This is a genomic window from Glaciimonas sp. GNP009, assembly GCF_054343755.1.
This window is the reverse complement of record NZ_JBTGUV010000004.1, coordinates 2075701-2191043: the sequence shown is the minus strand read 5'-3', so window position 1 is coordinate 2191043 and position 115343 is coordinate 2075701. Positions and strand designations below refer to the sequence as shown.

Annotated in this window: 101 protein-coding genes, 3 tRNA genes and 1 pseudogene (2 of these 105 only partly in view); 61 read left to right on the top strand and 44 right to left on the bottom strand. The window is 50.6% G+C overall.

Features of this window, described 5'->3' with window-relative positions; all coding sequences use genetic code 11:
• From ACXX82_RS10585 to ACXX82_RS10540, 10 genes are all read left to right on the top strand, one after another.
• A protein-coding gene (locus ACXX82_RS10585; RefSeq protein WP_458562892.1) for a sensor histidine kinase crosses the window boundary here: on the top strand, window positions 1-651 show its end. 852 nt of this gene lie to the left of the window's left edge; 651 of the gene's 1503 nt are visible here — the last part of the coding sequence; the start codon falls outside the window, past its left edge; the stop codon is at window positions 649-651.
• A 493-nt stretch (window positions 652-1144) separates the two neighbouring features.
• On the top strand, window positions 1145-2926 hold the full coding sequence (locus tag ACXX82_RS10580) for a ShlB/FhaC/HecB family hemolysin secretion/activation protein (protein ID WP_458562891.1): 1782 nt from the start codon (window positions 1145-1147) through the stop codon (window positions 2924-2926).
• Between the two features lie 74 nt (window positions 2927-3000).
• Window positions 3001-12348 (top strand): hemagglutinin repeat-containing protein, encoded by a 9348-nt coding sequence (locus ACXX82_RS10575; protein ID WP_458562890.1) that lies wholly within the window; start codon window positions 3001-3003, stop codon window positions 12346-12348.
• Window positions 12345-12623, top strand: coding sequence for a hypothetical protein (locus tag ACXX82_RS10570; protein ID WP_458562889.1), 279 nt, complete (start codon window positions 12345-12347; stop codon window positions 12621-12623). Before ACXX82_RS10575 ends, ACXX82_RS10570 begins: the two co-directional genes overlap by 4 nt.
• Window positions 12620-13186, top strand: a complete 567-nt coding sequence (locus ACXX82_RS10565; protein WP_458562888.1) for a hypothetical protein — start codon at window positions 12620-12622, stop codon at window positions 13184-13186. Before ACXX82_RS10570 ends, ACXX82_RS10565 begins: the two co-directional genes overlap by 4 nt.
• Before the next feature lie 24 nt (window positions 13187-13210).
• Complete coding sequence (locus ACXX82_RS10560) at window positions 13211-13447, top strand: hypothetical protein (RefSeq protein ID WP_322234446.1); 237 nt, start codon at window positions 13211-13213, stop codon at window positions 13445-13447.
• A complete protein-coding gene (locus ACXX82_RS10555) occupies window positions 13444-13710 on the top strand; it encodes a hypothetical protein (RefSeq protein ID WP_458562887.1) in 267 nt (88 codons plus the stop codon). The genes ACXX82_RS10560 and ACXX82_RS10555 overlap by 4 nt, the downstream gene beginning before the upstream one ends.
• Before the next feature lie 29 nt (window positions 13711-13739).
• Window positions 13740-14027 (top strand): hypothetical protein, encoded by a 288-nt coding sequence (locus ACXX82_RS10550; RefSeq protein ID WP_458562886.1) that lies wholly within the window; start codon window positions 13740-13742, stop codon window positions 14025-14027.
• Between the two features lie 141 nt (window positions 14028-14168).
• On the top strand, window positions 14169-14462 hold the full coding sequence (locus tag ACXX82_RS10545; RefSeq protein ID WP_322234438.1) for a hypothetical protein: 294 nt from the start codon (window positions 14169-14171) through the stop codon (window positions 14460-14462).
• Window positions 14463-14486: 24 nt separating this feature from the next.
• Window positions 14487-14732, top strand: a complete 246-nt coding sequence (locus tag ACXX82_RS10540) for a hypothetical protein (protein ID WP_322234435.1) — start codon at window positions 14487-14489, stop codon at window positions 14730-14732.
• A gap of 179 nt (window positions 14733-14911) precedes the next feature.
• On the opposite strand, the gene ACXX82_RS10535 is transcribed toward ACXX82_RS10540, so the two are convergent.
• The gene (locus ACXX82_RS10535) at window positions 14912-15040 is read right to left on the bottom strand and encodes a hypothetical protein (protein ID WP_322234433.1); all 129 of its coding nucleotides are present in this window, start codon (window positions 15038-15040) and stop codon (window positions 14912-14914) included.
• Between the two features lie 495 nt (window positions 15041-15535).
• On the opposite strand from ACXX82_RS10535, the gene ACXX82_RS10530 reads away from it, so the two are divergent.
• Together ACXX82_RS10530 and ACXX82_RS10525 are read left to right on the top strand one after the other, a co-directional pair.
• Window positions 15536-15934, top strand: coding sequence for a hypothetical protein (locus ACXX82_RS10530; protein ID WP_322234430.1), 399 nt, complete (start codon window positions 15536-15538; stop codon window positions 15932-15934).
• A gap of 19 nt (window positions 15935-15953) precedes the next feature.
• Window positions 15954-16325: a hypothetical protein gene (locus ACXX82_RS10525; RefSeq protein WP_458562885.1), complete on the top strand. Its 372-nt coding sequence runs from the start codon at window positions 15954-15956 to the stop codon at window positions 16323-16325.
• Window positions 16326-17070: 745 nt separating this feature from the next.
• Here the strand turns inward: ACXX82_RS10525 and ACXX82_RS10520 are convergent.
• The 3 genes from ACXX82_RS10520 to ACXX82_RS10510 are packed head-to-tail and all read right to left on the bottom strand — an operon-like array spanning window position 17071 to window position 18808.
• Window positions 17071-17733 carry a DUF799 domain-containing protein gene (locus tag ACXX82_RS10520; protein WP_458562884.1) on the bottom strand — a complete coding sequence of 221 codons (663 nt, stop codon included), beginning with the start codon at window positions 17731-17733 and terminating at the stop codon, window positions 17071-17073.
• A gap of 10 nt (window positions 17734-17743) precedes the next feature.
• The gene (locus ACXX82_RS10515; RefSeq protein WP_458562883.1) at window positions 17744-18106 is read right to left on the bottom strand and encodes a DUF4810 domain-containing protein; all 363 of its coding nucleotides are present in this window, start codon (window positions 18104-18106) and stop codon (window positions 17744-17746) included.
• A 15-nt stretch (window positions 18107-18121) separates the two neighbouring features.
• Window positions 18122-18808 carry a CsgG/HfaB family protein gene (locus ACXX82_RS10510; protein WP_323507217.1) on the bottom strand — a complete coding sequence of 229 codons (687 nt, stop codon included), beginning with the start codon at window positions 18806-18808 and terminating at the stop codon, window positions 18122-18124.
• A gap of 511 nt (window positions 18809-19319) precedes the next feature.
• Between ACXX82_RS10510 and pilV the strand changes: the two genes are divergently transcribed.
• The 11 genes from pilV to ACXX82_RS10455 all read left to right on the top strand — a co-directional run bounded on the left by pilV (window position 19320) and on the right by ACXX82_RS10455 (window position 33086).
• Window positions 19320-19874, top strand: coding sequence for a type IV pilus modification protein PilV (gene pilV / locus ACXX82_RS10505; RefSeq protein WP_458563981.1), 555 nt, complete (start codon window positions 19320-19322; stop codon window positions 19872-19874).
• Complete coding sequence (locus ACXX82_RS10500; protein ID WP_458562882.1) at window positions 19871-20446, top strand: pilus assembly PilX family protein; 576 nt, start codon at window positions 19871-19873, stop codon at window positions 20444-20446. The genes pilV and ACXX82_RS10500 overlap by 4 nt, the downstream gene beginning before the upstream one ends.
• Window positions 20447-20476: 30 nt before the next feature.
• Window positions 20477-22420: a pilus assembly protein gene (locus tag ACXX82_RS10495; protein WP_458562881.1), complete on the top strand. Its 1944-nt coding sequence runs from the start codon at window positions 20477-20479 to the stop codon at window positions 22418-22420.
• Window positions 22421-22933: 513 nt separating this feature from the next.
• Entirely contained in the window at window positions 22934-24277 is a 1344-nt protein-coding gene (locus tag ACXX82_RS10490; protein WP_458562880.1) for a tyrosine-type recombinase/integrase, read from the top strand.
• Window positions 24278-24383: 106 nt separating this feature from the next.
• Window positions 24384-25013 carry a hypothetical protein gene (locus tag ACXX82_RS10485; protein ID WP_458562879.1) on the top strand — a complete coding sequence of 210 codons (630 nt, stop codon included), beginning with the start codon at window positions 24384-24386 and terminating at the stop codon, window positions 25011-25013.
• Window positions 25014-25085: 72 nt separating this feature from the next.
• Complete coding sequence (locus tag ACXX82_RS10480; RefSeq protein ID WP_458562878.1) at window positions 25086-25307, top strand: DNA-binding protein; 222 nt, start codon at window positions 25086-25088, stop codon at window positions 25305-25307.
• Window positions 25304-25663 carry a hypothetical protein gene (locus ACXX82_RS10475; RefSeq protein WP_458562877.1) on the top strand — a complete coding sequence of 120 codons (360 nt, stop codon included), beginning with the start codon at window positions 25304-25306 and terminating at the stop codon, window positions 25661-25663. The genes ACXX82_RS10480 and ACXX82_RS10475 overlap by 4 nt, the downstream gene beginning before the upstream one ends.
• A 91-nt stretch (window positions 25664-25754) precedes the next feature.
• The gene (locus ACXX82_RS10470) at window positions 25755-26912 is read left to right on the top strand and encodes a plasmid recombination protein (protein WP_458562876.1); all 1158 of its coding nucleotides are present in this window, start codon (window positions 25755-25757) and stop codon (window positions 26910-26912) included.
• Between the two features lie 31 nt (window positions 26913-26943).
• Complete coding sequence (locus ACXX82_RS10465) at window positions 26944-27237, top strand: HGGxSTG domain-containing protein (protein ID WP_458562875.1); 294 nt, start codon at window positions 26944-26946, stop codon at window positions 27235-27237.
• Window positions 27238-27469: 232 nt separating this feature from the next.
• Window positions 27470-31933, top strand: a complete 4464-nt coding sequence (locus ACXX82_RS10460) for a PDDEXK-like endonuclease domain-containing protein (protein WP_458562874.1) — start codon at window positions 27470-27472, stop codon at window positions 31931-31933.
• Between the two features lie 256 nt (window positions 31934-32189).
• Window positions 32190-33086 carry an HNH endonuclease gene (locus ACXX82_RS10455; RefSeq protein ID WP_458562873.1) on the top strand — a complete coding sequence of 299 codons (897 nt, stop codon included), beginning with the start codon at window positions 32190-32192 and terminating at the stop codon, window positions 33084-33086.
• A 130-nt stretch (window positions 33087-33216) separates the two neighbouring features.
• Here the strand turns inward: ACXX82_RS10455 and ACXX82_RS10450 are convergent.
• Window positions 33217-33292 (bottom strand) — tRNA-Arg (locus tag ACXX82_RS10450).
• Between the two features lie 186 nt (window positions 33293-33478).
• On the opposite strand from ACXX82_RS10450, the gene ACXX82_RS10445 reads away from it, so the two are divergent.
• Window positions 33479-34069: a c-type cytochrome gene (locus tag ACXX82_RS10445; RefSeq protein WP_322234415.1), complete on the top strand. Its 591-nt coding sequence runs from the start codon at window positions 33479-33481 to the stop codon at window positions 34067-34069.
• A gap of 125 nt (window positions 34070-34194) precedes the next feature.
• Here ACXX82_RS10445 and ACXX82_RS10440 read toward each other — a convergent pair whose 3' ends face one another.
• From ACXX82_RS10440 to ACXX82_RS10405, 8 genes are all read right to left on the bottom strand, one after another.
• Window positions 34195-34866 (bottom strand): YiaD family glycine zipper/OmpA-like lipoprotein, encoded by a 672-nt coding sequence (locus ACXX82_RS10440; protein WP_322234412.1) that lies wholly within the window; start codon window positions 34864-34866, stop codon window positions 34195-34197.
• 66 nt (window positions 34867-34932) lie between these two features.
• Window positions 34933-35310 carry a hypothetical protein gene (locus tag ACXX82_RS10435; protein ID WP_323506575.1) on the bottom strand — a complete coding sequence of 126 codons (378 nt, stop codon included), beginning with the start codon at window positions 35308-35310 and terminating at the stop codon, window positions 34933-34935.
• 27 nt (window positions 35311-35337) lie between these two features.
• Window positions 35338-35748 carry a phage holin family protein gene (locus tag ACXX82_RS10430; protein ID WP_322234406.1) on the bottom strand — a complete coding sequence of 137 codons (411 nt, stop codon included), beginning with the start codon at window positions 35746-35748 and terminating at the stop codon, window positions 35338-35340.
• Between the two features lie 24 nt (window positions 35749-35772).
• Entirely contained in the window at window positions 35773-36075 is a 303-nt protein-coding gene (locus tag ACXX82_RS10425) for an ElaB/YgaM/YqjD family protein (RefSeq protein ID WP_322234403.1), read from the bottom strand.
• Between the two features lie 465 nt (window positions 36076-36540).
• Window positions 36541-37041 carry a hypothetical protein gene (locus tag ACXX82_RS10420; RefSeq protein WP_322234401.1) on the bottom strand — a complete coding sequence of 167 codons (501 nt, stop codon included), beginning with the start codon at window positions 37039-37041 and terminating at the stop codon, window positions 36541-36543.
• 113 nt (window positions 37042-37154) lie between these two features.
• Entirely contained in the window at window positions 37155-37565 is a 411-nt protein-coding gene (rnk, locus tag ACXX82_RS10415; RefSeq protein ID WP_322234398.1) for a nucleoside diphosphate kinase regulator, read from the bottom strand.
• A 196-nt stretch (window positions 37566-37761) separates the two neighbouring features.
• Window positions 37762-38250: an energy transducer TonB family protein gene (locus ACXX82_RS10410; RefSeq protein ID WP_323506576.1), complete on the bottom strand. Its 489-nt coding sequence runs from the start codon at window positions 38248-38250 to the stop codon at window positions 37762-37764.
• 94 nt (window positions 38251-38344) lie between these two features.
• Window positions 38345-38770, bottom strand: a complete 426-nt coding sequence (locus ACXX82_RS10405) for a PACE efflux transporter (protein ID WP_322234393.1) — start codon at window positions 38768-38770, stop codon at window positions 38345-38347.
• A gap of 403 nt (window positions 38771-39173) precedes the next feature.
• Between ACXX82_RS10405 and ACXX82_RS10400 the strand changes: the two genes are divergently transcribed.
• The 3 genes from ACXX82_RS10400 (at window position 39174) to ACXX82_RS10390 (ending at window position 41777) form a co-directional block, all read left to right on the top strand.
• Window positions 39174-39249: transfer RNA gene (locus ACXX82_RS10400), tRNA-Val, on the top strand.
• Window positions 39250-39289: 40 nt separating this feature from the next.
• A tRNA-Asp gene (locus ACXX82_RS10395) sits at window positions 39290-39366 on the top strand.
• A gap of 1310 nt (window positions 39367-40676) precedes the next feature.
• Window positions 40677-41777 (top strand): GGDEF domain-containing protein, encoded by a 1101-nt coding sequence (locus ACXX82_RS10390; protein WP_323506577.1) that lies wholly within the window; start codon window positions 40677-40679, stop codon window positions 41775-41777.
• Window positions 41778-41830: 53 nt separating this feature from the next.
• Here ACXX82_RS10390 and ACXX82_RS10385 read toward each other — a convergent pair whose 3' ends face one another.
• From ACXX82_RS10385 to ACXX82_RS10375, 3 genes are all read right to left on the bottom strand, one after another.
• On the bottom strand, window positions 41831-42730 hold the full coding sequence (locus ACXX82_RS10385; protein ID WP_322234386.1) for a recombination-associated protein RdgC: 900 nt from the start codon (window positions 42728-42730) through the stop codon (window positions 41831-41833).
• Between the two features lie 321 nt (window positions 42731-43051).
• A complete protein-coding gene (locus ACXX82_RS10380; RefSeq protein ID WP_322234384.1) occupies window positions 43052-43339 on the bottom strand; it encodes a DUF4404 family protein in 288 nt (95 codons plus the stop codon).
• 145 nt (window positions 43340-43484) lie between these two features.
• Window positions 43485-45548, bottom strand: a complete 2064-nt coding sequence (locus ACXX82_RS10375) for a UvrD-helicase domain-containing protein (RefSeq protein ID WP_323506578.1) — start codon at window positions 45546-45548, stop codon at window positions 43485-43487.
• Window positions 45549-45736: 188 nt separating this feature from the next.
• Here ACXX82_RS10375 and ACXX82_RS10370 point away from each other — a divergent pair, with 188 nt between their 5' ends.
• Together ACXX82_RS10370 and ACXX82_RS10365 are read left to right on the top strand one after the other, a co-directional pair.
• The gene (locus ACXX82_RS10370) at window positions 45737-46210 is read left to right on the top strand and encodes an SRPBCC family protein (protein WP_458562872.1); all 474 of its coding nucleotides are present in this window, start codon (window positions 45737-45739) and stop codon (window positions 46208-46210) included.
• 78 nt (window positions 46211-46288) lie between these two features.
• Entirely contained in the window at window positions 46289-46573 is a 285-nt protein-coding gene (locus ACXX82_RS10365) for a chorismate mutase (RefSeq protein WP_322234375.1), read from the top strand.
• 51 nt (window positions 46574-46624) lie between these two features.
• On the opposite strand, the gene ACXX82_RS10360 is transcribed toward ACXX82_RS10365, so the two are convergent.
• On the bottom strand, window positions 46625-47155 hold the full coding sequence (locus ACXX82_RS10360) for a hypothetical protein (protein ID WP_322234372.1): 531 nt from the start codon (window positions 47153-47155) through the stop codon (window positions 46625-46627).
• A gap of 3 nt (window positions 47156-47158) precedes the next feature.
• Window positions 47159-48319 (bottom strand): MGDG synthase family glycosyltransferase, encoded by a 1161-nt coding sequence (locus ACXX82_RS10355; protein WP_458563980.1) that lies wholly within the window; start codon window positions 48317-48319, stop codon window positions 47159-47161.
• Between the two features lie 306 nt (window positions 48320-48625).
• On the opposite strand from ACXX82_RS10355, the gene ACXX82_RS10350 reads away from it, so the two are divergent.
• The gene (locus ACXX82_RS10350) at window positions 48626-49525 is read left to right on the top strand and encodes a DMT family transporter (RefSeq protein ID WP_322234368.1); all 900 of its coding nucleotides are present in this window, start codon (window positions 48626-48628) and stop codon (window positions 49523-49525) included.
• Between the two features lie 51 nt (window positions 49526-49576).
• On the opposite strand, the gene ACXX82_RS10345 is transcribed toward ACXX82_RS10350, so the two are convergent.
• Window positions 49577-50173 (bottom strand): nitroreductase family protein, encoded by a 597-nt coding sequence (locus ACXX82_RS10345; protein ID WP_323506581.1) that lies wholly within the window; start codon window positions 50171-50173, stop codon window positions 49577-49579.
• 374 nt (window positions 50174-50547) lie between these two features.
• Here ACXX82_RS10345 and argS point away from each other — a divergent pair, with 374 nt between their 5' ends.
• The 4 genes from argS to ACXX82_RS10325 all read left to right on the top strand — a co-directional run bounded on the left by argS (window position 50548) and on the right by ACXX82_RS10325 (window position 55187).
• The gene (argS, locus tag ACXX82_RS10340) at window positions 50548-52308 is read left to right on the top strand and encodes an arginine--tRNA ligase (protein ID WP_458562871.1); all 1761 of its coding nucleotides are present in this window, start codon (window positions 50548-50550) and stop codon (window positions 52306-52308) included.
• 190 nt (window positions 52309-52498) lie between these two features.
• The gene (locus tag ACXX82_RS10335; protein WP_322234360.1) at window positions 52499-53185 is read left to right on the top strand and encodes an SPOR domain-containing protein; all 687 of its coding nucleotides are present in this window, start codon (window positions 52499-52501) and stop codon (window positions 53183-53185) included.
• 165 nt (window positions 53186-53350) lie between these two features.
• Window positions 53351-54064, top strand: a complete 714-nt coding sequence (locus tag ACXX82_RS10330) for a thiol:disulfide interchange protein DsbA/DsbL (RefSeq protein WP_458562870.1) — start codon at window positions 53351-53353, stop codon at window positions 54062-54064.
• A 340-nt stretch (window positions 54065-54404) separates the two neighbouring features.
• Window positions 54405-55187, top strand: a complete 783-nt coding sequence (locus ACXX82_RS10325; protein WP_322234355.1) for an SDR family oxidoreductase — start codon at window positions 54405-54407, stop codon at window positions 55185-55187.
• A 193-nt stretch (window positions 55188-55380) separates the two neighbouring features.
• On the opposite strand, the gene bcaP is transcribed toward ACXX82_RS10325, so the two are convergent.
• The 4 genes from bcaP to ACXX82_RS10305 all read right to left on the bottom strand — a co-directional run bounded on the left by bcaP (window position 55381) and on the right by ACXX82_RS10305 (window position 59797).
• Window positions 55381-56778 (bottom strand): branched-chain amino acid transporter BcaP, encoded by a 1398-nt coding sequence (bcaP, locus tag ACXX82_RS10320; RefSeq protein WP_322234352.1) that lies wholly within the window; start codon window positions 56776-56778, stop codon window positions 55381-55383.
• Between the two features lie 562 nt (window positions 56779-57340).
• A complete protein-coding gene (locus tag ACXX82_RS10315) occupies window positions 57341-57661 on the bottom strand; it encodes an antibiotic biosynthesis monooxygenase family protein (protein WP_322234350.1) in 321 nt (106 codons plus the stop codon).
• Window positions 57662-57729: 68 nt separating this feature from the next.
• On the bottom strand, window positions 57730-58794 hold the full coding sequence (locus ACXX82_RS10310) for an MBL fold metallo-hydrolase (RefSeq protein WP_458562869.1): 1065 nt from the start codon (window positions 58792-58794) through the stop codon (window positions 57730-57732).
• A gap of 328 nt (window positions 58795-59122) precedes the next feature.
• On the bottom strand, window positions 59123-59797 hold the full coding sequence (locus tag ACXX82_RS10305) for an ABC transporter ATP-binding protein (protein WP_458562868.1): 675 nt from the start codon (window positions 59795-59797) through the stop codon (window positions 59123-59125).
• Between the two features lie 503 nt (window positions 59798-60300).
• On the opposite strand from ACXX82_RS10305, the gene ACXX82_RS10300 reads away from it, so the two are divergent.
• Window positions 60301-60636 (top strand): hypothetical protein, encoded by a 336-nt coding sequence (locus tag ACXX82_RS10300; protein ID WP_322234343.1) that lies wholly within the window; start codon window positions 60301-60303, stop codon window positions 60634-60636.
• A gap of 685 nt (window positions 60637-61321) precedes the next feature.
• Here the strand turns inward: ACXX82_RS10300 and ACXX82_RS10295 are convergent.
• The 9 genes from ACXX82_RS10295 to araD1 all read right to left on the bottom strand — a co-directional run bounded on the left by ACXX82_RS10295 (window position 61322) and on the right by araD1 (window position 71179).
• Window positions 61322-62044, bottom strand: coding sequence for a LuxR family transcriptional regulator (locus ACXX82_RS10295; protein WP_458562867.1), 723 nt, complete (start codon window positions 62042-62044; stop codon window positions 61322-61324).
• An 808-nt stretch (window positions 62045-62852) separates the two neighbouring features.
• On the bottom strand, window positions 62853-64448 hold the full coding sequence (locus ACXX82_RS10290; RefSeq protein WP_458562866.1) for an aldehyde dehydrogenase (NADP(+)): 1596 nt from the start codon (window positions 64446-64448) through the stop codon (window positions 62853-62855).
• 70 nt (window positions 64449-64518) lie between these two features.
• Window positions 64519-65451: a dihydrodipicolinate synthase family protein gene (locus ACXX82_RS10285; RefSeq protein ID WP_458562865.1), complete on the bottom strand. Its 933-nt coding sequence runs from the start codon at window positions 65449-65451 to the stop codon at window positions 64519-64521.
• Between the two features lie 68 nt (window positions 65452-65519).
• Window positions 65520-67130: a UxaA family hydrolase gene (locus tag ACXX82_RS10280; protein WP_458562864.1), complete on the bottom strand. Its 1611-nt coding sequence runs from the start codon at window positions 67128-67130 to the stop codon at window positions 65520-65522.
• 17 nt (window positions 67131-67147) lie between these two features.
• Window positions 67148-67945, bottom strand: coding sequence for a transporter substrate-binding domain-containing protein (locus ACXX82_RS10275; RefSeq protein ID WP_323506586.1), 798 nt, complete (start codon window positions 67943-67945; stop codon window positions 67148-67150).
• 37 nt (window positions 67946-67982) lie between these two features.
• Entirely contained in the window at window positions 67983-68711 is a 729-nt protein-coding gene (locus ACXX82_RS10270; RefSeq protein ID WP_322234328.1) for an amino acid ABC transporter ATP-binding protein, read from the bottom strand.
• 15 nt (window positions 68712-68726) lie between these two features.
• Window positions 68727-69371 (bottom strand): amino acid ABC transporter permease, encoded by a 645-nt coding sequence (locus ACXX82_RS10265; RefSeq protein WP_458562863.1) that lies wholly within the window; start codon window positions 69369-69371, stop codon window positions 68727-68729.
• Between the two features lie 24 nt (window positions 69372-69395).
• A complete protein-coding gene (locus tag ACXX82_RS10260; protein ID WP_322234324.1) occupies window positions 69396-70079 on the bottom strand; it encodes an amino acid ABC transporter permease in 684 nt (227 codons plus the stop codon).
• A 98-nt stretch (window positions 70080-70177) separates the two neighbouring features.
• Window positions 70178-71179 (bottom strand): AraD1 family protein, encoded by a 1002-nt coding sequence (gene araD1 / locus ACXX82_RS10255; RefSeq protein ID WP_458562862.1) that lies wholly within the window; start codon window positions 71177-71179, stop codon window positions 70178-70180.
• Window positions 71180-71291: 112 nt separating this feature from the next.
• On the opposite strand from araD1, the gene ACXX82_RS10250 reads away from it, so the two are divergent.
• A complete protein-coding gene (locus ACXX82_RS10250; RefSeq protein ID WP_322234320.1) occupies window positions 71292-72224 on the top strand; it encodes a LysR family transcriptional regulator in 933 nt (310 codons plus the stop codon).
• A 127-nt stretch (window positions 72225-72351) separates the two neighbouring features.
• Here the strand turns inward: ACXX82_RS10250 and ACXX82_RS10245 are convergent, their stop codons facing one another.
• Complete coding sequence (locus ACXX82_RS10245; RefSeq protein WP_458562861.1) at window positions 72352-73578, bottom strand: anthrax toxin-like adenylyl cyclase domain-containing protein; 1227 nt, start codon at window positions 73576-73578, stop codon at window positions 72352-72354.
• Between the two features lie 672 nt (window positions 73579-74250).
• Between ACXX82_RS10245 and ACXX82_RS10240 the strand changes: the two genes are divergently transcribed.
• The 19 genes from ACXX82_RS10240 to ACXX82_RS10150 all read left to right on the top strand — a co-directional run bounded on the left by ACXX82_RS10240 (window position 74251) and on the right by ACXX82_RS10150 (window position 96738).
• A complete protein-coding gene (locus tag ACXX82_RS10240; protein WP_322240309.1) occupies window positions 74251-74670 on the top strand; it encodes a MerR family transcriptional regulator in 420 nt (139 codons plus the stop codon).
• A 121-nt stretch (window positions 74671-74791) separates the two neighbouring features.
• A complete protein-coding gene (locus tag ACXX82_RS10235; RefSeq protein WP_458562860.1) occupies window positions 74792-75976 on the top strand; it encodes an isovaleryl-CoA dehydrogenase in 1185 nt (394 codons plus the stop codon).
• Window positions 75977-76115: 139 nt separating this feature from the next.
• Window positions 76116-77057 (top strand): pyridoxal-phosphate dependent enzyme, encoded by a 942-nt coding sequence (locus ACXX82_RS10230; RefSeq protein WP_323506591.1) that lies wholly within the window; start codon window positions 76116-76118, stop codon window positions 77055-77057.
• A 2-nt stretch (window positions 77058-77059) separates the two neighbouring features.
• Window positions 77060-78868 carry a bifunctional isocitrate dehydrogenase kinase/phosphatase gene (gene aceK, locus ACXX82_RS10225; RefSeq protein ID WP_416186852.1) on the top strand — a complete coding sequence of 603 codons (1809 nt, stop codon included), beginning with the start codon at window positions 77060-77062 and terminating at the stop codon, window positions 78866-78868.
• Window positions 78869-78984: 116 nt separating this feature from the next.
• Window positions 78985-80181 carry an acetyl-CoA C-acetyltransferase gene (locus ACXX82_RS10220; RefSeq protein ID WP_322234307.1) on the top strand — a complete coding sequence of 399 codons (1197 nt, stop codon included), beginning with the start codon at window positions 78985-78987 and terminating at the stop codon, window positions 80179-80181.
• A gap of 232 nt (window positions 80182-80413) precedes the next feature.
• On the top strand, window positions 80414-81019 hold the full coding sequence (locus tag ACXX82_RS10215) for a 2-hydroxychromene-2-carboxylate isomerase (RefSeq protein ID WP_322234305.1): 606 nt from the start codon (window positions 80414-80416) through the stop codon (window positions 81017-81019).
• 45 nt (window positions 81020-81064) lie between these two features.
• Window positions 81065-81523: a YchJ family protein gene (locus ACXX82_RS10210; protein WP_322234302.1), complete on the top strand. Its 459-nt coding sequence runs from the start codon at window positions 81065-81067 to the stop codon at window positions 81521-81523.
• A gap of 155 nt (window positions 81524-81678) precedes the next feature.
• Window positions 81679-83391, top strand: coding sequence for an AMP-binding protein (locus ACXX82_RS10205; protein ID WP_322240307.1), 1713 nt, complete (start codon window positions 81679-81681; stop codon window positions 83389-83391).
• Between the two features lie 110 nt (window positions 83392-83501).
• Window positions 83502-85124 (top strand): carboxyl transferase domain-containing protein, encoded by a 1623-nt coding sequence (locus ACXX82_RS10200; protein WP_458562859.1) that lies wholly within the window; start codon window positions 83502-83504, stop codon window positions 85122-85124.
• A gap of 87 nt (window positions 85125-85211) precedes the next feature.
• Window positions 85212-86015 carry an enoyl-CoA hydratase/isomerase family protein gene (locus tag ACXX82_RS10195; protein ID WP_323506592.1) on the top strand — a complete coding sequence of 268 codons (804 nt, stop codon included), beginning with the start codon at window positions 85212-85214 and terminating at the stop codon, window positions 86013-86015.
• Window positions 86016-86194: 179 nt separating this feature from the next.
• On the top strand, window positions 86195-87448 hold the full coding sequence (locus ACXX82_RS10190; protein ID WP_322234294.1) for a cytochrome P450: 1254 nt from the start codon (window positions 86195-86197) through the stop codon (window positions 87446-87448).
• A gap of 52 nt (window positions 87449-87500) precedes the next feature.
• A complete protein-coding gene (bioF, locus tag ACXX82_RS10185; protein WP_323506617.1) occupies window positions 87501-88736 on the top strand; it encodes an 8-amino-7-oxononanoate synthase in 1236 nt (411 codons plus the stop codon).
• A complete protein-coding gene (gene bioA, locus ACXX82_RS10180; protein ID WP_322234291.1) occupies window positions 88737-90116 on the top strand; it encodes an adenosylmethionine--8-amino-7-oxononanoate transaminase in 1380 nt (459 codons plus the stop codon).
• The gene (gene bioD, locus ACXX82_RS10175) at window positions 90116-90907 is read left to right on the top strand and encodes a dethiobiotin synthase (RefSeq protein ID WP_323506594.1); all 792 of its coding nucleotides are present in this window, start codon (window positions 90116-90118) and stop codon (window positions 90905-90907) included. Before bioA ends, bioD begins: the two co-directional genes overlap by 1 nt.
• Before the next feature lie 2 nt (window positions 90908-90909).
• A complete protein-coding gene (gene bioB / locus ACXX82_RS10170; protein ID WP_322234288.1) occupies window positions 90910-91974 on the top strand; it encodes a biotin synthase BioB in 1065 nt (354 codons plus the stop codon).
• 190 nt (window positions 91975-92164) lie between these two features.
• The gene (locus tag ACXX82_RS10165; RefSeq protein WP_458562858.1) at window positions 92165-94195 is read left to right on the top strand and encodes an acetyl/propionyl/methylcrotonyl-CoA carboxylase subunit alpha; all 2031 of its coding nucleotides are present in this window, start codon (window positions 92165-92167) and stop codon (window positions 94193-94195) included.
• A 131-nt stretch (window positions 94196-94326) separates the two neighbouring features.
• A complete protein-coding gene (locus tag ACXX82_RS10160; RefSeq protein ID WP_458562857.1) occupies window positions 94327-95286 on the top strand; it encodes a 2-hydroxyacid dehydrogenase in 960 nt (319 codons plus the stop codon).
• 42 nt (window positions 95287-95328) lie between these two features.
• Complete coding sequence (locus tag ACXX82_RS10155; protein WP_458562856.1) at window positions 95329-96240, top strand: hydroxymethylglutaryl-CoA lyase; 912 nt, start codon at window positions 95329-95331, stop codon at window positions 96238-96240.
• Window positions 96241-96468: 228 nt separating this feature from the next.
• Window positions 96469-96738 (top strand): hypothetical protein, encoded by a 270-nt coding sequence (locus ACXX82_RS10150; RefSeq protein WP_322234282.1) that lies wholly within the window; start codon window positions 96469-96471, stop codon window positions 96736-96738.
• A gap of 96 nt (window positions 96739-96834) precedes the next feature.
• Here the strand turns inward: ACXX82_RS10150 and ACXX82_RS10145 are convergent, their stop codons facing one another.
• The 4 genes from ACXX82_RS10145 to ACXX82_RS10130 form a co-directional block, all read right to left on the bottom strand.
• Complete coding sequence (locus ACXX82_RS10145; RefSeq protein ID WP_458563979.1) at window positions 96835-97260, bottom strand: type II toxin-antitoxin system VapC family toxin; 426 nt, start codon at window positions 97258-97260, stop codon at window positions 96835-96837.
• On the bottom strand, window positions 97257-97511 hold the full coding sequence (locus ACXX82_RS10140) for a type II toxin-antitoxin system Phd/YefM family antitoxin (RefSeq protein ID WP_322234280.1): 255 nt from the start codon (window positions 97509-97511) through the stop codon (window positions 97257-97259). The genes ACXX82_RS10145 and ACXX82_RS10140 overlap by 4 nt, the downstream gene beginning before the upstream one ends.
• A gap of 123 nt (window positions 97512-97634) precedes the next feature.
• The gene (locus ACXX82_RS10135) at window positions 97635-97766 is read right to left on the bottom strand and encodes a hypothetical protein (protein WP_458562855.1); all 132 of its coding nucleotides are present in this window, start codon (window positions 97764-97766) and stop codon (window positions 97635-97637) included.
• A complete protein-coding gene (locus ACXX82_RS10130) occupies window positions 97759-98661 on the bottom strand; it encodes a LysR family transcriptional regulator (protein WP_323506597.1) in 903 nt (300 codons plus the stop codon). The genes ACXX82_RS10135 and ACXX82_RS10130 overlap by 8 nt, the downstream gene beginning before the upstream one ends.
• Before the next feature lie 141 nt (window positions 98662-98802).
• On the opposite strand from ACXX82_RS10130, the gene ACXX82_RS10125 reads away from it, so the two are divergent.
• The 4 genes and pseudogenes from ACXX82_RS10125 (at window position 98803) to ACXX82_RS10110 (ending at window position 104626) form a co-directional block, all read left to right on the top strand.
• Window positions 98803-100185 (top strand): NAD(P)H-dependent oxidoreductase, encoded by a 1383-nt coding sequence (locus tag ACXX82_RS10125; RefSeq protein WP_322234274.1) that lies wholly within the window; start codon window positions 98803-98805, stop codon window positions 100183-100185.
• A gap of 466 nt (window positions 100186-100651) precedes the next feature.
• Window positions 100652-101578 carry an MBL fold metallo-hydrolase gene (locus ACXX82_RS10120; protein ID WP_322234272.1) on the top strand — a complete coding sequence of 309 codons (927 nt, stop codon included), beginning with the start codon at window positions 100652-100654 and terminating at the stop codon, window positions 101576-101578.
• Between the two features lie 356 nt (window positions 101579-101934).
• Window positions 101935-103347, top strand: a pseudogene (locus ACXX82_RS10115) (alanine/glycine:cation symporter family protein); the annotation flags it as partial.
• 319 nt (window positions 103348-103666) lie between these two features.
• Entirely contained in the window at window positions 103667-104626 is a 960-nt protein-coding gene (locus ACXX82_RS10110) for an NAD(P)H-dependent flavin oxidoreductase (RefSeq protein WP_458562854.1), read from the top strand.
• A 121-nt stretch (window positions 104627-104747) separates the two neighbouring features.
• On the opposite strand, the gene ACXX82_RS10105 is transcribed toward ACXX82_RS10110, so the two are convergent.
• The 3 genes from ACXX82_RS10105 to hisC all read right to left on the bottom strand — a co-directional run bounded on the left by ACXX82_RS10105 (window position 104748) and on the right by hisC (window position 108065).
• A complete protein-coding gene (locus ACXX82_RS10105) occupies window positions 104748-105497 on the bottom strand; it encodes a DUF4377 domain-containing protein (protein WP_322234269.1) in 750 nt (249 codons plus the stop codon).
• 133 nt (window positions 105498-105630) lie between these two features.
• Window positions 105631-106782 carry an MFS transporter gene (locus ACXX82_RS10100; RefSeq protein WP_322234267.1) on the bottom strand — a complete coding sequence of 384 codons (1152 nt, stop codon included), beginning with the start codon at window positions 106780-106782 and terminating at the stop codon, window positions 105631-105633.
• A 182-nt stretch (window positions 106783-106964) separates the two neighbouring features.
• The gene (gene hisC / locus ACXX82_RS10095) at window positions 106965-108065 is read right to left on the bottom strand and encodes a histidinol-phosphate transaminase (RefSeq protein ID WP_322234266.1); all 1101 of its coding nucleotides are present in this window, start codon (window positions 108063-108065) and stop codon (window positions 106965-106967) included.
• A 354-nt stretch (window positions 108066-108419) separates the two neighbouring features.
• Here hisC and ACXX82_RS10090 point away from each other — a divergent pair, with 354 nt between their 5' ends.
• Window positions 108420-109334: a mechanosensitive ion channel family protein gene (locus ACXX82_RS10090; RefSeq protein ID WP_322234264.1), complete on the top strand. Its 915-nt coding sequence runs from the start codon at window positions 108420-108422 to the stop codon at window positions 109332-109334.
• Between the two features lie 143 nt (window positions 109335-109477).
• Here the strand turns inward: ACXX82_RS10090 and ACXX82_RS10085 are convergent, their stop codons facing one another.
• Entirely contained in the window at window positions 109478-110596 is a 1119-nt protein-coding gene (locus tag ACXX82_RS10085) for a type II asparaginase (protein ID WP_322234262.1), read from the bottom strand.
• 354 nt (window positions 110597-110950) lie between these two features.
• A complete protein-coding gene (locus ACXX82_RS10080) occupies window positions 110951-111559 on the bottom strand; it encodes a LysE/ArgO family amino acid transporter (protein ID WP_458562853.1) in 609 nt (202 codons plus the stop codon).
• A 100-nt stretch (window positions 111560-111659) separates the two neighbouring features.
• Between ACXX82_RS10080 and ACXX82_RS10075 the strand changes: the two genes are divergently transcribed.
• Window positions 111660-112592, top strand: coding sequence for a LysR family transcriptional regulator ArgP (locus ACXX82_RS10075; RefSeq protein ID WP_322234257.1), 933 nt, complete (start codon window positions 111660-111662; stop codon window positions 112590-112592).
• Between the two features lie 143 nt (window positions 112593-112735).
• Here the strand turns inward: ACXX82_RS10075 and ettA are convergent, their stop codons facing one another.
• Window positions 112736-114403, bottom strand: a complete 1668-nt coding sequence (gene ettA, locus ACXX82_RS10070) for an energy-dependent translational throttle protein EttA (protein ID WP_205322751.1) — start codon at window positions 114401-114403, stop codon at window positions 112736-112738.
• Between the two features lie 293 nt (window positions 114404-114696).
• Window positions 114697-115343, bottom strand: the 3' portion of a protein-coding gene (rarD, locus tag ACXX82_RS10065) for an EamA family transporter RarD (RefSeq protein ID WP_458562852.1). It continues 250 nt past the right edge of the window; the window shows 647 of its 897 coding nt (coding positions 251-897); the start codon falls outside the window, past its right edge; it ends in the stop codon at window positions 114697-114699.

Genomic DNA, 115343 nt, shown 5'->3' with positions numbered 1-115343 from the left:
CAGGCAGAATTGGCATTGCGAGAACTTGAACGAAATCCACAGGACCCCCAATCGATACGTGATATTCGTGAGATCGTCCACAGCATGGCATCGACTACTGATGCAACGGTACATCTGGCGAATCGACTACTGACTTTGGCGCGCGCGGAGCATGGTGTTGCCGAAGGTGGGATGGTACCGCTGTCGCTCACCGCCGCAGTGCGTCAGGTCGGTGTAGAACTGGCACCGCAAGCGGTCAAGAAGCAACTCGATTTATCATTTGATGCTGAAGAAGATGTGTCAATCAACGGCAATCCTCTGATGCTGCATGAGTTGATCACGAATTTGGTAGATAACGCCATTCGTTATACGCCACCGAATGGAAAAATTATTTTGCGCGTGCGACGTGACGATCAAACTCAGCACGGATTATTTGAAATCGAGGACAGTGGCAGCGGCATTCCTGAAGCGGACCGCGAGCGTGTTTTTGCAGCCTTTTACCGCGCACCTTCAGCCCAACAATTGAACCCAAGCGGGGCTGGATTGGGATTGTCGATCGTGCGTGATATCGCTGCGGCGCATCATGCGTCGATTCTGCTTTCAGCGCCATCAAAAAAAAGCGGCTTAAAAGTGTGCATCACTTTTCCGTTACGTCTTGCGGCAATTGATTAGGCTTATTGCCGGATACAATTTCTGAAAATTTATGTGCGTTTTTTTGCAGCTGATTACGAACTCTGCTACGAAAATATTTACGAAACCATGTCAAAAATAGTTTATCAAGCAACGTTCTAAGTATCTGATTAAGTTTTTTTTCAAACAAAAAACCTTCATCATTGCCTTTAAATTCTCTCCTGTTTTGCTATCACACCTAAGTTTTTTTCTAAAAAAATATGCACTTTGAAGCCTAATATTTTAGGTCTTTTACTTATTGGTTATATCAACCTTCAATGGCTATAATTTCGACCGACCGGTTTCAAGGTTCTTAAGAATAGTCATATTGTTGCATTGATAATTTATGACTAATAGCGTCGGAAGACAAAAAAGCGCACTCAATCGGTCCTCTATTCAGCTCCAAGAACATATGACGTCCGATTAAACGACATCCCGTTTGTGCGAAGTCTCGTCTACACCGTATTAGCTCTAGTAAAGGCTCTCCAAGCAATTCATGAAAAAAAGTATTTGTCTCAAGCAAAGTGATGTGCGGTTAAGCATAGTTAAATACAGTATCGGTTTATTTTTATTATTCACAGGCACTTTTTCCGACGCCAATAGTCAGGCTATCCAAACTCCCGCCAGCGAAGAGCAACGTCGGCGCAGCCAGCTTGAGGCCGCTGAGCGCGTGCGCCAATTGCAAGCACCCAATGTGGTGTTGCCAACAGCTGTCGCCACTGGATCTTTAGCAGATATTCATTCGCTGACGCTACCTGACGAGTCACCTTGTTTTCAGATGAATCAATTTGAATTAGTCGTGCCATTGCAGCTATCACCTGCCGCCCACGTAGCCGGTGCAAGTCAGCTGGCTTTCGATCCTTTTCGTTTCGCACAAAACTACCTGAATCAATACAGTGGCCAATGTATCGGTCAACAAGGGTTGAATGTCATTGTGCAGCGCCTGACCAACCTTATTATGCAAAATGGTTACAGCACCACGCGGATTGGCATTCCTGAACAGGATTTATCAGCAGGAACACTCACACTGACCTTGGTACCTGGCGTGATTCACGCCATCCGTTATACAGATTCGGGTTTGCATGGCACACCACGTAATGCGTTTCCAACCGGTGCGGGTCAATTGCTCAATCTGCGTGATCTCGAACAGGGTTTAGAACAACTTAAGCGTGTGCCGAATCAGGATGTCGATATGCAGATCGTACCGGCCGATGCACTTGGCGAGAGCGATGTGATGTTAGACGTCAAACGCACTAAACCCTATACTTTGAGCGCAAATTTTGATGACGGTGGCGCAAAAGGCACTGGGCAATATCAAGGTGGCTTTAATCTGGGATTGAATAATGTACTGGGTGTCTCTGACATTCTCAATCTGGGTATTAGTACCGACGCTGATCGTCAAGGCGACAATCATGGTACGGGCGGCCACAGTTTGTATTACGCAGTGCCGATGGGATATTGGAATTATGCACTTTCTGCCAGTGACTATTCCTATCACCAAAAGATTGCTGGTAATAACGAAGACCATATCTCTAGTGGCAAATCAAAGAATCTCGAATTCAAAGTCACACAACAATTCCAGCGCGATCCATCGCAAAAAAATAGCTGGCAGTTCAAAGTCGGTAAGCGATGGAGCACTACCGCAATCGATGATGTCGACATTGGCGTTCAAAAGCGCAATACCGCGTTTGTGGAACTCGGTTGGGTGCATACCCATTACATCGGCAATGCCCAGCTTGATGTCACCTTAGCTAATCGGTGGGGCACATCTGCTTTTGGTGGCATGGGCAATCCAGAAGGCCGTCCATCCGATTACCCCACGTTTATGTACACGATGCAAACCGTCGATGTAACCTTGGTTGCGCCATTTCAAATGGCGTTGCAACCTCTGACATACATCGCCACCTTCCGTGGGCAAAACACCCGTTCTCCGCTCTATACAACAGATCAGTTTTCTATCGGTGGCCGATACACCGTGCGCGGATTCGATGGTGAATTAACCCTGACCGGCGAGCGAGGATTTTACCTGCGCAATGAACTCAGTCTACCGATTGCCAATACGGCCCAGTCGGTCTATGTGGCGGTCGACTTCGGCAAGGTTTATGGCCCATCGGTCCAGTATTTAGTCGGTGACACCCTGGCGGGCGCAACTGTGGGCGTGCGTGGCGGATACAAAGGTTTTACCTATGACTTGTTTTCGGGATGGTCTTTGTACAAACCTGCGCAATTTAAAACGGCTACACCATCCATTGGCTTTAACGTGACATATCAATATTAAAAAACGGGTCCTTCCTGTTTTTTTCCACTCATCATTTACAGATCAGACCAGATTTGTTGCATTGGAGTTGTCCCATGAATAAAAACGCCTATCGCACCCTGTTTAGCCACGCCTCCGGCACGTTCATAGCCGTGGCCGAGAACACGCGTAACCGCGGTAAAGGCGCAACCGGTGGCAATACACCGGCAAATGACTCCTTCCCGCTGATGCGTTTTGCACTTTTGAGCGTGTTGGTGGCGGCGGCCTTTGGGCAGGTGACGACGGTGCACGCACAAATGATTGCCTATAAGAATGGTGGCCCTGCGCCCGTCATCGATCGCGCTGGCAATGGCGTACCGGTCGTGCAGATTGTGCAGCCGAATGGGTCCGGTCTGAGCCACAATCGCTACACCGATTTTAACGTTGATCGCAACGGCGTGATATTGAACAATAGTCCGACATCGGTCAATACCACACTCTCAGGATACATTCAGGGTAACGCCCAGATCAACACGAGTGCCAACGTTATTTTGAATGAAACGATGGGTGTAGCGCCGAGTCATCTCAATGGCTACATTGAGGTCGCCGGTCAACGCGCCGACGTCATTATCGCCAATCCGAACGGTTTATCCGTGAATGGCTTCGGCGTAATCAACGGTGGCAATGTCACCCTCACGACCGGTGTGGCGCAGTTCGGCGGTGACGGCAGCCTGGCCGCTTATCGCGTCACACGCGGCCAGATTGCGGTCGATGGTGACGGTATTAACGCCCTGCAAAACGACAGCCTTTCGCTGATTAGCCGATCAGTTGCGTTCAATGCGCAAGTACAAGCACGGAATCTGGGTATCGTGACGGGCGCAAATAGTGTCACCCCTGATATGACGGGTATTGAGGTCATACAAGGTGACGGCGAGCAACCGACCGTCGCCATCGATTCCTCTGCGCTTGGTGGCTTATATGCGCAAAAGATTAAATTGGTGGGTACGGAAGCGGGCGTCGGCGTAAGAACGTATGGCGACATGGCTTCTTCCGGCGACTTCGTATTGGATTCGGCGGGCAAAGTATCGCTCAACGGTAAAACCCATGCTGGTGGCCAGATGACGATACGCAGCAACGACGATATCGACAACACCGGCACTCTTTACGCACAGCGCGCCAGCATCAACAGCACGGGGCAAGTCGTCAACAGCGGCACAATGGCATCGCAATCCGACCTCAGTGTTGTAGCTAACAGCATCAACTCGACCGGCATTTTAGCTGCCGGTATCGATGCGAACGGACAGGCTACGCAAGCCGGAAATCTGGTACTGAATGCCAACGGGCAATTAACCGCGACAGGTCAGAATACTGCTGGCAATAATGTCACGATGACGGGCGCTAGTGTGAACCTCACTGGCGCACACACCAGCGCGAATGGTGCGACGACATTGACGGCAACGAATGGTGATATCCTCCATGCTGGCGGAAATATTCAGGCGGCAGGCGGCACGGTATTGCAGGCGACTGGCACGGTAGTCAATGACCATGGCGTCATTAACACTTCTTCGTTTAACAGCACTTCCGGTGCGTTCTCGAATATTTCTGGGAGTGTCACGCAGTCCGGTACAAGCGATACCAACATCATTACCAGCGGCATAACGAATAACACTTCTGGCGTCATCGCCACTAATGCCAATAATAGCAATCTGCAATCAGCTAGTTTTATGAACGATGCCGGTGTTGTTACCCAAGCTGGCGGCGGTGCATTCACCATTCACTCTGGCGCAATTAGCAACGTCAATGGCCGCATCGCCACCAATGGCGCGTTACTGCTTACTGGCACTAGCTTGAACAATTCTCGCGGATCGCTGATCGCCAATCGTGATGCAATGCTCAAGCTTTCAGGTGACCTGCGCAATACGCAAGGCACCCTACAAGCGGCCAACGCCTTAACAGCCAGCGCCGCCACTATCGACAACACCGGAGGCCGCATCACCTCGCTCGACGCCAGCGGACTATCTTTGGACGCAAGCGGCGTATTGCGCAATATCGCGGGCACGACAGCCGATGGCGCACAAGGTGGCGTCATCGGCGGCAATGGCGATGTCGCGCTTACCGCTGCAAATGCGATCAATAGTGGCAGTATCACCGCTGGAAACAACCTCTCAGCGCACATCGGCAATCAACTCAATAACGATGGTGGACGGTTAGCGGCCGCCAATACGTTAGCGCTACAAGCAGCATTGCTGAGCAATGCACAAGGTGCATTGGACGCGGCAAAGGTAAGCGCGACCATTACCCAACTCAACAATAACAATGGCAAAATAAATGCCGACAAATTAAATATACACGCCACTAATCTTTCGAATCAAGGCGGTCATATCGCCCAGTTCGGCAAAGACACCAGCATTATCGACGTCACCGACACACTCGATAATGCCAACGGTGGTGTGATACAAACCAACAGCACCGATCTGACCCTCACGCCACGGCAGTTGAACAACAACGGTGGCACTATTTCTTTAGCTGGACAGGGCGCACTCACCATTGACGTTGGCGAGAGTGCTTTACAAAATGCGGGCGGCACCATCGGTTCCAATGGTGCGACGCAGGTGCATGCCGGTAGCGTCCATAATGCCGGAGGCAGTGTATTCGGTGCAGGGGCAACCACGATTACCGCCCGCAACGGCGATATCGATAATTCCAACAGCGGTTATCTCGGTGGAGACAGTCTTGCGTTACAGGCGTTCGCACAATTCAACAACGTCAGCGGCAAAGCCGAAGCCATGAAGAATGGGTTCACGGTGCATGCCAACAGCCTCAATAATGCGGGCGGGACCATTCAAAATCTCGGTACTTCGGCATTAACTATAGCCCTGCAACAAGGTTTGAATAACAGCGCTGCCGATGGCGTCGGCGGCTTCATCGGTAGTGCCGGTAGCGCCGCTATTCATGCAGCGGATATCGGCAATGCTGACGGCACGATCTACACCAAAGATGACTTGTTATTGAACGCGGATAATGTGCTGAACAACAATGCTGGTGTCATTCAAAGCGACAATGCACTTGTTGCCCATGCCGGACAGGCAATCCTCAATCAGAATGGTCGCATTGAAGCGAACGGTGCGGGTGCAACACTCACCCTTTCTGGCGCAAGCATAGATAATTCTGCCGGACGTATCGCCAACAGCGGTTCGGGGGCAACCACCATCAACAGCGCTGGCAACATTGCCAACGATGCCGGGACCATCGGCGGAAACGGTAATGTGACACTTGCCGCAAATTACCTGACCAATACGCAAGGTCACGTCATCTCAGCTAATGATCTAACACTCGCCATTGCCAACAGTATCAACAATGCGCAAGGCAGTCTGTATGCAGCACGCCATCTCAAGGCTAATCACGCCAATGCAACCTTCAACAACAACGCCGGTAAAGTCAGTGCGGGTGGCGATATCGCCTTGACGCTCGCCAGCCTGGATAATACCAATGGGCAAATCGGTAACACCGCTGGTGATGGTGGCAACATTGCGCTCTCCACCAGCGGCAACGTGACCAATGCAGCGGGCAATATCGGCAGCGACAACAATACCACCATCAACGCCAACACCATCATCGGAGAGGGCAAAGTAATCGCCGGTCAGGATGCGACCATCAATCTGCAAGGGGATTACACCAATACTGTCGGCAATACGTTCACGGCCAATCGTGATCTGCATGTCTCCACCACCGGCACACTTACTAACGCAGGCAATCTCGAAGCCGTGCGTCATCTCGGTTTGTCAGCCGCCAACGTCACCAACCAGTACGGTGCATTGATCAATGCGGGCAATGGCAATACCGTCATAAGAGCGAGTAACGCGGTCTATAACCTCGGTCGTATCTATGGTGATGACGTCGCCATCGGTGCGCAAACGATGACCAATGATGGCATCTTAAATAGCGATGGGTCGACTTATCAAGCCGGTGTCATCGCTGCACGCAACGATCTCACGATTGGCGCGCACACCATCCTCAACCGCGAACACGCCACCCTCCAAAGCTTGAATAATATGGTGCTGGGTGGCGCGTTGGATGTGGAGAACAAAGCAATAGGGAATGCAGCATCGATCATCAATGCTTCCGCCACTATCGATGCAGGAAATGACTTAACGTTCCAAACAGCCACGCTCACCAACCAGAACAACCATTTCACCACTCATCTGGTGATCGATCCCGCACAGACCAGGCGTGTCACGCAATACCGCGCTTACGGTTCCGACATCTGGTACAACGCCGATCAGATCACGTGGAGCGACAGTGGCGATGGCGGCATCGTCTTGGTATTGCCGGACGGCAACCGCTTTGAAAAGTTCTACAAACAGGACTATACCCAGATTGTTCAAAAAACCACCGTCACGTCCAGCGATCCCGGTAACATCACCGCCGGTCGCCACATGACCTTATCGGGCGATGTCACCAATGACAAAAGCACCATCATTGCTGGCGGCACGTTAGGCGGTCAGGTCGGCAACATCACCAACCTCGGCGCGCCCGGCGAAATCACGACCACCAACCAGATGACCGCCGGTCACAATTACTATCACTGGGTAGACGGACACCCGCATCAGAATCATTACATCTACGATAACAACGGCGAGGCCTACAATGTCAATTTACCTTCACAGCAGTTTACGTTACCGGTCTGGACGGTACTGGATTTAACCAAGCCAAACCAGGGCGACAATGGCGCCGTTGGCACTGGCGTCGACAACAACACGGTGCCCGCAGGGGACAACAGCACCATCGGTGGCAATCAAGGCGGGCATGACTTAGTCGGTGACGGTCAAACGGTAGGCGCAGCCGATGGTGCTGCGGGCGGCAACACCGGCACATCCGGCACGCCCCAAACAGTCGGCAAACCAGGCGTGCCCCTACCGAATATCAGCATCGGCAATAACCAACTGTTCCCTATCGTCCAAAACCCCCACTCGCCCTTCCTGGTTGAGACCGATCCCAAGTTCACCAATTACAAAAACTTCATCTCCAGCGATTACCTGCTAGGACGTCTCGGTATCGATCCGATGACCACCCAAAAACGGCTGGGTGATGGCTTCTATGAACAAAAGTTGATCAATGATCAAATCACGGAGCTCACAGGCAAACGCTTTTTGGGAACCTTCGCCACCAACGAAGAACAATACCAAGCCTTGATGGACAGCGGCGTCGCCAGTGCCGAGCAATTCCAATTGACGCCGGGTATTGCCTTAACCGCGGCCCAAATGGCCGCGCTCACCACCGATATCGTCTGGCTTGTCTCGCAAAATGTGGCATTGCCCGATGGCAGCACGCAAAGCGTCCTGGTTCCCGTGGTGTATCTGGCAAGCGTGGACGCCAACGATGTCAGCCCCACCGGCGCTGTCATGAGCGGTCGCAATATCGACCTCAGCCTCCACGGCACGCTGCAAAACGGCGGCACCTTGCAAGCATCCAACAACACCCTGATCCACGCCACCGACATTCACAACAGCGGCACGCTACGCAGCGATGCCAAGACCGGCACGACCATGTTGGTCGCCGACAACGACCTCATCAACAACGGCGGCAGCATTGCCGGCAACCGCGTCGGCATCCTGGCGGGTCGCGATGTGTCCATGGAAAGCATCACCTCCAGCGCCAGCAGCAAAAATGGTGTCAACGTCGGCATCAGCAAAGTTGCCAGCGTCAGCGCTGATCAACTCAGTATTCAAAGTGGGCGCGATATCAACTTAAAAGGTACGGCGATCACCACCACTGGCGACGCCGCCATGATTGCGGGTCGGGATATCAATCTGAGCACCGTCACCACGCAAGCCACGTCGAATGTCACGTATGGTGACCAAAACCATCTCAACGAAAGTCAGACCCAAGTCCACGGCACACAGATAAACGCTGGCGGCAACCTCACCCTTGCCGCGGGACAAGATATCAACGCCCAGGCGTCCACCCTGCACGCTGACGCGGCATTGACTGCCGCAGCAGGACGCGATGTCAACATCGTCGCCGCCGCACAAACCAGAACCAAGGATCAGGAAATCTATACCACCAGCAGCGGCTTCATGTCCTCCAGCAGTTCGCACATGCAAGATCAACAGCGTACTACCCAAGTCGTTGGCAGCAGTGTGACCGGTGACAGCATCGCCATCGTTGCGGGGCGTGACGCCACGCTCCAAGGCAGCCAGATCATTGCGCAACACGACGTCACGCTCAATGCCGGGCGGGACCTGAACATTGTCACGGCGCAAGAAACCAGTCAAACGCGCTACGCTATCGAAGAAAAGAAATCCGGTTTCTCGGCCAATCTCCTCGAAGGCGTCAGCTATGGCAACAGCGCCCAGGATCAACAACAAAACGGGACCAGCACCCAGCAGATTGGCAGCAGCATCAGCGGTGCCAACGTCAACATGGTTAGTGGCCGTGACACCACGATTGCCGCCAGTGCGATCACCGCCGATCAGGATGTCGGCATTTACGCCGGACGCAACGTCAATGTCCTCGCCGCTGCCAACACCGACACCTCGGCCACAGACAGCCACAACAGCGGCACCAGCTTCGGCATTCAGGGTGGACTCAATGGGCGTTTTACCAATTTCAGCAACATCAGCGCCGCCCAAACCGGCTCGGGAAACGCCACCACCCAGAGCACCAGTTTAATTTCTGCCAACGGTGGCAACCTCAATCTACAAGCAGGATTAGACAATCACTACAAGGGAACAGGGCAAGGCAACGTCGTCACCCAAGGGGCCGAATTGCTGGCTAAGAACAATATCACCCTCGCCGGTAACGCCGTTGATCTGCAAGCCGTGCACAACGCCACCGCCAGTAAAACCCATGCGGAAACTCACAGCGTCACCCTGGGCAGCAGTTTAACGGGCAACATCGGCGGCGCCATCACCCGCATCGGCGATCAAGTCACCGAAGCGCAACATACCGACAATGATCGATTAAAAGGCGCGCTGGCACTCAAATCGGGGTACGACGCCTACAAACTCGTCAGCGGCGGTCAGATCAGCTCCACCACTGCCGAATCGCTCAAGCCGAATCCGCAGAACAAAAGCGGCGGCGGCTTCGGTGTCAGCGTCAGCCTCGGGACCAGTCAAAGCAAACAGGACAGCAGCAACCGCGCCACGCAAGCACGCGGCACCACCCTACAAGCCAACAACATTGCCATCACCGCCCGGGAAGGCGACATCACCATGGAAGGCGCCAAACTGCAAGCACAAAACATTGCGCTCGATGCGGCTAAAAATATCAATCTTCTTGCGGCAAAAAACACCGCCGATCTGAAATCATCGAACAGCGGCAGCAACGCCGGTATTGGGGCGACACTCGGCTCCAACGGCGAACAAACCGGCCTCAGTTTCCAGCTCGGCGCATCCCTGTCCAAAGGCCACGCCAACGGCAGCGAAACCACCTATGACAATACCCAAATCACGGCGACCGATCACTTAACGATGAAGAGCGGCGGCGACACCAACCTGATCGGCGCACAACTTGCGGCCGATAAAGTCAAAGCCACCATCGGCGGCAATCTCAACATCGTCACCCTGCAAGACCAGAACAACTACGACAGCAAACAGGAAAACGGCGGCTTCAGCGTCAGCCTCTGCATTCCGCCGATTTGTGCCGGCGTGTCCACCGGCAGTGTCAACTACGCCAAACAGACCGTTGAACACAACTATCACAGTGCGGTCGGGCAAAGCGGAATCGCCGCTGGCAGCGGTGGCTTTGACATCAACGTCAAAGGCAATACTGATCTACAGGGCGGTGCAATCACCAGCACCGCAGAAACTGATAAAAACACACTGCACACAGCCAGCCTGACCAGCCGCGATCTGATCAACCAGCAACACACCGCCTCCGATAGCCTCAGTGCAGGCTTCTCCAGCGGCGGCCTGATGAGTAATATTGCAGCCAACGTCCTCGGCAACCTCAACGGTGGCGCAGGCATGCCGAAAGACAACGATGAAACCAGCCAGACGAAGAGTGTCATCAGCCCCGCCACGGTAACGATTACCGGTACGGGCGATGCCACAACCGACCAGAAAAGTCAGGCAAATGCCGACACCCTCACCGAGCGCGACGCCAGCACCGCCAATGCAACGCTCGCCAATACACTCACCCTGCAACAGGCGCAAGAACTGCAAGCACAACAAAAGAAGGCGCAAGAGAATCAACGCGCCGCCGACCTCGCTGGCGCGGCGTTAAATGGTATGGTGGGCGACATCGCAAAGAGTTTCAAATTTGCAGAAGGCTCCCCGCAAAAGATCGCCATGCACGGCATCGTGGGATTAATCCAGGCCAAGCTCGGCAACACCAGTATCGCGGGTGGCATGATCGCAGGCATGGTGGTGGAAAAGATGTCACCGATTATCAGTGACTATCTGCTGAACAATGGTTATGACACCAGTACCAAAGCAGGATTGCAGGCTTATAACGATATGATGGGACTGGGAGCGACCTTGATCGGGGCGGCTTCGGGGGCATTGGCGGGTGGCGGTAAGGAGAGTGCTGGCGCTGGCGGCATGATTGGGAAGAATGCCGACGCGAATAATCGCGCCCTTCATCCGAAAGAAGCCGAACTCATTAAACAAAACGCACGTCGTTTTGCGAAAGAAAAGTACAAGACAGATGACCCTACGCCAGAGCAAATCCAGGGTGCGTTATCATCACTGGCAAACACGGCACAAAATCTAATTGATTATAATCTCGGTTACGACGTGCCTTACTCAGCACAGGCAGAAGCGTTCTTACATACTTTGCAGTCGGAATATGCCGCCACTAATCCCAGCCTGTCTATCGGTAACGGACAGTTTCTGTTCTATGCGACAAACGATCAAAAAAACTCACCTTATATCAACAGCGGTTACGTGGATAAAGAAATTGCTGGAGTGATTATTAAAGCGCCGATCAGACAACCGGAAATAGCGGGCGCGAACAAGATAAAGCGCGATCCGGCAACCAACTTACCGCTGGATGAAGAAGGCCGCTATGCGCAACAAATATCGGTCGATGGCAAAATGCATGCGCCCAAATATTTTCCTTGTCCTACTGCTTCGGTTGGTTGTGGTGGGCAAAATCTGGATATGTCTGATCCCGGGACGGTGGCTTATGTGAGGGCGCTGGATAAGAAGATATTTGATGATATTGGAAAAGGAACAACAGTTGCTTTACTTGTGAGGCCTGTAGGAGGAATAGGCATTTTTGCGGGAAGTCTTGGGACATTAATGTCTGTAGCGTCAGGTTTTGTTGATGGAACTCCTGTATCGGCGCTAGCAAAAGAGGCAATAGCAAAAACGGCTACAGCTTATTTAAAAAACGTTTATGGATTATCTGAAATTGCTGCAAATAGAATTACAGCCTTAGTTGATCTAAACGGAGGATGGCAAATATTTATTGATCGTTCGAAGGAAAAATATAATGAGAATTCCGAGGTAAAAAATTGAAAAATTCGAAAATTACTAAATTTATTTCTTATATTGTTGTATCTGCTGCGACAGCTAAATTATTGATATTACTATTTTCAAAAAATCATATCGAATCGATATTTTGGTGCATTGGGGGGGGGTGGGTTATTTGGTTGATTTTTGCTTTTCGATTTGATAAGGATTTACCGGGAGCCGGCCCATGCAACTATAACGATGGAAAAAATCAAGAGGCTCGCTTTATTTACACCGCAACGGTTGTTGTGATATTTTTTTTCGTTGTCATTTTTTCGTGAGTAACCGGCAGTTGCATCCAGATGAAAAAACACTTGCCAAGCGACTGGCCGCGAACAGCGATGGAAAATACACGGTTGAGCAAGTTGAAGAGCAAATGCGGGGCATGTCGATGACAAAAGATGGTCAGACGGAAGGAGCTAGTCCAGATACGATCATTGGTACAAATCTGGGCGACGGCACATGGATGAGAGTTGGAACAACCGCAGAGGGAGAACCCATCTTTACGCAACAAATTGCACCGGACGATGCGGCATTACGTGCCTATATTGTAGGCAATACCAATAATAATGTTGTACCGAGTTTGATCACGTATGCTGGCAATAGTGAATACACAGCGCCAGTGACGAGAAATATACTGCCAATCCCTACAGCACATTGCGGCGCAGCTGCCGCCGATTGTGCTGCTGGAATTGCGCCTCCGAGAACGCAGGCGGAGCGGGATGCACAACGTAATCAAGGTGCAGATTTAGCCAGCGATATATCTACACAGGCTGGCCGATTTGCAGCAGCGGCAACAGCCTATGGGACTTTTCTGGCATCGCAACCGAATGCGGCAGCATAGGGTGCAGCGGCCATTCAGTTTGGGATGGCGTGGACGGCGACTATTGCTGGATTTGGGGCGGCGGCGTTTGAACAGGTATTGAGGCCGAACGTGGGACAAGTATTTATTGACGGAATAACTGGCGCAATTGGTCTTGCTACGGATAAATTATCGGGCGGACGTCTAACCTCTCCTATTACAAATGAATTTTTAGAGAATATAAAAAATAATCGGTTTTCAGAGCAATCCAAGGACTGGATAAATGGAGATAACAAGGAATGAGAAAATTTTTATTTTATGTAATACGTAACGGTAACCTGACGGGTATAGCAGTAACTATCCTTCTATTGATTGGATTTTTTATAATAACAGCCTCTTTATGCTTATTAAAGAATCAAAACATTCGTATTATTGGAGCTTCTGTAGGATTAGCGATCATGGCGATGGGAGGATATGGTAGTCGGGCAAAAACACTTGGTTTAAAACCATTTGACAACAGCTATAAAAAAGCGAAAGACAGTTACGAAAAAGAGGATGCAAAATGATCTAATTTTTTATAGCGAATAACCGGCAGTTGCATCCTGATGAAAAAACACTTGCCAAGCGACTGGCCGCGAACAGCGATGGAAAATACACGGTTGAGCAAGTTGAAGATGCCATGCGGGCGGCAAACAACAAGGCATTGGGAGAAGGCGTCGATGCAGGCGCAATTGTCGATGTGAATGGCGATACGGGGACGGTCTACGATGATGGTGCGAAATGGTCGGTGGTGGAAAGATGGCAAGCAACAATTAGTACAGCAGATTCCTTCCAATATTTCTCGGGATTTGATGACATACATTGCACAAAATTCCGGTGGTAATTAGGGGTGGTCTCCGACAGAAAATATGGCGTTTAACATGAACAATTCGTCGGGGATATTTAATCCATTGCAAAGGCACATTGTGTCGGAGCGCAATGTTCGGTGGTGAGGGTAAATCCTCCGCTGCCGACCAGAGATCAGATGGCAGATGTTGCGGGATTCTTTGCTACGCAAGCAGGACGATTTGGGGCTGCTGCCGCTGGTGTTATACCTGGGCCGCATACTCTAGTTGCTGAAAGTGCCGCACTTATGGCAACCTTGCTAGGATTGAGAGCCGGTGGAATGGAGCAATTGTTAAAGCCGAACCCTAGGAATTATTTATCCGTTAGTGGAATTGATATTGGTAATTTCTTCTTGTCAGAAAGGTTTCCTCTTTTTGCACCTGTTATTAATGAAACAGCAGAGGCAACTAAAAACTCCCCACAAATGCAATAACTAAATCGGAGTCAATCATACAAAATGAACATATTTATAAAAGACGGAAATTTTACTCCCCTCATTCGAGGAGTTCTTTGTGTGGCGGGTGTCGCCCTTATTTTTATAGGTCTTGCATTTGATCCGACATCGATAGTGTCTTGTATTGGACTTGTAATTGGAGCTATGGGTGGTATTTCGAGCCGTTCTGCAATGTTAAAAATTAAGCCCTTTGATAACAACTATAAAAAAGTAAAAAATAGCTATAAAGAAGATGACACACAAAAATAGTCGCTAATAACCGGCAGTTGCATCCTGATGAAAAAACGCTTGCCAAGCAACTAGCCGCGAACAGTAATGGAAAATATACTGTCGATTTATACGCTTTTATGCACTCCTTAACAAAGGGGCTGCTAACCCTTTCAATTTTTGTAGATCGCAGGCCGGTTTAATAATTCCTTGACGGTAGATTAACCCATCACCGTCGGACACGCCACGTCCCTTAATGTCAAATCACTAGAGCCGATTCCCAAAACAGAAGCTGCAGCGGCTTCGGTGTCAGCGTCAGCGTCAATCGCGATACCAGTTAAAGCAAACATCACCGCGGCGTCTCCGGGCTGCACAAAAATTCAATATTTTTTCTAGAAAAATATGCGGTTTTAAGCATAATTTTTTAGGTCTTTTACCTATTGGTAAATTGCACTGTAATAGCTATAATTTTCATAAATAAGTATTATGAATTCGCTAAAATAGCGACATTTTTTTAAGAGATTTTCGCTCCCCGAGCATTCTATAACCTTGCCTCTCCATTTCCATTGATTGGGGCCGGTAGGAATAAATCATGACTATCGCAGAGCGGATTGCGCTGTTCACTGAGAGCTGCGGTAACTTTCAGTGACTATGGGTTCGAGACTAACAAGAAAAAAGGGCAATGGCTTGGCAGGCTAAAATCTCAGTGATGAACTGCATAAGAAATTACCTCGACGGTCGGGTATTGCATTGGATTTTATTTCGATTTTTGTATATTTTTCTTAAGAAATTTTAATATTGCTCAGTTGAGAAACCGAATTATTTTTACTTAGAAAGAACGCCCCATGGGAAAACACCTAATTTTTTTAACGATTACCTTCACGTTATCAAGCGCTGTTTACGCCGCCACGCCTGATTGTAGGCAAACAAAAATTGAAAACACTGAAATTCAAATGTGCTTAACGCCAGGAGACATTTTTAAGCATGATGTTTACACGTTGAAAGCAGACAAGGTGATCATTTTTTCTTTAGTTGATGATTTTGTCGAAAACGTGAAGTTAAAACATACGATTCCAGATGGCCTAACAATTGAATTCCCTCTCTCAAAGCAGGGAGAGAAAAGTGTGGAGATATCAGGAGGATGCGTACCAGTTAGTAAAGATCAAGTTGAAGTTGCACGGGTTTGCAATTTTAACTGGGGAAAATACCAAATCGTCAAAGATGTACGGTTTGATTTCAAGTAAAAAAATGACGAAAAATTCTATGAAAAAAATTCTTTTAGTTCTTAACATCCCACTTATGCTTTTGGGGTGTGCTGCCATAAAAAATAATGTTACATTTCCTGAGCCAAAAGATGGCGAGCGCGCTAGAATCCGTGTCATCATTCCAAAAGTATTCAACGATTATCGAGGGTCGACTGGCTATCCGAATAGCCAATGTTTACCTAAAAACTTATCAGGTGGTGGACATATTGCGAGTAGTTATCTTTTCGGATTTGAGAAAAATTTAAACGGTCAAAAAATAGGAATACCAACCACTACATTTTCAGAAAAAAAAGGATTTGTAGCGGCGGAGGCGTACTTGTCTGCAAATAGACCTTGTAATATTTACGTTTCTAATGCCTGCTGGCGCTAGTACTATGTCAACCGGAACAACAAGTTACACGAGATACTATCAAGGCTGCATGGCAAAGGTAGGTTTCACTCCAAGGGTAAATGCAGACTATGAATTGATTTTCCCATCAAGCGGATCATGTCAGTTTGAATTAAGTCGTTTAATCGTTGACAAAGATACCGTTTTAGCGAGGCCAATAACTACTGATGACGTTAGAGACTGTGATTAATCAAGCAGCTCTTAACATGCATACACATTCAAAAATTACTTTGCAATAATCAACATTTTTATTTGCAAAAAGAGTAGGTTTAGCAATCCTACTATCCCGCATATTTACAAACGCCCGTAGCCAAGCCTTCCAATCCTACGCCAGCTGCTTGTTGACGATCGCCTAAAACTGACCCATGTGATTAAATGCCCTGCTTGTTAAATAAGCAGGGGAAATAGAAGTGATCACAGTGGGTACATTAGCCAAAATTTATCGGATGCACAACTACCCCATCAACCAAGAACAATACAAAGTCTTGATGGAAACGGTATCGCAAGCACCCAACAATTTCGACTGACCCCGGCATCGCGTTGACGGCTGCGTAAATGTCAACCCCACCAGCGCCATTATGAATGGGCTTAACACAAACCTCATTGTGGACGCGTAAAAAAAAGTAGCGGCTAAGACTTAGGATGCCTACACCGCTGACAGATCAAGGATTACCTAAAACTAGACGCATGGTGGAAAAAAAAGGGGCATGCCCCTTTTTTCGTTAGATCAATCAGTTCCGTATTTAGGTGAGTGCGGACCATACAATAAACCATTAGGCTTGTTGGTGGAGAGCAATCGTTGACTGGTGACACCAGCCACCGAGAAACCTTTATCTGTAATGTTATTGGCAATCTGCGTGATAGCTGCAGTCACTAACATACCGATCAATCCACCACTGGCGTTGTTACCTTCTTCATTACTTGATGCCGTCGCTGAACCATTCCATAAGACATCCCCAGTTCTTAAGTCGACTAGCTTCGCTTCGGCCGTTACGACCACAGCACTGTTAAGCACGGTATAAATTGCGCCGTACTTTTTTACATTTACATACAAGGCCGCATCTGCACCAAAGATTTTTTGGAGCTTGGCAGGTGCAATATCATGCATATCTCTGGCGCTTGACAGGCCATTTTGCTTAAGCGTTTCATCTACCAAAGCCACGGGCAGTACGTAGTAACCAGCCTCACTTAACGGATAAGTTAATTGCGACAGCATGCTGTATGTCGCTTTTACATCCGGCGAGTCATTCAGAGGTGGCAATACCAAAATTGTTTTGGGACGACTTTGCTTGAATGCAGTCAGATCAATTTGCTTGACGGGTGCAACACACCCGGTAGCCAAAAGCATTACCGACAAACATACAAATCCATTTCGGATCTTTTTTAACATAGGTATTTCCTTATTTTTTTGAATTTTTTAATAGAAAATCTATGTAGGTTGCAGACTCAGGAAACAGTGTTTTTTCTGTCTCAAATTCCTGCGCCATCTGATCGTTTTTTCCGATCTCTGCATACAACATACCCAGATGCGCGTGATAGCCGGGTGGAGTCATGCCGTCTGTCGCGCGAATTTTCTGCAGATCTTGTTCTAGAATGCTGATTTGTTGTTCTGCGCCCTGTTCGACTTTAAAGTGCTCGTATACTTGGGGCTGGTAGCCTTCCCACTGATAAAGCGTCTTTGGTGCGGTATTGCATCCACTTAGCAAGACGCAGCCCAAGAACACAATCGGCAAAACTGATCGTTTACTAAATAATTTTTTCATGTTTTTAATCAGGCTCTAGTTATTTTTTAATGTCGGTTGCCATGTGCCAGAATCGATGGCTGAGACGAGTTTATTGATGGCTTCGCGCATCGCTAAATCGAGTACTTTTCCGTTTAACGTTGAGTCGTAGCTAGCAGTGCCGCCAAAGCCGATGATTTCACGGTTGGAAAGATTGTATTCTCCCGCCCCTTGCGTAGAAAATACGACTTCGGAGGTCTTAATGTTGACAATATTCAGATTGACCTTGGCATAAGCTGTTTGAATCTTTCCACGTCCAAGAATGCCAAAAAGCTGTTGGTCGCCGACTTCTTTCCGCCCAAATTCGGTGACATCGCCAGTAATGACAAAATCTGCTCCTTTGAGGTGTTGAGCTTGTTTTTTGATCGCTGCTTCCTGCTGAATTTCTTGCAGATTATCGCGATCAAGGACATTAAATCGGTTAGTTTGCTGAAGATGCGTGATCAAAATGGTCTTTGCCTGACCACCAAGACGATCAACACCATCAGAAAAAATGCCGCGCATATAACTAGAACGGTTATCAAATTTTCCGACCGCAATTTGGGTGCGCTGACCAACATACGGTTTGCCAGCACTTTCTACCTGTTGAACAGGAACAGCCGTCGAACTTTCGGTAGCACATCCTCCTAAAACGGACAGTAATAAAACGGTAAAAATCAGTGGAAATATTTTAATTTTTTTCATGCATCGATCTCCAGATAAGGAATGAGTGAAGCTATTAATTCGTGTAAAAAAAGAGGTTATATTTTCAAAATAATACGTTGTGGATATCGCATAAATGTCGGCGATAAATTGTTAGCGCCTGGATGGTTTAGCGCATAAACCTGTCATATGCGAGACCACAAAGTTGATGAGAGAAAGTTCGCCCGAAAAATGGTTCGATGCGTTACCTTTAGTGCAAATTAATTTTTTGAGAGAGTCTAATAATGCTTTTCACTTTGGTTTCAGTTTACAAGGCTGTATTGTGTATCCAAAGTGAGTATATATACCGCCCTCACTCGCACGATTTAGGTATTTTCCCTATTGTTGAGTCAGTCCGTGATGACTATAATTTCCAGCCATTGATTCTATGAGATTAAATAATGGTTATTTGCGCTGGGTTGATGTTTTTTTGTCAGACTTTGGGTGTTGCCAAGCCGCTCATATGCTGCGTGGGAGCATTGAGCGGAAAGGCTTTGGCTAGTTGTTGGCCGCAGTGAAATTACATCATCAGGGTGGCGCTGGTCTTATTGAAGTGTTGATCGCTATCGTGATTACCGCCTTCTCTTTACTGGGTCTGGCGGGCTTACAAATGGCCGCGCTGCGATATCAAAAAGTTGCCCATTACCGTGCGATAGCCGCCACGTATAGCCACAATCTCGCTGAGCGTGTGCGCGCCAATATCCAGGGTGCGCGTGCAGGTTATTACAGTCCGGCTTTACAAAACTATCCACCTGCTAACGGCGATGTGCCGCAAGCGCCTGGCTGCGCTATTTCCTCTTCTTGTACGCATGCGGAAATTGCGGCTCTTGATATTTACGAATGGCGCACGGCGCTTGCGAATGCTATGGCTGGCGGTTGGGGTGAAATATCTGGTTCCGTGGCCAAGGGTTTCGCCGTTAGCGTGTATTTCAGAAAGCCAGGCAACCGTACGGAAAGCGAGGCAAATGACAGCGAAAGCGTGCTCAATAAAACACAATGCCGAACCGCTGCATTGAATGCTGCAACCGATCAAGATGTGCGCTGTTTTACGACGATATTCGTTCCGTGAAAGTGAATAGTGCATTGATGATGAAAGCAAACGTGCCGGTAATCTGGAGGATAAAAAAACTGATCATCCAGTCACGTGGTATTGCACTACCGGTAACGCTGATTTTTCTTTTGGTGATGACGATTATTGGTGTTGCTGCAATTCGTAACGTCACTCTGGAAGAGAAAATGGCTGGAAACTTGCGGAGTCAGCAACTTGCTTTTGAAGCCGCGGAACAAGTGCTCCGGTATTGCGAAAAATTAGCCCAAGAACTGTCGATATCGCATGCGGTGTTTCCACCTCAGTTACCGCAAGGTCCTATTGCCGACGGCATTCGTCAAGGGAAAAACCATTGGGAGTTGTCGGAAAACTGGCGTAGTGACGTAATTTCTATCGGCCTTCCGTCTCATATTGTTAGTAGTGTTGGCCTCGTCAAGCCGCCCCGTTGCATGATTGAAAAAATGGCGCTTACCGGTGACTACGAATTTGGCTTGAATCCTGCCGATCCCCTAACGGCTTATCGCATTACTGCACGTGGTGTCGGCGTCACCACTAATGTGACGGTATTGTTGCAAAGTTATTTACGACTGTGATCACTATAGATTTGGAACCTGGAGAATGCCATGAGCGGAAAAAATATGTTGAGAAAAATAATCTATAGAGCAGGGATTGTATTGATCGGACTCACGATTTTTACTCCTGCTTTCGGTCGTATATCTCAGCTACCATTTTTTACTTCCGGAGGATCTTCTGGTCTGATTTATAACAATCCATTGCTCGATAACGCATCGATTGTGTATCGCGCAAGTTTTACTGCCGATGATTGGAGTGGTCAGTTAAAAGCCTATCACGCCAATGCCGATGGTAGCGTTGGAGCACGTTTATGGGATGCAGAGAAACACATTCCTGGCTGGAAAGTGCGCAATATCGCGACTTGGAATCCAGAGACTAACAGCGCTACTGACTTTCAATGGTCCGGATTAACGGGACAACAAAAAACGACGATAGGATCGAACGAAATGTTGGCCTATGTGCGGGGCGATCCAGCCTTAGAAGCGTCGCATCAGATCGGTCATTTCAGGAGTCGTAAAAGCAGGTTAGGCGATATCGTTAATTCGCTGCCGATTTATGTTAAGAACACGCATTTGGGTTATACGGCTTTGGCGGATATTCACGGCGGCGGAAGCATCTATCAGGATTACGAAAGGGCAAAAAGTGCGCGCACGGCGATGTTGTATGTCGGTGCAAATGACGGTATGTTGCACGCATTCGAGGCCACAACCGGTGCGGAGCGATTTGCGTATATTCCCCATGCAGTGTTTCCACATTTGCACTTACTCAGCGATCCAAATTATAAACACAAACATCACTATTTTGTCGATGGCAAGTTGACGGAAGGCGACGCTTATCTACAACGAGGAAGCGCATCAACTCCGATGTGGAAAACAATCGTCCTTGGCTCAACTGGCGCGGGTGCTAAAAGCGTTTTTGCGCTCGACGTTAGCTCGCCCGATGCTTTGAGTGCTAAGAGCGTGATGTGGGAGCGATCAGATACATTGCGCGGCGGTGTGATCGATAACGATATGGGGCATGTGTTTGGTGAGGCCGCAGTCGTGCGGTTACGTAACGGGCAGTGGGCGGCTTTATACGGAAACGGCTACGACAGCAAAAATAATAAAGCGACGCTCTATCTGGTGAATGTCGCCGATGGCTCGCTGATAAAAAAAATTCATACCGAACACGGGGGGAAAACCGCACCAAACGGGTTGTCAACGCCAGCCCTGCTCTTTAACGCTCACAGAGAAGTTATCGCCGCCTATGCCGGTGATTTACGCGGCAATGTGTGGAAATTCGATTTGGAAAGCACCGATCCGCATGCGTGGACTGTCGGTTATCAACGTCGGCCATTGTATGTCGCGCATGATCGCCAGGGAAAGCCTCAGCCGATTGTTCAACAGCCGGTGATGGCACGTCATCCCAATGGTGGACGCATGATTATGTTTGGGACCGGGAAGTTATTCGAGATAAGCGATCCTGCGGATACCCAGGTTCAGGCAGTTTATGCCTTATGGGAGAAGCCTGATGGCGTGACGACCATTGATGGCGCCTATCAGTTGCAGCAACAAACGCTCTCCCGTATTGAGGGCGGTCGGACGATCAGCAAAAATGCTATTAACTGGCGTAATCAGCGCGGATGGTATGTTGAACTCCCGGATCGGGGTGAGCGCGTGGTTGGAAAATTACAAATACTGAATGGCATGTTGGTTATTATGACAATGACACCCGGCGTCCATACCGGTTTGGATAATGCGCCTTCTTCAGAGCTTATGTTAATAGATTTCACGACCGGTAGCACGCCGTCAAAAGCGCCATTTCCAACCTTGCCACCGCATCAGATGTCGATTCGCGTGCCAGCTTCAATATCGTCGCCGGTAATCGTAACCCAACCTAATGGCAAGCGCGGTTTAGTTATTCAGGCTATGGATGGCAGGGTGAAAATTGTTCCTCTGGCAGTGACGCCGAGGATACCTTTAAGAACCTGGCATCAGCTTGCTGTACCTTTTTAGGCGGTGAATAGGGATGCCACGTCAGTCCACCTTAGATTCCCGGTTCATCCCGTTATGTTGCCTTAATTTGCCCGACTTGGCATTCCGAAATTCGTGATGAGAAACGGTCTTGCATAAAATACTGCACTTAAAATTTTGTTAATTAAATTAAACGCTGTATAGATATCAAGCCATTGCAGTCGTATTTATCGAGAGGGGTTATGCAGCGGTTACACGAAGCGATGTCGGCCGTAGAAAACAAAAAAGAGCCACGGGCACCAAGCGCGTAACTCTTTGATATTTATACTTTTCATTGGTGCGGCTGGCTGGAATCGAACCAGCGACCCTTGGCTTCGGAGGCCATACAATATGCCATTTATCGATGTTGATACATATTTAAAAAATACGAATAACTGATATAAAACAACTACTTATAAATATACCGTTGTTAGTTTGTATTGATTGATATTGCTTGATATACTTCAAATTGGGTTACATGGTGGTTACATGGATTGCATGGGGAGCAGATAGGCGATGGCAAAGGTAAATTTTACGGCTGGCCGAATTGCTGAGTACAAGTGCGAAGCTGGCAAGGACCAATCTTTCCTTTGGGATACGTCCGCGCCCGGTTTGGGATTGCGCGCTACAGCGCCGGGTGCAAAAGCGTACATGTTCCAGGCCAAGTTAAACGGTAAAACGATGCGTATCACTATCGGGTCTCCGGCTGTATGGGCAATCGATGCTGCGCAAGCCGAAGCCCGCCGACTAAAAGTAATTATCGATAACGGTCAGGACCCTCGCCAAGTAAAGGCTGACGGCCTAGCTGTAGCGCAATCCGTCCGGGATGCCACCGAAAACAAAAAGACAGCGCAACTACGCTTAGATGCCATTGAACGGGCTAAGCGCGAATTAATCGCACGGGCCGCATGGGATGCCTACATGACTGCACCGCATCCAAAATGGGGAGCGCAACATCGTACGGACCATATCATTGCGGCGAATGCCGGCGGCGGTCCATGCAAAATAGGTGACAAGATAGCGAAGGCTGCTCCACTTGCTTGCCTGCTAGCTAAGCCGCTAAATGAAATTACCGCGCCAGTGGTGATGGGGTGGCTGGCGGATGAGTGCCAAACCCGCCCTACGTTTGCGCATAACTCCTATCGCAAGTTCCGCACCTTTATTCGATGGTGCGCAAAACACCCAGAATATCAACATGCCGTACACGCCGACTGTTGCGTCACGGAAGAAGTAAAAGACATCGTCCCCACCAGTAAGACAAAAGAAGGCGATTGCCTGCAACGGGAGCAACTGTCGCACTGGTTCGCCGCCGTCCGCAATATCGGAAGCCCGGTTATCAGCGCCTATCTGCAAGCTCTCCTAATAACTGGTGCGCGTCGCGGTGAACTGGAAGTGATGAAATGGGACGATGTAGATTTCAAGTGGAACAGCATCACCATCCGTGACAAGGTTGACGGCTTGCGCACAATCCCACTGACGCCATATTTATCGCATCTACTGGCCAAACTGCCACGCGGCACCGAATGGGTGTTCAGCAGCCCCACAGCGGCTAGTGGACACATTACAGAGCCGCGCATCGCCCACACCCAAGCGCTTCAAATCGTAGGCTTACCCCACGTCTCATTGCATGGTTTGCGCCGTTCGTTTGGTACATTGTCTGAATGGGTCGAGGTGCCGACAGGGGTTGTGGCACAGATTCAAGGTCATAAACCTAGCGCACTTGCTGAAAAACATTACCGCCGCCGGCCGCTAGATCTGCTACGCATGTGGCACGTTAAAATAGAAGCGTGGATACTGGAACAAGCTGAGATTAGCTTTATACCCGTGGTCCCTGGCTTGCGGGTAGTTACCAGCGCCTGACGGTAAACAAACAGTTTAAAGCGCCAGTCTAGTTTTAGCGGACGAAAAGCTGGAACCTTCACCGGCCTGACTGGTGCCCTATTATGATGGCGCTTGAAGGAGCGTAATGAAAAACATTGGCTATAGCGAATTTATAAAAAGATTCCAAATATCCGACCCAGAGAATTGGACTGATGGGTTGTCCGTTAAATTTGATGGAGTCTACATTAGACCTCCAGCCCCCGAATTGTCGCTGACGCCTGAAGAGCGAAGCATAAGCTCGGAACATCCTACACATGACCTGACAAAGCCAGCGTTATCATTTCCATGCAGTTTGGAGGAACTGCGAGCTTTTGATGAGTTTCTGTGTCTTGGATTGGACCTTAATGGCGTGGATGAGGATGCGCAACAGGAAGCGTCGTCATATAAGCCGATATCGCCTGCCGTGGTGTGGGAAATGCATCAGCAAGAGGCAGAGCAAAGCGTAGTGCATAAGATTAAAGTGAGAGAATCATCCATTCTTAGCGATGAGATTTACGAAGCAAAAAAACAGGCGAATAATCCTAACAGCCGACACCATGTATGGAATGAACTTGTAAAGTTGGCCTTAGTGCGGTTTGGGTGCCTATTAGGGATGGATGGAAAAGATATCAAGTATCTATCGGGCGAGGACGTTCTATTTTTTAAGAGGCGAAATTTAAACGACAGAATGAACACTGCCGAGCAAAGACGCATCACGACGCATCACGACGCATAACGCCGCGCTTCTATCGGAGAAAAATAGCATTCGCTAAATCATCAAGTCCTCACCAATCAACATGAAGGCTTGATGATGCAAACCAAAACTCAATACCCGACATTAGTGCGCGAAAATCGCACTGTCATTGATACCAACGCCGCCGCCTTCCACTTGGGCCGCAAACCTCAGACTTTGCGGAAATGGGCCTGTTACGAGGATGGTCCGCTGCGCCCAATTCGCATCATGGGCCGTCTGGGTTGGAATGTCGCCGATATTTTGCGCATCGTATCCGAAGGGAGCCTCGCCAAATGAAAAAGGCCCAACTCCCACTAATAGCAGAATCGGACCTTGGCGACACCGAGGATTTTACAGCAAGCGCGCCTCGTAAATTTACGGGAACCAAAAATCTGCGGCACCTGCGCGTGATTCAATCGTTGATGATTCGTCCGAGGAAGCGAGAGGAAATCGACAGCATTGCAGGCGCATCAAACGGACCTGCGTTGATGGCCGAGTTACGCCGCCGTGGATTGCACGCCCCTTGCCATCGAACGCCAGGAATCGACCGTGACGGCTATCCAACCAAGTTTGGTATTTATGAGCTTGATGGCGACGACCGCCGCGCAGTTTGCACTTGGCAACGCTTGCGTGATGTGAAGGCTAAGCCATGAAGCGCACCGCTTTTACACTAGGCTGTTTGGTGACATTAGCAGGGCCAGACCTTTCAACGCTGGCTATGCTAATGCTGGTTTGGGTAAGTGCGTGAAACACGCTCAGTTTCTGCGCATCAAGAAGCTGACCGGTAAAGCCATCATCGAGGTGGCCGCCCGTCACAATTGCCGTGAAATACTTGCTGAAATTGGAGCCGCTCCAGGAGGTAACATCGACCCGGCGCGAGTCGGGCTTAATCGTATCTTGCATGGGCACGGAACAGCCGCAGCCGTAGCCATTCAGGCACAAACTCTGATGAACGAAGCAGGAATAAAGGCGACCCGTAAAGATGCTGTAAAGGCGCTGGAAATCATTTTCGGTCTGTCGCCGCAGTCGACCATCGACCATGCACAGTTTTTTGATGAGTCGGTCCAATGGGCGGCTCAATACTTTAAAGCTCCAATTATCAGTGCTATCGTTCATAACGACGAAGCCGCCCCGCATTGTCACGTTCTGTTGTTGCCGCTGGTCGATGGCCGGATGATTGGCAGCGATTTGATGGGAGGTCGCGCCAAGCTGCAAGCCATGCAAGCCGACTTCCATATAAATGTAGGGGAACGGCATGGACTGACCCGACAAGCGGCCCAGAAACGCTGTAGCGCCGAGACACGACAAAAGGCGATAGATTCGGCGTTTGACGTTCTGGAAGCCAATAGTGGGCTTTCCGATACCGTGTTGCTGGCACTGCTTTTACCGCACTTGAACGACCCGGTACCGCTGCTGCTGGCCTTAGGCTTAACTATGCCATTGGAAAAGGTGAAGCCGAAAGGCACGTTCGTCGGAATAATGACTCGCCCATGCAAGCCGGAACGTAAGCCTATAGGGTTCGGAATGAGCAAACCTATAGGGTTTGATGCAGCTGTCACATCCGAAAAGGGTCAAACCCTATCCTGTGTAGGGTTTGACAAAATAACGCTATCTTTTTCACCTTCAAACGCGCCCAGCATTACCAACAATGGGACCGGTACAACAAGCAAGGCAGCGATGATGGAACCGGTGACCGACAGCCAGACACCGCCGGCGCCTGAGTCAACGGACACCGAAGGTTCCTCTCAGCGCGAACGTGACAACGAGCAGTTGGCCGCGCAATGGGCCGATGACCTGGGCAAGTTCATCAAGCCAACTACCATGGCACCCTGCAAGCCCGCCGTAATCGCTTCAGTCCATACCGCACCGGAGGCAGCATGTTTGATGCAATTCGCATGCTGACGCCGCGACGCGACGTGCCGCGTGAACTGGAATGAATACGAGCAAAGATAAGCGAGAGCGTTACAGCAAATATTGCAAAGCACATGCCTTGATTGCTCGGGAATGGAAAAGCCGAGCCTATTGCTACCCGCCGCCGACATTCCCGAGGCTGCCCGCTGACCTGCTCGGCCTTCAATGTGGAGCCAGAACCAGAGCCGGAACACCGTGCAAACTCAAATCAATTTACTGCAATGGCCGGTGTAAGTTTCACGGTGGTCTGTCTACCGGACCAAAAACAGCGGAAGGAAGGGCGAAAATATCAGCGGCACGACGCAAGACTCCATGACTACCATGCAAAAGTTAGGTTTCCCTCTGAGTTACCGATGGGGTGTGTCGCATTCGGGGGGACAGTAGGTGCTTCAATTTCATATGATAAATTGATAACGACGGTTACAATTGCTTAAGAGATGGCCTTAAAAGCGGTGGTATGAACGCGACAAATAGGTTTTTCTGGAAAAAACTTCAAAAAAAATCCGGTTTATACCGCACATAGCATTCAATAAAAACAGGCTATTTCAATGACCGTAATGAACAACTCGTCCGTGATTGAAGTACTCGACTATATCAAGCATGTAGAGAAACTAACAAAAACCGCGCCTATTACAGTGCCGAATGAATTCTTTGCCGCACTTGAGGCGGACCTCCGGGCAATTCCGGGTCTGGAATTCAATCAGGTAGACAATGGGGATGATGTCTGGCTGCGGGTACCGCGACTGATAGAGGTAAATCCCCCCGAGCCCGACGTTGAGCTAGTGCCTTGGATGTCCTTATCAAAATCGCCATCAAAAGAGCCGGAATTGCGTAAGGAAGTCATCATCAAGACCTCCACCAAAAAGGATGCTCAGGTCATAACGTTAACATTAGAAGAACATCCTCAGATAAAAGAGCAGTTCGACTGGTATGCCGAACAACTCTGGGTGCCGTGGGCCTTAGTGGAGCAGGAGCGCCGTAAGACGATAGCGGTGTATGCCAAGCTCTTTTCTTTACAGCAGCACATGTCGACCGAAGGTGCCGAAACGCCCATCGAACTGGTCTGGGGTATTGGGCACACGACGTGGAAGCCTGAGGGAAAAGGCAAAACAATTAAGCATCCCCTCGTTACCCAATTGTGTGATTTAACCCTCAATGACCGCACGTACGCCCTGGAAGTTCGCCCGCGTGACGTCGAACCACGCCTTGAACTCGATTGCTATGCGGATATAGATAATGGCGGGGTTCCGGCCGTGATGGGTTTTTGGAAGGCAGACCAAGCAGCCGCTGCCAATAGCATTACCCCATATGACGCCATAACCTTCGAGCGCGTATTAAAGAACGCGGTGGCAAATCTGGATGCCAACGGTCAATACATTAGCCCCAGCAATCGACACATACCAGATGCTAACGAGAACTTATGTGTCACAGACACTTGGGTGTTCTACGCACGTAAGCGGTCGGAACACATCCTATTACAGGATATCGAACGTCTGATTGCCCAATTGGAAAATAACGCTGAAGTGCCGAAGGTAATTAGAGGATTCGTAGAACGAGGTAGCGCTGAAGTGAAAGTCCCTGAGCGCATTATTTTCCGCGGATTATCTTCAAGTAGCGCGGCCGAGGGAGTCCGTGAATTGTATTTCCCTATGCCATATAACGACGAGCAGGTAGCCATTGTTCAGCAGTTAGAAACAGGGGATGGCTCTGTCGTTCAAGGGCCGCCCGGGACTGGCAAAACGCACACTATCGCTAACATCATCAGCCACTACTTGGCGCAAGGTAAACGCGTTTTGGTCACATCAAAAGGGGAGGCTGCTCTTTCAGTAGTTCAGGAAAAGTTGCCTGAATCGATTCGCCCTCTGTGTGTCGCACTTTTGTCCGAAGACAAAGCCGGCATGAAGCAATTTGAGGCATCCATTCAGCAAATCGCTACGCGTGTGAGTTCACTGCAGCCTAGCCGTGTTGCACTCGAAATTAGCAACGCGCAGCAGCAACTCGACGAAATGCACCGGCGACTTGCCGCTATCGATGCAAACATCGCCGAGTTCGCACGCAAGCATCTGAGCAAGTTTATATTGCATGGGAAAGAGATGAATCCTCCCGACCTTGCCCATTTTGTTTTGGACAACGAGGATAACTATTGCTGGCTGGATGATGAGCTTGATGCAGCTCGTCACGGGAGCGTACCGTTCGCTGCCAGCGAAATCGCTGCTGCGCATATCGCCCGAGTGATTTTAAAAGAAGACCTTGTCTACCTGTCGGTTAAATTGCCGGTCGCTGAAGATTTCGGCTCTGGTGCTGACCTATCTACCTTGCACAATGATTTGGTGCGAGCGCGGCAAATTGAATCCAAGGTGAAATCGGGTGACACGCTTCCATTGGTTGACGCAACGCCGGAGACTTTCCTGAAGGCTGAAAATTTTGTTCCCTTTCTCGAAGCGTACCTAAAGCGTAAACTGGAAGTGGATGCATACGGCAATACCTGGGCACCGAAATTGGCCAAAGCTTATGCTGCTGAGCAGCCAGACCTTGTGCTCGTGCAGTTAAACGAGCTGTCATCCGCCATTGGTGACCTTGAGGTGCGGCGCAAAAATTTAATGAAGACTCCGGTCGAACTTGCGGCAAATGCGGAAATGCATCAGGAGTTCAACGAGGCGCTGACCCGGTTAATTCAAGGGAAGAGTGCTTTTGCACTGCCGTTCGGTAAGAAGGATGCCAGAGACGTTATCCTAGGGGTGACGGTCTCGGGCGTGAAGCCCGCCAGCGAAGAGGCATGGCAGTCTGTCGCGGACACGTGCCAGCACCGCCGAGACGCGCGTCAGCTTGTGGCTGGTTGGAACGCAGTTGCCAGCGAATACGACTTGCCGCACGTAGAAAACGGTATTCAAGCATTGCGCCAGTTAACCGATATATCCGAAAAAATTGGTCACCTTAAAGAATTTGTTCTTTCGTACGAACGTATTTTGCCAGTGCAGGCTGGAGAAGTTTTCGGCAAAAGCTTTGCTCGTACTTCGGTCCAATCGGTCGAGGAGATGTTAGCGAGCCTTATTCAGCATTTAGACAAGGGGCGCTTGAGCTACGCTGTTTTGCGCGTTGCTGGCTATCTGGAAAAACTCGAACAAAAGTCCGGCGCCGTTGTTACTGCAATGGATGCGTTCTTGCGACACGAATTGGGCAACGCCGGCCGTGAGCCTGAATACATTCGGCTGGAGTGGACTGATAAGTTGGCCGAGCTACGTCGAGTGCATGGCATGCGTGAAAATTTGGACATTGTTGCTCGCGTTGCAGAGGGGGTGGAGCAAGCAGGGGCGTTTCGGTGGGCAAACAGAATGCGCATAGAGCCAGCACTGGGCGAGGTGGACACCTTGACGCCCGCAAACTGGCTGGAAGCCTGGTTCTGGCGATGTTCGAAAACGTTCTTGGACAGCATTGATGTTCACGACGAGCTCAAAAAACTGCATGCGCAACGTCATGAGACCGAGCGCTCGTTGAGCAAGGTATACCAGGAATTGATTGCGGCCAAGACCTGGTTGGGTGTCTACAATAACTCCCCAGAATCGACTCAGCAGGCCCTGCAGCAGTACCTCAACTCGATTCAGTCAGTCGGCAGCGGCACCGGTGTTAGGGCCATCCGCCATCGTCGCAATGCCCGAGAAGCGATGACACGGGCATACTCTGCTGTTCCATGCTGGGTCATGCCGCAATGGAGAGTTTCCGAAAGCATTCCCGCTGAATTGGGATTGTTCGACCTAGTAATTGTCGATGAGTCATCACAATCGGACATATGGGCGTTTCCGGTGCTCTTGCGCGGCAAAAAATTGCTTATTGTTGGCGACCACAAGCAGGTATCTCCTGGCGCGGTTGGTATGGCAGAGGAAAAAATCAAAGAATTGCATCATCGCTTCTTGTCCAATCAGCCTCATGGGTCCGAAATGACACCAGACAAGTCCATTTATGACTTGGCACGCGTAGTGTTTGCCGGAAATTCAACCATGCTTAAAGAACACTTCCGCTGTGTGCCGGCTATCATCGAATTTTCTAACCGGGAATTTTATAAGAACGAAATTCGTCCTTTGCGTATACCGAGTCGCAGCCAACGCCTGGACCCACCGTTGATTGACGTTTATGTTAAAACTGGGTACCGCAAAGGTGATATCAATCCACCAGAGGCCGATGCCATAGTTGACGAAATCGAGCGCATAATCGCAGACCCTACGTTGACCGGTCGGTCTCTCGGTGTCGTCACTCTGCATGGCACAGCCCAGGCTGCGCACATCCATGACCTAGTGCATCAGCGGATATCAATCACCGATATTCTGGAGCGCCGTATTATGGTGGGTACGCCACCCACATTTCAGGGAGGTGAGCGCGACATCATGCTTGTATCGATGGTCTCTGCAAAGGGGGACCGTGCTACCAGCAGCGCTGCAACCTTTGAGCAGCGTTATAACGTCGCCGCTTCGCGGGCACGCGAGCGCATGATGCTGTTCCGCTCGGTGGATGAAGCGGACATGAAACCGGAAGACTTACGCTCCAGATTGATTCGCCATTTTTCATCGCCGTTCAAACAGGACGCACAACAAGTCCGTGACCTGCGCGAATTGTGCGATTCCGGCTTTGAGCGTGAGGTATACGACATCCTGACGATAAAAGGCTACCGTGTGAAGCCTCAGGTCAGAGTCGGCGGATATAAGATTGACTTCGTGGTCGAAGGCGTTGAAGACCGACGCCTTGCCATCGAACTCGACGGTGATCGGTTCCATGGGCCTGGTCAATGGCTGGATGATATGACACGTCAGCGCATCCTTGAGCGCGCGGGGTGGACATTTTGGCGATGCTTCGCTTCTAGTTTCTATATGCGTAAGGAAGAGGTGCTGGGTGACCTCTTCGCAACATTGTCCAAAATGGGCATTGAAGCGATTGGTGCCGAGTCAGTGGACAGCACAATGTACGTTGAGAAACGCGTCATTGACCCAACGGTTGCCAGTGCATATGTAGATAGCGAATGACGAGAAAATGCTGCAGAGAGGCACGAAGGTCGCATAAGTCGCCCGCTTTGACTTTTTCAATAATCGATCTGACCGGAAAACCCGAGGTCTCATCCGGCGCGCTGAATGCTGCGTTGATCTTTTGAAAAAGTTATGCCAAGCAGGGCGTTATAAAAAATATTGCAAAGCGTATACCTTGATTGCCCCAGACTGGGAACGTCAGGCCTATTAACGCATTTTAATCACCTACCATAAGATAATAATACTGGAGTAAAAAATGGCGTTAAATTTACCTAAACCGGGAGCGAATTCGTTAGCGTCCCAACGGCCGATTGTTCGCTTTAAAATAGGGAAAAAATACGACCGAAGAGTTGATATCCATGGGCCATTTGGTGGAAGCTTACAGAGCGGAATCGCACCTTCTACTATTTCTGACGCAATTTTTTTATTTACTGGTGAGAGTGGTGAACAATATGGCTACAGTGATACCGAGGGCTTCGATGCGCAAGGCGGAAGTGTTTTCTCCTATGTTGGTGAAGGACAAATCGGGAACATGGAGTTCAACCGTGGAAATCTGGCAATTCTTGAACATAGTAAAAAGGGACGTGCGCTTCATCTTTTCCGCTCCCTCGGTCAAAGAAAAGGGCAGAGCTATGTTGGTGAGTTTTTTTATGCCAACCATCTATTAGAGCAAGGCCCCGACCGCGACGGAAACCAGCGCCAGCTAATTATTTTTCAGTTAGTGCCAATTGAGGCAGCTGCGATGTCAGAGCGTGATGATGGAGGACATGACGATGCGAGTGAGCCAATACCAAAGACTCTCGCTGAAGCGAGAAGCCGGGCTATTGATGCTGCAACTGCATCGCAAGGGGCCTCTTCCCAGCCAGCAATGCGTACGTTGTACAAGCGAAGTAAAGCGGTAAAGTATTATGTGTTGTTAAGGTCGAAGGGAGTTTGCGAAGCATGCAAGACGCCAGCACCATTTGCTCGACTAGACGGAACACCATACCTTGAGCCCCACCACACAACTCGGGTTTCAGATGGCGGGCCTGACCATCCCCGTTATGTTGCCGCCATTTGCCCGACTTGCCATTCCGAAATCCATTATGGAAAAAATGGCGGTGCGAAAAATATTGCACTTCAAATTTTATTGAATAAATTAGAGACTGCATAAATACTAGGCAACTCCATTCGTATTTATCGAATTGGGTTACACAGCGGTTACATGGAGCGATGTAGGTCGCAGAAAATAAAAAAGAGCCACAAGCCGAAGCATGTAACTCTTTGATTTATATACTCTTTGATGGTGCGGCTGGCTGGAATCGAACCAGCGACCCTTGGCTTCGGAGGCCAATACTCTATCCACTGAGCTACAGCCGCATATGAGAGGTACGAAGGATACCGTTTTTCGGTGTGTTCGTCCATGAATTACGTTGCTTTATCGTCCCAAATTGTGATTATTACGACTATAATCAAGGGTTTGGCGAGAGACCGTGCGTTGTTCTGTCTTTTTTTACGCGCGTCTGTATTTGCCCACCGGTTTTTGAAAATTGTACTGAGGGAAACATGAGCGACGCACACAACGAAGAACAATCTGCAATCAAGACGCCAAAACAGTTGATTATCGCTATTCTGGCAGGCTTTTTAGTCCCTATTATTTGTATCGTGCTATTGGTGGAGTTCGTCACCAATGCGCAAAAAACGGGGGCTGGATCTGAGGGACAGACTCCGGAAGCGATAGCAACCCGATTGAAGCCAGTCGCGGATGAAGGTTTTACTTTTAAAGACGTTAATGCACCACGGATATTTTTGACTGGTGAAGAAGTGTACAAGTCGACTTGCGTCGCTTGCCATGGTAGCGGTGCCGCTGGCGCGCCTAAATTTGGCGATGTAAGTGCATGGGGACCGCGCCTTGCGGATGGCGAGGACAAAGTGATTGGTTATGCGATTAACGGTTTGCGTGCGATGCCAGCCAAAGGTGGTAACCCTGATCTTGATGATGTTGAAGTCGCCCGCGCAGTAGTCTTCATGGTGAATGCATCGGGTGGAAAGTTTAAAGACCCAGTTGTTCCAGCGCCTGCTGCCGCGGCTGCGTCTGGCTCGGCTTCCGCGAGCGCTGTTGCTGCTCCGGTTGCTGCTTCTGCTTCTGCAAAGTAAAATTTAACTCACGTGCAGTGAGTTAAATTACGAACGCATTAAAAAGCCGACTCATTGAGTCGGCTTTTTGTTGGGCAATCGCAACCGGCTTTAATCGTATTCACCGGTTACTTTTAACTCAGCTACTAGCGTTGCTGAGTTTGTTGTGGTTCTGCAACGTAAATTTCAACGCGGCGATTTTGTGCGCGATTGAAGCTGGTGTCGTTGGACGCTACTGGCTCATGCGAGCCTCGGCCTTCGATGCCAAAACGATTTGGTGAGATACCGCGTGCTGTCAAATAGTTGCGCGTACTTGCTGCACGTTGTAACGACAGAGGATCATTGATTGCATCACTGCCGGTATTGTCGGTATGGCCGATGATGGTGACCGTGGTGGCAGTATTGTCGGCCAACGTCGTCGCAAATCGTTCCAGAATAGGTCGGAAGTTAGGCGTGATATCGGCACGGCCGGTCGCGAACGAAACATCACTAGGTATTGCCAGTTTCAAGCGGTTATCCGCAGTCTGGCTGACTTGCACGCCGGTACCTTGGGTGGCTTGTTGCATTGCCTGTTTCTGCTTTTCCATCTTGTTTGACCAGATATTGCCAGCAACCGCGCCGATAGCACCGCCGATGGCTGCTCCGCCGAGTGCGCGCCCACCGCCGCCCGGGCCGGTTACGGCACCGAGTAGTGCGCCGATACCTGCACCAACACCTGCGCCGGTTGCCGTGCCGCGCTCCGTATCTGACATGTTTGCGCATCCTGCAGTCGCCAGGGTGACTGCTAATGCTGCTGCGCCGAGCTTGAATTTATTCATTTTTCCCTCATTAATTAAGCGATGTTTCCTAAATGATACATCAGCATAGTCTTGCTGAGTTTCCGACTATTCGTTATCGGCTACTTTTTTATCGCGATTACTCAAGTAAGCAGCGGTGCTTGCGGCTGCGATCAGGATGCCGCCCACAAATAGGGATTTACGGATCGGACGCTTTGATAAGATGGATACACCGGTCACCAATATCGGCGCCAATGATTGCAAACGAGAGAGGGAGAAAAGGCTTGGTTGTTTTGTCATCATTGCGTAAGCCGTTCCGGCAATCCGACCTAACAGACCTTTGCTTAGCGCCCCGCCCGACATATTTGATCTGACGCCATCCCGACAGCGCAAAATTTCGTCACGGTATGCGCCGCCTTCTCGTAACAATTGCAGTTTGCGTTGCGCTAAAGAGCGCTTTCTATCGGCGTGGGATTCAGAATTCATATCTGACCTTCTTGTGAGAGTATAGCGTCAAAGTAGCGCATCCCGATCCTGCCGAAGTTCGTGCATGGTTTGCGGTAGGCCGATACGGCCCTGGCGCAAAATGGTGCGCACGTAGAGGCCCATGGCGATGGCGACGATACTAAATAGCGCGGCCAAAATCAGAAGTATTTTCCAGCCCAATGCGTCCCAAGCAAGCACTACGACAAGGCCGCTCCAAAATGCCAACGCAAACAATAACGCCAGGATGCCCAGAGAGAAAACCAGGAGCAATTTGACGATATGCGAGCCAATTTCGGTGAACTCCAGTGCGGCAAGTTCAATCCGGCTGATAATTAGCGCGAACATGTTTTTGGCGATGCCAACCATACCAGACATGAGCCCTGGTTGATGGGGCGCTGATTGTTTGGTATTGGAATGCTTGGATGTTGCGTTGTCCATGCTCGCCTGATGGTTAAGTTGCGGTTATTTACGGGAAATAATAAGCCCAAGGAGCAGGCCAATGGTAGCCGATACCACGACCGCACCCCAAGGGTTTTCATGGACATAGTCGTCTGTGGAGGCCGCAATTTCTTTGCCGGTTTCGAGGGCTGCGGTCTGTACATCCTGGGCTTTTGCTACCGCTGTATCGAGCAGTTCCAGTCCCTTATTGCGTAGCACCTCCGCTTTATCGCCAGTGCTGGCTGCTGCCTCATGAAACAGGTCCTGCGCGTCTTTTACCAATGATCTGATATCGCCGCGTGTGGTCTTAAAGCTCGATTTATACATCGTTGGCTCCTTGCCAATAAAATACTAGTATAACGAATAGCATCCTGAAAATCTGCCTATCGCGGTTAATGTTCTTGTTTTTTAAATCACTTCTAATGCCAGATTGGAGTGACACGAAGGCAATTGGTTGCAATATATATTTAGCAACATCGAATTAATTGATATTCCATTCGAGTAATTATTTTAATGCCGCTGGAAAATTGAATGCGAGGCAATAAAATACGTTCAGATGGAATGTTAATCAAAATCTGATATGCCAAAGTTCATCAACAATAATCCAGAAATTCCCGTTTTTGTACTCACGTATGTGATCAAGCGAAAATTCATGACGACATGAGCGGGGATGACGCACCCTCCATGGCTTTGCCACCGGCGATATTAATCAAGTTATGTGACCTTCGTTTTTAATCATCACTGAAGCGCAGGGATCGTATGAATCAAGTGCCGCCGGTAAGTAAGTGGTTACTAATTTGTTTTGGATCTTAGTTCAGCAATGGTTTCAATATTCCCAATTTGTATGATGATAGGGCGCAGCGACATCGTTGGTTGGGTCGGCCGCCAGGCAAATAGCCATTCCTTTTGTATGGCGTTCCCCTGATTTTTTGTGAAGGCAGCGCCCAATGGATTAGGTTTACCGTAAGAAATCGCACCGTCGATGCCGGTCCAACTCGGCAACAGGCGTTGCGCTGCGCGATGGATGCGTTCTCCAAATTCTTCGGGATCATTGATCACCAGACAACAGTCGCTATTGGCAAACTCGTTATATAGCGCATCATCCGCGGCGCAACTCAAGCTGAGAGTGAGCAGTTGCGGCGAGGCGCGGGATGGATTATGCAAATGATTTATTTGCAAACTTTCCACAGGAGGACGCAGACGGAATTCTCCGAGCGTCAAAGCCCGTTCGAGCCACTGTCGTTCGGAATACCGGTAAAGCTTGGATGGGCGCTGATAATCTGCGGTTGACATGATGGCCTATTACAATTGTGAGGTAAGAAATTGATGAGATAGAAACGTTTTTGGCGTCGAAAAACACGCAGCCATAATGATAATGGACGTGCCAATAATACTCAAAAACAATGTTAAAGGTGAAATTCGCCGTTGGCTTCCGGCTGATAAGTGACTTCTAATACACGCAACTGACATTCACGTCCGACCGGACCCTGCCAGGCAATCGATTGACCGACTGATAAGCCGAGTAAGGCACCGCCAACTGGTGCCAGAATAGACACGGCGTCGAGCGATTTTGCCTGGTGCGGATACACTAATGTTAAGACGTGTTCTGTTTGGGTCTTATCGTCTATAAAACGCACAGCAGAATTCATCGTGACGACGTCTGCCGGAATATCTTCAGGGTTGACTACTCGTGCGCGGCGCAGTGTCTCATTTAACAACTCCACTGCCGCAACATTGCGATAGGTCTGCGATTCCAGCAATTGCTCAATCCGCTCCATATCGAAACTAGAGAGGGTTATTGGTGGTTTAACTTCCATGATGATTTCTCTTTAAATAAGCGAATGAACTTGCTAAGACAAAACGTACCGACATCATTCTGCGAATACGCTTAGGAAGTTTTGCTATAAGGTCTGATGGTAGGCGAGATGCAGAGGAGACGCAAGCCACCACCATTGTGTCCCCTCGTTACGTCAGATAAAGTCTTAACGTCGCCTATTTTGATTGCATTTGTATTTATTCGTCCATTTGCGCATCGGCTATGGAGCGCAATTGAAAGCGGCCATCAGTGTTAAATAGCCAGCTTTCGGAAATTTCTATCTCGCCCTTGCGTAATAAGTCCCTATCAGGCTTCGGAAAAGGTGCTGCGTTTTTTACCGAGAGCATGGCGACCGCTTCGGCGGCACGGTCTTTGTTAGTGCGCATAATTTGCGTGCGTAATAACTGGCCATCAGCATCGATATAAAACTTCAATACGATTACCGCCCTCAACAACGCTTGCGGCCGACCGATATACACTTTGGTGGAGTTGACCGCAACAATACGTTGGGCAAGATTGCGTTTATAACCATCTATCGTCGTTGTATTCGTGGGTGTGGCAGTATTCGCAGGGATAGTCGGCGAGTTATTGCTAAGTCGATCTATTAGTCCACCGACGCAACCGGCGAGGCTTATCGAGATAAGTGCCATGAGGCACATGGTAACAGTCGACGCCTTGCGTTTCATAGGTCACCTCGGGATCGAACTATTCGAACAAAAGATCACACCTAAATATTAGCACTTTGTTAGCAATTTGTTAGCGCCAACGGGTGGCAATGATTTACTCAGTTCGCATCTTCAGGCGACGACGCGCGATGTCGTAGAGCCAGTTAAAGCAAAAGGCATACACCATAAAAAATACCGAAAACACCAGATCCAGCATAAATGCCTGAACCACGCTGATGCTCATCCACCAGGCGGTAATGGGTAAGGCCACAGCCATGAAGCAGAGTTCAAAGCCAAGTGTATGACCCACTCTGACGGCAATGGTTCTGACCCAGCCATAACGTGTCTCAAACCATTCAAATCCATGGTTGTAGAGCATATTGCAAGCCATTGCGCAAAGTGCCAGGATCAATGCCAGCGCGCCGAAGTGAAACAGTTCTAGTCCAAGTCCGTATGACATCAACGGGACCAGAATAACGAGTGCGCCTATTTCAAAAAGTATGGCATGAAGGATACGGCGAAATAAAGTAGAGATAGTCAATCCTGAAGTATAAATGGGCGGTAACGTACAGTATAACCAACCAAATAGCGTTATGCGTCACCGTGGCGGGATACCGGGTATTCCAACTAACCTGATTGGTTATTTGAGATTTTTCCCGTTGTGGCTGCTTTGTGCGAGGTGACGGTGTGATTTAGTCGCGCAATGAGTATCCGCTGCATTGTTCTGGATGGGTGATAGTTTCTTTCGATTTTAGGTTTGGAATTAAGTGGAATTCAGCGCTCTAGCCCGTCAGATGACTAGGTTTAATGCGGCCGGCCATGATCGGTTTAAAGTTCTTTTAAGAATTTTTCATGAAACCCTAGACGAATAAAAAAACTCATGTATAATTCGGCCTCTCTGGGGTTGTGACAAACGCCACGGAAGTTCGGCTGAATAAGCATTTGGGTGCTTAGCTCAGTTGGTAGAGCGGCGCCCTTACAAGGCGTAGGTCGGGAGTTCGAGCCTCTCAGCACCCACCACTTAGCCGAATAGTCGTTAGGTAAGATGCAGTAAAAACAAGGAGTGGTAGTTCAGTTGGTTAGAATACCGGCCTGTCACGCCGGGGGTCGCGGGTTCGAGTCCCGTCCGCTCCGCCAACTATATGTCAAACGTTAGCCAAGTTTGCCGACAAACCCCTAAGAGATCAAAGACTTAGGGGTTTTTTGTCGCCTGTTGCGCCCATCGTTGACCATTGACAGCCAGATTTTATGACAGTATCTAATCTACTGTCAAAATACATACTGTCATAAATGCCTAAAGTACCCACCCGTTGACTGCCGATTACCTCTAAAGCCACTCTCGCTCATTGAGGAAAAAAGTCTGTTAACTCCATGGGAAATTCAAGTTGATTTAGCGTTTCACATCGAGCCGCGCTTTACCGACGTGAGCAGTTACAAAAGCGTGGCGAATTGAAAAACGCCTAAAAAACGGACATTCTTTTGGCGTTTAAGTAAAAGGAAATTGAGGCGGCCCCCCAATTTTCTCTTGCATGTTTTTACTTTCAACAGCATCGGAATAGTAGGCTATCGGCCGCCGATTAAGGTTAAGCGAACTTATAGGAGGTATTTGCCATGGCTGCATGTCAATATCCAAAATCTGTCCGTGTTCGGCAATATATCCGCTTCCGTTTTGGGAAATGGAAGATGTCTGTCAGTACTGTCGGTCTTGCCGAGGTCAATTAGCGTTATTTAACTAATCAGCCAAGCTCTCCCATTGTGGCGGGCTTTTTAACGCCGGGTGATTCATTAAATGACGGAAAATAGATGAGGGCAGGATAGGTGGTGAAGCATCTTTTTGGTACAAAGTAGTGGCAATTGCTTGCCAGGGCGATAAAGTGTCCGGGGCAGGAGGGCGGTAAATGCTAAGGATTTACTTTTGACAGTACAAGCGACAGTACATTTAGACATTGAAAATAATATAACGTTTGTTTATAAGACTCTGCCCTGGTCGTTAGGCTCTCGTCCGCCCAAGAACAAAAAAAAGACGCGCCTAAGTGCGTCTTTTTTCGTCTATTAATTTGTTTTGATCGGGCGTATTGTGACTATTATTGTGACGCGTATTGCTACCCGCGGTGTAACGAACATTAGGGCGCATAGAAGTGCTTTATGGCAACTTTTGTAGTGCAAGCAAGACATTATTTCCATGTTTCAACACTGTTGTTTCATGTGGGAAAACCTATCTTTCATGTATTCCCAAAACTTCATTCAGTTGGCTTGCCAGCATCGCAACATCGCGCTATTGTCGGTTGCTATACTTATTTTATTATCACTTTAGGCCTTCGCCGGTAATAAATCGTTGATAGCAGTTGTGCTTAAATCGCACTCACCGTAGCAAACATAAGTATGTAACCGATTGCCAGGTAATGGAACCCGAACAACTTATTCGAATTAACAGAATCACCTGCCGTATGCTTTACTGGGTGACCTTTAGCTACGTCCTGGATACTCTGTTGCTCTCTGCCTTTGCAGCCATTGATGTGCTCGCTGCACCTCTTATTTTGATGTATGGCGCAATGGCTGTGTTGATTAACGGCATCTTCTACCTGTTGATTAAGAGCGGCTACAACCGCAGGCTAAAAGATCCAACCATGACATTGGCACAATTGATGGTGGCCGCCTTTGGACAAATCGGTTTTGTTATTTTGGTGCCAGAAGTTGGTTACCTGTTTTTGATCAACCTCTTTACCGTGTACGCCTTTGGTGTTGCGACTCTTTCTACCTTACGCTACGTCTTTAGCTGGATTATCGGAGCGTTGGGACTGGCGGTTGCGTTCTATTTGGTAGGGAGCCGACTAGGTCTTCCTGTGGGTACCTCGCAAAGTCTGTTTTTGGTCTATCTCTCTTTTACGCTGACGCTAGGGCGCTGCGTATTTATCGCTGATTATTTAACGCGTCTCGGCAAGCGTCTATCTAAAAAAAACAGTGCCTTGTTATTAGCTATGCAGCGTGTGCAAGAGTTAGCAACACGTGACGAATTGACGAATACCGAAAATCGGCGATCTCTTGGCGAAATTTTGGATTCGGAACAAAAACGTTTTCAGCGTGGTGGCGCATCGTTCTGTATTGCCATACTGGATCTGGATGGTTTTAAAACCGTCAATGACCGTTTTGGTCATCCCGTTGGCGATGAAGTTCTAAAAGCTTTCGTGCAAATCGTACGCCATGAGATGCGTCATAGCGATCATTTCGCTCGCTATGGCGGGGACGAGTTTGTATTGGTTCTGACCGGCACAACCTTATCCGATGGATTAGTAGCGCTAGAACGCATTTGTGACCAGACGGCGATATTTAACTGGCACCAATTTGGTGTGGGGATTGCCGTCACAGCCTCTATCGGCGTGACTGACTTCCGCCCAGAGGAAACCATTGCATCGGCTTTTCAGCGCGCTGACACCGCTATGTATGCCGCTAAATCGGCAGGCCGTAACCGTGTTGTCGCCAGCGGCGACCTGCAGGAGAATGGTTACGGCATCGACGATATGGGGTCTATCGATGCCGCTGCTGCCTAGTTTTATGGGCTTTTCCTGCTGTTGGTCAGTTGCTCATTAGACGTCACCGATGCTTACGCAGTCGGTTCCCCGCCTAAAGAAAACACCAAGTCACTGAGAAGTTTATTTAACTCGCCGGTCATCAGGGTCAGATCTGAGTCGAAGCGTTCGTCATCGTTTATGCTGGAAACGTCGTTTTCTTCTTTTATCACGTCAAGGGGCGCTATGCGCTTGACAGCCAGCCCTTCGGTCAACACGAAAGAAATTCGGTCGGCCCACGTCATCGCTAGGCGGGTACATTGTTTGCCCGCTGCGATATGACGCCTTACGTCTTCAGCTTCCAGCGTGTGACGCACGTAACGCACGGTGGCCTTGCCTTCACCGTTAGCGCGCAATTCAGTATCCTGATCGACCGTAAAGCCGCTTGGGGCTTCATCTGCGACCAACCAGTCGGTCATGGAGGTGAGCGGTGAATGGACGGTGCGCAAGCCTGAAACCTGCAATTTATCGACGGAACCAAGCAAAAGCTTCAACACTTCTTCGGCTTTAGCCGGGCTCGATGCGTCAACTACCAGCCAACCATTGACTGGATCAATCCAGACCCAAGTCGTGCGACGGATACTAAATGCACGCGGCAGCAGTTCGTCGGTTACCTGTTCTTTTAGGTCTTTCAGTTGTTTGCGTCCAGGCGCAAAACCTTGTTGCTCTTCAATCTCTGCCGCACGTGCCTTGGTGACCTGGTTGATGACTGTGGCTGGCAGAAGTTTTTTTTCTGTTCCGAGCGCAAGGATCAACTGGCGATTGACGACGTGTACCAACATTCCGTTGTCGCGTGGTGAAATCCAACCCTGACTTTGCATTTCTAAACTGCTGCACTCAGCAAATGCCTGCTTCGACAGAAACGCTTCCAGTTGATCGGATGAGATCGCCCAAGGCGCGGGAATACGATAAATTTGTAGATTTTTAAACCACATAATAATCTGTTTAATCCGTTAAAAAAGTGATGCGCCAATCTGCAAAACAACAAATGGCGCAAAGGTGGGTTTGCCCATTGTTGTCGCTGCAGGGTGGCGCAAGGAAAATGATGGCAAATACGTGCGGCGCTTCAATCGGCCGCTATATCATCGTATCGACGTTTAGCACGCTAAGCGTCTTGTTTGGTAACTCCCCTTTTGCATGTAACACTGGCTACAAAGTAGGCAGCGCGGATGAGGGAAGAGGGGAAAAATACAGGCGCAATGGCAGCAACACCGTCAGCAAAAATGCTGCATTTATGCGTCCGTTTGCCAGGTTATTTAAATGCCCATTTTTGTGAGCATATCGGCGATCTCGCGGAATACCGGTTCCAGATGTGGATGACGGACAGCCAAACGTGCTGAGATTTTTTGTGCCTGGTTGACCAGGTCGCTACTAGCTTCCTCTGTCGATACATCCGGTGTCGCGTTCGTATTGTTAGCCAATATCCTTTGTATATCTGCGTCCAATGTTTGCAGTAGCGCTTTAGTTTCAGGATCGACAGGTGCGCCGCTTTCTAGCGTTGCGTGCAGTTTTTGCAATGATTCTTTGAGGTTGTCGAGGCTCATGGTGATTTCTCTTATTTCCTGAAATGTTGCTTGGTTATCTTGGTGACAATGGTTTGCTAAATTTACTCGGCTTACGGGCATCTTCAGTGTCTGTCGTCACCAATAGATTCTCGATAGCGGTTGTTGCCAGGCTGAACCTATCATCTCATGCTACGCGCGGCTTTTGCAATAATGCTTTCAAATTCGCCAACCGGTTTTGCGGCGTAATGACTTCGTCTTCGGTCGGGACCGCATCGCCTTCGTCCAGCTTCATTTCTTTAATAAAACGCGACATGTCGCAATGCACGCTTTCCCCGGCACGCTTGCGTTTTTTGCACCAACTGACGTGCAGACTGCGCTGCGCACGGGTGATACCCACATACATCAGGCGACGTTCCTCTTCGATCCGCGCGGCGATGACCTCAATCGGTGCGTCAGGATCGCCCTTATGCGGCAATATGCCTTCCTCCACGCCGATCAGGAATACATGCGGATATTCCAGTCCCTTAGACGCATGCAAAGTCGACATCCGCACCGCGTCAGGCTCCTCGTCACGGCCATCCAGCATCGACATCAGCGCCACCATTTGGGTCAGTTCCAGCAAATTCTTCTCTTCGCCGGTGCCGTCCTTACCACCCGTCCCCTTTTCCTTGAGCCAGTTTGTAAAGTCGAGAACGTTTTGCCATTTGCTTTGGGCCTGACGATCATCGAAGCTATCGTACAGATAACCCTCGTAATTGATTTCCTTCATCATATCGTCGAGTACCGCCGCCGCATTTTCGCCGCTGCCAGCGGGGCCGATGCGGCTGGCCCGAGACTCAAGTTGATTGATAAAGTTGCCGAACTGACGTAGCGGGTAGAGCTGCCGGTCGGAGAGTTTGGCGTCAATACCGCCTTTAAAAACCGCCTCAAACAACGAGCATTGCCATTGTCCGGCGACCGTTCCCAATATTTCCAGAGTGGCCTGACCAACCCCACGTTTTGGCGTTGTGATGGCGCGGATAAACGCGGGATCGTCGTCTTCATTGGCGATCAGGCGTAAATAACTAATGATGTCTTTGATCTCGGCCTTGTCAAAAAAACTCTGACCGCCCGACATCACATAAGGGATTCGCTCGCGCCGCAGGGCTTTTTCAAAAATGCGGGCTTGATGATTGCCGCGATACAGAATCGCATAATCGGCAAACTTGGCGCGGCGCTCAAAGCGATGCGCCGATAGCATGATGGCGATCTGCTCAGCTTCCTTCTCATCATCTTCCATCCCCATGACTTTGATCGGATCACCGAGACCGTGATCGGACCAGAGCGATTTTTCAAACATTTTCGGATTGTTGCCAATGACAGCGTTGGCAGCTTGCAAAATTCTGGTCGAAGAGCGGTAATTTTGTTCCAGCTTGATCACTTTTAGATCAGGGAAGTCGACTTGCAACGTTTTCAGATTTTCAATGGTCGCGCCGCGCCATGCATAGATTGCCTGATCGTCATCGCCCACCGCTGTGAACATCGGTTTTTTGCCGACGCCGGTGACCAACAATTTCACCAATTCGTACTGGCACGTGTTGGTGTCCTGATATTCGTCCACCAGCAAATAACGCAAACGGCGCTGCCATTTGTCACGTACAACTTCGTTAGTGCGAAATAACTCGACCGGGAATCGAATCAAATCGTCAAAATCGACAGCTTGATAAGCCTTCAGTGTTGCCACATAGCTCAGATAAATACGCGCTGCCTGTGCTTCATCTTCTGTGACGGCTTGATTGAGCGCCTGCTCTGGATCAATCAAACCGTTTTTCCATAAAGACATGGCGGTCTGAATCCGGCGAATTAATTGTTTGTCTGTGGTGATCGCTAAATCTTGCACAATTGAAAAGCAATCGTCGCTATCCATGATCGAAAATCGGTCTTTTAGCCCTAACTCACGCGCTTCTTGCCGCAAAATCTTCACACCTAGCGAGTGGAATGTACTCACGGTGATGTGTTTGGCTTGCTTTGGTTCTTTTAACAACTTGGCAATCCGCTCCTGCATCTCGGTCGCGGCTTTGTTGGTAAAAGTCAGCGCCGCAATATGGCGTGGTTCATAGCCGCAATCTTCGATCAGATGCGCGATTTTTTGGGTGATGACGCGCGTCTTTCCCGAGCCAGCGCCCGCTAACACCAGGCATGGGCCGTCCATGTATTTGACGGCTTCCCGTTGTGGGGCATTGAGACCAAAATTGGGAGTAGACGACATGCGGCAACCAGAAAGAAGCAAAGCAGACTATTTTAACAGTCTGGACCATCAATGCCGCTAAGGTGACGCGAACTGTTGCGCAGACACGCGCTGATTTTTTTGTCTTACTTTTACGCTTTTGCTGGGCGCGGGCATAGTATGGGAGAATTCGGTTATCGCCATCAGGCAGTTACTTCTATTGAGTCTTTATGAAATTTGCGCATTTAATCGAAATTAATGATCCGCTTAATCCATTGATTAAGCCGTTGACCTCTGAACAACTTTGGCGCGGGCTAGTCCTGCGCGCTGAACAGCCGATGTTATTCGTTCCGCATCTGGACGCATGCCAAATCCTGGAAAAATCGATCGATTCGCTCTCGCGAGAGTTGCGTTACGGCAAAATCATCATCCGCGATATTGTGACGTATTTACCGCAATTGCAAGTGCGTTATCAGGTCCCACCGCAAGAGGAATTGTTGGGATCAAGTCTGACCATGACTATCGAGCAACCTCAACAGGACGCACTGTTTGTACGTTTTTCGTATACCGATGAATCGAGCGGGACCGCTATCAGCGCAGAAGAGGAAATGGTCGATGAGTTTCGTCGGAGCGCCTATTTACAGGCAGATATCGACACAATCGGCATAATCCGAGAATTAGTGGACAGCGATAAGCTAAACTAAGTTGTCTGATTTTTGCAGCGTGGCCTTGTTTGGCCACAAATGAAGACGCAACTTTGCACCAAAAATATGAGAGGTTCCATGTCAGATACCGTCATTAATCCGCAGTTATTACAGTTACGCGATCAAATCGATATTGTCGATGCACAGTTGGTCGCGCTGCTTGGTCAGCGCTTTGGACTGACAGCGCAAGTCGGGGTGTTAAAAAAAGAAACCGGTCTTGAAGCAAGAGATCCAGATCGGGAGCGTTTACAGATTGTAAAAGTGCGCAAGTTAGCCGCTGATTCCGGTGTCGATCCTGATTTCATAGAGAATTTGTTTCAAACCATGTTGAAAACGGTGGTCCAGAATCATCGAGAGGTTTAAGCGTTTCTGGCGACGCACGGCACCAACGGCGCATTAAAACTCGGTAATGCATTATCGATGTTGCTCAAATAGGGCGGCTTGGTTCAAGCCGGTTCTATTGTGTTTTTTGGTGCTTTTACGTTCCGCCAACCATAGCAATACCAACCCCACCGAAGAAAAGACCCAATAATCAATCGGCACTGGCCCTAACCAATGTTTGTGCCACGGCACGTCAATCGGGTTGAAGCGGCTCAGACCAAATGCCGGGTTCACCAGAAACCATAGCCAGTCTTCTGCGATCCAGAACAACATGATCGAGGCCAGAATGCGTCCTTCGGCCCTCCAGTCCCAACGTCCGTTGAACCAGATTGGATAGTGGAACACCAAGGCGATGAACGGAAATACCCACGCGTGGTAGCCGGTCATGGCGCGACCTCCCCAGAAAATATCGAGTAGCCAGTGATGCTCTATGCGCCAGGTCGGCAGATTGGCGGCCCATCCCGCGCCACCTTCAATCTGAATTTCTACGTTGGCGAAAAAATAAGCTAACAATGCGGTCCATACAAGCATGCCGATCACACGGCGAAACTGTGTCAATTGCATAAGTCAGTGAACCTGGAAATAGGAGCGTTGAACGAGTGGCGGGATCGCGGGCGGTGTTAAAGTCTCGCGCAATCCATCAAGATGGTTAAAAACAACATTTAAAACTTCTCGCCCAGCACGCGGGCGGCCCAGGGCAAGGCACCGTTCGCGCAGCTCTGCAAGCAAATGTGGGTTTTGCAACAAAAGTTGTAGTCGATAATTGAGCGCGGTCAGATCTACTGCCTTTAGTGCCGCGCCTTGCTCTAACAAATAATCGGCATTGCGTTCTTCTTGCCCCGGTATCGGCGAATGGATGATCATCGGAACGCCCATCGCCAGGCACTCAGAAGTGGTCAGGCCGCCGGGTTTGGTGATCACCAGATCGGCACAAGCCATTAACTTTTCCACCTGATCAGAAAATCCGAGTGCCTTCAGGCGATGCGGATGTTGGGCCGCGATGTGCTGCAAATTATTTTGTAACTCCAGATTTTTACCGGCCAACGCTACCAGCTGAAAATCGCACTCAAATCCGTTATCCTTCATGTTCAGCAAACTTTGTACTGTTTTATCCAGATCGCCAATCCCTGCACCGCCGGACATTAAGAGGATAATCGGGCGTTGTGCATCTAACCCCAAGGCTGCCGCGCACGCCACTCGCTTCAGGGTTTGCGAGAACGCTGGCATCACCGGAATGCCGGTTACATACACTGAAGTGGCAGGAATACCTTTGGCGCGCATGCGGAAGGCGACCTCTTCGCTAGCCGCAAAATAGCCTTGCATCTGGGGTTGCAGCCACATACTGTGCAGATCAAAGTCGGTGACCTGAACCCATACCGGACAAGCGAGCCGCTGGCTGCTGATTTCTCTGGAGAGCATTTCAGCGGGTAAAAAATGCGTGCAAATAATCGCGTCGGGCGCGTACAGGTTGACGGCTGCGCGCAATTTTCGAGTGCTTACGCGTTCCATCATCCTTCGCAGTTTTTGCATCGTCGCGTCGGGATGTGCGCTGTCGCTTTTTTGATAGACGTAACCCCACACCGCTGGATGACGATTTACCAGATGAAGATAAAAATCTGTGTAGATAGCGCGGAAACCGGCAGAAACATAGTCCATCGCATCCCAATGCACAATCTCGGTGCCGGGATATTCTGCCGCGCAGGCTTTTAACGCCTCCGCCGCGCGCATGTGTCCCGCACCGGCAGAAACGCTTAATAACAATATCTTTCGTTTTTTTGTCGCGTACGTGATGCTATTGATGGTCAACTCCGGCTATTGCTATTAATGGTGCTCATTGCACAAAACAGCTTGTCAGTCGCTGCATTTTTGGCAGCTTACCTACCGTTTGTGTCAGGAATGTGAAAATCGCGATGTTCCATGCCGGAATGTAACAAGTGCAATTAATTGGCGTGGCGTAGAATCGGTGGCCGTTACCATTCGCCATGAAAATTGCCATGCGCGGTTAAATCTCATTTAAATGTAGGAAGTAGAACCATGTCGACGCACCATAAACCCCTTGATGGCCTTGCCATTGGCCTGATGCTCTTGCTGTGCATTTGCTGGGGCTTCCAGCAAGTGGCGGTCAAACTGGCGCTGCCAGTGATGCCATCCACCTTGCAGATCGCTTTGCGCTCGGGCGGTGCGGCATTGCTGGTCTGCTTGTTCATGCTATGGCGAGGTGACGGATTTTCGCTACGTGACGGCACTTTTTGGCCGGGCTTGGTGGCCGGTGCATTGTTTGGCGGAGAGTTTCTGTGTGTCTCGATTGGCCTCAATTACACCACCGCATCGCATATGTCGGTTTTTCTGTATAGCGCCCCCATTTTCACCGTACTGGCGCTGCATTGGCTGGTTCCGGGCGAACGGTTGGGGTTGCTCCAATGGTGCGGTGTGCTGACTGCATTTTTAGGAATCGTGGTGGCGTTGGCGGCAGGTTTTTTTGATGGTGAGGCCACGCCTGTAAGTGTGCTTGGCGATGCGCTTGGTTTGGCAGCGGCGGCGTTTTGGGCAGCCACCATTATCGTGATCAAAAAAAGCTGTTTATCTACAGCTAAGCCGAGCAAAACATTGCTGTATCAACTAGGTGTGGCAACCGTGATGTTATTGGGTTTTGCTTTTGCTACGGGACAAGCGTCTATCGGACCAATGACGGAAGTGACGTGGATGAGTTTATTGTTTCAGACGGTTGTGATCGCTTTTGCGAGTTTTTTGACATGGTTCTGGATGTTGCGCCGTTATCTGGCGTCCCGATTGTCCGTGTTTTCGTTCTTAACGCCGCTCGTTGGCGTCGGTTTTGGGGTGTTGATACTTAACGATCCGGTGGGCTTACCGTTCGCAATCGGAGCAGTATTGGTGCTGACAGGTATCGTCATGGTGAATCGGCGGCAGAGTTGATTTTGTGCGTCTCTGCCGCCTTTGAAGTTTGCGCTTACTATCCTCCGACTTTTACGCTTTAAACGTGCCTTCCGACACTAAAGCTGAAAGCGGCAGGCGCGGACTTGGCGCTTCTTTTTCTTGCAATCCGGCTGGAAGCATTGCTTTGTCGCCGATCTTGCCGATGGCAATCACCGCTTCAATGGCAATATTTTCAGGTATCGCCAGTTCGCTGCGGGTTTTTTCCTTATCAAAGCCGGCCATGCCATGCGCATGCCAGCCTGAAAGACTGGCTTGTAGCGCCAGATAGCCCCAAGCTGAACCTGCGTCAAACGAGTGGGTTGGCGATGGTTTTTCTTCGGTTGATCCTGGTGCAGTCATCGTGGTTTTCGACAAGACGACCACCAACGCAGAAGACTTTTCAGCCCAACTACGGTTGAAATCGTTCAGCAATCCAAGCAGTTTGTCCCAATGTGGCGTGCCGCGACGTGCAAATACAAAGCGCCATGGCTGCGAATTGTAGGACGATGGCGCCCAGCGTGCCGCTTCCAGAATGGTCAACAGTTCTTGTTCTGTCATCTCATCGTTAGTGTATGCGCGGGGCGACCAGCGATTGATAAATTGTGGATCAATAGTGTGTTCGGTAACGCGTGGGTTTGATTCGGACATAAGTACTCCTGTTAGTGGTGGTGCGAAAATGACATCAGATCAACGGATGCAACGCAATGCAATTGCCTGAGTCAAACATAGGTCAACCCTGCGTCAACTTTGAATTTGCAAAGGCGCATCATCGCAAAATACCCCGCTGATCGCCAGAGTTTCCTGGATGCGAAGTATCTTATCAGCAGTTTTTAATGCGTGCAGATAGTGCAGTGTTTGGCTTAAACGTGTTTGTTTGATGACGTACTCGATTGCAGCGGAGCGGAAGTCGGTCGCTAAGCCGGTATAATCGGGCGTCTTAGATGCTGAATTAACGCAAATTAATTCGTAACGACAATCCACATCATTTCGGTCGGTTTGCCGATCCACTGAACGGAAATTCCATGCTTGCGCAACAAAAACAACACATTATTGACCTTTTTAACGCTGCGTTGCAGCCAATTGTCGTTGGTACAGATGTACACCCAACCATCACGCTGGAACGTCCGCGTGACCCTGCGCATGGCGACATTGCTTGCAACATTGCCATGCAATTGGCGAAGGCACTGAAAAAAAATCCGCGTGAATTGGCGCAATCATTGGTTGCTGCCGTAATGGCGAATCCTTCACACGTTAACGTGATTGCGGGCGCTGACATTGCCGGGCCGGGGTTTATCAACTTGCGTCTGACCGCCGCAGCCAAGCAAGAAGTGGTCAAAGTGGTATTGCAACAGGGTGCGGCATTCGGGAAGAGCACTGTTGGCGAGGGCAAGAAAGTATTGGTCGAATTCGTCTCCGCCAATCCTACCGGACCATTGCACGTCGGTCATGGTCGTCAAGGCGCGCTGGGCGACGCAATGTCGTCCCTGTTTCAAACGCAGGGCTACGATGTCACCCGTGAGTTTTATTACAATGACGCCGGTGTTCAGATTGCAACACTGGCAACCTCCGTTCAGGCGCGTGCCAAAGGCAATAAACCGGGCGATACCGATTGGCCTGAATCCGCATATAACGGCGATTATATTGCCGATATCGCCCGTGATTTTCTAGCCAAAAAGACCGTAGAAGCCAGCGACGGCGAACCGGTTACCGCCAGCGGCGATCTGGACGATGTTGAGTCAATTCGCAAGTTTTCCGTCACCTATTTGCGTCGTGAGCAGGATCTGGATTTACAAGCGTTCGGCGTCAAGTTTGATAACTATTATCTTGAGTCGTCGTTGTACAAAGATGGCAAGGTCAACCACGCCGTTGAAACACTGATCGCCGCAGGTAAAACCTACGAACTCGATGGCGCACTATGGTTGCGCACCACCGACTACGGCGATGACAAAGACCGCGTGATGAAAAAATCCGACGGCACGTACACCTATTTTGTGCCGGACGTCGCCTATCATATTGTCAAATGGCAACGTGGTTTTGGTAAAGTCATCAACGTTCAGGGCAGCGATCACCACGGTACCATTGCACGGGTACGGGCCGGATTGCAAGCGGTCGACGCGGGCATTCCGCAAGGCTATCCGGATTACGTTCTGCACAAGATGGTCACCGTCATGAAAAATGGCGAGGAAGTAAAAATTTCCAAACGTGCCGGTTCTTACGTCACCGTGCGCGATTTGATCGAATGGTCTTCTGGCGATGCGGTAGCGGAAGACGGTTCCCGCGACTTGACGCGTGGCCGTGATGCCGTGCGTTTCTTCCTGATTTCACGTAAGGCCGACACCGAATTTGTATTCGATGTCGATCTGGCGCTATCCCAATCAGATGAAAATCCGGTGTATTACGTACAAATGGCGCATGCGCGGATTTGCTCAGTGCTGGCCCAATGGGACGGCGACGAGTTGACCCTCAGCGGTGTTGATCTGAGTCTGCTGACCGCACCGCGCGAAGCCTCATTGATGGCTAAACTGGCCGCCTATCCCGATATGCTGGAACACGCATTGGAAGAACTCGGCCCGCATCAGGTTGCATTCTATTTGCGGGATCTGGCCGGTGAACTGCATAGCTATTACAATGCTGAACGTGTGCTGGTCGACGACGAAGCGCTGAAGTTGGCGCGTCTGGCGCTGATGGTGGCCACGCGCCAGGTGCTGCGCAATGGTATGGCATTGATTGGTATTTCGGCACCTAACCGCATGTTGCGCGATCCGGTCGAAGTCGTTGCATAATCGAGATCGTTGTCATCGAGATCGCTGCAAGAATTGAAGACGTCATTCGGTGTTAGTCTGGTTTGGTTGCGCTAAATTGTCGGGTTAAGACAGGCGTGGAGTTGGATCGACTAACGCTTCAAACCATGTATATCGTATATATCGTATACGTAATGGGCAATGAGTTGAATGTAATGAGGGAAGTGGAAGTATGAGCAAAATAGACAAACGCAAAAAAAAGCAAGCTGGCGGAACGTTCGTTGGTGTGATTCTGGGCCTGATTGTCGGTTTGGCGATTGCGGTGGTCGTAGCAATCATGATTACCAAAACCCCAACACCTTTTACCAATAAAGCACCAAAGGTCGAAAAGCCGTCCGACATCATCACCGCGCCTGAGCAATTGTCTGATCCTAACAAGCCGCTCTACGGTAACCGTGGTCAGGCCTCAACACCTGCTACCGCAGTTGCGCCTGTAGTAGTTCCTGATCGGCCCGTTAGTCCGGTCGTCGTTGCGCCAGCAGCACCTGATCTGATCGGCCAAAAGATTCAGGAAAAGCAGCACGAAGCCGCCAAAGCACCGATTATCGATAAATCGACCGCGGATAAAACCAAGAAAGTGGCCTCTGACATCGCCACAGCCAAAACTGACAGCGCAGATGATCACTGGATTTATTACCTGCAAATCGGCGCCTTTCGCGAGCAGGCTGAAGCAGAAAGTGCACGTGCCAGATTAGCGTTGCAGGGTTTTGAGGCAAAAGTCAGCGAACGACCATCCGATAATGGTTCACTGTATCGCGTACGTATCGGTTCATTTAGTAGCTTAGAAACAATGAACCGTATGCGTAGTAAGCTGTCTGACAGCGGCATCAGCACTGCAGTAGTGCGTTCAGCAAAATAACGTAGATGTTATCGGCGTCTTGTTCTTCGCCTCCCGTTCGCTATAAACGTGGAGGCAAAGATGGCGATAACAGCAATATTTGCAGTACAACCTCTTCGCGCAATTCCGAACGCTCCTGAAGCATCAGGGATTGCGCACTGTCTATCATTAGAATAAGGAAATCCCATGCGTTTTTTGCAACGTGCATTTGCCATTGTCGGCCTTAGTCTCACTCTCGGTTTCGTCGCCGCATCGGCCAGCGCTTCTCCTGCCAATCCGGTCGCAGGTACAGACTACAAATTGCTCGATACCGCGCAAGCCACTGATTCTGGCAAAAAAATCGAAGTCACTGAATTCTTTTGGTACAGCTGCCCACATTGCTTCGCGTTGGAGCCAGAGTTGGAAAAATGGGTTGCCAAACAGGGCGACAAGATTGATTTCAAGCGTGTCCCGATCTCTTTTGATCCACGCTTTTTGCCCCAACAAAAACTGTATTACACATTAGAAGTCATGGGTCAGGTACCAGCGATGCATAAAAAGGTATTCGATGCGATTCACGTCCAGCACCAGCGTCTGGATACGGATGCAACGATCCTTGATTTTGCGGTTAAGCAAGGCTTGAACAAAGCTAAGTTCACTGAAGTGTACAACTCGTTTGGTGTGCAATCGAAAGCCATGCGCGCAACCCAACTGCAAAACGCTTACAAAATTGACGGTGTGCCGATGATTGCCATCGACGGCCGCTTTCTGACTGCACCATCGATTGTCGGGACTTCAATGGGTAACGCGGCAGAGCCGGTCTTGTTTGCTGCCACGCTGCAAGTCGTTGATTCTCTGATTGCCAAAGCGACCGCAGAAAAAAATAAAACGGCTGCTCCGCCAGCGCAAGCCAAAAAATAATACGGATTTGTGGGAACTGTTCGTTAGCCATCAAGAACAGCTTAATAGGTGTAAACGGTGGCTAAACGATTACTAAACGGTTACTGAAATCTATTAGACGCGATTTGAGTCCGATTTTGATCCAAGTCATCGGTATCTGCGCTTCTGGCAATGGAGCCCGAACACCTAAACCGAGATTGTCTTTTGAACATTAAGATCTTTGTGCATTAGGATCTTTTAATACTGTTTGATTTAGTACCCTGGCCGAGCAAAAATTCTTCTCCAGGCTTCTCAAAAAGTTGTCAAATAGTCCGTCCCGCCCTTATCGGCAGAGGGCGGACTTTTTTTATATAGGACACATATGCAACGTGTATTTATTACCGGCGCTTCTAGCGGTATTGGCGCTGCCCTTGCGCAGCAATACGCAGCGCAAGGCGCTACGTTAGGATTGGTGGGGCGCCGTCGTCAGCCGTTGCAACAATTGATAGACCGTTTGCCTCATCGAGAGCGCCACCATTTATACGTTCTGGATGTGAATGATCACGAGGCGTTACGGATTGCCGCAGCAGACTTTATTGCAGAGGGCAATGGTATCGATGTGGTGATTGCCAGCGCGGGCATTTCTCAGGGAACGTTGACCGAATTTGCGGAGGATCAGAAAGTATTTGAATCGATATTCGCGACCAACATGCTGGCCACCGTTGCCACCTTCAGCCCATTTATTGCCACGATGAAACAACAAGCGCAAGCCGGTCAGCGCGATTGTCGTTTGGTCGGCATTGGCAGTGTTGCTGGTATCCGCGGCTTGCCCGGGGCGGGCGCATATAGCGGCTCGAAAGCAGCAGTGATGCGCTACTGTGAGTCGTTGCGCGTTGAATTGCGCGCCAGCGGCATTAAAGTTATCACGTTAGTGCCGGGTTATATTGATACGCCGATGACACAGGTTAACCAGTACCGCATGCCGTTTTTGATGCCAGCGGTCGCGTTTGCCGCCCAAGCCTGCGCTGCAATCACGCGCGGAAATAGTTATCAGGTCATCCCGTGGCAAATGGGTCTGGTAGCGAAATTATTGCGGATTTTGCCAAACTGGTTATACGATCTGGTATTCGCCAGAGCGCCGCACAAGGCGCGTAAGCCATCGTAACTAGCTGGCCCCGATATGAGCGCAGCCTAAACTGGTTAGATGGTATGTTGGTCAAATTGTCTTAGTTTGTTTGGGCCAGACAAACCTGCCAGCAGAAAAGTAAAAAAAGGCGTTCGATACTTCTAGTATCGAACGCCTTTCCATTAGCAATACGCGTTAAATCACTTTGTGTGATTTGTGCGATGCCGTAAATTTACTTCGGATGCAGCAACGACCGCTTACGCGCATAGCCGAAATACACCGCCAGCCCAATCAATAGCCAGCAACCAAAAGCGATCCACGTTACCGCTTGCAGATGCAACATTAAAAATACGCAGAAAAAGATCGCAGCCAACGGCACAAACGGCACACCGGGGCAACGGAAAGGGCGTTTGATATCTGGACGTGTTTTGCGGAATATCAATACCGCCGCTGAAATTAACGAGAACGCCATCAATGTGCCGATATTAATCAGCTCTGCCAACACGCCCAAGGGCACGACCGCCGCGATCAGCGCAAATACAATACCAACCAGCCACGTAGTAAAAAACGGCGTCGCAAAACGAGGATGCACTTTGGATAATTTTTTCGGCAATAGTCCGTCGCGTGACATCGCAAATAATATGCGGGTTTGACCATAAGTCATGACCAGAATCACTGTTGTCATTCCTATAATTGCGCCGAGATCGACAAAGCCAGCAACCCAGTTTTGACCCGCATATTGCAAGGCCAGTGAGACAGGATGATCGACGCCGAGAAATTTTTCGTAAGGGACAATGCCCGTCATGATGCTGGCGACGATCACATACAATATCGTACACACCGTGAGCGAAGCGATGATCCCGATTGGCAAATCACGGGAGGGTCGTTTGACTTCTTCCGCCGCCGATGTCACGGCGTCGAAACCAATAAATGCAAAAAATACGATGGCTGCTGCATTAAACACGCCTTGATAGCCAAAAGGCAGAAAAGGTTTCCAGTTAGCCGGCTGGACATGGTTCGCACCAACGACGATGAATAGCACAACCACGCTCAGTTTGATAAACACCATGATGTTATTGGCACGCGCTGATTCACGCACACCAATCGACAACAAGGCGGTGACGACTAGCAAGATGATGAAAGCAGGCAGATTGAACCACGTCTCCACGCCTGGCACCGAGCCAGGCGCCGCACTCAGTATGGCCGGTATGTGAACGCCAAATCCGGCTAGTAAAGACTGAAAGTAACCCGACCAGCCGACCGAGACTGCCGATGATGCCAGTCCGTATTCCAGCAACAAATCCCATCCAATCATCCAGGCAACCAGCTCACCCATGGTGGCATAACTATAAGTGTAGATCGAGCCGGATACCGGCACGGTAGAGGAAAATTCAGCGTAGCACAATGCAGCAAAGCCACAAGCTACGGCGGCAACGATGAAGGACAGCGACAAGCCGGGGCCGGCGAGCAGAGCACCGGTTCCGGTTAATACAAAAATGCCGGTACCGACAATCGCGCCGATACCGAGCAAGGTCAGATCGAGCGGTCCAAGCGTGCGCTTCAGGCCACTACTATCATTCTGACTATCGAGGATCATCTGGTCGAGGTTTTTGGTGCGAAACAAACTCATGAAACTTCTCCGGTAAGGATATTACGGTGTCTCAATTGCCCGATAAGTTTGAGATCGATTGTGTAGAAGGGCGATAGGCTATGCGGAAACCTAGCTGCAAACCAAATATCCAAACCTGTCCGGTTGGCAGCAATGGTGAAGATCGTTCGCGTTGGATGGCGATGACTGCGACATATCGTCGTCAGGCATCGATCAAATAAGTACACTACTTGGGATCGATAAAAATCCACGCAACGGAGATGGGCGACAAGCCTTTGGGTGCGCGGGCGGGATATCAGGTGATAATGGGGAGTGTGTGAAATGGGTTGAGTCAGTAAGCTAAACGAGTAGGCAAAATGAGGTGGACAGGAGAGCAATGCGTGAATCATGCGTCGCGGTAAGCCTCTACCGACCTGCCCGATACAAACGAGATCAAGCAATACGGCAATCATTTCCCAATGGAAATTTTCCCGTATTCTCTCATAATCGACGCATCAAATCCACGCTAGCGTAATGAAAATAAGAATTGAGCCTATAAGTGTGCCGACGTTAAGTTTCCATAAAATGATACTTTTTTAACGAATCAATCAGATTCGAAACCATAGTCGCGCTCGACTTTGGCAATCCTCGTTTTATAGTGTGAGTACCAATCAGAGCGTCCAGACGCTTGCGCAACCAGATGATCGGCGTTGGCTTTCCAGGCGCGTATTGCTTCTAGCGAGGCCCAGTATGAAACAGTGATGCCGAGCGTTTCCCGTGCAGATTCGATCCCAAGAAAGCCCGGTTGTTGCTGAGCCAACAAAACCATCCGATCCGACATGGCGTCGTAGCCTTCATCGTTGGCGGTTTTCAAGCTGGTAAAAATCACAGCGTAATAAGGCGGAGCAGGCGTCGCGGCGATCATCTTAATCCCGTAAAGATAAATGGGGGCTGTGCTTTAGACTTTAGACATCAGGCAAAGCGCCGGTTGCATCAATGCGTCTGAAAGCGATAAATATTGTCTGCATCCATGCGCCGCACAAGGACGTCGTCAAACCATAATTTATGTAAATGTGCCAGCGCCTCGCCGAGCGCAAAAGTCATTTGATGCGCGTCCAGAGCACGGGGAAACATGATCGGTACGATATCGCTGGCAGACTGCGGTGTGGCGCAAGCTTCAACTACTTCAGCCAGTCGGTCGCGATGATGGTCCTTCAGTTGATCGATACGCGTCTGTAAGCCACGGAACGGCTTGCCGTGCGAAGGCAGCACCAAGGTGGTTGTGGGTAGATTGCGATATTTTTCGAGCGAATCCAGATACTGCTGGACCGGATTAGACTCCGGTTCGATCGCAATCACCGACACATTGGTCGAGATGCGCGGCAGCACCATGTCTCCGGCAATCAGTAAATCGAGATCAGGACAATGCAGCGCCACATGCTCGGGGGCGTGACCGAAACCCGTAATCACGCGCCATTCATGCGTGCCGATACGAAACTTCTGCTGATCATGCAGTCGGTGATAGGCGTGCGGCACCGTGGGAACCATGTCCGGATAATAGGATTTGCGTTGCGCTACCTTCGCAATGACTTCAGGATCGCGCATGCCATGCATCTCAAAATGCGGCAACATCGAACTGCCATCGAAACCCGGCAATCCTGCCGACATCATTCGGGCCGACAAATATTCGCCAGCACTCATCCATAGCGGCGCTTGCCAGCGCTGACAAAGCCAGTCTGCAGAACCAACATGATCAGGGTGACAATGGGTGACCAGCACGCGCAACACCGGCAAACCATTTAATTGCGTAGCAAAAATATTCTCCCATGCGCTGCGCGTGGCATCATTTGAAATCCCGCAATCGACGATGGTCCACCCTTTCTGCACACCATCTGCGGTTTCTAACCTATCTTCCAGCAACCATAAATTAATATGGTTCAGCGCAAACGGCAATGCCATGCGCAACCAACGTACGCCGGGCGCAACTTCAAGCGTAACGCCGACTTCCGGCAAAATATCCGCAAATGCGTAGTCGAGCTGAGCTTCGAGGGGATTCATTTAAGACATCCTTATAGGGTGAATGGCCAGATCAGCAGCATTGATGCGGGTGATCGGAATGTGAGACAGGAAGTGAAGCAAAAAGTGAAACAGGAAGTAAAAATGAAGAGCACCGACCAGACTTGCGAAAGGTAACGGTCGTCTCTTCATTTGAAAATTAGTTTCTCTGATTTTGCCACGGAAGACGACATAGCGTCGGCAGTGCACTATTTTGGGAATACGTTACCGTTTTCACGCGAGCCGCATGGCAGCTCGGGTAAGCGTATATTTGCCGTGGCGCCACCACAAGATCAGTTAAGTTGACCGCCGGTCACTGCATAAAGCCCGACTATTCCCCCAAATCGATGATCGCGGCCAGCGGCGCCGTGCACGGCGCCTCGTAATGCGACAGTACCCACGCACGCGAAGAATGATTCGCCACTCTGTCGAGGAACTGCATCACAAAGCCAATGGAACCCTTATCAAGTGCCGCAAAAGGATCGTCTAATAATGTAACAGCAGCGCCAGCGGCGAAAGCGGCCGCCAGCCAGACTTTGCGCTTTGAGCCAGTGGAAAGCATGTAAAGATTCTTCTCCAGATGCGGCGTCAGCGACAAGCCGTCGATCAACTCGGCCAATAATATTTGATCGAATTCGGGATACAAAGCGTGCAAAGAGGCGAAATAGGCAATCGGCGTCATCTGATCAAAAGCATCTGATCGCATATCGATCCAAAATACCTGCCGTCGATAGGCGACAGGCTGGTCAACCAGTTTTACGCCGTTAATCTGTAGATCACCTTTGTTGGCTGGCAGTTCGCCCGCCAACAAACGTAGCAGCGTCGTTTTACCACTGCCTTCGCCGCCGCGCAACAGCGTCACGCCCGGTGGGATACGCGTAGACCAATCAGTGAATACGGCGCCTTGCGCGTAATGGAAGCACAGCCCGTTGACTTGCAAGACTGGCGATGGGGGAATGGCAGCGTGTTCGATGGGAGAGCCCACTTTCAGTTTGAGATCGTGCATGCATTGTAGAAATACGCTGCGAGGTTTGTCAAACCAACGCGTGACTTTTAGTGATGATTTTTTGCGATCAGGCGTATTGGGAGCGGGGTTCGTGATGGATGCGCCATTTCTTCGTTGATTGTGAGCAAGTGACGAAGAAATGGAATCGGTAATCTACTTCACAAAAAGCATCATGATGCCCTATACTCTTTTTGTCTCTGAGAAAAAGGAGGCCGAGTTTAGTAGCTCGATTACGTTTGGCACACAGGCCGCGCAATGCGGTCTTTCTTGTGTGTCTGCCATTGTTGTTCCCTCTATGGGCGACATTGGTAGGGAGGCTTCGGCCTGCCGGCAGCCAAACGTACCGGTCTACTAACCTTGCCATTTGTCGCCCACCCCATTTCAAATTGGGATGCGGTGTAACCGTAAAAGGAATCAACAATGCTTAGAACCATCACGTCTACCGCATCTTCTTTACCATTCTTTAAGCGCCTAGCTGTCCAAGTCAACACGGGAGTGCAATCATGAGCCAGCCGAGCATGACACCGCCACCGCCGCCAGAGCCAGAAGCATTCCATCAGCCATTTTCATGGCTTCCTTTGCATCATCAGACTAATCAATGCGCGCAATTTTATGCGCTGACGGTGGATGTCTGCGAAGGGATAAAAACATGTCTTGATTTGGTCCATGTAAGCAATGCGGACCGCGGCACCGATGTCAAGCCGACGCTGGATATCATTGCCACGGAGCGCTTGTTGCGCCTTGCATTGACGTCCGCTCAGATGCTGGCGAATTTCGCCGCGCATCGTATTGATCAACTTGATCGCCACGTCAGGCTTGGGCCATTAGTGACGGCTTAATGACAGATTAATGTCAGATACATTGATACTGCGGTCGGAGTGCGGCAAAGGTCCGTTCACAGACGCGGACGCTTTGGACGCACTCGTGATCGAATGCAGGCCGAGCGCGATCAAAATCGTCTAGACCATTTCGACTTCCTTATTCAATTGCGGAGATTCCATCATCTGACCATCCGAGGGTGAATGTGCAGTTGCGACGCAATAAGTCTTTAATGAAGTGCATCAGAGGCACTGTATCCCGATAACCTATCAGAATTGATAGTTACTTCCCTTCGCATTTTGTATAACTATTGAGGTTGTAAAACGTTAAGAGTGTTAACGAGCTTTCTAAAAAAATCCTCGACCAGAAAAACAAAGGAAAGTGATGATTCAACGCTACGTATGGATAGGGCTATGTATCGGGTTAGCCATCTTATTTTTGGTGTGTGCTATGTGGTATTCGGATCAAATTGCTAAGATTTTATTAAAATACAAGACTATAAAACCACGTCCGATTTCTGACACTGCCACACCGATATGTTGCAACCACAATTGCAATGAAGGTCGTAATTGCCCATTGAAGATTCAGGGTTTGATGGTGCTAACGGAAAAAGCAGAGTTGATTCTACGATCAACTTCTTCCAAAGAGACGGCGCACTCTCACGCTTAAGGTGGCAATTCGGTAGCAATAACGGTGGCAATAAATTCACGCAGGGATAATTAATTTTTCTTTAATCGCTTTAATGACCGCCTGCTGTCGCGTCTGGACATTGAATTTCTTTTTCATATTCGCCACGTGAAAATTGATCGTCGCTTCCGAGCAATGAAGGATCTGAGAAATTTCCCACGATGATTTGCCTGACATTACCCATTTGATGCACTCGAGTTCACGCACTGTCAGTTTTGTTGGCGCTTCAATGGAAGGTGATACTGTCAGAAATTTTTGCGATGATTCCAATACATAATCGCGAATCAACGATAGTTCTCCCAGCACCAGCGGTCGTCCGCTATAGGCTTCGTGGTTCACGTTATCTGCGACAAAACTCAGCGTCCCACACTCTCCTTGCGGCCCATGTACCGGATAGCTGATGCCAAAGCGCAAGTTATACTCGCAAGCCCGTTCATATAGCTCTTTCTGTAGTCGACCTTTAAAAGTATCCGGCGTCCACATAATCGGCAACGCGCTAACAGTGCAATGCGCAAAGACTGGATCAATCCGATGAAGCGCTGATTGTTCGTAAGTTGCCAGCCAATCTTGATGGTAGTTGCTCTGAAGAAAAGAAAGCACATCAGGCTTTTTTTTCCCGGGTAGAACGCCGTAAAGGACTTGCTCAAATCCACTGTTTTTTGCAGTCTTGAACAACGATGCGCTCCATTCCTGTTCTGTTTTGCAGTCAAACAGGTTCAACAATTGCTCTAAAAGAACCATAGGAAGTTTGTCATTAGGAGGACCCCTTTATGTACACCAGAAACAATCGTATACCGAGTGACAACAGCTATTTTGATCGTTGCGATCCTGACAACGGTTACGTTCTACCGGGGTAACCAGTAAGGCGATGCGACTGCAATTACTATCATCATTACAGACAAAATCACTAATCAAAGCGCGTGTTGCTGCAGCTATGGTGCCGAATGGGTAGAACACCATTACTTCTTTAATATTGACTATTGATCAATAAGACTAAACTCGCTCCTATTTCTTAAATTTGATTATTTTTGGAATATACGACTACTTATCAAACATTTAACAAATGTTTTTTTGTTATTGCATAGACATTTATGCAATATTTTTTATAAGTCATTCCAGAAAAATTAATATTTCATTAGTAATAACGACCAACATGAGGTTTCCTTAAGCCCTTTGCGAAAAATTTCTGAAAAGCATGTGGAGGAGTTTTGGATAAGAGGAGGATAGATGTGGCGGACTGTTGCTATCGATTAATCTGGAAATGACACGGGGATTGAGTGACTGCCAATTGAGCGGCCAATGTAAGTATCGTAGAGACGTGGTGCAATTGCTGGATTGATTGCATGGTCAGCAGCGTATCGCAGACTGGAAACTTGCCAACCTTACTTCGCTTGACTGAGTATGGAATTTTTTCTTGTGCGCTTTTTAAATTTTTTCGGCCAAATCGATACGTAAAAAGCCGATGCACACACGGTTGAGCGATACACCCCGAAAAGAATGTTTCGGGGGCGTATGTTCACGATAACGGTCTTTTAAATCTACAACGTCATCACGTTACGACATTGGCATTATTAAATCGCAACTGGCCATCGACGCGGCGTAGTAAGCCAAGCGGGTTGTCTGTCTTAAGCGCGTCGGGCAGCAGTGACTCAGGCATGTCTTGATAGCTTACCGGCCGCAGAAACCGGAAAATAGCCTGACTACCGACGGATGTAGACTTGCCGTCGGCAGTTGACGGGTAGGGACCGCCATGGACCATGGCGTGACCAACTTCTACGCCGGTCCCGAATCCGTTCACCAGGATGCGACCTACACGACGTTCCAGCGCAGGCAAGAATCCACGGAATTCGGCATGATCTGCCTCTTCGATATGAATTGAGGCTGTCAATTGACCTTCGAGGCTTTCTACAATTGCCAGCATCGTCGCCAGATCCGGACAGCGAACAATCAGCGACGATGCACCGAATATCTCTTGCTGCAATGCGGCATGTTTTTGGAAGGCTTCCGCTGTAGTAGAAAACAACGCCGCCTGTCCTTGATACTGTGTGCCGCCTTTGCCGCGCGCCTCGGTGCGAACGTCAGGGTGATCGCCAATCGCTGTGACACCCATGTCGTAGGCTTGATGTATACCCGGCGTCAGCATGGTCGATGCCGATTGTTCATTCAGCGCAGTTTTCGCCGCGTCTATAAATGTGTTCAGAGTCGGACCATCGATGGCCAGGATAAGACCGGGGTTGGTACAGAACTGTCCGGAGCCAAGTACCAGCGAGCTGACAAATTCCTTGCCGATTGATGCTGCGCGATTGGACAGCGCATGCGGAAACAGTAGCACTGGATTGATGCTGCTCATTTCGGCATACACCGGAATCGGCTCTTGTCTGGCTGCGGCAAGTTGCATCAAAGCGGTGCCACCAGCACGTGATCCGGTAAAGCCAACTGCCTTGATGCGATGGTCGGATACCAGGCCTTGGCCAATACTGCGTCCGCTGTCGAATAGAAGCGAGAACGTACCTTCCGGCAAATCACAATCACTGACTGCTTTTTGAATCGCCCGACCAACCATCTCGGACGTACCTGGATGTGCCGAGTGGGCCTTGACGATGACCGGGCAACCTGCCGCCAGGGCCGACGCTGTATCGCCACCGGCGACGGAAAAAGCGAGAGGGAAATTGCTGGCACCGAATACGGCGACGGGGCCAACCGGAATGTTCCGAAGGCGCAGATCTACCCGCGCAAACGGCTTTCTTTCTGGCTGCGCCGGATCGATCCGCGTTTCTAGAAAGTCGCCGTTTCTGACCACGGCGGCGAACATGCGAAGTTGACCGACCGTGCGCCCACGCTCTCCTTCAATGCGACCACGCGGTAAGCCGCTTTCGCTGACACAGCGCTCGATCAGATCGTCGCCGAGTTCCAGAATGTTTTGAGCAATCGTCTCTAAAAAAACCGCTCGCGCTTCAAGCGATGTTTCACGATAACGATCAAATGCCTGCCAGGCCAACGCGCATGCCTGCTCAAGGTTCTCTTGCGTGGCTCCGCCGAAAAGCGGCGCAAGTATGGCGCCGGACGCCGGATTGACGGCATTGATAGTGCCGTTTGTGCCGCGTGTAGCGCGGCTGCCAATTAATGACTCACCTAAAATCTGCATATAAGATTCCTTGAAAAATAAGAAGTAGATCTGCTGCTTGCACTGCGATGGTTTGCCGCAAGCGGTTGTATTAATTCGCCCAACGCAAAACTAGCGGGTCGAGGCGGCGCGCGATCTGCATCAGTCCGTCGCGGGTTGCCGGATGGATGGGTTGAAGCGGGTGGCGTAATGCGTCTGATGCGATGATTCCGCCCTCTTTCATGAGGATTTTGCACGTCGCTAGACCACCTTGCCGATTTTCAAAATTAATCATCGGCAACCATTGTTGATAATAAGCTGCGGCTTGTTCGTGATCACCGGCCTGATAAGCGTCGATGATTTTACGAATCCCGTCCGGGAAGCCCCCGCCGGTCATTGCGCCTGTCGCGCCAGCATCCAGATCAGCCATCAGCGTGATGGCTTCTTCACCATCCCACGGCCCCAGAATGGCGTCGCCGCCAAGTTCAATCAGTTCGCGCAGCTTTGCCGCAGCTTGCGGTACTTCAATTTTGAAGTAAGAAACGTTGGCGATTTCTTTGGCCATTTTTGCCAGAAATGACGCCGACAATGTTGTCCCGCTGGCTGGCGCATCCTGAATCATGATCGGAATATCGATGGCATCGGAGACGACCTTGAAAAAAGCTTCAATGCCACGCTCTGCGACGCGGAATGTGGCGCCATGATAAGGCGGCATAATCATTACCATTGCTGCACCAGCATCCTGCGCACTGCGGCTTCGCTCGGCGCAAATACGTGAGCTGAAGTGGCTGGTCGTCACGATGACCGGCACGCGTCCTGCAACGTGTTCCAGCGCCGTGTTCGTCAAAATGGTGCGCTCGTCATCGCTGAGCACAAACTGTTCTGAAAAATTGGCGAGAATGCAGATCCCATCCGAACCGGCATCGATCATGAAATCGAGGCAGCGGCGCTGTCCGTCCAGATCAAGATTGCCCTGATCGTCGAAAATGGTCGGCGCTACTGGAAATACGCCACGGTATTCAGGCTTGTGATTGTCATTGGTCATGATTTTTTATTCCATTTAAGCTGTGAAGCGATTCGCTGTATGTCAGGTGAGTTCTAAGGGGCTAATCATCACGTGATCGCGCCGATTTGCCATGGTACGAATTCGTTTTGTCCATAACCGTGGACTTCGCTACAGCTGCGTTTGCCGGAGGCAGTGTCGAGCATCAGTTGAAACAACTCCCTGCCTTTTTCTGCGATAGTGGCTTCGCCGGTCAGAATGGTGCCGCAGTTCAAATCCATATCTTCCTGCTGGCGCTTCCAGAGCGCGTTGTTGGTCGCGATTTTGAGTGAAGGGGTAGGTGCGCAACCGTAAGCGGAGCCGCGTCCGGTGGTAAAGCAAATGAGATTTGCGCCGCCAGCGACCTGTCCGGTGGCAGAAATTGGGTCGTAGCCCGGGGTGTCCATAAAAACGAGTCCTCGGGCCTTCACCGGTTGAGCGTATTCGTAGACTTCGACCAGATTGGTATTGCCGCCTTTGGCAATGCCGCCCAATGATTTTTCCAGCACTGTAGTCAGTCCGCCCGCCTTGTTTCCCGCGGATGGATTATTGTTCATCGCTGCATTGTTTCTGGCGCAGTATTCTTCCCACCAGTGAATTCGGCTGACCAGTTTTTCGCCAATCTCGCGACTCACGGCGCGGCGTGTCAACAAATGTTCAGCACCATAGATTTCCGGCGTTTCGGACAGGATTGCGGTCCCACCGTTTTGAACCAGCAGATCCACGGCAGCGCCCAAGGAAGGATTGGCAGAGATACCCGAATAGCCATCCGAGCCGCCGCATTGCAATCCAACAACCAGATGGCTTGCCGGTACCGGCTGCCGGTGAACCCGGTTTGCTTCGGTGAGCATTTGGTTGATGATGTCGACGCCGCGCTTGATGGTCTTGGCGGTGCCGCCGGTTTCCTGAATATTAAAAGTTTTGAGAAAGTCAGCTTCGACCAGACCTTGCGTTTCCATAATTCTGGAGATTTGGTTGGTTTCGCAACCCAGGCCGATGACCAACACGCCAGCAAAATTCGGATGGTTTGCATAGCCGCCCAACGTACGCTGGAGCATGGCCAGGCCTTCGCCTTCCGGATCAACGGCACAACCGGCGCCGTGGGTCAGCGCGACCACGCCATCCACGTTCGGGAATGCGCGCAACGCTTCGGGAAAAATATCTCTGCGAAAACGATCCGCAATCGCTCGCGCCACCGTGGCGGAGCAATTAACGGAAGTTAGTATCCCAATATAGTTGCGTGTGGCAACCCGACCGTCGGCGCGAACGATACCATCAAACGTTGCCGGTATCTCGTTTAACACAGTGGGTTTGGAATCGACGCAGAACGCATAGTCACGAACAAATTCGCCCATGACCAGATTGTGGGTATGTACATGCTCGCCGGGCAAAATCGTGCGGCTGGCAAAGCCGATGATTTGTCCATATCGCTTGACAGCCTGACCTTGCTCAATCCGTCGCACCGCTACTTTATGGCCAGACGGGATCAAGCCGGAGACGCGAATATCTTCGCCGGTCAGGACAGTACCGCCCACTAACTGACTGCGCGCGATGACAACATCGTCATCTGCATGCAGTCGCACTGCATGGGCTGCTGGTGCTTGGGCTGTGGGTGTTGGGGCAGTCGCTACCGCGGCCGTCACTACGACAGAAGGGGCTATCTCTTTTTTGATATCAGGCATGTCAGCATTCTTCCGGTTTAGTTAAGCATGTCGGCAGGAAGCGAGACGCCAAAATATTTCTTATAGATCTCGTTCAGCTTGCCGTTTTTAAGATTGATCTGGACCCATTTATCCAGGTAGGCTTTCAACTCGGCATCGTTTTTGCGGATGCCTATACCGAGCGGGAAAGTCTTCATGATAAATTTCGTTTCGACATCGCGCGACGGATTGGCTTTTTTGACTGCGGGGATCACACTCATCGCTGCCGCGAGGTAGTCTTGCTGACCTGTCGACACCGCAGTATTGGTGGTGGCGTCATCTTCATATCGGACAATATTTACGCCAGAAATTTCCTTCACGCCAAGGGTTAACTCCATGTCGCTGGTCGTCCCGCGGGTGACAGCGACGGTTTTGCCAATCAGGTCGGTATACGTGCCGATTTTTTGTTTGACCGGACCGCCCACTACCACCTGGATGACGCCATACGGATTGGAAAAATCAATGACCTTCTTACGCGCATCGGTGATGGAAAACGAGGCGATGACCAGGTCTGCTTTTTTGGTCAGCAGAAAAGGCACGCGGTTAGGTCCGGAGACCGGGACGACTTCAAGTTCTACGCCGAGATCTTTGGCGAGCAGTTGAGCAGTTTCGATGTCGGAACCGCTTTGCTTAGCTTTGCCATCGAGCATTCCGTAGGGCGGTGCACCGATATCGACGGCGATCAGGATTTTTTTACGCTGTTGAATATTTTCCAGCGTATTGGCTGTAGAAAATGACGATAAGGTCAACAGGCAAAGCGCCAACAGACTGGCGGATAGAACATTACGTTTCTTCATGGTCTCACTCCTAGTTATCGGTCTCGCGGCCGTTTTATTAAAATCCACTACCCACAAATTGGGTCAGTTCTGCTGTCTCGGGTCGCGTGAGCATGTCGCCGTTTCCACGTTCCCAGACCACACCGTCATGCATGAAAAGAATTTGGTCGGCGACATTACGCGCAAAATGCATTTCATGGGTCACCAGCACCATCGTCATGCCATCCGCCGCAAGATTTTCAATCACCTTTAATACCTCGCCGGTGAGTTCTGGATCCAACGCCGATGTCACCTCGTCAAAAAGCATCAGTTTTGGCTTCATGGCAAGCGAACGTGCAATGGCGACACGCTGCTGTTGACCGCCGGATAGTTGCTCCGGATACGCCGCGGCTTTGTCTTCGAGGCCCACTTTGCGCAGAACGTCTTTGGCAATGTCACGCGCGTCGGCGCTATTTAAGCGGTTCACTTTGCGTGGTGCCAATGTGATGTTTTCTTCCACCGTCAGGTGCGGAAACAGGTTATAACTTTGAAACACGATACCGACATCCTTGCGCAGAGTATGCAAGTCGATCTTGCCTTGATGCATATCGCGGCCGCACACTTTGAGCGTGCCGTCGTTGATACTTTCCAGTCCGTTAATGCAGCGCAGCGCGGTACTTTTTCCCGAGCCGCTGCGGCCGATCAGCGCGACGACTTGGCCCTTTTGCACGTCAAAGCTGACGCCTTTTAAAATTTCATTGCTACCAAACGATTTACGCACTTTGTCGAAATGGACGATGCTGTTCATTTGCCTGTCTCCTTATTAGCTTTTTTTGAATTTCCGCTCAAGCCTTGAGGCGAAGCTGGAAAGCGGATAACACATTGCGAAGTAAATGATGGCGGCAATGGTGAATACTAGAAACGGTTCAAACGTCGAGTTGTTAACGACTCTTGACGAGTAGGTCAGGTCGAAGACGCCGATCACCACTGCGTAAGACGAATTTTTCACAATTTGCACCAGAAACCCGACGGTAGGCGGGATGGCAATCCGGGCGGCTTGGGGCAGAATCACGTAAGCAGCGGTTTGTATCGGTGTGAGCGCGAGGCAGTCGGCTGCTTCCCATTGGGTGCGCGGCACGGCTTGAATGCAGCCCTTCCATATCTCGCCCAGATAGGCGCCAGAATAGGCGGTCAAGGCGAGTCCGGCGGCCACGATGGCAGGTAGATCAAAACCTGCCACGCTGATGCCGAAATAAACAACAAACATAATGACGGGCAGTGGAACGCCCTGCACTACCTGCACCATGAACCCGCTAATCCGGCGCATCCATTTATTGCTGCTGCTGCGCGCTGACGCAATGGGCAAGCCAAGAATCGTGCCGCCGATAAAGCCCATCGCAGACAGGATCAATGTCCAGCCCGCGCCTTTGAAGATGAAGAAAATATGGTCGATCGTTAGTCCGTGCATGTTAGTTTCCTTTGGCGGTTCAGATTAACGCTGCGCATTAAGGCGACGGCGTCGGGGGAATGCAAAGTTGGCCCCTTGTTCCATGATCAACCGTAACAGCCACGACAACGCCAGATAAACAACGGCTAGCACGATATATATTTCGAAGCCCCGAAAAGTCTCGGATTGAATCCGATAGCCAATCGCCGTCAATTCCTCGGCGGAAATCTGGGACATGATCGATGTTGCCAGCATCATCAATACGCACTGGCTGATCAGGGATGGATACATTTTTTCGATGGCTTGCGGAAGAATGACGTGTAAGATAACGCGCCATCGCGGCAGCCCAAGGCACTCGGCGGCCTCAAGTTGACCTTTTGGAATCGACTCAATGCCAGCGCGAATAATTTCTGTGGTGTACGCGACGACATTCACGACCAAAGCAAAAATAGCCGCTGTCAGTGCGGGAACCCGAAACTGTAAAGCAGCTAGTCCGAAGAAAATCCAGAATGCCTGGATCACCAATGGCGTATTTCTGATGATGTCGACATACCAGGCAACCGACCTGGCAGCCCATCGCGGGCCAAATACGCGGATGACCGCAAAGGCCGAGCCGAACATGACGCCCAGGACAATGCTGATGGCGGACATGCGAACGGTGAGCCCGACGCCGTCGAGTATGTCGCGCCAGTTATTGAGCAAGAAACTGAAATCGAACTGGTAGTCCATGGTGTTATCTCCTGTCTGGCGCTGTCCAATAGGCTGGATAGGCAGCACCTTTTTTATGAGAGCTGTTAAATGAGAGCTTCGAAGTTAAAGTTGATAGGTCAAAGTTGAAGCACGCCGCCTGCACTCACATGTCCACTGCTGCGCTCGAAGGAGTTGCACAACGGCGCGCCGAACGCGGGCAAGCTGATTTCAAAGGTGTCGCCCTCCCGCGTTGCTATGCCATCTGCGAAAGAAATGGTGGCAGAACCGAAGAAGTGGACGTGGACATCGCCCGGCCGCAAGAATTGCGCGTATTTGAAATGGTGATATTCAAGGTTTTCTATGGTGTGAGTCATATTTTTCTCACCCGTTAGAAACTGCTTCTCCCACAGCAATTTGCCATCGCGATGTATGCGGCTGACGCCGGAAAGATCGCTCGGCAAAGTGCCGATATTGAGCTCGGGGCCAAACGAGCAGTAGCGTAATTTTGAATGTGCGAGGTAAAGGTAATTACGCCGTTCCATGATGTGATCGGAAAACTCGTTACCAATCGCGAAACCAAGCCGATAAGGCTTGCAGTCGGCACCAATGACATACAGGCCTGTCAGTTCGGGCTCTTCGCCTGCGTCTTCCGCGAACGCGGGAACCGGGATGGCGCGGCCAGGATGAACGAGTATGCCGCCGTCGCCCTTGTAGAACCATTCCGGCTGCACACCGGGCGTTCCCGAGCGCGGTCGCCCGCCTTCCAGGCCCCATCGAAAAACCCGCATCGAGTCAGTCATTGCTTCATGCGGCACCTGATCGTGGTGCATGGCGTCGCGCAGTGAAGCGCTGCCCAGATGGGTCAGCCCTGTGCCGCTGATCAGGCAATGCGCGGGATCTTCGTCATGGTCGAGTGGGACCAGGATACGGGATTCCGCGAGAATGGCTTTATAAGAGTCTCCCGGCGTGTGGCCAAGTGCAGCAATTTTTGTTTCAAGGCTGACGCCGTCGGAAATGGCGTCTAGAGCAAGCTGCCGGGTCGCACGAGCGTTGTTGACAATATGTACAAGGTCGGAGTCGGTATTAACGACGCCCACGCGACGATGTCCTTCATTGTCCAGAAATTGGATCAGTCTCATTTTTGTCTCCAGCAGCCGTTTTGTATTTTTTTGTTTGTGCAGCGACTATAGGGGACGTCATGCTTGATGTATATTGAATTGTTTCCATCTCGTGATTACTTTTACGACTCACATGAAAAATACCATTGATGTGCTGATGTCCCGGTTGCGCATGAAGCAACTTCACCTGTTGATTGCGCTGGACGACCATAAGTCTCTTCATAAGGCAGCAGGCGTTCTGTCGATGACACAGTCGGCGGCGAGCAAGGTGCTTCACGAGCTCGAATCGATGTTTGAAGCACCGCTGTTCGAACGATCCAAGACCGGCATGATTCCCAATCAGTTCGGGCATTGCATCATTCGATACGCACGGCTAATGGCGACCGACCTGACGTCGTTGTGCCACGATATCGCCGAAATAAGATCCGGTCGAGGTGGGCGGCTTGCAGTCGGTACGATCATGGGGGCCGTGCCGGAAGTGTTGGTGCCAATTCTCAACTGGCTGCATACCAGACAGCCCAATCTCTCCATCGAAGTTGTGGAAGATACAAGCCTACGCATGCTTTCGCTGCTCGACGACGGTCGCCTTGATCTGGTGATAGGTCGCGCCAGTGTCAGCGATCAACCCTCTAAATATCACTATCAACCACTGGGCGATGAGTCGATTTCAGTGGTGGTCGGGTATGCGCACCCACCGTTTGAGGGAGAGTTGACACTGAAGGACTTAAAGGATCATCGATGGCTGGTTTATCCCGGTCATATGCCGCTGCATTCGCTGCTGCAAAGAGAAATGGATCAGGCTGGCATTAGCATGCCGTCGAATCAGATTGCGACCGCATCCACCTTCGTGACAGTGACTATTCTGCAGCGAAGTACAGACCTGGTCGCCTTACTGCCGACGGACGTTGCAAAGTTATTTGTGGCGCATAAGATGGTACGTATTTTGCCATTGAAGCTGCAATCGAAATACCAGACTTTCGGCATTGTCACTAGAAAGGGAGGCACGCTTTCCCCTGCCGCCGACCAGTTTATTCAGCTGCTGCGGGACAGGAATCTGGTGCATTGAGTCGGCTTTAGAAGGTCATTGTGACTGCTGCATAGACGCGGTTAATTTGAATGGTCAATATCAGCGTAATTCGACGGTCGTAATTTGGTCCAAAATTTGGAAAGAACTTGTGTGACCTAATTTTTTATCATGTGTCAAGTGTTGTAAGTGCCTCTTGGTAACTGCTGCGCCGGACCTCGCTAACCTCTTTTTCCCATAATGGATTAAGCGGCATGTGATAGCCACCGTCCTTTGCCTCTTGTACTAATGTCGCTAGCTCTTGACTATTATTAATGATGCTCATCACCTCGAATGGACCGATTTTTATAGGTAGAAAAAAAGTCGCAGGATAATTCGACGAAGGATCCGTAGCAGGACTGCCAGAATCGGCACTGTGGTGCACCACTTTCTCGCCATCACCGACCAAGGCGTGATTAATGACGGGGATCATGTCGCGTATTCGTTGTGTTGCGTTACCGATATTTTTATCTTCTTTTTCAGAAAATTTATTTTCAGAGCCATAAGCTTCGACCAACTCCGCATTCAAGTTATATGGACCCACCATTTCTTTGCTGTGCATCCGTTGATAAGCATCGACCTTGTTACGCAACACGATTGGTGCAATATCAGGCACAGGCAGATTATCTTGCGCTCCAACATCGCCAAGATGCGGCCCGATCAAAAATAGATCGTAATCTGCTGTCAATGCCCTAGCTTCCATTGGAGATTGCTGATCAATTTTTGGCGCTAATACTTCAATCGGGGCTCCTTGAAAAGTGATGACATACCTATCCTGATCATTCTGTATCTGGCGTGAAGCTTCACATTGAAAAACGTGATTGCTGGGGGCTTTCGCGCTGAACGTCACTATTCCTTGGGCGTTCTCAAGCGATAAATTGGTAATGACGCCTAGTTTTAATAAGCTATTTAAGCGTTTTGGCGATATTGATAGCGGTATGGCTATGACATCGCCATTTTGGATACTGGATTGTGCGTACTTATTAAATTTCGCAATCTTCTCCTCAGACGCATTTTCCAATTTGCTGTAACGCTGATTCACGCAAATCATCCCTGCCTGCGGTCCCCACGAAGCACTTTTTCCTTTGTCACAAAAACGTTTGGTCGGGTGCCCATTTTCAATTAACTCGGTCGCTAACGGATCTACCGGACGGAAACCTATGATGCAGTTGTAGTCTTGGGCCAGCTTTTGCAACGGCGCTAAATGCGCGGTGACGATGCCGGTTTGACTGCTGACATGGTCTATCACATCCTTAATCGATTTTTCGATACTGTTTTTTTTCGACGCCACCAATGATGCTTTGCTCATGCTGTTGGGCGTGATGGACGATGCATTAAAATCTGGAATACTGTTCATAATTTATTTGTAATAGGTGTTTTAAAATTTGGTAATAACCACACGTCGTCACTTAGCTACGCGCTTGAAAGAGCGCAGCGTGAGCAGGTGTTCTAACTCAAGGCCTAAACCAGCCGCTCTAACTATCGTCGTCGCAGGTTTGATCATGTTTTATGCTATTAGCGAATCAAGCCGCAGACAATAGGACGTGTCTGGGTTTTGGTCGGTGTTAATTGACTTTTGTCGCCGTACGCACGCGCATGCGCTTGTCGCGCTTTATGCGGTTGCCGGATGCAATCGCGCATTTAATATGGCTTGGGAAGGATGCGCATCTTCTCTTTGATGGTCTTGAATACCAATATTGCGTAATGCCACAGGTTTCATTCCCAAGAGAAATTGTTGTTTCAATTATTCAAAGAAGAATTTGATTGACGTTAACGTTAACTGCGGATAACGTAGCGTACGTAACCTAAACCACATTAAATATGGTTTGCATCCCTTGTGTTACCGACAAACCTTTAAGCTACTTTAATAGGTATTGACCGAACAATTAGATTTCCGAAGTGCGACGTACTGTTGTATGGATCGAATTGTCAACCCGATCTTCAGCCCGCTGTTTAATCCAACTTGGGATTGAGCGGCAGGCTCCGTGCTACGGTTTTTAGAAGAGCTTTGAAAGTATTGCCGCCCATTATGCCGACCTACACCATTACCGAACTTGCACATGAATTTGACATCACGCCGCGGGCTATTCGGTTTTATGAAGACCAAGGCCTGCTGAGCCCTGCGCGCGAAGGCGCGGGTGGGCGAAATCGTGTTTACGCCGGGCGCGAGCGTACGCGGTTGAAGTTGACATTGCGTGGCAAGCGCCTTGGTTTGACGCTGCTGGAAATCAAAAGCCTGGTCGACATGTACGACTCGCCTAAGGATTCCGTGGCACAGCTTGAACGTTTTCAGGCGGTTCTGGCGCATCACAAGCAGTTATTGGAACAGCAACGCGAAGATATCGAAATCACGTTAGCCGAGATTTTAGTGCACGAACTCGAATGCGTGAGATTACTGAAAACCAATCAATTTAAGCAACAGAAAGCCGACCCGGACAAAGTAATTTAATACTTGGAACAGCGCCGTAAATGCTGCAGGTAGTCCGCGTGATCTGAATATTTAAACGATGGTAATGGAAATAGGAAATCGCTATTCGAGCCGGCCCCCTAACAACAAATGGAGTAAACATATGGTGCATCTGAACGGACTAAATTTTGATCATGGCGAAGATATCGCCGCTTTGCGTGAAACGATTCAACAGTTTGCGGCGGCAGAAATTGCCCCACGTGCGGCAGAAATCGATCGTACTGACCAATTTCCGATGGATTTATGGAAAAAAATGGGTGATTTAGGCCTTCTCGGGATTACTGCTGATGAAGCCTACGGCGGCATCGGACTGGGCTATCTGGCGCATATCATTGCATTGGAAGAAATTTCTCGCGCATCGGCTTCGGTCGGACTTTCTTACGGCGCGCATTCCAATTTATGCGTCAATCAGATTAGTCGTAACGGCAATGCAGAGCAAAAAGCCAAATATTTGCCTAAATTGATCTCTGGGGATCACGTCGGCGCGCTCGCCATGTCGGAGCCAAATGCTGGCTCTGACGTGGTTAGCATGAAGTTGCGGGCGGACTTAAAAGGTGACCGCTGGGTGCTGAATGGCACCAAGATGTGGATCACCAACGGTCCTGATGCAGATGTGTTGGTGGTCTATGCCAAGACTGATCTGACGGCAGGCGCTCGCGGCATGACGGCGTTTTTGGTTGAAAAGACTTTTAAAGGTTTTAGCGTCGCGCAAAAGCTCGACAAGTTGGGTATGCGCGGATCGCATACCGGCGAACTGGTCTTTCAGGATTGTGAAGTCCCTGTTGAAAATGTCCTCGGTAGCGTCGGCAAAGGTGTGAACGTGTTGATGTCTGGACTCGATTTTGAACGGACAGTTTTGTCAGGCGGCCCACTTGGCATCATGCAAGCCTGTATGGACGTCGTCGTTCCGTATGTACATGACCGCAAGCAGTTCGGCCAGGCCATTGGCGAATTTCAATTGATGCAAGGCAAACTTGCTGACATGTATTCCACCATGATGGCCTGCAAAGCCTATGTGTATGCCGTTGGTCAGGCTTGCGACCGTGCCAAAACACCGGAAGCCGCACGTGCTTTACGTAAAGATGCTGCGGGCGCGATTTTATATTCTGCCGAAAAAGCTACCTGGATGGCGGGCGAAGCAATTCAGGCGCTGGGCGGCAACGGTTATATCAACGAATACCCGGTTGGTCGCCTATGGCGCGACGCGAAATTGTATGAAATCGGTGCAGGAACCAGCGAAATTCGTCGTATGCTCATCGGACGCGAATTATTTTCTGAAACGGCTTAATGTTTGTCCTGCGTCTGCCATAAGTTAATGCTAACTAGCCATTGGCCAGGTAGCAGGCAACGCGCAGTTTTGTTAATTCGCTTCAGGCAGTACACTTTATGCAGGCAAGTACACTTTCATTATTAGGACTTACGCATAGATGACTTCTTTGCATATTCAAACGGCTTTATTGGCACATCCACAACTTTCTGTCGCTCTCGGCAAAAAAGTTTGGTTGAAAATGGAAAACACGCAACCCTCTGGCTCATTCAAGTTGCGCGGGATTGGTTTGCTTTGCCAGCGTGCGGTGACGAGTGGTGCGACCCGATTAGTCTGTCCGTCCGGCGGTAACGCCGGTTTCGCGGCAGCTTTCGCCGGTGCTGCATTAGGTGTCAGAACCACGGTCGTCGTGCCGGAAACCACTTCCGCTGCGGTGATTGCGCGCATTCGTGACATCGGTGCAGAAGTGATTGTGCACGGCAGCGCATGGCATGAGGCGAATCAGGCCGCGCTCACATTATGTGAACAAGCGGGTGTGATCTACATTCCACCTTTTGACCATCCTGATATTTGGGACGGCAACGCCACCCTGATCGACGAAGCCTTAGCGCAAGCTAAAGCGATGGGATTCGATTTTGATGTGGTTATTTGTGCCGTTGGCGGCGGTGGATTGATGTCCGGGATACTGGAAGGCATGCATCGCAACGGTTTGAAAGAGGTGCCATTGATCGCGGTCGAAACCGATGGCGCGGCCTCCTTACATGCTGCTGTGGCGGCGGGCGAGTTGGTGTCGTTAGCGGCGGTGACGTCGATTGCCACGTCATTGAATGCGACCCGCGTGGCGGCAGCCGCATTTAACTGGACGCGTCAACATACGGTGCTGAGCGTCAAGATCAGCGATGCGCAGGCGGTTGCTGCCTGTCTTTCGTTTGCAAATGATATGCGAACGCTGGTCGAGCCGGCATGCGGCGCAGCCTTGGCAGTCGCCTATCAACGCCTACCTGAACTGGATAAATTCGAACGGCCCTTGATTGTCGTCTGCGGCGGTATTGGCGTCAGTCTGGAAACGCTTGCCAACTGGAAGAACCATTTTTCGTTATGACCATGTCGCCAGCCTTTCCAAAATTGTTGTCCTCGCAGATCGCCTTTGATACTGCGCGGACAATACTGGACGGCTTCGACAAGCATTACCGCCTGTTTCGCGAGGCAACCCATGCGGCGAAGCGGCATTTTGAATGTGCCGACTGGAAAACCGCTCAGATCGAGGCCCGTGAACGGATCGCCTTTTATGACACGCGCGTGGACGAATGTGTGCAGATGCTGGAAGATGAATATGCCGATGTCGATCTCACCGACGAGGTCTGGCGCGAGGTGAAGCTGCATTACATTGGCTTGCTGATTGATCACAAGCAACCGGAGCTTGCAGAGACGTTTTTCAATTCGGTATGTTGCAAAATTTTGCACCGAATCTATTTCCATAATGACTTCATTTTTGTACGGCCAGCAGTATCGACTGAATATCTGGACACCGACGAGACGACACCGACCTTCCGCGTGTATTACCCAATGCTAGACGGGATGCACGCCACCCTGAAGCGCATCATTACTAATTTTCAGTTGCAAACACCTTTCGCTGATCTTGATCGCGATGTCACGCTGGCAGAAGAGCGCATCCAGCAAACGTTTAGCGCAGACGCGCTCGAACTCAATCACCAGATTCACGTGCTATCGACGCTTTTTTACCGCAACAAAGGCGCTTACATGGTCGGCAAAATCATCAACGGTAGCAATGAGTATCCGTTCGTGATTCCGATTTTGCATAATCGCAAAGGTGAACTGGTATTGGATGCTGTGTTGTTTGAACGCAAAATACTGGCGATTTTGTTTTCGTTTACGCGTGCGTATTTCATGGTGGATATGGAGGTTCCTTCTGCCTATGTGCAGTTTTTACGGACCCTGATGCCAGAAAAACCACGTAGTGAAATTTATACGATTCTTGGTCTGCAAAAACTCGGCAAGGCCTTATTTTATCGGGATTTTTTGCGTCATTTAAGGCACTCCTCGGATAATTTTGAAATTGCACCCGGGATACGCGGGTTAGTCATGGTGGTGTTTGCGCTGCCATCGTTTCCCTATGTATTCAAGGTGATCAAGGATTATTTCCCAGCGCCCAAAGAGACGACCAATGCGCTGGTCAAAGAAAAATATTTACTGGTTAAAAATCATGATCGTGTGGGCCGCATGGCCGACACATTAGAATACTCAAGCGTTGCCTTTCCGCGCGCACGTTTTGCCGATGAATTATTGGCAGAATTGAAAGCTGTAGCGCCTTCCGTGGTTGAAGAAGATGGCGACGAAATCATTATCAAGCATCTGTATATCGAGCGCCGCATGGTGCCTTTGAATATCTATCTGAACAGCGCCCAGGCGAACGGTGATCAAACGGCGATGGAGCATGGCATCGTCGAGTATGGCAATGCAATCAAAGAATTGGTGGCCGTGAATATTTTCCCCGGCGATATGCTGTACAAAAATTTCGGTGTGACACGTCACAATCGGGTCGTTTTTTATGACTATGATGAGATTGAATACATTACAGATTGCAACTTCCGGAAGATTCCAGAGCCACGCAATGAAGAGGAGGAAATGTCTGCCGAACCGTGGTATTCGGTCGCAAAAAATGACGTGTTTCCTGAACAATTCGGTGTTTTTCTTTTGGGCAACACCAACGTAAGAAAATATTTTTTGAAACATCATGCAGATTTATTGACGCAACAGTACTGGCAGCAACGCAAACAGCACATACTGGATGGCCATTTCGACGATGTTTTTCCTTACCCACAAGAATGTCGTTTTAGAAATGCGAAATCAGTAGCCATGCTGACGCCGGTCACGCAAGATTGTGCAGAGTAGCGTGATTTTCGCAAAATTGGTCATGACGCTTTGCTGTGCTAAAAAAAGTGTCAAGAAATACGTTTCAAATTGTGACTAATCTGACGGCATAGACCGTCTTTAACTGGAGAAAAAACATGAGTGACTCAATTGTTATTGTCGGTGCGGCACGTACCCCGATGGGTGCATTTCAAGGTGATTTTTCCTCACTAACCGCTACTGATCTGGGTGCAGTCGCGATCAAAGCGGCAGTCGAGCGCGCCGGGCTAAAGCCTGAACAAATTGATAGTGTGGTGTTCGGTAACGTATTGCAAGCTGGTCAGGGTCAGGCACCGGCGCGTCAGGCGACAATCAAGGCCGGATTGCCAATGTCGACTAACGCCTCGACGATTTCCAAAGTGTGTGGATCTGCCATGCAGGCAACCATGTTTGCACATGACGCATTGTTGGCCGGCACGCATGAAGTTGTTGTCGCTGGCGGGATGGAGTCGATGACTAACGCACCGTATTTAGTGCCGAAGGCACGTGGCGGTTATCGTATCGGTCACGGCGCGATTTTGGATCATATGATGCTGGATGGTCTGGAAGATGCCTATTCCAGAACTGAAAACGGCGGCGGTCGTTCGATGGGCACTTTCGGTGAAGAGTGTGCAGCAAAATACAAATTCACGCGTGAAGAGCAAGATCACTTTGCAATCAGCTCAGTCAAGCGTGCACAAGCTGCTGCTGCCGATGGCCTGTTTAAGTGGGAAATCGCACCGGTAACGGTCACTAGCCGTGCGGGCGAGGTGGTTATCGATAAAGACGAAGGCCCGACTAAAGCGAAGGTGGAAAAAATTCCATCGCTACGTCCAGCATTCAAAAAAGACGGCACGATTACCGCCGCATCATCATCGTCGATCAATGACGGTGCTGCCGCTCTGGTATTGATGCTTGAGTCCACTGCGAAGAAACTTGGCTGCACACCAATCGCCAGAATCGTCGGTCATGCCAGCCACTCGCAAGAGCCAGATTGGTTCACCACTGCGCCGGTTGGTGCAATCGATAAGCTGTACAAGAAAATCGGTTGGACCAGCGCTGACGTTGATCTGTTTGAAATCAACGAAGCATTCGCCGTAGTGCCAATGGCAGCGATGAAAGAACACAATATTCCGCATGACAAGGTCAACGTGCATGGCGGCGCATGTGCATTGGGCCATCCTATCGGTGCATCCGGTGCGCGCATTATCGTGACGCTGCTTGGCGCTTTGAAAGCGACTGGCGGCAAGCGCGGCGTGGCCTCGTTATGTATCGGGGGTGGCGAAGGTACGGCGCTGGCGATTGAGATGCTGTAATGACGGTTTGTCTACGCTGGTGACCGTGTAGACAAAAAGACGGATGCAAAGCTATCCCGGCGGATAAGTCAGTCGCCGGGACGTCCTGCAAAAGTCCTGAAACAGGCAACGATGCAAAGTCATTTTTTCGCTGATTTCCCTGGTATGTTTGTTTGAGCAAAGCCGGGTGACACTGAAAACAACACTATCGACCGGGATTCGGTCGCCAGAGTGAATTCGAAAAAGGTTTTACATGAGTGCTGCAATCGATTTTTATTTTGATTTTTCGTCTCCTTACGGCTATTTTGCAGCCGAACGCATTGACGAACTGGCGGGAAAATATGGGCGCGACGTCGAGTGGCATCCGATTTTGCTCGGCGCTGTCTTCAAGACCACCGGTTCGGCACCGCTGACAGAGTTGCCGATGAAAGGAAAATATTCGTTCCACGATTTCGAGCGGAGCGCGCTCTTTCATGGCATTCCCTATCATCGGCCTCCGGCTTTTCCGCTTCCTACCCAAGTTGCGGCGCGTGCGATGTTGTGGATGCAGAGCAAACATGGTGCTGATCAGTCGATCAAATTTGCCAAATTGATTTATCAAGGCATGTTTGTGCACGGCATCAATATTGCTGAGCCGCTTAATGTCCTTGATATAGCGCGTAAAAATGGCTTCGATACAGAAGGCATGGCTGAAGGCGTGAATACGTTGTCGATCAAAAACCAGTTAAAAGCCGAGATTGACCTAGCCATGGCGCGTGGTGTATTTGGCTCTCCGTTTGTGATCGTCGATGGCGAATCGTTTTGGGGTTTTGACCGCTTTGATCAGATTGAAGCAATGTTGAAGTCTGGCAAAGTCTAAACGCGGCAACATCGAAAAATTGAAAAGTACGATGAACAAGCCAGTATGAACAAATCACATAATGCAGCACTGTGTCCATGTGGCGGCGGTCAGTTCTCGACATGTTGCGGTCGTTTTCTCGCCCCACAAGTTGGACTCTATCCGTCTGTGCCGCAAACTGCACAGGAATTGATGCGCTCTCGGTATACCGCCTACACGCTGCGTGATGATGTCTATTTATCAGCGACCTGGCACCGTAGCACGCGACCTGCGGCGGAAAACATCGTCAGCGCTGACGATGGGTTGAAGTGGCTTGGTTTAGAGATTCGACAGCATGAGACTGACGGCAATCATGCGACGGTGGAATTTGTTGCCCGTTATAAAGTCGGCGGGCGCGCCCAACGCCTTCACGAAGTAAGTCAATTTGTAAGAGAACTGGCCGAAACTGAGACCAAAGCCCAGCTGAATGAAAGTGCGTACCGCTGGTTTTATGTAGACGGATATTTTCCAGAAAAAATAATATAAATTTCTTGAGTGACCGCTGGATGCCGTTTGGACCGCTGTACGACCAGAATGACGGTGGCCAAAAATCAATGGACAAGGATAGGAGACAAACAATCATGCAAGCGAAAAACGATTCTTTAGCCGATTTGCCAACGACCATTTCCACCACTAATGCGATGACCGATCTAATCAGTACGCCAATCAACGGCATGAGTATCGCGCGTGGCAGTCAGGATATCCCGTTGATCGAAGATACCCTTGCCGTTTTCTTTGATGGGATGGTGGAAAATGTTCCCGACAACGATGCGTTAGTCGCTTGCCATCAAAACATTCGCATGACGTACCGCCAGTTGCAGACGGAATCACGTCGTTTGGCAAGCGCTTTACTGCGGTGTGGCGTTGAGCGCGGCGAACGTGTAGGGATCTGGTCGCACAATAATAGCGAGTGGCTACTGATGCAATTGGCGACAGCCCGTGTCGGTATTATTCTGGTCAATATCAATCCTGCCTATCGTGTGAGCGAACTGGAATACGCGCTCAACAAAGTTGGTTGCAAAGTCATCGTCACAATGACCAGCTTCAAAACCAGTGATTATCTTGAGATGTTGCGCACGTTGGCGCCCGAGTTGGCCGGTTGCGTTCCTGGTGAATTGCAGGCGGCGCGCATTCCGACTTTAAAAACGGTGGTGCATCTTGGCACCGATATATTACCGGGCATGTTACGGTTTTCTGATCTGATCGCCCGCGGTGATAGCGACGATCCACAAGTCGCCCTGATTGGTGCGACATTGCAAGCCACCGATGCGATTAACATTCAGTTCACCAGCGGCACGACCGGTTTTCCTAAAGGGGCGACGCTGACACATCGCAATATTTTGAACAACGGTTTCTTTATTGGCGAAGCCATGCGGCTCACGGCGCAGGATCGCTTATGTATTCCGGTCCCGCTGTATCACTGTTTTGGCATGGTGCTAGGCAATCTGGCCTGTCTGACTCACGGCGCAACCATCGTCTATCCGAATGACGGATTTGATGCGTTATCGGTATTGCAGGCGGTGCAGGATGAGCGCTGCACTGGCTTACATGGCGTGCCAACGATGTTTATTGCTGAACTCGACCACCCACGTTTTGCGGAATTCGATCTGTCCACATTACGCACCGGGATCATGGCCGGTTCGCCCTGCCCAACTGAAGTCATGAAGCGGGTAGTGCGTGACATGCACATGGAGGAGGTGACGATTGCTTACGGCATGACCGAAACCAGCCCTGTAAGTTGCCAAAGCCTCACCGATTCGCCGGTGGTGAAACGCGTGTCGACTGTTGGTCAGGTGCATCCACATCTTGAAGTCAAAATGGTCGATCCAGAATCGGGTGAAATAGTACCAATTGGTGTCACCGGCGAACTGTGCACACGCGGCTATGTCGTGATGCAAGGTTATTGGGACGATCTGCCAAAAACGCAGGAGGCAATCGACGCCGAAGGCTGGATGCACACCGGCGATCTGGCGACGATGGACAGCGAAGGCTACGTCAATATCGTTGGCCGAATCAAAGACATGGTGATACGCGGCGGAGAAAATATTTATCCACGCGAGATTGAAGAATTTCTGTATCGCCATCCAGCCGTGCAAGATGTACAGGTCGTCGGCGTGCCGGATGCCAAATATGGTGAAGAACTATGCGCGTGGGTCATTCTGCGGCCGGGTCAAAGCGTCGACGAAGAAGGATTGCGTGCATTTTGTAACGGTCAGATTGCCTATTACAAAGTGCCGCGTTATATCCGTTTTGTCGATGCGTTCCCAATGACCGTGACGGGGAAAATTCAAAAATTCAAAATCCGCGAAGCGATGAAAGAAGCGCTTAACATTAGCGAAGTTAAAACGGCCTGAAGTTAATCGAGCGTCAACGCATGCAATTGCGTTAGAGAGCCACGGGCAGCCATGGCGCATCTGACGATAAAAGACGGTAATAGTAAGTTAAAAAGTTTAAGGATATTGAGATGCCCCAGTTAGAAAGCAAACTGAATACCCGAAGCGAAGATTTTCAGCAGAATGCTAGCGCACTCAATTTGCTGGTCGACGATTTGCGACAAAAGGTCGCGCAAATTTCAGAAGGCGGCGGTGATGCGGCGCGTGACAAGCACGTGGCGCGTGGCAAACTTTTGCCGCGTGACCGTGTACAAATGCTGCTCGATCCGGGCACACCATTTATGGAATTTTCGCAACTGGCGGCCTATCACGTTTATATCGATAAAGACGGCAGCGATGCTGCGCCAGCTGCGGGTGTCATCACCGGCATCGGCCGCGTGGCAGGGCAAGAATGCGTGATTGTCTGTAACGATGCAACGGTCAAAGGCGGTACTTACTATCCGCTGACGGTCAAAAAACATCTGCGCGCACAAGAAATCGCCGAACAAAATAATTTGCCGTGTATATATCTGGTCGATAGCGGCGGTGCCAATTTGCCAAATCAGGATGACGTGTTTCCTGATCGGGATCATTTCGGGCGAATTTTTTATAATCAGGCGCATTTGTCCGCTAAAGGCATTCCGCAAATCGCGGTCGTCATGGGATCTTGTACCGCCGGCGGTGCGTACGTTCCCGCCATGAGCGATGAATCGATCATCGTCAAAAATCAGGGAACCATCTTTTTGGCGGGTCCGCCGTTAGTCAAAGCAGCGACTGGCGAAGTCGTCAGCGCCGAAGACTTGGGCGGCGGCGATGTACACACGCGTTTATCCGGCGTCGCTGATCATCTGGCACAGAATGATTTGCACGCGCTGGCACTGGCCCGCACGATAGTGTCAAACCTGAACCGCAAAAAGCCCGAAGGGCCAGTATTGCGCCCAGTGATTGAGCCGAAATATCCGGCCCACGAGTTATACGGCGTCATCCCGCTTGATACGCGCAAGCCATTCGATGTGCGCGAGGTCATAGCGCGGGTGGTGGATGGCAGCGATTTTGATGAATTCAAGGCACGTTATGGCACTACGCTAATTTGCGGCTTTGCCCATATTTATGGCATGCCGGTTGGCATTATCGCCAATAACGGCATCTTGTTTTCAGAAGCGGCGTTAAAAGGCACGCATTTTATTGAGCTATGTTCACAGCGTAAAATCCCGCTGGTTTTTTTGCAAAATATCACCGGCTTCATGGTTGGTCGCAAGTACGAAAACGAAGGCATTGCGCGTAACGGTGCCAAGATGGTGACCGCGGTGGCGACGACGGCTGTGCCGAAGTTGACGGTGATTATTGGCGGCAGTTTTGGTGCCGGTAATTACGGCATGTGCGGGCGGGCCTTCTCACCACGATTCTTGTGGATGTGGCCAAATGCGCGGATTTCGGTCATGGGTGGCGATCAGGCTGCGGGCGTATTAGCAACCGTCAAGCGCGATGGTATCGAGGGCAAAGGCGGTATTTGGACTGAAGAAGAAGAAGTCGCCTTCAAAGCACCGATTCGCGATCAGTACGAACATCAGGGACATCCGTATTACGCCTCGGCACGCTTATGGGATGACGGTGTCATCGATCCTGCGGATACGCGCATGGTGTTAGGTCTTGGTTTGAGTGCGGCGTTGAATGCACCGATTGCGGAGACTAAATTTGGCGTTTTCCGCATGTAAATTTGCTGCATAAATTTATTATGCAGCGCTATTTACGCACCCCAAAAAGTAAAAAACGCACGCGAACATGCAATCGGAAAGAACATAATGACGTATAAAACCCTGTTAGTTGAATGTAAAGCTGGCAACAGCGACCATGCACAAGTCGCCACCATTACCTTAAATCGGCCCGATGTCCGTAACGCCTTTAATCAGGACACGATTGCCGAAATCACGCGCGCCTTCACGGAACTGGGCGCAATGCCACAGGTTCGGGCGATTGTGTTGGCTGCGAATGGTGTCGCATTTTGTGCCGGTGCTGATCTGAACTGGATGAAAGAGATGGCAGATTACACGCCGGAACAGAATCGCGCCGACGCAGGACAATTGGCGGCCATGTTGCAGGTGATTTACGATTGTCCAAAACCGGTGATCGCTCGCGTACAAGGCGATTGTTACGCAGGCGGCCTGGGTTTGGTTGCCGCGTGCGATATCGTGGTGGCGGTCGAGGCAGCCCATTTCTGTTTGTCGGAAGTCCGGATCGGCTTGATTCCCGCGACTATTTCCCCCTATGTTATTAAGGCAATCGGCGAGTCGGCGGCGCGCCGCTACTTCATTACCGCTGAACGCTTTTCGGCAGCAACCGCCCTGCGAATCGGGTTGGTCCACGAAGTGGTCGGACTTGAAACATTAGATGACACGGTTAACGTGCTATTGAAATCATTGCTTGCCGCCAGTCCGGCTGCCGTGACAAATGCCAAGCGCTTGGTGCGGGATGTTGCCGGTCAACCTTTAAGCGCTGCACTGATTGCCGCAACAGTCGAGGGAATTGCCCAAAGCCGTGCTTCCGATCAAGGCCGTGAAGGCGTTCGTGCTTTTCTGGAAAAGCGCAAACCATCATGGTTGCAATGATAATTAACCGACAATATTATTGAAAAGTCATACATAAAAACCATCCCCATATGGGATGAATGCAGCGCTAATCCACAGGTTGAAGTGATGCTGTTGCGGCGATACCTATACAATTCCGGTTCCCCTGCAGTCTCTTGCAGTATGGTGAGCGCAAGCTCGTCAGTTTTAAAAGTTAACACATGATAAACAATGATTTTTTAAACAATCCTTACCCAACTTATCAGGCACTGCGTCAGGCCGGGCCGCTGCACTGGAATGAAGAGTTCTGTGGTGGTGCATGGCTTGTGACGGAATATAGCGATGTCGCCAGCGTTCTGCGCGATCCACGTTTTTCGGTGCGGCGTGCGGGTGGCTGGGCGAATACTAGCGGCCCGGAAGCGCTGACCGAGTTGCGTGAATTTAAACGTATTTTTTCGCGGTCGTTGTTATTTGTCGATCCGCCGCAACACACACGGCTGCGTCAAGTCATGAACGTTGGCTTTAAACCAGCGGCTTTGCAGGCGCTAGCGCCGCGGATTCAAAGTCTGATTGATGGCTTGCTGGATTCTGTGATGGCAACGACATCTGCGACCCCCGCCAGTTTTGATTTCATGCGGGATGTTGCGCGGCCGTTGCCAGCCTTGGTGATTGCGGCGATGTTGGGTATTGATGGCGATGATCGGGCGGAATTCGTGGCCTGGTCGGATGATATTGCTGATTTTATCGGCAGCCCGACCCCGACTATCGAGATTGCCCGACGTGCGCAAACCAGTCTGGTCGCGATGAACGCGTATTTTCGCGCAATCCTGCCGCAGCGGCGTTTGCATCCCGGCGATGACTTGATCAGCCAATTGATGCTGGCCGAAGCGAACGGCGGCATTATTACTACCAAAGAATTGCTGGCGCAGTGTTGCACGTTGTTATTTGCCGGTCACGAAACGACCCGCAATCTGCTTGGCAACGGGATGTTGGCGCTTCTGCAACACCCTGACCAATGGCAGATGTTACGGGACGATCCAGCATTGTTGCCATCGGCGTTGAAGGAATTGCTCCGATTCGACAGTCCGGTGCAATACACTGGCCGTCGTTTGAAAGTTGACGTTGAATTGCATGGTCAGCGCATGAAAAAAGGCGATCTGGTCATCCCATTGATCGGTTCGGCTAACCGCGATCCCGCCAAATTCACCGCCCCCGATACGCTCGACATCACCCGTAATCAGGGCGCGCATTTATCGTTCGGCTTCGGCCCGCATGTTTGTATCGGCGCGACTTTGACGTATATGGAAGCAGAAATTGCCTTGCGTAGCGTTATGCAGCGGTTGCCGGGCTTGCAACTAGTTGGCAAGACCCAATCGTGGGGACATAACGCAGTTTATCGAAGCCTCAACGCGTTGCCATTAAAGTACGTGTCGACGCTGGCGGCCTCTCCAATCGAGGATGCCGCGCATGTCTAATGCTGACCTTAATTTGCCTGTTGACGCGTTTCCCGGTTTCAAGCCCGATTTGATGGATGAAATAAGCGCTCAGTTGATGCAATTGCAAGACCAGAAGCTGCTACGCAAACGACGCATCGTGGATGGTCCACAAGGTCCGCTGCTGACAATTGATGGCAAGCAAATACTGGCTTTCAGCAACAACGATTATCTTGGTTTAGCCAATCATCCTGCGTTGATCGCTGCTGCCCACGATGGCTTGGCGCGATTCGGCGTCGGCGCGGCATCGTCGGCGCTGATCAGCGGTCATAGTAGTGTGTGCGAAGAATTGGAAGTCGCGCTGGCAGCGTTTGTTGGCATGCCCCGCGCATTGCATTTCTCAAATGGCTACATGGCAAATATGGGGATTATTCCGGCGTTGGTGGGCCCCGGCGATCTGGTACTTTCCGACCGGTTAAACCACGCTTGCCTGATCGATGGCGCACGTCTTTCCGGTGCAGAATTCCGCGTCTATCCGCATAACGACGTGGCGCGGGTGGAGCAGCAACTCGCCAAAAGCACTAGCGCACGCAAGCTGATAGTGACTGATGGCGTGTTTAGTATGGATGGCGATATTGCGCCCTTGCCTGCGCTGTTGGCACTGTGCGAAAAATACGATGCGTGGTTGTTGGTCGACGATGCGCACGGTTTTGGCGTGCTGGGACCGCAAGGCCGTGGCAGTCTGGCCCATTTTGGATTGGCGTCACCGCGCGTACTGTATATGGGCACGTTGGGGAAAGCGGCTGGTGTTTCGGGCGCGTTTGTGGCTGGCGATGCAACGTTGATCGAATGGTTATTGCAGCGCGCACGGACTTACGTGTTCACTACGGCCAGTCCACCGATGTTAGCGTGCGCACTATTAGCGACGCTCAACTTGTTGGAAACCGAAGATTGGCGACAACAGCATTTGCGGCAATTAGCAAAACAGTTACGTGATGGTGTTGCTGATTTACCATGGTCGCTACTCCCGTCTGACAGTGCGATTCAGGCATTGGTTGTCGGTGATAATCAGCTCGCCCTGGATGTGATGGCGGCATTGTTTGAGCAGAATATCTGGGTGCCCGCGATTCGCCCGCCGACGGTGCCCAAAGGGACTGCGCGATTGCGTATTTCGCTCTCAGCGGCGCATACAATAGAACAAGTGGATCAATTGATTGCTGCGTTGCATGTGGCTGCTAAAAAGCTTGCTGCCGCAGAGACCTTGACCGCAAAAGATACCGTCAGCGAGGAAAACGCGCCAGCCGATATCGACAGTATGAAGGAAGCATAGTTGAAACAAAATACACAATCTGACTGGGTAAATCGCAGTCTGAAAAGCGTCTGGCATCCATGCACGCAAATGCAACACCACGAAACGGTGCCGCTGATTCCGGTCAGCCATGGTCGCGGTGCGTGGCTATACGACGCCGATGGCAAGCGTTATCTGGACGCCATTAGTTCATGGTGGGTGAATCTATTCGGTCATGCCAATCCGCGTATTAATGCCGCGTTGAAAGACCAGCTGGATAAGCTTGAACACGCGATGTTGGCGGGTTTTACGCACGAGCCGGTGATTCGGTTGTCAGAGAAACTGGCAGAGCGCACGGGGAATGTGTTGGGGCATTGCTTTTACGCGTCGGATGGTGCTTCGGCGGTGGAAATAGCACTGAAGATGAGTTTTCATTCCTGGCGTAACGCCGGTCATAGCGCCAAGCAAGAATTCGTTTGTCTCAAAGGCAGTTATCACGGCGAAACCATCGGTGCGCTGGCGGTGACAGACGTGGCTTTGTTCCGCGATGCGTATGGACCGCTATTACGTCAGGCGCACGTTGTGATGTCGCCCGATGCACGCGGCGCGCATGAAGGAGAAACCGCTGCCGATGTTGCGCGTCGTGCTGCGCATTCTCTGGAATTGTTATTGCAACAACGTGGCACGCACATCGCGGCGCTAATTATCGAGCCATTGGTGCAGTGTGCGACCGGCATGGCAATGCACGATCCCGTCTATTTGGCCGAAGTACGCGCCTTATGCGACCGTTATCAGGTGCATTTGATCTTTGATGAAATTGCCGTGGGCTGCGGTCGGACTGGAACATTCTTTGCGTCTGAGCAAGCTACGGCAAAGGGTTCTGAAGCCTCAGCGCCGCAGCCGGTCTGGCCGGATTTCGTTTGCCTGTCGAAAGGGATCAGCGGTGGCTATTTGCCATTGTCGCTGGTGATGACGACCGATGCCATTTATCAGAGTTTCTACGATGCCGACGTCACCCGTGGTTTTTTGCATTCGCATTCTTACACCGGCAATCCATTAGCCTGTCGTGCGGCGTTGGCGACGCTTGAAATTTTTGAGCAAGATGATGTACTGAACGCTAATCGCGTGAAGGCACAGCGCATAACCGCCGCATTGCAACCAATGGCCGATCATCCGAGCGTGCAGCATTTCCGCCAGCGCGGGATGATCTGGGCGTTTGATGCAAAAATTGCCGATCCGGCAGCAGCGTCAACTTTTTCGCGTCGATTTTTCAGCAAAGCGTTGGAAAGCGAATTGCTATTACGACCCATTGGCAACACGGTCTATCTGATGCCTCCATACATCCTCGATGAGGAAGAGTGCGACTTGCTGGCAGCACGCACAGCTTCTGTATTCAACAGCGTCATTGGCGAGAGGTCTTGATGACTAATCAAACGATACCGTTGAATGCGTTGATGCCAATGGAAAACAAGCCGCAATGCGCCTATTTTGTCGCTGGCACGGATACCGAAATCGGTAAAACGCTCGTCGCTGCCAGTTTGTTGCATGCGCTGACCAAAACCGGCATTCGTACCGCCGGGATGAAACCGGTCGCCGCCGGTGCAGAGTTGCGCGACGGCATCTGGCACAACGATGATGCCGACGCTTTGGCAGCGCAAGCCAGCGTCGCGCTACCAACACATTTGGCAACGCCGTATTTATTTAAGGCGCCGACCGCGCCGCATATCGCCGCCGCGCAGGAAGCCCGCATCATTGCATTGCCGCATATTTTGGCGTGCTATCAACAGATAGCGACCTTGGCTGACGCAGTGGTAGTCGAAGGCGTTGGTGGCTTTCGCGTGCCATTGAACGCCACCACTGATACCGCCGATTTGGCAGAACAGTTGGGTTTGCCGGTTGTGCTGGTTGTTGGTTTGCGGCTTGGCTGCATTAGCCACGCGCTGCTAACGGTCGAAGCGATTGCCGCGCGCGGCTTGCTATTGGCAGGCTGGGTTATCAATACTGTCGATCCCGACATGCTGAACGCTGACGCGACGATTGAGGCGCTGGTGGCGCGCATTGATGCGCCTTTATTGGGCCGTGTACCGCGACTTCCATTGCCCGCTGCGGAATTAATCGCCGCTGCCGCCAGTTATCTTGAATTTTCACATTTGCCGGGCTGGCCTGCCGGAACACCTCTTTTAACAAATTCCCTCCCTTCTAAGGAAATCTGATCATGTCTTCGCAACCGAACGCCAGCACTTCACAACCGATTAACTTTCAGCCTGGTATCGCCCAAAAAATCGTGGCTCCGGCAGTCGATGCCGCATGGCGCGTGGAAGAAGTGCTGGAAATATTCAATTTGCCGTTCAACGATTTGATGTTCCGCGCGCAACAAGTACATCGCGAAAATTTTGATCCAAGCGAAGTCGAGTTAGCGACACTCTTGTCGATCAAGACCGGCGGTTGCCCGGAAGATTGCGGCTATTGCCCGCAAGCTGCGCGCTACGATACCGGCGTTGTTGCCCAAAAAATCTTGCCTCTTGAGACGGTGCTGGATGCTGCCCGTCAAGCCAAGGCTAACGGTGCAACGCGTTTTTGCATGGGCGCGGCATGGCGCGAGCCAAAAGATCGTGATCTGGAACACGTAGAAGATATGGTGCGCGGCGTGAAAGCTCTCGGCCTTGAAACCTGCGCCACGCTGGGTATGTTGGGCGAAGGTCAGGCCGAGCGGTTGAAGCAAGCCGGTCTGGATTACTACAACCACAACCTCGATACCGCCCCCGAATTGTATGGTGACATTATCACCACCCGCGATTATCAAAACCGTCTGGACACGATCGACAGCGTGCGTGGCGTCGGTATCAAAGTGTGTTGTGGCGGGATTGTCGGCATGGGCGAATCGCGCTTGCAGCGGGCCGGTCTGGTGGCGCAACTCGCCAACATGACACCTTATCCAGAATCGGTTCCTGTGAACAATCTGGTGCAGGTCGAAGGCACGCCTTTGTATGGTATTGAGGCGCTGGATCTGCTCGAATTTGTTCGGACCATTGCAGTGGCACGTATCACGATGCCAACAGCGCGGGTGCGTTTATCGGCCGGTCGCCGCCAGATGGGTGAGGCGATTCAGTCGCTGTGTTTCCTGGCGGGTGCGAACTCGATTTTCTACGGCGATAAATTGCTGACAACCGGCAACCCGGAAGTTGAAGAAGATCGCGCATTGTTGGCTAAATTGGGTATGCACACGCGGTCGACTGCCATTGATGCACGCTGTGAAGTGACGCAAAGCGAAGCGCAATAAAGCAGTTCGTTAGCTGACCGAAAGAAAAAATAGAAACGGCGAAAAATCATCTTCAAACGTCTGTTACCACAAGTGAGATTCTGTAGGACTGACGATTGCGTTAGTCCTACAAACTTTTAGTAGAAGTAGCGATGGGCAGCGATTTGATTGAATTGTTTTTCAGCAGAACAAAAAACCAACTGGAGCAGACATGTTTACAAAAATTTTGATCGCCAATCGCGGTGAAATCGCCTGTCGCGTTGCCGCCACTGCCCGCCGTATGGGTGTCAAAACGGTGGCGGTTTATTCGGAAGCCGATGCAGGTGCCAAGCATGTGGCAGTCTGCGACGAGGCAGTCTGCATCGGGCCGGCAGCGGCCAAGGAAAGCTATCTGCACGGGGATAAAATTATTGCCGTCGCGCTGGCGACGGGCGCGCAGGCGATCCATCCGGGTTACGGTTTTTTGTCAGAGAACGCGCAATTTGCGCAGGCGTGCGCAGACGCTGGTCTGATATTCATCGGACCGCCGGCTAGTGCGATCAAGGCGATGGGATCAAAATCTGCCGCCAAGTCATTAATGGCGAAAGCCGACGTGCCGCTGGTTCCCGGTTATCACGGCGATGATCAGGATGCCGATCTGTTGCAGCAACAGGCCGACAAAATCGGCTATCCGGTATTGCTGAAGGCAAGCGCTGGCGGCGGCGGTAAGGGCATGCGAATCGTCGAGAATAGCGCAGATTTCAAGGCTGCATTGGCATCTTGCAAGCGCGAGGCGATCAGCAGTTTTGGTGATGATAAAGTATTGGTCGAGAAGTATTTGACCCGTCCGCGACACATAGAAATTCAGGTCTTTGCCGACAGTCAGGGTGATTGCGTTTACTTGTTTGAACGTGATTGCTCAGTGCAACGGCGTCATCAAAAAGTACTGGAAGAGGCGCCAGCGCCAGGAATGACTGAAGAGCGGCGCAAAGCCATGGGCGATGCGGCGGTCGCGGCAGCTAAGGCAGTTGGCTATGTCGGCGCGGGTACGGTGGAATTTATTGCTGACTACGAAAATGGCGAAGGCGGCGCGTTTTATTTCATGGAAATGAATACCCGCCTGCAAGTCGAACATCCGGTGACCGAAATGATCACTGGGCTTGATCTGGTTGAGTGGCAATTGCGAGTTGCTTCTGGCGAGCCGCTGCCACTTAAGCAAGCGCAACTAACAATACGCGGTCATGCGATTGAAGCGCGGATTTATGCTGAAAATCCGGACAAGGGATTTTTGCCGTCAATCGGCACGCTGCGCCATTTGCGTACGCCAGCCGCACGCGAATTTGAAGTGACCGCTGCGGCAACACCCGACGCGATTGTACGGATTGATTCAGGGGTGCGTGCGGGTGATGCCATCTCGCCGTTTTATGATCCGATGATCGCCAAATTGATTGTCTGGGCACCGGATCGGCACCAGGCTTTGGCGAGTATGTCTAATGCTTTAGCGCAGTATCAAATTGTGGGTCTGGCCAGCAATATCAGTTTCTTGCAGCGTCTGATTGCCAGTCAGCCTTTTTCCACCGCTGATCTGGATACAGGGTTGATTGAACGGAATCAGGACGCGCTGTTTCCAATCGCTCAGCCGGTTGAAGTGGCAGTGCTTGCGCTGGCAACCGCCGCATTATTGGCGGCTGAACGTCGCGCAACCGACACGCATGTTAATCCTTGGACCGATACCAATGGCTGGCGTCTGAACAGTAACTTGCAACGCCAGCTGACCTTTGTCGACAATGGCAAGGCAAGCCCGATCGCTGTGCTGTATCAATCCGGCAGTTGGTTGTTGCAACATGGTCAACACTTCACGCGGATGGCATTGTTGCAGCAGAGTGATTGTGATTACGTCATCAGTCTTGGTGATCGCGAGGTGCGGGGTACGGTGGTTTCTGATGGTACCCACTTTCAGGTATTTACCGGCGGCCACCAGTATACGCTGGACTATGTCGATCCATTGGCGCACGCCGGTGAAGTCGAAACCGAAGGTGGTCGCCTGACTGCGCCCATGCCCGGGAAAATCGTTGCCGTATTGGTCGCGCAGGGCGATCAGGTTAAAAAGGGTGCGCCATTGCTGATTATGGAAGCGATGAAAATGGAGCACACGATTGCCGCGCCAGCCGATGGTCTGGTGGAAGAGTTGCTGTATGCGGTTGGCGATCAGGTGGCCGAAGCGGCGCAATTGCTAGCGTTTAAACTTGATGTAACGCAATAGTTTGATAATGCGGTTTTGTGGCAAAGCGGTGGGTGTAACAAACCTGATAGCGGACCTGATTCCGCACTTGGTTTCGATGCTTGACCGAAGGCTAGTCAGAAATTAAAAAAAGCGCTGCCAGAAGGAGTTCAATGAAAATAATATACTATGCGCCGCCTGGGAGCGGGCTGGACGACTGGCTGGAAATGGTCGCCAAAGCGATGCCTGAAGCTGAATGTCGGTTATGGTCCGAGGGCGATACGGACCATGCAGATTATGCGCTGGTGTTCGCACCACCGGCGGCCATGCTGCGTGGGCGACACGATTTGAAAGGCATTTTTAATCTTGGTGCGGGTGTCGATGCCATTTTCCAACTAGGGAATGCGTTTCCTGACGGTGTGCCGCTGATTCGGGTTGACGATGCCGGTATGGCGATTCAGATGGCTGAGTATGTGACGCACGCTTTGCTTGGCTACTACCGCCGCTTTGCGCTTTATCAGCAACAGGCCAGTCAGAGTGAATGGCGACGCTTGTCGCGCAATAACAAGCAGGATTTTAGCGTCGGTATTTTGGGTCTTGGCGTGTTGGGTGTACGGATTGCCGACGCGGTCAGGCATTTTGAGTTTCCGTTGAATGGTTGGAGTCGCACTCAGAAAGACTTGCCCGGCATGCGTTGTTATGCGGGCGAAGACGGTCTTGATGCGTTTTTGCGGGCCTCGCGGGTGTTGGTCTGCATCCTGCCGCTGACGCCAGAAACCACCGGCATCATCAATCGTGAAAATCTGCAAAAATTACAGAGTGGCACTGAACACACCGGGGGTTCCAGAGGTGCGTATGTGATTAACGTTGCCCGTGGCGGTCATCTGGTGGAAGACGATTTGCTGGCGCTGGTCAAAACCGGTCATATCGCCGGTGCAACACTGGATGTATTTCAGCAAGAACCATTACCGTCCGAGCATCCTTACTGGCAGGAACCGCGCATTACCATTACGCCGCATTTCGCAGCAGCATCGGTGGAACTAGACACGATTCAACAAATCAGCGAAAAAATCCGTGCGCTGCAACGCGGTGAGGCGGTCACCGGGGTTGTAGACCGTATCAACGGCTATTAAATCATCGGATATTAAAATCATAAGAATAGCGAGGATCGTAAAATGACATTCCCAAGCAAAGTTAAAATCGTTGAAGTCGGCCCACGTGACGGTTTGCAGAACGAAAAAGAGACCATTCCTGCAGAAATCAAGATTGCACTGGTCAATCAACTGACCGCGGCAGGTTTCGTCAACATTGAAGCGGCCTCCTTTGTATCGCCTAAATGGGTGCCGCAAATGGCGACATCCACCGAAGTGATGGCGGGCATCATCCGGCAACCGGGCGTAATTTATTCAGCCTTGGTTCCCAATATGAAGGGCCTCGAAGCTGCCTTGGCGGCGGGGGCTGATGAAATGGTGATTTTTGGATCGGCATCGGAAGCGTTCTCGCAAAAGAATATCAATTGCTCAATTGCCGAATCAATCGAACGGTTTCGTGACGTGGCTCTGACCGCTAAACAAGCGGGAAAACGTTTGCGCGGCAGTATTAGTTGCGTTTTTGGTTGTCCGTATCAGGGCGAAGTCAGTATTGATGCGGTGGTGGATGTGTTGCACCGCATGCGCGATCTTGGTTGCGACGAGATTGACATTGCCGATACGATCGGTGTGGCAACTTCCAACAAGGTGAAGGCGGTCATGCAACGATTGGTGCAGGAATTTCCGGTGGATCGTTTGTCTGGCCATTTTCATGACACTTACGGTCAGGCGCTGGCGAATATCTACGCCAGTCTGGATGTCGGCATTTCAATCTATCACGCGTCAGTGGCCGGTTTGGGCGGTTGCCCGTACGCTAAGGGCGCAACCGGTAACGTGGCAACGGAAGACGTGTTGTATATGATGCAAGGGTTGGGGATTGAAACGGGTATAAATCTCGATGCGGTGGTTGAGGCAGGACAATTCATCTCTCAGCATCTCGGACGCAAGGCTGCCAGTCGGGCCGGAAACGCGATCGCTGCTAAGCGCGCTTTTGCCTAGTAGCAAATCGCCAACACATTTCGGGCAATTCGGGATTAGGTCGCCGATGCAAAACAAATTCAGGCGATAACGCTTCGTTGGCATCTTAGTAAGTATCTTAATAAGTGTCTTATTTTGCGTTAGTCTGCGTCGGTTTCGGCATCTCTTTGCCCATCTCGCCTAATAGAACTGTTTTCGGGCGCGGGACTGCGTAGAATGGCGATCTATATTTAATCAGGAATTGAAATAATGAAAAAATCCGGCATGGCAAAGATGCAAGCAATGAAACTTTCCGGCAAGATGAAGCAACCGGGTTCCGCCGCTGTATTCGGTCAAACTGCGCCCGTAGCGCTGGATCGGCGTGAGCAGCGCAATCTGGATCAGTCGCTGGGTTTGGTACCGTTTGCGGTCAAATTGAATAGTGATCTGGTGCAGCAAATAAAAACGCTGGCGCAAGAGCGTGACTGCGGCGTGAATGAATTGGTCGCGGAGTTGTTGAGCAAGGCGCTGGAAGCGTAATAGCCAAGCAAGTTAGGGGTTGTGTCGCCTTAGCCCAATCTCTAGCGTCGCGTGTATGCACATGATCCCAAGGACCAGTGCGCGACGCTTTACCGATCATTGGGTCTCCCATGGGTTAAGAATCGTCACGCCGGACGGTTGAAAGTCAGCCACATTTCGCGTTACTAAGGTCATGCCATGAACCAGCGCCGTTGCTGCAATGAGGCTATCCATGGCCGGGCGCGGGTCGGGCACATGAAGCGCCGCGCAACGTTGCGCAACCGCGGTATCAACCGGTAGAATGCGGCCGGCAAATGCAGGTAAAACATGGCTCTCGAACCAGGTCCGAAAAATAGCGCCTTGTGGTGGATCGCGGCGCTCAATTAACAATACGCCCAGTTCCAGCTCCTGCACGGTGATGGCCGACAAATAGAGGTCTGTGGCATCCACACTGTCGGCCCACTGCGCCACATTTTTATCGGCTCGGCCAAGGCGAATTTTTCGCAACTCAGAAACGACATTGGTATCGAGAATAAACATCAGGAAAAGTCCACAGGGCGCGGAATCTCACGCGAGCGTGGAGTCTCAAAGTCGATATCAGCGATGCTCGGCATCGCCAGCAAATCGGCAATCTTCTGGTGACTTCCGGTAATCTGCTGATAAAGCGCGATGCTCATAAGAACATGGGCCGGTCGTCCCCTATCCGTGATGAATACTGGCCCATTGTTTGCGGCCCGTTTTGCCTCGCTCGCCCCTTGATTGAACTCGCGGCTTGATAGGGTTGTGATGGTCATGACCATAGCGACACCTCGAATACTTGATTTAAGTAGATATGTTACTACAACATAAATGCGGGTGCAAACGCTGTACTCTGCATGGATTCTGTCGTACTGGTTTAATCGCTGGCGGGTCGGTCCTTAGCGCGCGGCGTGTCGGGGGAAGATGCGGCCTTCGTTCTCGGCTTTTGCCGTCGTTACGCCGCCACCGAATTGAGTTGCGCTGGTCTCTTGCTTTTCTGCCTCCAACACATAGCCATCCTCGTTAGCCATCCGTCCAAAAAGCGTTACCTGCGGCCTCGATGCGTTCAGCAATATAATCTGCCACCACTTTGACGCGCACGGAATCGCGCGCTTCGGCATGGGTGATTAGCCAATAGCCGCGGAATAGTTTGATCTGGTCTGGCAATAGTCGCACCAATTCCGGCTCATTGCGGGCCATGAAGCATGGCAGTGCGCCCAGTCCGACTCCGCCTTTCACTGCCGCCATCTGGCTGATCACATTCGAAATTCTGACACGTGGCGCTGGCGCGGTAGGAATGTGTGACAAATAATCAAGCTCCTTGGTCCACATCAAGTCCTCCACATAGCCCACCCAAGTATGGGCCGCCAATGAAAGTTGGGTGTCAATTGGTCCGTGCTGCGCCAGAAAAGAACGTGCCGCATAAATGCCAAGCTCATAGTCGTTCAGCTTGCGTGCATGCAGCCGACCCGTTTCGGGGCGCGTCATGCTGATCGCAATATCAGCCTCGCGCCTGGAAAGACTAAACATGCGTGGATTGGCGATGAGTTCAATTTCCAACTGTGGATGGCGGGTCGCCAGGCCGGTCAGTTCGGGTGCCAAAAAATAAGTTCCGAATCCTTCCGGTGCGCCGATCCGCACCGAACCCATTAACCCTAGCGCTCCATCATCGGAGCGGGATCGAATGCGGATCGCCAGGCTTTCGACCGCCTCCGCATCGGGAATCAGGCGCTCACCTTCTGCTGTGAGGACGTACCCGGCCGAGCGACGGTCAAACAAAGCCACCCCAAGCGCCTTCTCCAGGCCAACTATGCGTCTGCTGAGTGTCGAATGATCAATACCCAACTGCAAGGCTGCGGTGGTAAGTCGTCCGGCCCGCACCACGGCTAAAAATCCTTGTAGGTCGTTCCAGTCAAATTTTTGCATGCGATTTTTTGCACATCCATTGTGTGATATTCAATATTTACGGGGGGAAATGCGAATGCTACTCTTTTTATGTGAATCCGAAAATACGGTATCGCCTCCCGTCAAACATGGCGGTGTACAAATATTATTACAGGAGTAGACATGTCAACTTTGTTTCAGCAATTAAAAGGACTCGCTGACGCGGGAAAACCCGTGCGCGTCGGCTTGATCGGGGCAGGGAAATTCGGCTCAATGTATCTGTCGCAAGTGCCGCGTACGCCGGGCGTGCATCTGTTGGGGATTGCTGATTTGTCCCCGGCACGTGCGTGCCAATCCTTAAAACGAGTCGGCTGGCCGGAGCCGATGTATGCCGCAAAATCCTGGAATGAAGCGCTACGTAACGGCAGCACCTTCGTACAAGATGATGCGGAAGCGCTGATTTCGCAAGGCGAAATCGATATCATTATTGATGCCACCGGCAATCCAGCTGCGGGTATCCGCCATGCATTGCTTTGTTGCAAGCATCGCAAACATATCGTGATGGTCAATGTCGAGGCCGACGCGCTGGCCGGACCGTTGCTGGCACGGCGCGCTGCGGAAGCTGGGATCATTTATTCAATGGCATATGGCGATCAGCCTGCGTTGATAGCCGAGATGGTGGATTGGGCGCGTACTGCCGGTTTCGATGTTGTCTGCGCGGGCAAAGGGACCAAATATCTACCGATATATCATCAATCCACTCCCGACACGGTATGGGGACATTACGGTTTTAGCGATGAGCAAGTCGCCGGTGGTGACTTCAATGCGCAGATGTTTAACTCGTTCCTGGACGGCACCAAATCGGCGCTCGAAATGGCGGCAGTGGCCAACGCGACAGGGTTACGACCAGGTTCAGACGGACTCGCTTTTCCTCCTTGCGGTGTGGATGATTTGCCGAATATTTTACGTCCGGCATCGGCTGGCGGGATCTTGCCGCATTCTGGCACAGTCGAAGTGGTGTCTTCGCTTGAGCGTGATGGGCGTCCGGTCTTTCGCGACTTGCGATGGGGCGTGTATGTAACCTTTGAAGCACCAACCGATTATGTCCGCGAATGCTTTTCGCAATACGGTTTAAAAACCGATTCCAGCGGTCGCTTTGCCACGATGTATAAGCCGTACCATCTGATCGGTCTCGAATTGGGGATTTCCATCGCTAATATCGCCGTTCGCGGTGAGCCAACCGGCAGTACTACAGAATTCCATGGTGATGTCGTGGCAACCGCTAAACGCGATTTGCGCGCTGGCGAACGTCTGGACGGTGAAGGTGGCCACATGGTGTATGGCAAATTGATGTCGGCCGCCGATTCATTAAACAGCGACGCGCTACCGATCGGACTTGCGCACAATATTGTGTTGCAACGCCCCATCAGCGCGGGGCAATCCGTGCGTTGGAGCGATGTCGTTATCGACAGCAGCAAAGAGTCAATTCAGGTACGGCGTGAAATGGAAGCCATGTTCCGCAAGGAAATGGGTCTGCAAGCCCCGCGTGATGATATTGCGGCCTAAAACATCCTACCAATAAAAGGACCAACTAAGAACGTCGATCCCGAATCGCCTGTAGAGCGAGAGGGGTCGAACCGCTGGGATATAGTCCGTGGCGGCATTCCTGATCGTCGGTGCGTTGCGGGTGCCGACTGTACATTCACATCTGGCAGATTATTAAAGGGCGTCCGATATATGGTTCATCGGATACGTCTTGGTTGGATGCCGCTTTTAGCGCTAGATATAATTTTCTTGCTGATTCCATCGCCATCGGCGAACATGGAGGTTAAACGCAGTTGGATCTATTTGACTGATGTGACTGATTAATTACTAGTCATATTGTTAAATCGGTCCGCTGCACGGCGAACGTTACTTGTTGATGTGAAGGTTGTGCCCGCATGTTGGATGTAAACGCTGCCTTGGCGCGTTCCCCTGTTGATCGGATGCTGATCGTTGCGTGTGCCATCTCCTGGCGGTTGGTAGTGCAACGATGAACGATTCCTTGCGTGTCCTATTACCAGCGACCATGCATGTGCTTCAACGTGGCTGGTTGTCATCAAATAACATCCTGTTTCTGGGACAGGAACAAACCGCTCTGGTCGATAGCGGCTATGCGACGCACGCAACGCAGACGGTTGCGCTGGTAGCGCAAGTGTTGCATGGTCGCCCGCTCGACTGGCTGGTTAATACACATATTCACTCGGACCATTGTGGTGGCAACGCCGCGCTCCAACAAGCGTACGGCTGTCGTACTTTTATTCCTGCTGCAGAAGCGTCAAAGGTACGCGACTGGGATCAGGGCGCGTTAAGTTACGTCGCCACGGGTCAGCAATGTGCGCGATTTCATGTTGACGCCACCTTGCAAGGCGGCGACGAAATAATCCTCGGAGACATGACCTGGCAAGTGCTGGCTGCGCCAGGGCATGATCCGCATTCGCTGATCCTGTATTGTCCTCAACATCGGATTTTGATTTCTGCTGATGCATTGTGGGAAAACGGGTTCGGTGTCATTTTTCCAGAACTCGACGGCCAATCGGGATTTGCTGAAGCGCGGGAGACGCTGGAAATGATTGCCGCTCTGGACGTTGCGATCGTTATTCCTGGTCATGGTCGACCATTTACAGACGTTGCCAGTGCGCTTTCCAGTGCTTTTTCACGGCTGGATTATCTCTCGGCCGAGCCTATCCGAAACGCGCAAAATGGACTGAAAGTATTGCTGAAATTTCTGCTACTGGAACGTCAAAAAATATCTCTGGAAGATGTGTCGCAGATAGTTGCGACAATGCCTTTGATGGTATCCACAAATGCGCGTCATTTACATCTTCCGAATGATCAACTGACTGCTTGGCTTATTGCGCAATTGTTACGCGCTGGCGCAGCGCAGTTGGATGGTGAAGTGTTGTTAAATTCGGATTAAATATTTGATTCTGCGTAAGAAAAATACGTAATATAAGTAAGATTTTTCTCAAAATAAGTCAGACTTTTCTAATAATGCGTCTTCAGTCACGCCATGGGTATAAAACCCGCCGCCCGCGCCCGCTTTAACGGCTAATATCTAGCGGCCAATCATTTCGATGTGGCGCTAAGCAAAATAATCAATATGTAAATGTGCGTAGAAGCTGACGCGTAGAAATCGATACTGCCATGCAGATCATATGCCAATGACATGCGATTGGATGGTCAGGTGTCGTTATATGTTGTCGTTATACGTTGTCGATAATACACAGTCGTAGTCTGTAATGGCATTCCCTTTTTACCAGAGACAATCCACTCATGTTTGAAACCCTTCTTCACCCTATCGTCAACTGGCTTAATGGTATTTTGTGGGGATATGTCCTCATTTATTTGTTGTTAAGCGTCGGCGCTTTTTTTACGATTCGTTTTGGTTTTATCCAGTCGCGCATTTTTCGGTCAAATTTATTCAAACGCGAACCCGGACAATCCGTTGAGGGAATTACCGGCTTTCAAGCTTTTGCGACAGGTATCGCAAGCCGTGTCGGAACCGGTAATATTGTTGGCGTTGCGGTGGCGTTGACCGTTGGTGGTCCTGGCGCGATTTTCTGGATGTGGGTGGTCGCACTGCTTGGCATGTCATCAGCATTTGTCGAGGCAACGCTGGCGCAAATTTTTAAAGTCCGTAATGAAGACGGTAGTTTTCGGGGCGGACCGAGTTATTACATCCAGATTGGATTGCGTTCACGCGCCTTTGGGATGGTGTTTGCGTTGTCGCTGATCTTGGCTTTTGGGTTTGTTTTCAATGCAGTTCAGGCCCAATCCATCGCTGAAACGATGGATATTTCTTTCCATATTCCGCGGCATTGGGTTGGTATCGCATTGGTGCTGTTGACCGCGCCGGTTATTTTCGGTGGCATCCGACGCGTCGCAAAGTTTGCCGCTGTGATCGTGCCGATTATGGCGGTTGGCTATCTCGGCGTGGCGGCATTTGTGTTGGTGACGCATCTGACTGAATTGCCTGCGGTCTTCAGTTTGATTATCAAAAGTGCGTTTGGTCTTGAGCAAGCTGTCGGCGGAACCATCGGTTACGCGATCACTGTGGCCATGATGACTGGTATTAAGCGCGGACTATTTTCTAACGAAGCGGGGATGGGATCAGCGCCCAATGCCGCTGCGGCGGCAGTCACTTCTCATCCTGTTTCTCAAGGATTATTACAGATGATGGGCGTGGTGGTGGACACAATGATTATCTGCACGGCGACTGCATTGATTATTTTATTGTCTGGTGAATACGTTCCAGGTGGCGCAACCCAAGGAGCAAGTTTGACGCACGCGGCGATCACAGCGCATTTGGGAAGTTGGGGCGGACTATTTTTAACCGTGGCGATTTTCTTCTTTGCGTATTCATCAGTGTTAGGCAATTACGCTTACGCTGAAGGCAATGTTCAGTTTATTAGCAAGCATCCATTGTTGCTGTTCTTATTCCGTCTTTGTGTACTTGGAATGGTGATGTTTGGTGCCACGGGCAGTTTGCCGTTGGTATGGGATATGGCGGATACCAGCATGGGATTGATGGCGTTGATTAATCTGGTGGCAATTGTGTTGTTGAGTAAATACGCCTATGCGGCATGGCGTGATTATCTGGAACAGAAAAAACGCGGTATCGACGTGCCTAAATTTACCCGACATAGCATTCCTGCATTGCGCGATGTGTTGCCTAAAGATGTCTGGTAATTTAACGTAGCGATAGGCGCATGCCGTTGCCATATCGTTAAAAATAGCTCGCTAAAATGCGAGCTATTTTTTTGTATTTCGCGAACATATCCTCCGCATCCAGATGCTTGTCACTCACTTAATGAAAGCCTCATTTGGTTTATGATAACCAATCCAAAAGTTTTCACTCACTTATGCGCTTGCTGTTTATTATATTTTTAATAAAAAAAAGTAATTAGAATCAATCCAGTTAGAAGATAAAATCTAGCACGATCGTACTTTTTTGTATGACGTTTCCCTTATAATCATTTCTTTGATCCCACTAAAAGAGGTCGTTATGGCATTGCCCGCAGTGTTGCAAAACTTAAGCCTTCCCGTTATCGGTTCGCCGATGTTTATCGCCAGTGGACCGGCGTTGGTCGCGGCGCAATGTAAAGCGGGGATCGTCGGTTCGTTTCCGGCGCTCAATGCGCGTCCGGCAGCCGAGCTCGATGTGTGGCTGACACAATTGCAAATTGAACTGGCAACACATCAGGCAGAACACCCGGATGCTAAAGTAGGTCCGATTGCAGTCAATCAGATTGTGCATCAATCCAATGATCGTCTGGCCCATGATGTGGAAATGTGTGTCAAACATCGTGTTCCGATTATCATTTCCAGTCTGCGTGCGCCACCCAAAGAGATGATGGACGCTATTCATAGCTATGGCGGCATCGTATTGCACGATGTTATTTCGATTCGCCATGCTGAAAAAGCATTGGAAGCCGGAGTTGACGGCTTGATTTTGGTCGCCACCGGCGCTGGCGGTCATGCCGGTCCGTTGTCACCGTTTGCGTTAGTGGGCGAAGTACGAAAATTCTTCGACGGGACGATTGCACTGTCTGGCGCGATTGCCACCGGTGACGCGATTCTGGCGGCGCAAGCAATGGGCGCAGACCTTGCCTATATTGGCTCGCGCTGGCTCGCCACTCAGGAAGCCAATGTCGACGATGCCTATCGTCAGGCCATTGTCGAATCAAGCGCTAACGATATTGTGTATACCAATCTGTTCACAGGTATTCACGGCAACTATTTGAAAAAATCCATTATTAATGCTGGTCTTGACCCAGACAATCTTCCCGAGGCGGACAAGACCAAAATGAATTTTGGTTCCGGTGGAAGCGGCGCCAAAGCCTGGCGTGATATATGGGGCGCGGGTCAAGGGGTCGGACTAATGAGTGACGTGCCAACGGTGGCCGCAATGGTAGATCGCTTGCAAACCGAATATCAGGCTGCACGTCGGCGGCTGGCGCTTTAGTGCAGGCTGGCCCGGCCCGGCTGGTTTGGCTCTGCGTCAACCCTATCATTTTAGGTATTGAAAATTTACGCTAATCCGCGCCAGCGGCGTCGCGCAAAGCTAGAATTATTGGCTGCAAAACTCACTTCTGATATTCAGCCAATTCCTGCTCAACGATGATATCCAGCGTCCACTTGACCGCGCTGGCATCGGCGGGTGGATGTGGAACGCGCTCTTCTAAAATGCGCAGGCGATATTGCACACCGGGTTCAGGTTTGAAACCGGCAATGTCGCCGTACCAGAGTTGCCATGGGGCTTTTTTATCTTCACGGATTTGATAACAAGTTGTCTGCATCACGCCGGTAGAGCAAGGTGCTTTTTCCGCGGCGACGTAGATGAATTTTATTTTAGCCGTGGCACCGACTTTGTCCCGTGCGTGGAAAGTCATTACTTTACCGTCAACGGTGTTGAACTCAAGGGTTTTTCCGGTAATTTTGTAGTCGTTCACTGCCTGTAGTTTTTCTAAAAAGTCAGCTTCGAAACGCATGGCGGGTTCCGGGCACGCCATACGTGTTGTCACCGCTTCAACAATCGTCAGTCGACCCGGGCTACGAATCGAAAACGGTGCCGTAAACTGATTGCACCAGGCGCGACCATTCACCCGTCCCTGGCCTTTTTCATTGCTAAAAGTCAGAATCACCGGATCACCGTTATCGCCGGTTGGAATAACATGGTTCGGCCAATCGGTGAGTTCCCAACGGGACGATAACAATCGTGGATCGTCGGTGATTTTGCTTTCCTGTCCGGGCATGGCGCAAGCTGCCAGCGTCGCACTGGCAGTGAGAGCGAGGGTCAAGGTGCGAGCGAAAGTATGAGCAGACAAATTAGGCATGATGGCAGGCTCCAAAGCGAATTTAGCAAATGCAGGGTATTTCTCGAGGACACCATTTTATCGTACTCAAGGCATTTTATACGTGGACGGAGATTCTTAACCCTTCGTTGGTTTTATCGCGCTCCGCGATCGCTCACTCAAGCCACTTCGCGCGACTCGCTGATAGTGCGACCGCCAGACATAACACACCGACCAGAGACAGCGCGGCGTGCAGGCCGAAGCCATGTGCCAGAAACCCGATCACCGGCGGTCCAATCAAACCACCGCCGTAACTGAGGGTGGCGACACCCGCCAGCGCGGTAGAACCATGGCGCCCCGCCGCACTGAATACAAAAGGGAAAACGGTCGCAACGCCAACACCGGTCAATGCAAAGCCGAAAATGGAGAGCGAAACGTTAGGTGCGATGAGTGCCACAAACATACCAACTGCCGCGATAAGCGCACCGGTGGTGACGACTTTGCGTGCATTGAAGCGCTCCTTTAGTCGATCTCCTATAAGTCTTGTAACCAGCATCATCGCCGCGAAGGCGGCAAACGCTAACGGTGCAGTGCCGTCGCTGGCACGCAACCAGTCCGTCATGTAAACACCACTCCAGTCTGCCACAGACCCTTCAACAATCGCGCCGCAAAATCCGATGATACCGAGGACGATCAGGTGGCCGTGCGGGAGTGAAAAATACTTTTTACCGATGCTCGGTTCGGGGCGATCATTTGGCAATGCGTTGTAGCAAAGTCTTAGCGGCAGGGCGAATAGCAGTGCCAATAAGCCGAAGTGTGAGAGCGGCGACAAGCCGATGCCAGCAAAGCCGCTGCCGATGAGCGCGCCGGATAAAGTGCCGACGCAAAACCAGGCGTGTAATAGCGACATGATCGAACGCGCAGCTACTTTTTCGGCTGCGGCACCGAGTGCGTTGATCGCCACATCAAAGCAACCAGAGCAAAGTCCAAGACTGGTCATGGTAAGCATTAACCACGCCATATTGGGAGCCAGCGCCAAACACGGCATAGTCACCAATAATCCAACGCCGGCGTACCAGGCGCTGTGGCGCGCGCCGTAATGACCGGTCAGCCACGCTGCCAGCGGAAAAGAACCCACGGCACCGATCCCTGCGCATAGTAATACCAGACTTAATTCTGCCGGATCAAGTTGCAAGGCATCGCGCACCGCCGGTATGCGCGAGGCCCAGGTTGCATATACAACGCCGAGCAAGACAAACAGGAGCGGAAGCGCTGCCTGACGCATGCGGTTAATAGTAGGAACGGGAATGGCTAGTGGAAGAGACATTGATCACAAAAATGGTGAAGAAGTGGACGAGATCGTGTAGCGCGTGGGTGTGTTGGTGTAATAGTGCAATAGCACACTAATCAGCCCCGTCGATAGTGATTGCGATTATCAACGGGGTATTTACGTCACCGTCGTGCGCTAGTGTGCACTTCAATATTCGAATCTATAAGATAGAGATACGACTAAGCCAATTTAACCGCATTTGTCTTATCTTTCAGATGATTGGGTAGCGCATCCAGTAACGCCTGACAATCCGCATTTGAGCCGACCGTAATGCGCAAAAATTGTGCAATTCGCGGGCTGGTAAAGTGTCGAACGATGACCCCATCGGCGCGTAATCCTGCGGAAATGGTTGCCGCGTCGTGTTGTGGATGACGCGCGAAAACGAAGTTGGCAGCCGACGGCAATACGTTAAAGCCCAGCGCATTCAATCCGGCAACTAGCGTCTTGCGGGTATCCATAACCGCAAGCCGGGTTTGATCGAAATGCGACTTATCCTGAATCGCGGCCGCGGCTCCCGCAATCGCCATCCGATCCAGTGGATAGGAATTGAAACTATTTTTGACCCGCTCCAAAGCAGCAATCAAATCAGGATGACCAATAGCAAAGCCAACCCGCAGGCCAGCTAAAGAGCGGGATTTGGACAGTGTTTGCACCACAAGCAGATTGGGAAAACGCGAAACCAGCGGGATCGCGCTGTCGCCGCCAAAGTCGATGTACGCCTCATCAACGATGACCACGCTATCAGGTTGCGCCGCGACCAGGCGTTCAACTTCAGACAATGGCAGCAGACAACCAGTCGGCGCATTCGGGTTAGGAAAAATAATCCCCCCGTTTTTGCCTGCATTCAGATAGTCATCGACCTGAATCGTAAAGTCGTCCGCGAGCGGGATTGTCTTGTAGGCGACTTGATACAGGTTGGAATAAGTCGGGTAAAAACTGTACGTAATGTCCGGATACAGAATCGGATCATCGTGTTGCAATAGCGCCTGAAACACATGCGCCAGCACTTCATCGGAACCATTACCGACAAATATATGTTCCGGAGTGATGCCGTATTGCGCATTTTGTTCCGCAATGGCAAGCTTGAGCGGTTCGGAGTCCGGATTAGGATACAGACGCAGCGTGTCGGCAGCTTCGCGCTGGATCGCTGCAATGGCCAACGGCGACGGACCGTAAGGATTCTCGTTGGTATTGAGTTTGATCAGATTGTTAATCTTTGGTTGCTCGCCGGGCGTGTAAGGCGTCAGGCGGCTGACGATGGGACTCCAATATTTGCTCATGGGGATCGATCAAGTAGGTTGGCTGATACGTAAGTCGATAGTGTAGCAAACCCGCGGGAGTTAGCGCGCGGCATCTCGATCTGATTGATGGTGATGGACCATCCCTGATCGCGCATTCGGAGCTCAAACAGAGCTGCATGTCAGTACATAAGGCTTGAATGACGCCCCTTTCAGCCTACTGTTGCAACTAAATGCAATAATCCAAGCCTAATGACGTTGTTTAAACGTTACTTAAGTGCTAATTAAGCGTTTTTTAAGCATTATTGGAACGTTTAGTCTCATCACCGTCGGCGAGCAAGTCATTGACGCGTCAGCCTACAGGCGAATGTTCGTCATAAAAATAGGAGTTTACCTTTGAATACTTTTGCCGTTGACCAGTTAAATGCACTCTGGACTTTTCTGGCTACGTCCTCGCTGCATTACGCGGTGAATGCCGTGCTGGCGATCGTTATATTGATGCTTGGTTGGTGGTTTTCTTCCAAATTATCGAATATGTTCCAGCGTGTGTTGATTCGCTCTAACGTCGATGCCACCTTGCGACCGGTATTGCGGAGTGTGTTGTTGTGGCTCATTCGTCTGATTACGGTGATTGCTGTATTGGGACAGTTTGGTGTGCAGACCGCCAGTATCATCGCAGTGTTGGGTGCAGCCAGTCTGGCGATAGGTCTGGCATTGCAAGGTACGCTACAAAATATTGCGGCCGGTATGATGTTGTTGTTTTTGCGACCATTTCAGGTCGGCGAATATGTTGCGAATAGCAGCGTCGAAGGAACTGTCGATGAAATTGGTCTTTTCGCAACAAAATTAACCAAGGCCGATGGCGTTTGTCTATTTGTCCCAAACAACCAGTTATGGAACAGCGCGATTACCAACTATAGTCGGCATGACAAGCGGCGTATGGATCTGCCGATCGGGATCGATTATAAAAATGATCCCGCCATTGCGATTCGGGCCTTAACCGCGTTATTGGATGCCGATCCGCGGATTCTGAAGTTGCCAGAACCGCTGGTGGTTGTGAGCGATTACGCGGATAGCGCTGTGATGCTCAAAATACGGTTTTGGACAATGACGTCGGATTTTTGGGCCGTTCGCTGGGATATTAGTCAGCAGATTAAGCCAACACTGGATGCGATTGGATTTTCGATTCCGTTTCCGGTGCAGGAACTACGTCGTGAAAAACCGAGTCAAGCCGCCTTACAGTCGTCGGCACCAATCGCGTCAAATGGCGCGCCAGAGACGGCGATATCATCCACCCCAACCACGTTATAGACGTCTGAGCGCACCACATCATTCGGTGCAAGGTAATGACGTAAAAAATGGTGGATCAGGAAGCACCTGACCCACCATTTTTTTATGTCAGATTTGCGGTGTTGTGACGCTAATCAGACGAGTAAAAGGAAACTATCAAAGAATTAATAGGTGTAAAACATCCGCTGAATGTCTTTCGTATTATTCGTTTTGGTCAGCGCTAGCATCAGCAAGATTCGTGCTTTCTGCGCATTCAGCGTATCAGCTACAACGAAGTCGAGAGTATCGTCGCTGGCCTCGCCGTTGCGCGCCACAATGCCTTGCCCGATTCGGCTGGCACGCACGATAATCACCCCTTTTTTACGTGCCGCAATCAGTGGTTCTTTCATTTGCGCTGCAATACTGCCATCACCGACACCAGCGTGGATAATGCCCTTGGCACCAGCGGCGACTTGCGCATCTAGCGCAATGCTGTTCATATCGGCATAGCCGTACACGATATCAACTTTCGGCAAGACATCCAGGTTGCTGATATCGAATTCTGTGTCGAGTGTGTTTTTGCGGGTTGACTGGCGATAAAAATACGGCTTACTGCCTTGAATGTATCCCAGCATCCCGAGTTCGGGTGATTTAAAGGTATCGGTGGTTGATGTATTGGTTTTGGTGACTTCGCGCGCGGCGTTAATCTGGTCGTTTAATGTCACTAAAACGCCCTTGCCGATTGCCTCTTTGCTACCGGCCAACAGCACGGCATTGTATAAATTGATTGGTCCATCCGCAGACAGCGCGGTCGACGGACGCATTGCGCCGACGATCACAACTGGCTTGCGACTCTTAACAGTCAAGTCAAGAAAGTAGGCGGTTTCTTCGATGGTGTCAGTGCCGTGAGTGATGACGATGCCATCGACATCCGGGCGCGCCAATAATATATTGACCCGCTTGGCAAGTTTCAGCCAATGGTCATTCGTCATGCTTTCGCTGGCGATCTGAAATACTTGTTCACCCTTCACGTTGGCGACTTTTTTCAGTTCCGGCACGGCTGCGATCAATTTCTCAACACCGACCGTGGCAGACGTATAACCGACGGTGGTCGTGCTCGTCGCGCCGGTACCGGCAATCGTGCCGCCAGTGGCAAGAATTATCACGTTTGGTAGTTTTTGCGACGCTTCCTGAGACTCTTGCGTCTGCGCAATGGCGTTTCCTAATCCGCTCGACAACAATAAAGCGCCGAATATGAATCGAAAATAGGGCTGAAAACGGGTGTGGATTTTATGCAAAACCATACATCTCCTAATTTTAATCGTTGTTTTTCTCGAGGTTGATACCGTGGCATCGCACTGAAAGAACGATCGTAATGATTATAGGAAAGGTTGCTAATCGTATAAACGGTTAATCGCCCTAGCCTTGCTCATAATGCGAATAAATACGGTATCGCACCCGCACTTTATGGAGACTGGCGAAAAAAATCTAATGCAAGTTATGCATAGGTTTATGCATAACTTGTATCAACACACATTCAAAAATGTGCTTAGGAGAAATGCATTAGTTGAAATTAGTCTGTCGAAGCTTGTCCGGCTAAGAGTGATTGCGGGCACAGGTCCGCAATCCGCTAAGTAAAAAATGCTTCTACATGGTCTTTACAGTAGCAGTGAAGCCGCAATCGACCACATGACTACTGCAATGACACCATCCAGAATACGCCATGCAATTGGCTTGGCAAAAATCGGTGCGGCAAAGTGTGCGCCGAATCCCAGGCTCAAAAACCAGAGAAGCGAAGCCAGCATGGCACCCGCAGCAAACAACACCCGGCCCATGCCAATCTCTTGTCCGCCAACTGATCCTAGCAAGACGACCGTATCAAGATAAGCGTGCGGATTGAGCAGGCTAAAGGCCAGCGCGCTGGCGATCACGGCGGCATAACGAGGAGGCGCGAGCGGTGCCGTGGTTGTTATCAATGCGGTCGGCTTCCACGCGGCCAAAGCAGAGCGGATTCCACACCAGCACAAAAATGCCGCGCCACCCCATTTTGAGAACGCAAATAAAGCGGGATTATCGGCAATCAATGCACCAACACCAGCAACGCCAAGCGCGATGAGCAACGAGTCGCACAAACCACAAATCAGCACTGATGTAAGTACATACTGACGCTGCAAGCCCTGACGTAAAATAAACGCGTTTTGTGCGCCAATAGCGATAATCAATCCGCCACCTAATCCCATACCTTTGATAAATGCTGCGGTTTCCATGCATGCTCCTTCATTCAATGGAAGAAGCATAATGCTGGAAGAAATATAAGTACAATGAATGAGTCTACTGATAGATAAGAAATTCTTATGACGGGGGAATATGAAAAATCTGGACTATCGCGGCTTGGCAGCGCTCAATGCAGTCGTCGCCTTAGGCAGCTTTGAGAAGGCGGCGACGTCGTTGCATATCAGCCAATCGGCGGTGTCGCAACGTATTCGGACTTTGGAAGAATTGGCGGGTCAATTATTGATCGTGCGTGCACAGCCGCCATTTGCGACGACGCTGGGTCAGCGCCTGATTGCGCATTATAGCCAGGTCAAGCTGATGGAAGCTGCGCTCGCAATTGATACCGATGAACCCGATACTTTGCCGGAAATCGCGATTGCGGTGAATGCCGACACGCTCGCAACATGGTTGCTGGACGCTTTGGCGCCCGTACTCAATCCACCGCAATGCCAGTTGACGGTACTAATAGACGATCAGGACCATACACTGCAATTGTTGCGTGAAGGCACAGTTTTCGCGTGTGTTACCAGTTCGATGGCGCCTGTGGCCGGCACAACAGCGTCACCGCTTGGGGTGGAGCGGTATATCTGCGCCGCGTCACCAGCGTTCGCGGCACGCTGGTTTAGTGACGGCTTTACCTCCGCCGCAGTGGCGCAAGCACCGGCTGTTGTGTTTAATCAGAAAGATGCATTACATGCACGGTTTTTGAATTGGCGCTTAGGATGGGGCACACCTTATCCGCATCATTCGATTGCCTCGGTCGACGCCTTTGAAAAATTTGTACACAGTGGCTTTGGTTATGGCATGTTGCCGACGCTACAAATTGAACGCGCGCTGGCGTGTGGGGATTTGGTCGATTTAACGCCCGGGGATGGGATCGATGTACCGCTGGTGTGGCATGCCTGGAATATTCAGACACCGCTCACGGAAGCGTTATCACAACACATTATTCAGACCGCGCGACGTAGTCTGAGTTACGACCCGCTCACATTGGATACTGCAAATACGCGTTTGAATAATCGATGATGATTGTTATCTGGCATACAGGGTAACAATTTGACATGGCGACTACGTCATGAGTCAGGATCAACGGGCGAATAACGCTCTGATTTGCGTATTCGCCCGGCGTAACAATTAACCAGTAACCGGTAACAATTAAAAAATAATAATTAACGCGTTACCGGCTTGTAGCGAATGCGCTTAGGTTTAGCGCCCTCTTCACCCAGACGTTTACGCTTATCGGCTTCATATTCCTGATAATTGCCATCAAAAAACGTGACTTGCGAATTACTTTCGAACGCCAGAATATGCGTTGCAATCCGATCCAGAAACCAGCGATCATGGGAGATCACCATGACACTACCGGCAAATTCCAGCAAGGCATCTTCCAGCGCGCGCAACGTTTCTACGTCAAGATCGTTGGACGGTTCATCGAGTAGTAACACGTTGCCGCCTTGCAGCAGCGTTTTGGCCAGATGCAAACGACCACGCTCACCGCCGGACAAGTTGCCGACGATTTTTTGCTGGTCGCCACCCTTAAAGTTGAAGCGCCCTAAATAGGCGCGGGATGCCATTTCAAACCGACCAACGGTCAGGATATCTGCCCCGCCAGAGACGTCTTCGAACACGGTTTTGCTGTCAGACAGCGCATCGCGATGCTGATCGACGATGGAGACGCGTGCCGTTTGACCGATGACAACTTCGCCGCTATCCGGTTGTTCTTTGCCTGTGATCATTTTAAACAGCGTTGATTTACCTGCGCCGTTGGGGCCGATAATCCCGACAATCGCGCCTGCCGGGACAGTAAAACTCAGGTCATCAATCAATAAACGGTCGCCGAAAGATTTGGAAACGTTCTTGAATTCGATGACTTCATTGCCAAGGCGCTCAGCTACCGGAATGAAAATTTCCGATGTTTCGTTACGTTTTTGGTATTCATGCTCGCTCAACTCATTGAAGCGTGCCAGACGTGCTTTACTTTTAGCCTGACGCCCTTTTGGATTCTGGCGAACCCATTCAAGTTCTTTTGCAATGGTTTTCTGGCGCGACGATTCGGTGGCTTCTTCTTGTTTCAGGCGGTCGCCTTTTTGTTCCAGCCACGAACTGTAATTGCCCTTCCACGGGATACCGTGGCCGCGATCCAGTTCCAAAATCCATTCGGCAGCGTTGTCGAGAAAGTAGCGATCATGGGTAATACCGACCACAGTACCGGGAAAGCGTTGCAGAAATTGTTCCAGCCAATCGACTGATTCAGCATCCAAATGGTTGGTTGGCTCATCAAGCAGCAACATGTCGGGTTTTGACAGCAGCAATCGGCATAGCGCAACACGGCGTTTTTCACCACCAGATAACACGCCAATAATGGCATCCCATGGTGGCAAGCGCAGTGCGTCTGCGGCCATTTCCAGTTGCAGCTCCAGATTGCCACCGTCGGAGGTGGAGATAATCGCCTCAAGCCGGCCTTGCTCAGTCGCCAGCGCATCAAAATCGGCGTCCGGTTCTGCATAGGCTGCATAGACGGCGTCCAGTTTGGCACGTGCTTCGAAGGCTTCGCCGAGACCGCCTTCAACAGCCTGCCGCACGGTTTGTTCTGGATCCAGTTGTGGCTCTTGTGGCAGATAGCCAATATTCAAACCCGGCATCGGCGTGGCTTCACCCTGAATGTCGGTGTCGATACCGGCCATAATTTTGAGTAAAGTGGATTTGCCGGAGCCGTTCAGACCCAGCACGCCAATCTTGGCACCTGGGAAAAACGACAGCGAGATGTCTTTCAGAATCTGTCGTTTTGGCGGCACGATCTTGCCGACCTTGTTCATTGTATATACGTATTGGGCCATGATGGTCTTCTCGGTGAAGTGTCAGAAAAAGGAGGTCGGACCGACGCAAATCGTTACCGTTAAACGCCGATTTCCTCCCGGAAGCGGTCGGGCGTATCGAACAGCCAACTATTTCGGCTAACGGGAAATCGCACTGTTTGGATTGCGGTCTAAGTCCTACGGTATTCAAAAAATGACGCAGCGTACTAGCGCAGGATGACTAGGATAACCGAACTGGCTAAGCCTGACTATGTATGGCTATGGTTATCAGGTTATATAGCGCCATGTCATTATGTCGCGATGGCGGTACTAATCTAACTTGCGGAACCGGATTGCCGCCCAATGCTCGGCCATGCGCGCCACAAGCCTTCTGCCGAGTACAACACAAGTGCACTCCAAATGACGGTAAATCCAATCAGTTTAGTGCCATCAAGTTGTTCGTTATAGAGTAATACGCCTAACAGCAACTGGATGGTCGGCGTGATGTATTGCAACAGTCCAAGCAGCGAAAGAGGAATGCGACGTGCACCAGCGGCGAACAGCAAGAGCGGAATGGAGGTGATTGGACCCGCCGCCGCCAACAACCATTGCGACGAGTGTGATGCTGTCATAAAACTATTTTGACCATGGTAAGTGGTGAAAGCCAGATAGGCTAGCGTCAGCGGCAATACCAGCGCGGTTTCCAATGCAAGCCCGGGTAGCGCACCAAGACTGGCCGTCTTGCGCAACAAACCGTAGCCACCAAAACTCACGGCAAGAGCTAATGAAATCCACGGAGGATGACCAGTTTTCCAGGTTAACCAGATGACCGCGCTAGCGGCGAGTATGATCGCTAACCATTGCATAAAGCGAGGGCGCTCACCCAAAAACACAAAGCCGAGACCGACGCTGACAAGAGGGCTAACGAAATACCCCAGACTGGCATCGACGATGTGATCGTTGTTGCAGGCCCAGACATAGG

Coding starts and splice junctions, on each gene's coding strand:
- ACXX82_RS10580 (WP_458562891.1), top strand. CDS start 1,145: ATGAAAAAAAGTATTTGTCTCAAGCAAAGTGATGTGCGGTTAAGCATA.
- ACXX82_RS10575 (WP_458562890.1), top strand. CDS start 3,001: ATGAATAAAAACGCCTATCGCACCCTGTTTAGCCACGCCTCCGGCACG.
- ACXX82_RS10560 (WP_322234446.1), top strand. CDS start 13,211: ATGGCGTGGACGGCGACTATTGCTGGATTTGGGGCGGCGGCGTTTGAA.
- ACXX82_RS10555 (WP_458562887.1), top strand. CDS start 13,444: ATGAGAAAATTTTTATTTTATGTAATACGTAACGGTAACCTGACGGGT.
- ACXX82_RS10545 (WP_322234438.1), top strand. CDS start 14,169: ATGGCAGATGTTGCGGGATTCTTTGCTACGCAAGCAGGACGATTTGGG.
- ACXX82_RS10540 (WP_322234435.1), top strand. CDS start 14,487: ATGAACATATTTATAAAAGACGGAAATTTTACTCCCCTCATTCGAGGA.
- ACXX82_RS10535 (WP_322234433.1), bottom strand. CDS start 15,040: ATGTTTGCTTTAACTGGTATCGCGATTGACGCTGACGCTGACACCGAA.
- ACXX82_RS10530 (WP_322234430.1), top strand. CDS start 15,536: ATGGGAAAACACCTAATTTTTTTAACGATTACCTTCACGTTATCAAGC.
- ACXX82_RS10525 (WP_458562885.1), top strand. CDS start 15,954: ATGAAAAAAATTCTTTTAGTTCTTAACATCCCACTTATGCTTTTGGGG.
- ACXX82_RS10520 (WP_458562884.1), bottom strand. CDS start 17,733: ATGTTAAAAAAGATCCGAAATGGATTTGTATGTTTGTCGGTAATGCTT.
- ACXX82_RS10515 (WP_458562883.1), bottom strand. CDS start 18,106: ATGAAAAAATTATTTAGTAAACGATCAGTTTTGCCGATTGTGTTCTTG.
- ACXX82_RS10510 (WP_323507217.1), bottom strand. CDS start 18,808: ATGAAAAAAATTAAAATATTTCCACTGATTTTTACCGTTTTATTACTG.
- ACXX82_RS10495 (WP_458562881.1), top strand. CDS start 20,477: ATGAGCGGAAAAAATATGTTGAGAAAAATAATCTATAGAGCAGGGATT.
- ACXX82_RS10490 (WP_458562880.1), top strand. CDS start 22,934: ATGGCAAAGGTAAATTTTACGGCTGGCCGAATTGCTGAGTACAAGTGC.
- ACXX82_RS10485 (WP_458562879.1), top strand. CDS start 24,384: ATGAAAAACATTGGCTATAGCGAATTTATAAAAAGATTCCAAATATCC.
- ACXX82_RS10480 (WP_458562878.1), top strand. CDS start 25,086: ATGATGCAAACCAAAACTCAATACCCGACATTAGTGCGCGAAAATCGC.
- ACXX82_RS10475 (WP_458562877.1), top strand. CDS start 25,304: ATGAAAAAGGCCCAACTCCCACTAATAGCAGAATCGGACCTTGGCGAC.
- ACXX82_RS10465 (WP_458562875.1), top strand. CDS start 26,944: ATGAATACGAGCAAAGATAAGCGAGAGCGTTACAGCAAATATTGCAAA.
- ACXX82_RS10460 (WP_458562874.1), top strand. CDS start 27,470: ATGACCGTAATGAACAACTCGTCCGTGATTGAAGTACTCGACTATATC.
- ACXX82_RS10455 (WP_458562873.1), top strand. CDS start 32,190: ATGGCGTTAAATTTACCTAAACCGGGAGCGAATTCGTTAGCGTCCCAA.
- ACXX82_RS10445 (WP_322234415.1), top strand. CDS start 33,479: ATGAGCGACGCACACAACGAAGAACAATCTGCAATCAAGACGCCAAAA.
- ACXX82_RS10440 (WP_322234412.1), bottom strand. CDS start 34,866: ATGAATAAATTCAAGCTCGGCGCAGCAGCATTAGCAGTCACCCTGGCG.
- ACXX82_RS10435 (WP_323506575.1), bottom strand. CDS start 35,310: ATGAATTCTGAATCCCACGCCGATAGAAAGCGCTCTTTAGCGCAACGC.
- ACXX82_RS10430 (WP_322234406.1), bottom strand. CDS start 35,748: ATGGACAACGCAACATCCAAGCATTCCAATACCAAACAATCAGCGCCC.
- ACXX82_RS10425 (WP_322234403.1), bottom strand. CDS start 36,075: ATGTATAAATCGAGCTTTAAGACCACACGCGGCGATATCAGATCATTG.
- ACXX82_RS10420 (WP_322234401.1), bottom strand. CDS start 37,041: ATGTCAACCGCAGATTATCAGCGCCCATCCAAGCTTTACCGGTATTCC.
- rnk (WP_322234398.1), bottom strand. CDS start 37,565: ATGGAAGTTAAACCACCAATAACCCTCTCTAGTTTCGATATGGAGCGG.
- ACXX82_RS10410 (WP_323506576.1), bottom strand. CDS start 38,250: ATGAAACGCAAGGCGTCGACTGTTACCATGTGCCTCATGGCACTTATC.
- ACXX82_RS10390 (WP_323506577.1), top strand. CDS start 40,677: ATGCTTTACTGGGTGACCTTTAGCTACGTCCTGGATACTCTGTTGCTC.
- ACXX82_RS10385 (WP_322234386.1), bottom strand. CDS start 42,730: ATGTGGTTTAAAAATCTACAAATTTATCGTATTCCCGCGCCTTGGGCG.
- ACXX82_RS10380 (WP_322234384.1), bottom strand. CDS start 43,339: ATGAGCCTCGACAACCTCAAAGAATCATTGCAAAAACTGCACGCAACG.
- ACXX82_RS10375 (WP_323506578.1), bottom strand. CDS start 45,548: ATGTCGTCTACTCCCAATTTTGGTCTCAATGCCCCACAACGGGAAGCC.
- ACXX82_RS10370 (WP_458562872.1), top strand. CDS start 45,737: ATGAAATTTGCGCATTTAATCGAAATTAATGATCCGCTTAATCCATTG.
- ACXX82_RS10365 (WP_322234375.1), top strand. CDS start 46,289: ATGTCAGATACCGTCATTAATCCGCAGTTATTACAGTTACGCGATCAA.
- ACXX82_RS10360 (WP_322234372.1), bottom strand. CDS start 47,155: ATGCAATTGACACAGTTTCGCCGTGTGATCGGCATGCTTGTATGGACC.
- ACXX82_RS10355 (WP_458563980.1), bottom strand. CDS start 48,319: ATGCGCGCGGCGGAGGCGTTAAAAGCCTGCGCGGCAGAATATCCCGGC.
- ACXX82_RS10350 (WP_322234368.1), top strand. CDS start 48,626: ATGTCGACGCACCATAAACCCCTTGATGGCCTTGCCATTGGCCTGATG.
- ACXX82_RS10345 (WP_323506581.1), bottom strand. CDS start 50,173: ATGTCCGAATCAAACCCACGCGTTACCGAACACACTATTGATCCACAA.
- argS (WP_458562871.1), top strand. CDS start 50,548: ATGCTTGCGCAACAAAAACAACACATTATTGACCTTTTTAACGCTGCG.
- ACXX82_RS10335 (WP_322234360.1), top strand. CDS start 52,499: ATGAGCAAAATAGACAAACGCAAAAAAAAGCAAGCTGGCGGAACGTTC.
- ACXX82_RS10330 (WP_458562870.1), top strand. CDS start 53,351: ATGCGTTTTTTGCAACGTGCATTTGCCATTGTCGGCCTTAGTCTCACT.
- ACXX82_RS10325 (WP_322234355.1), top strand. CDS start 54,405: ATGCAACGTGTATTTATTACCGGCGCTTCTAGCGGTATTGGCGCTGCC.
- bcaP (WP_322234352.1), bottom strand. CDS start 56,778: ATGAGTTTGTTTCGCACCAAAAACCTCGACCAGATGATCCTCGATAGT.
- ACXX82_RS10315 (WP_322234350.1), bottom strand. CDS start 57,661: ATGATCGCCGCGACGCCTGCTCCGCCTTATTACGCTGTGATTTTTACC.
- ACXX82_RS10310 (WP_458562869.1), bottom strand. CDS start 58,794: ATGAATCCCCTCGAAGCTCAGCTCGACTACGCATTTGCGGATATTTTG.
- ACXX82_RS10305 (WP_458562868.1), bottom strand. CDS start 59,797: ATGCACGATCTCAAACTGAAAGTGGGCTCTCCCATCGAACACGCTGCC.
- ACXX82_RS10300 (WP_322234343.1), top strand. CDS start 60,301: ATGAGCCAGCCGAGCATGACACCGCCACCGCCGCCAGAGCCAGAAGCA.
- ACXX82_RS10295 (WP_458562867.1), bottom strand. CDS start 62,044: ATGGTTCTTTTAGAGCAATTGTTGAACCTGTTTGACTGCAAAACAGAA.
- ACXX82_RS10290 (WP_458562866.1), bottom strand. CDS start 64,448: ATGCAGATTTTAGGTGAGTCATTAATTGGCAGCCGCGCTACACGCGGC.
- ACXX82_RS10285 (WP_458562865.1), bottom strand. CDS start 65,451: ATGACCAATGACAATCACAAGCCTGAATACCGTGGCGTATTTCCAGTA.
- ACXX82_RS10280 (WP_458562864.1), bottom strand. CDS start 67,130: ATGCCTGATATCAAAAAAGAGATAGCCCCTTCTGTCGTAGTGACGGCC.
- ACXX82_RS10275 (WP_323506586.1), bottom strand. CDS start 67,945: ATGAAGAAACGTAATGTTCTATCCGCCAGTCTGTTGGCGCTTTGCCTG.
- ACXX82_RS10270 (WP_322234328.1), bottom strand. CDS start 68,711: ATGAACAGCATCGTCCATTTCGACAAAGTGCGTAAATCGTTTGGTAGC.
- ACXX82_RS10265 (WP_458562863.1), bottom strand. CDS start 69,371: ATGCACGGACTAACGATCGACCATATTTTCTTCATCTTCAAAGGCGCG.
- ACXX82_RS10260 (WP_322234324.1), bottom strand. CDS start 70,079: ATGGACTACCAGTTCGATTTCAGTTTCTTGCTCAATAACTGGCGCGAC.
- araD1 (WP_458562862.1), bottom strand. CDS start 71,179: ATGAGACTGATCCAATTTCTGGACAATGAAGGACATCGTCGCGTGGGC.
- ACXX82_RS10250 (WP_322234320.1), top strand. CDS start 71,292: ATGAAAAATACCATTGATGTGCTGATGTCCCGGTTGCGCATGAAGCAA.
- ACXX82_RS10245 (WP_458562861.1), bottom strand. CDS start 73,578: ATGAACAGTATTCCAGATTTTAATGCATCGTCCATCACGCCCAACAGC.
- ACXX82_RS10240 (WP_322240309.1), top strand. CDS start 74,251: ATGCCGACCTACACCATTACCGAACTTGCACATGAATTTGACATCACG.
- ACXX82_RS10235 (WP_458562860.1), top strand. CDS start 74,792: ATGGTGCATCTGAACGGACTAAATTTTGATCATGGCGAAGATATCGCC.
- ACXX82_RS10230 (WP_323506591.1), top strand. CDS start 76,116: ATGACTTCTTTGCATATTCAAACGGCTTTATTGGCACATCCACAACTT.
- aceK (WP_416186852.1), top strand. CDS start 77,060: ATGTCGCCAGCCTTTCCAAAATTGTTGTCCTCGCAGATCGCCTTTGAT.
- ACXX82_RS10220 (WP_322234307.1), top strand. CDS start 78,985: ATGAGTGACTCAATTGTTATTGTCGGTGCGGCACGTACCCCGATGGGT.
- ACXX82_RS10215 (WP_322234305.1), top strand. CDS start 80,414: ATGAGTGCTGCAATCGATTTTTATTTTGATTTTTCGTCTCCTTACGGC.
- ACXX82_RS10210 (WP_322234302.1), top strand. CDS start 81,065: ATGAACAAATCACATAATGCAGCACTGTGTCCATGTGGCGGCGGTCAG.
- ACXX82_RS10205 (WP_322240307.1), top strand. CDS start 81,679: ATGACCGATCTAATCAGTACGCCAATCAACGGCATGAGTATCGCGCGT.
- ACXX82_RS10200 (WP_458562859.1), top strand. CDS start 83,502: ATGCCCCAGTTAGAAAGCAAACTGAATACCCGAAGCGAAGATTTTCAG.
- ACXX82_RS10195 (WP_323506592.1), top strand. CDS start 85,212: ATGACGTATAAAACCCTGTTAGTTGAATGTAAAGCTGGCAACAGCGAC.
- ACXX82_RS10190 (WP_322234294.1), top strand. CDS start 86,195: ATGATAAACAATGATTTTTTAAACAATCCTTACCCAACTTATCAGGCA.
- bioF (WP_323506617.1), top strand. CDS start 87,501: ATGGATGAAATAAGCGCTCAGTTGATGCAATTGCAAGACCAGAAGCTG.
- bioD (WP_323506594.1), top strand. CDS start 90,116: ATGACTAATCAAACGATACCGTTGAATGCGTTGATGCCAATGGAAAAC.
- bioB (WP_322234288.1), top strand. CDS start 90,910: ATGTCTTCGCAACCGAACGCCAGCACTTCACAACCGATTAACTTTCAG.
- ACXX82_RS10165 (WP_458562858.1), top strand. CDS start 92,165: ATGTTTACAAAAATTTTGATCGCCAATCGCGGTGAAATCGCCTGTCGC.
- ACXX82_RS10160 (WP_458562857.1), top strand. CDS start 94,327: ATGAAAATAATATACTATGCGCCGCCTGGGAGCGGGCTGGACGACTGG.
- ACXX82_RS10155 (WP_458562856.1), top strand. CDS start 95,329: ATGACATTCCCAAGCAAAGTTAAAATCGTTGAAGTCGGCCCACGTGAC.
- ACXX82_RS10150 (WP_322234282.1), top strand. CDS start 96,469: ATGAAAAAATCCGGCATGGCAAAGATGCAAGCAATGAAACTTTCCGGC.
- ACXX82_RS10140 (WP_322234280.1), bottom strand. CDS start 97,511: ATGACCATCACAACCCTATCAAGCCGCGAGTTCAATCAAGGGGCGAGC.
- ACXX82_RS10135 (WP_458562855.1), bottom strand. CDS start 97,766: ATGGCTAACGAGGATGGCTATGTGTTGGAGGCAGAAAAGCAAGAGACC.
- ACXX82_RS10130 (WP_323506597.1), bottom strand. CDS start 98,661: ATGCAAAAATTTGACTGGAACGACCTACAAGGATTTTTAGCCGTGGTG.
- ACXX82_RS10125 (WP_322234274.1), top strand. CDS start 98,803: ATGTCAACTTTGTTTCAGCAATTAAAAGGACTCGCTGACGCGGGAAAA.
- ACXX82_RS10120 (WP_322234272.1), top strand. CDS start 100,652: ATGAACGATTCCTTGCGTGTCCTATTACCAGCGACCATGCATGTGCTT.
- ACXX82_RS10110 (WP_458562854.1), top strand. CDS start 103,667: ATGGCATTGCCCGCAGTGTTGCAAAACTTAAGCCTTCCCGTTATCGGT.
- ACXX82_RS10105 (WP_322234269.1), bottom strand. CDS start 105,497: ATGCCTAATTTGTCTGCTCATACTTTCGCTCGCACCTTGACCCTCGCT.
- ACXX82_RS10100 (WP_322234267.1), bottom strand. CDS start 106,782: ATGTCTCTTCCACTAGCCATTCCCGTTCCTACTATTAACCGCATGCGT.
- hisC (WP_322234266.1), bottom strand. CDS start 108,065: ATGAGCAAATATTGGAGTCCCATCGTCAGCCGCCTGACGCCTTACACG.
- ACXX82_RS10085 (WP_322234262.1), bottom strand. CDS start 110,596: ATGGTTTTGCATAAAATCCACACCCGTTTTCAGCCCTATTTTCGATTC.
- ACXX82_RS10080 (WP_458562853.1), bottom strand. CDS start 111,559: ATGGAAACCGCAGCATTTATCAAAGGTATGGGATTAGGTGGCGGATTG.
- ACXX82_RS10075 (WP_322234257.1), top strand. CDS start 111,660: ATGAAAAATCTGGACTATCGCGGCTTGGCAGCGCTCAATGCAGTCGTC.
- ettA (WP_205322751.1), bottom strand. CDS start 114,403: ATGGCCCAATACGTATATACAATGAACAAGGTCGGCAAGATCGTGCCG.